We start from the raw sequence: 115,343 nt of genomic DNA, 5'->3' as shown, positions 1-115,343 counted from the left end.
TCAATACCTTTTTGTATACCCTGGACATGAAAAAAATCGTCGATGCCTTTTCCGATATGGGGGCCGACGCCATCGAAAAAATCCGCATAGCGCCCATCATGGGCAAAGCCCTCAAGACCGGCCTGGTCGGGGAAGCGGGAAATGATTTCCTCGATTTTCTCATCTGTACACTGGAATCGATGACCAGGAGTGAAACGGCCAAACGGTACATGGCCGATATTTACCGTGAATCCCTGCGCCAGTACGAACACCGCAATTTCGTCTATGCCCTCATCGTCAAGGCAGCCCTGGCCAGCGATATGTTCAGCCCCGAACGGGTAGCGGCCAATCTGCAGGAAAAATTCCTGGCCGTACTGCAGGAAGCAAAGAAACCCGATTCGGAAGAACGGAAGAAAGCCCTGCAGTTCATCTGGCAGCAGGCGGAACAGCTGGAAGTCAATCCGGTCTGGCAGGAACGGCTGGAAAGCTATAAAATGCGCCTGTTCCATCACGTCGTTTCCCGTCCGGACATGAAAGAAGCGTGGCAGCGCTACGTACAGGACCCGGACCGGCAGAACCGGATCTGCCGCGCCGCCGCGACCTACGCCATCGAACGTCTCGAAGGCTGGAAGAGCAGCGACCTGCAGGTAGAACAGATGAACCGTATGGTCCTGGCCCTGGCGGCAAAGGAACTGAAACGGCTCCAGAACTGGTTCGGCGCGACGGCAGAAAAAGAAATACTGGCCTACGACAGCCAGGAATTAGCCGACGCGCTGGAAAGCCGCGTATGGTACGACCTGCAGATGATCCGCGTCAACGGCTCACTGGTCGGCGCCGTCCTGGGCGCTTGTATCTTCCTTGCCATGTACGCATTGAAAGGAGGCTGGTAATATGACATACCGTCAGCGGGCAAATGCCATCCTGGCCTTATCTTTCCTCTGCTTTGTCCTCGTATTCTGGTGGTGGTACAGCCACGAAGTGGGCCTGTTGGGAGAGCTGCTGTTTTTCGTCATCCAGTCGGCCCTCATCGGCAGCATTGCCGACTGGTTCGCCGTGACGGCCCTCTTTGAACGGCCTCTGGGATTTCCCTATCACACGGAACTGGTCTACAGCCACCGCACGCAGATCATAGACGGCATGACCCACGTCGTGTCGGAAAAACTGCTGCAGCCGGGCATGTGGAAAGACAAATTATATACCGTCTCCTTTGTAGACAAATTTACGAACTGGCTGACCAGCAGCGGCGGCCGGGAAAAATTCCGGACCCTGTTGTTTGAAGTCGCCCAGCAGGCCTATGAATATGGCCGGCAGAGCAAGAATCAGCAGTATATCGCGGCCCATATCCGGACCTACCTCAAGCGGCAGCCCCTGCTGAGCTTTTTGCAGGACCGCATGATCACCATGCTGGAAGACCCGGACAGCCAGATGCTCACCGATATCATCGGCCTCATCAAGGACTGCGTGCGCAGCAAGGAATTTGAAACCGTCCTCATCCGGGCCCTCGACGAATGGATGGCCGAATCCCGGACGGCTCCGCACCTCATCATGACCCTGAATAAATTTACGGGCATGGTCGACACCAAAAAAGTAGCCAAAGACGTGCAGAAGGGCATCATCGTCTGGCTGGAACGGTGGGAACACGCCGGCGGCAAAGAACGGCAGTGGCTGTGTCAGAAACTGGAACTGCAGATGTATGCTATGAATGGCCAGCTGACCTACACGGTACAGCGCTGGCAGGATCAGTTCGTCGATTCCCTGCCTGTAGAAATGTGGCTCACCTCGACGCAGCGCGCCAGCCAGGCCTATTTCACCACCGGCGTAGAAGGCAAGGACAAATTGCAGAATCTCCTGGAAGGGGAATTCATGCATTACCTCGACTACTGCAGCCAGTACCCGGAAATCAAGGACTGGATTGACGACCAGATCCGCCGGGGATGTGAAATCATCCTGGAACACGAACACTCCCTCATCGGCGTCGCCGTGCGGGAAGTGTTGTCCGGCTTTGACAAGAAGAAATTCAATGCCTTCCTGGAAAGCAAAGTCGGTGAAGACCTGGCCTGGATCCGTATCAACGGCGCCATCGTAGGCGGCACCCTGGGCCTCTTCGTCTTCGTCATCCTGAAAGTCATATACGAACCCTTCTTTGTACCCTTCATACGCAACTTGTTTATGTAATCGTAGGACCCACGGCTGGAATCTTGTTTCCTGACGTGCCGCGGCGTCTGGCTTATTTACTATGCCTCGCCGGCTGGACCATCATCTGCGGCGTCGTCGTCAGTCAGCGTAGCCCCGCTACGCCTCCCTCCATCCTCCTTGCATCTGACGGCCCCGCCGACGATGCCTGACGTAAAACGCCAGCCGTCGCGGCACTAGGATTGCTAATTTTAAATATAAAGAGCCGGTTTGACGAACCGGCTTCTTTGCTGTCTGCGGCCTGCGAACGGCGGCTCTTCCTGTCATAAAAAACCAGAATATTTGTATAAAAGGCTGTTCAATTTTACAAAGAGTGGTATAATATGTAATGTAGCTTCATAAAAATTCGGATTTAAAGAAGGGCAGTCTTATGAATATTCAACAGCAGGTGTTTAAAAAGTTATTTGGGCGGTTGATGCCGCTTATTATGTTTTTATATTTTATTTCCTTTGTAGACCGGGCCAATATTGGCATTGCCTCTCTGACGATGAATCAGGATCTGGGCATCGGTACGGCGGCTTATGGCTTTGGTGCCGGGCTCTTTTTTATCGGTTATTTCCTCTTTGGCCTGCCGAGTAATGTTATCCTGGCACGGCTGGGGGCGCGGCGCTGGATTGCCGCTATCCTCTTTGTGTGGGGCCTCATTTCGACGAGTACCATGTTCGTCCACAACGCCGTCGAATTGTATATCGTACGCTTTGTCCTGGGCGCGGCAGAAGCGGGATTTTATCCCGGCATCATTTATTATCTCGATCACTGGTTCCCCCTCCAGGCAAAGACGCGGGCCTTCAGTTATTTTCACATGTCCCTGGCCATTTCCATGTGCATCGGCAATGTCCTGAGCGGCGTCATTCTCGGAATGGACGGTCTGGCAGGACTGGCCGGCTGGCAGTGGGTCTTCCTTTGTGAAGGGCTGCCGGCTGTTCTCTGTTCCTTCGTGGCCTACCGGGTCCTCCTCGATTCTCCGCGGGACGTATCGTGGCTGACGGATGAAGAAAAAGACTGGCTCGTTCAGAAACTAGCGGGCGAACGGGCGACGAAGCCCATGGGCAGTTCCACCTCCATGTGGAGCGTCTGCACGAAACCCCAGGTCTGGCATTTTGCTCTCATTTATACGACGCTCAATATCGGCTTTTACGGGATTTTATTCTGGCTGCCCCAGATCGTCAAGGGCATGGCCGGCACGAATAATATGATCACCAGCATCCTCAGCGCCATCCCCTGGATCACGGCCATCGTGGTCATGGGCTTTGTGGCAGGCTATGCCGACCGGTCCCACAAGAAAAAGAAATTCGTGGCCGTCCCCATTTTCCTCGGCGCCCTGGGCCTTCTGGCAGGGACGTATTTCCACAATTATCCCGTCCTGGCCCTGGCCTGCCTGTCCTTGTCAACGGCCTGCTGTGAATGCCCCGTAGGCCCATTCTGGACCTTCCCGTCGCGCATGTTCGATGGCGTCACTGGAGCGGCTGCCATTGCCATCATCAATGCCATCGGCAATCTGGGAGGATTTTTCGGGCCCTACCTGTTCGGCCTCGTATCGACGGGTAGCAACTTTACGACGGGCTTTGTCGTCCTGGCTTCGATGATGATTATTTCTTCCATCCTGGCCATACTTGTCAAGGAAAAGTAAATCAGCTATGATATAAAAGTCCGGACAGAACGGATAGCCTGTCCGGACTTTGTGTATACAGAAAGGGAGCATATGAGATGAAACCATATCAGAAAATTACCAAAGATATCATACAGAAATTAGTGGATATACTGGGAGAAAAAGGCGTTTCCACCGATCCGGACCGCCTCGTCCAGTATGAACGGGATGAAGGAGTGGAACGGGAATTTTTCCGTACGCCCGATGCCGTAGTCTACCCGACGACGGCTGAAGATGTAGCGGCGGTCTTGCAGCTGGCCAATACGGAAAATATCCCTGTCATTCCCCGGGGCGCCGGCACGGGGCTGGAATTCGGCGCCGTCGCCAATACCTATGGCGGCATCATACTCAGCACGGAAAAGATGAACCGTATCCTCGAAGTGAACGGGGAAAAAATGTACATGGTCGTCGAACCGGGCGTCCGCACGGCTGACGTACAGGCTGCTGCCAAGGCCCAGGGCCTTCTCTATGCAGGCGATCCCTGCAGCGGTGATTCCTGCTTCATCGGCGGCAATGCCTCGACCAATGCCGGCGGCAACCGGGCCGTCCGCTACGGTACGACGCGGGACCAGATTTATAGCATTGAAGTCGTGACGCCCCTGGGGCAGATTACCCGTCTGGGCAGCCGCTTAAAAAAAGTATCGACAGGCTATCCTCTGGAAAAAATCGTCATCGGCTCCGAAGGTACGTTGGGCATTATCACAAAACTGGTCTTGAAACTGGTGCCCCTGCCCAAATACAGCGTCAACGTCCTGGCCATTTTCAAAACTATCGACGACGCCATGTCCATCGTCAACGCCCTGCCCAAAGCCGGCATCGAACCGACCTGCCTGGAATTTATGGACAATGATTCTGTACGGGTCACAGAAAAATTCCTCGGGGAAAAACAGCCTCATTCTGATATAGGAAATTACATGATTATCCAGGTAGACAGCAACGATGAAGACCGCATCGACGACCTGTGCGTCGCCCTCGATGAACTCTGTCACGACCACGGGGCCATCGATGTCTTCGTCGCCGACGCCGAACGGATCTGGAAAGTGCGCAAGAACTTCTCTGAAGCCTCGACGACAGACAGTCCCATCATGGTCATGGAAGATTTCGTTGTCCCGGCCGATGAACTGGCCGATCTCTTGAAAGAACTGGAAAAAATCAGTGCCGACCAAAAGACTCCGGTCCGTTCCGTAGCTCATGCCGGAGATGGCAACCTGCACCTGGACATCCTGAAAAAAGACATTCCCGACGACCAGTGGCCGGCCAAAGTAGAAGCCTTTGAAAAAGCAGCCTATGACGCCGTATACCGCCTCGGCGGCCGTATCTCCGGAGAACACGGCATCGGCGAAAAGAGAAAGAACCTCATGGCCCATTACACGGATCCGGTAGAGCTGGCCCTCATGAAAGCTGTAAAAAAAGCCTTCGATCCCAACGACATCCTCAACCCGGGAAAAATCTTTGATGTGGAGTGAGAAAAGCCGTTGGTCGTTCATCGAAAGAGAAAAAGCTGGTGGTTAGTGATTAGTGGGAAGGGATAGTTTGAAGTTTGGTGTTTGATGAAAAGAGCCGGTTCGTCGAACCGACTTTTCTATATAAACTCAGCACTAAAGGACCCACGACCGGGGACGGTTTCCATCCTGAATCGCCTGGGATGGTGTCAGATGCAAGGCGGAAGAAGGAGTCATAGCGGCGCTATGGCGACTGATGACAACGAAGCAGATGGCGCCATACCGGGTGAGACAGGGGAAATAAGTCTCCGGCCGTGGGTCTTCTTATACGCCGGTCCCGTCAAACGCCGGGATGAATCCTTCGCTGGCACTGGATTTTTCTTGTACGAATCCATCTTCGATGCCGCTGTCAAAGAGATATTGTTCGGCCTCGTCGTATTCTTCATCCGTGAGGGGTCTGTTGATTTCCGGGTATTCACTGGCCCTGCCGCAGGGGACGTACTGGCGCATGAGGCTGAACAGGACTTGTTCTGGTCCGAAGTGGTCCCGTACCCAATCGATGACGTGCTTTGTATTGTCTACGTGGCCGGGCAGGATGAGATGGCGGATGACGACGCCTTTCTGGAGCATGCCGTCGTCGTCCAGAACATAGGGGCCCGTCTGGTCGTACATGGCGAGGATGGCCCGGGCCGCTACGTCCGGATAGTTCCGGGCTCCGCTGTAGCACTCGGCCATGGCCGGGTCCATGTACTTCAGGTCGGGCAGGTAAATCTGGACTTTTCCCTCGAAGGCCCGGATCGTTTCTACCCGTTCATAGCCGCCGCAGTTGTAGACCACTGGTACGGGCAGTGGCTCTGATAGGCTTTCCAGGATGGCCCGCGTATAGGGCGTGGGGGTTACGAGATTGATATTGTGTGCCCCTTGGGCGATAAGTTCGTGGTAGATGGCCCGGAGCCGGGACACCGTGATGGGGATGCCTTTGCCATCCATGCTGATTTGGGAATTCTGGCAGAAACAGCAGCGCAGGTTGCAGCTGGAAAAAAAGACCGTGCCCGATCCGCGGCTGCCGCTGATGCACGGCTCTTCCCAAAAATGCAGGGCCGCCCGTGCCAGCACCGGCTGGAGTGGACTGTGGCAATAGCCGGGAAGGTCCGGGCAGATGCCGTCACTGGTAAGGGGCCGGACGACATGGCATTGACGGGGACAGTCCGTGCAGGGCTGTGTTGTATTCATGAAAATCACCTCGATCCTACTATATACCAAAAAAAGGACGACCGCAAATGCGATCGTCCTTTTCTATTACCAGACTAGATTAGGCCTGTTTGAAGTCTTTCGGGCAGGTCAGTTCGGCGAAGCGTTTTGCTTTCGGATCCGTAGCGACCAGTTCCTGGAGTTTCTTCAGTCCTTCTTCTTCTACCGACTTGGTAGTCGTGTAGCTGGCCGGAACCGTCTTGGACAGTTCGAAGCACTTTCTGAGAGAACTGATACTTACAATGATGACCAGAATCAGCATGATGGCAGATACGGCGAACAGGAGCATTTCGCCCTTCGGCAGATACAGACCAAACATGTTGAGGAAGTCAGCCCAGAAGATAACGACAGTCAGGAATGCCCACGGAAGACCCGTGACCCATACATAGCGGGCTTTACCCATGCTGCAGATAACAACAGAGGAAATAGCCAGGGTGATGATGGCGAGCAGCTGGTTGGATACACCGAATATCGGCCAAATCGTGGACAAGTTGCCTTGTACGAGGATATAGCCCCATGCGCCGGAGATAGCAGCCGATGCGATGATGGCGCCCGGAGTCCAATGGGGATCGCCGAATTTGGTCCATACGCGGCCAACGAGTTCCTGCAGCATGTAACGGCCAACACGTGTGCCGGCATCGATGATTGTCATGATGAACAAGGCTTCGAACATGATGCAGAAATGATACCAGTAGCTCATGAGAGAATCAAGACCAGGGATGTTGGAGAAGATGAATGCCATGCCGACAGCCAGCGATACAGCACCGCCAGGACGATGGGCAACGTTTTCACCAACCATTGCGTTCAACTGCGGCAGATCGACGACCTGCATGCCGAGAGCATTGAAATGTTCAGCTGTGGAGTTGATAGCAAAGTAATCATTCGGAACGAGGGATGTAGCTGCGATGAGGGCCATCATAGCTACGAAGGATTCGGTCAGCATAGCGCCATAACCGACAGGAACGATGGAGCGTTCATTCATCAGCATCTTCGGAGTTGTACCAGTAGAAATCATGCAATGGAAACCGGAAACAGCACCGCAGGCGATGGTGATGAAGATGTACGGAAGAACAGGGCCAGTGATGACCGGGCCGCCGCCAGCGCAGAACTGGGTGAGGGCCGGCATCTGGATGGTCGGGCCGACGACGATAACGCCGATAGCCAGGGCACCGATAGTACCAATCTTCATGTACGTGGAGAGGTAATCACGCGGAGCCAGGAGCAGCCAAACCGGAAGAGCTGCGGCAACGAAACCGTAGATGATCAGGGCGATATCAATTCCGTGGCGGCTGATGGTGAAAATCGGAGCCAGTGTCGGGGAAGCCTGTACAGCAGGACCAGCGACAACAGCCAGCAATGTCAGGACGACACCGATGACCGTGCCTTCCTTGATCTTGCCAGGACGGAGGAACTGCATGTAAATACCAATGAACAGAGCGATAGGAATCGTCATGCCGATAGTGAATGTGCCCCAGGGGCTGTCATGGAGGGCGTTGGAAATAACAACAGCCATACCAGCCATAGCGAGGATATTCAGGAACAATACGGCAAAGGACGTAGCCAGACCTGTCTTATCACCAATCTGGGCTTTTGCGATTTCAGCGATGGATTTACCATCGTAGCGCATGGAGCAGAAGAGGATAACACAGTCATGGACAGCACCGGCGAGAACACCACCGATGAGGATCCACAAGGCACCGGGCAGATAGCCGAACTGGGCAGCAATGACCGGGCCTACGAGCGGGCCAGCACCAGCGATAGCAGCGAAGTGATGACCAAATACGACGTACTTATTCGTCGGTACATAGTCATGACCATCTTCGAAACGGAAGGCCGGTGTGACATTGTACTGGTTGACCGTCAGGACCTTGGCACCGATGAAAGCACCGTAGAAACGGTAAGCCAGTATGAACACTAATGCAGAAATAATAACAACAAACAAACCGTTCATACAAAAAAACCTCCTTCTTAAATTTTAGTAGCACCATCCTCTGCGGAAAGATAATGAATGAGAGGACCCGCAAAGGACATACCCTGTATCACGCCTTAACTATAAGTCTTTACGACAAAAAATTCAAGAGCCTTTCTTCCTTCAGTGGACAAAAGGATAAATAGGCAATCTTTAAATGATAAAGATTTATGCTATAACGGCACGACATGATTTACTTTTGCCGTGTTTTTACAACAATCTTTACATGTAATATGATATTCGGTACTGTTATTTATTACAAATCTGTATAGAAAAAGTGCCGTATGACGTTACACCTATACGTTGGAAATACAGAAAATAGCAAAATTATATAATGAAATATTTTATATATATTATAAAAAATAAAAGTATAACGTTTTATCTTATTAAAACATTTTGATAATGAGAACTTAGGATACACTGCCTCTGAAAAATTTAAAACAACGAATAGTCGTGAAAAAGGCTTTCTTTTTACGACCGCCATTCCTGTGATATACTATAGATACTACGCAAAGGAGGAAACGACATGGATGCGGAATTTCAGCAATTTATTTCAATGATAGAACCAGTGGACGGGGATTTTGCCCGTTCCTATGAAGAAAAACTGGCTGCCTCCGGTCAGGCTGATACGGTTTTGTGTCACCTGGCTGGACGGCTGGCGGCCATACGGGGCAGTGAACGCCATGACCTGTTGAAAAAGGCCGTCATCATTTTTGCGGCCGATCACGCCGTCGATGGCGGTAAAAACGAATCGCAGGGCAAAAACAGCAAGGCCGACGCCCTGGAAATCGCCAGCGGCCGCGGCCCCATCAACAAAGTCGCCCATAAAGTAGGGGCCGGCGTCCTGCTCCTCGACATGGGGCTTCAGGAAGACATACCCGAATCGCCAGGCGTTCAGGTCCTGAAAGTCATGGCCGGGAGCCACTACTATGGAAATGGCCCGGCCATGGCGGAAGACGAAATGCTCGATGCCCTGTACAGCGGCATCCAGATTGGCCAGAACCTGGCCGATGAAGGCTATACGGCCATCGGCATAGGCAGCCTGGGAGAACGGTCCATCCTGACGGCCTTTATCCTGACGGCGGCCTTTTACCGCTCCCAGATGCCGGACCTTGCCGGTTCACTGAAAGAAAAGAATCAAATGAAAATGCTCGGCGCGGTGCTGCGTACTCATGGACTGGACTGTACCCGGCCGCTCGAATTGTTGCAGAAAGCCGGCGCGCCCGATGTCGCCGCCATGGTGGGATGCATCTTGTCGGCCGCACACCGCCACGTCGCGCTGGTCTTTGACAACGCCGTCACCGGGGCGGCCGTCTTGATAGCACAGGCTCTGCAGCCAGCCGTCATGGGATACGTATTTCCTTCGGCGGCCTATGCCGAACCGGTACACCGGATGCAGATGGAATACCTGCACCTGAACCCCGTCGTCAGCGATCCCGGAAAAGACGACCAGGCCATGGGATCGGTTCTGGGCCTCTCCGTCCTCGACGCGGCCGTGGAATCGATGAAAGAAGACTAAAAAAGCCCGATGCCCCCTATGGGGATAGGCATGGAAAACATTCGTGAGTATACTACTATATATAGATATATAAAAAAAGAGGTGCTATACGTATATGAAAACATTGTATCTTGACTGCTTTTCCGGTATCAGTGGCAATATGTTCATCGGCATGCTGATTCAGGCAGGCGTTCCCTTTGAAGAATTTCAAAAAGCCATGGCCCAGCTGGGACTGGACGGCTATTCCCTGATCTGCCAGCCGGTCAACAAACTGGGGATCCAGTCTGTGTATTATAATGTCCTCCTCGACTCGGAACAGGACCATCATCACCATCATGACCATGAAGAAGGTCATCATCACGACCACGGCCACGAAGAAGGCCACGGCCACGGTCACCACGACCATCACAATCACGGCCAGACCGTGAAGACGGCAGCTTCCCTCATCGATGCCACGGGCCATCATCACCATCATCAGCACCGGGGACTGGCCGATATCACGGCCATCATCGAAGCCTCGCCGTTTACGGAAGAAATCAAACAAAAGAGCCTGGCCGTATTCCAGGCCCTGGCCGAAGCGGAAGCCAAAGTACACGGCGTACCCGTCAGCGATATCCATTTCCATGAAGTCGGCGCCATCGACTGCATCCTCGATATCGTAGGGACCATCTGGGCCCTCGACTACCTGCATATCGAACAAATCGGCACATCGGCCCTCCACGTGGGGAGCGGATTCGTCCGCTGTGCCCATGGCATCATGCCCGTACCGGCACCGGCAACGGCAGAACTCCTGGCAGGACTGCCCTATTACTCGACCGATATCGAAGGCGAACTCGTCACCCCGACGGGAGCTGCCCTGGTCAAGACACTGGCCTCCTATGCCGGCCCGCGTCCGGAAGAACTGATCCATGAAACCACGGCTTACGGGGCAGGCACCAAAGACCTGGCTATCCCCAACGTCCTGCGCGGCTTCATCGGCGAATGCAAGGCCTTCTGAGAATGGCAGGGATCAAAAGCCAGAGCCAGACAGCATGGTCTCACCTATTCCTGTGATAGGAAGGCGATTGAACGGAATACCAAACGGAAAAACCTGTTGCACCCAGAGTGCGGCAGGTTTTTTTGCATCCTGCAGGGAACTTTGAGGTAGTGGTTTTACAAATAACATAACTTGCAGATTAAAATTTTCTCACTATTTTCTAATCTGCATTTTTTTGACATATGCTGGATTTTATGCTAGGCTCAAATCAGTTCGTTTGCAGGAAGTGCAAATGCATCATGCAAAAAATTTACATCTTGAAAGGAGAATCTGTGACATGGAACTGAATGACGTATTATCTTTTGACGAGGCTATTGAAATTATGGACGAGCCGGAATATCTGGAACTGGCACCGGGTGAATACGATTTCACCGTACGGGATGTGGCCTTTTCGACCTATGAAGGCAGCAGCAAGATTCCTTCGTGCCCCATGGTAGAGGCGAGACTATCCGTCGTGACCGATGAGGGAGAAACGGAAATCATCGACCGCTTCTACTATTGCCGGAAAATGCGGTACAAACTCTCCAGCTTCGCCCGGACACTGGGACTGGCCCGGGTCGGTGACAAAATCACCATCGAATGGAAGAAACTCATAGCAAAACAAGGGCGCGCCCGCATCTCCCTCCGGGAATACAACGGGAAAAAATACAATCAGATAGACCGCTACATCGTCCCGACAGACGAACCGGCCCCGTTCTGACAGGGAAGGGTCGTAGTTAGTAGTTCGTTCATCGTTCGTCGTAGGCCGTAGGTCAGTGGTTAGTGGTCAGAAAAGGCAGGATCTCCCTGCATGGGTATAGCCCGTTACTTAACGATTTGATATGAAAATCGCAGGCAGCAGTTAGCAGTCAGCAACTAGCAGCTGGTTTGACGGACTGGGGATCTTTGCCGTCCCCGTGAGGGGAAGGAGGGCCACGGAGTGGCGGAAGGGGCCTTATTTTCATCAAATCAGCATACAGGACCCACGACCGATGACGGTTTCCATCCGGCGTCGTCGGCGGGGCAGGGGAAACAAGGCATCAGCCGTGGGTCCAAAAAGGAGGCGATCATATTTCTTATATATCAACTCATATACACGAATTACTGGATGCCATCGATCCGGCCAGTTGTACGTACAGTGAATGGTGCGAGGTCGGCATGGCCCTCAAGTATGAGCAGTTCCCCCTGTCTCTCTGGGAGAGCTGGAGCCGCCGCGATATGGCGCGCTTCCATGACGGGGAGTGTGCCTGCAAATGGGCCTCGTTCCGCAAGTCTTCCGGGGCCTGCGTGACCGGGGCGACGCTGGTCAAGATGGCCCGCGACCGGGGATATAGTGACCCCGATGAAGTCTGGACGCTGGATACGCCCATTTCCATCGTATCAGCCGACGAGGAACTTCCCCAGCGCATGGACACGGTTCCTGCCCTGTCTCGTGACGGCAGGGACAATCCCCTTACAGAGCCGCCGGATCCCTGGGACGGCCTCAGGGAGACGAAGACCTTTCTCTCCCGCCTGTTCCGGCCCGGTGAATTCGTCGGGTTTTCTATGCGTTCCTATCAGCATAAACACCGCTATATTCCCCGTGGCCGGGGCATTTATTTCCGCACGCAGGACGATATCCTGAAGGCCATCGATACCTATGGCGATGTGGAAAAAGCCCTCGGGTCTTATGACCCTCTTGCCGGTGCCTGGGTACGCATCAACCCTCTGGACGGCAAGGGTATCCGCAACGAGAACGTCAGCGAGTACCGCTATACACTGGTAGAATCGGATGAACTTTCCTTACAGCAGCAGCTCTCATGGATACGCAGCCTCAGATTGCCCACAGTTGCGCTTGTAAACAGTGCTGGAAAAAGCATCCATGCCGTCGTACGCATCGACGCCGGCAGCGACCCGGACCTCTACAGCCGGCGCGTAGACTACCTCTATCAGTATTGCCGCCGTCAGGGATTTATTGTAGACATGCAAAATAAAAACCCGTCGCGCCTCATGCGCCTGCCCGGCATCTGGCGAAGCGGACACAAGCAGTACCTCATCCCCTTTACGCCGGGCACCCGGACCTTCGACGAATGGTACGAATACGCCGAGAACAGCCGCGACAACCTGCCGCCGCTGCAGCGTCTCTCTGCTGTCTGGGACGACATGCCGCCCCTGCGGCCGGTCCTCATCGAAGGGCTCCTACGGCGCGGACACAAGATGATGGTCGCCGGACCCAGCAAGGCGGGGAAATCCTTTGCCCTCATCGAACTGTGCATTTCCATTGCCGAAGGACGGCGCTGGATGGATACGTACCAGTGCGCCCAGGGGCAGGTCCTGTACATCAATTTCGAACTGGACGAACACTCCTGTTATCACCGCTTTGCCGACATCTACAAGGCCATGGCCATCACAAATCCCCGGACGGATCAGGTCGTCCTGTGGAACCTGCGCGGCTACTCGGAATCGCTGGAGACACTGCTCCCCAAACTCCTGCGCCGTATCCACCACGAAGACTTTGCGGCCATCGTCCTCGACCCGATTTACAAAATCACCGACGGCGACGAAAACAGCGCCCACGACATGGGCATCTTCTGCAACCAGCTGGACCGGCTATCGACGCAGAAACAGTGCGCCGTCATCTACTGCCATCACTACAGCAAAGGCAGCCAGACTGTCAAAAAAGCACAGGACCGGGCATCGGGCTCAGGAGTCTTTTCCCGTGACGCCGACGCCATCCTCGACATGCTCGACGTCAAAAGCCCTGTCGGAGCCCCGCCGGCCTTTAGGATTGAAGCCATCCTGCGCGAATTCGCCTCGCCACCGCCCTTTTACATCACCTTCGACTATCCCATCCACCATATAGACACGACGGGAGAAATCGCCGCCTGGAACGAAGACCTCGACGATTTGGGCCGGGGACGGATGATGATCAATTCGGATAAAAAAACAAACAAAGAATTGCGACAAGACCTCATGAGAGAAATCTTTGATGAAATCCAGAAAGAAAAACAAGTAGTAAAAATAATAGACTTAGTAAACGCCATGCATCTGAGCCGTAACACAATCCGAAGATATATAGATGCCAGCGAACATATGGAGCGTGATGAAAATGGATTCGTTTATATAAATTATAAGAAAAAACGATGAAACCGGATAGAAAATGTTGCTGAAAAGGGGTCCAAAATAATGGGGCCTCACAGGCTTATATAGAGTTTGGACACCTGAACCCCTCAAAACAGGCAGCCAGTCCCGGACGGGAAGAGCGGGGAGTTTGAAGACTCCCCCGCTCAAACCCGGTCACGGGAACTGGCCCGCGCGGGAAGAGCCGCCGTTAGCGGCTGGTGGTTAGTGGGAAGAGATAGTTTGATGTTTGATGTTTGATGTTTGATGAAGCCGGTTCGACGGACCGACTATTTTTACACAAAAATCAGCATTAGGCCACACGACAGGAGACGCTTTCTATCCTGAATCGCACGAGATGGTACCAGATGCAAGGCGGAAGAAGGAGGCGTAGTGGAGCTACGAAGGGCCGTTGGTCGTTCATCGAAGCCGGTTCGACGGACCGACTATTTTTACACAAAAATCAGCAAGATAGTGCCGCGACGGCCGGCGTTTTACGTCAGGCATCGCCGACGGGGCCGTCAGATGCAAGGAGGATGGAAGGAGTCATAGCAGGGCTACGAAGGGCAGTAGGTCGTTGGCCGTAGTTCGTTTATCGAAGCCGGTTCGTCAAACCTCATGTTTTAATACAAAAATCAGCATACAGGACCCACGACCGATGACGGTTTCCATCCGGCATCGTCGGCGGGGCCGTCAGCTGCAATGAGAAAAAACGATGATACAGTTTTTGGATGAACTTATATAGTCCTGATGGAGCCATATCTCGAACTATATGTAGTATTAGAAGAAAAAGATGCCTGAACGGCCGTCTTTTCTGGAAAAAACAACAAAAATCTTTTTTAAGGAAAAGAAAGAAAAATCTAAAAATATAACACCATAAGAGCACTGTCTTTACTAGGCAGTGCTCTTATGTATATACGACTGCATATAGTATCCGTTGATATAAATCCATCAAAAACAGCAATGGGAAAACCTAGATTAGACGAAAATTAAAATTTAGACCATTTTCATAAAAAAGCTTGACAAACGAAGAAAAAGAACTCGATACATGCGTCAGTAAAATCTGTGATTACTGTGAAAAATAAGGCAGAATGAAAGTTGTCGCATCCTTGCAGGTACATTGATTGGAATGCGTATTATGATAAAATGTTAGTTTTAGACATAAACCTCTACCGTATATGAAAACGGAAGAGGTTTGATTCTCAAAAACTATATCAACTTATTTTCCCTGGCAATATCAGCAACGGCCTCGACGGAAAGTTTCATATACCGGGAAATCTGTTCAAAGGATAATCCGTCTTTGAGCATTTCGAGTGCGGCTTCCCGTTCTTTTCTTTCAGAATTCCGCTTTTCTTGTTCAACACCTTTTTCTATGCCCTTTTCTATGCCCTTTTCCATGGCTCTTTCATAGATTCCTTCGCCTAAGTTGAACATCGTGGTTAAATCCTCCTTCCCCCTGGCAGTAAGATTAATATCGTATTCGTCATTGTTTTAAAAGTATTGTAGCAAATATGCCCGGTTTGTACAATGTATGTTCTTTTTGTCCTTTCTCCTGATGAAATGCGAGTATGTGGAAAAAGTGTTTTGATTTGCCTCAGCGTTTGTATTATAATAAAAGGCGGAATAGTGTAAGACCATCTAGTACCTATTTAAGGAGTTGTTACGAATGAGATTTACAGAAGATTTAAAAGCCCGTGTTTCCAAGGCACAGAAGAAAATCGTCCTTCCGGAAACCAATAGCCGTCGTGTACTCAAAGCTGCTGAACGTGTACTGGCTGAAGGCTATGCCCGCATCGTCCTCGTCGGCAATCTGGATCAGATCAAAAAAGATGCTGCTAAATTCCAGATCGACCTCACCGGTGTCGAAGTCATCAACCCGGCTACGTACTACCGCATGGATGAATTGTGCCAGTATTTCGCAAAACGCCGCGAAAAGAAAGGCATGACTGTAGAAAAAGCTCATGAAATCATGATGAACAACAACACTTTCTTCGCTGCCGGCCTCGTTGCTCTTGGTGAAGCTGACGGTGTTGTTTCTGGTGCTGCTACGACGTCGGCTGACGTTATCCGTGCCGGCCTGCAGGTCATCGGACCCCGTAAAGGCAATAAGACTGTATCCAGTGCCTTCATCCTCCTGACCAACACTCCGCAGTATGGTGATAATGGTATCCTCGTACTCGGCGACTGCGGCGTTATTCCGTATCCGACGGCCGAACAGCTCGCTGATATCGCATGCATCTGCGTAGAACGTGCCCGCCGCACGGTACAGATGCTCAACCCGAAAGTGGCTCTCCTGTCCTATTCGACAAAGGGTTCCGGCTCCGGCGAAACGGTTGATACGGTCCGCCAGGCTGTAGAAATCCTGAAAGAACGCAACGTAGATTTCGACTTCGATGGCGAACTCCAGGCCGATGCTGCCCTCGTTCCGGAAGTCGGCGAACACAAAGCTCCTGGTTCCAAAGTTGCAGGCCACGCAAATGTCCTCATTTTCCCGAACCTCGATGCTGCTAACATCGGTTACAAGATGGTACAGCGTTTTGCTAATGCAACGGCTCTTGGACCTTTGGTACAGGGCCTGGCAAAACCGATCCTCGACTTGTCCCGTGGCTGCTCTACCGAAGATATTGCTGACGTCGTAGCTGTATGCTGCTCCGATGCTATTTCGGCAGATATCCTGGCAAAAGAATCGGCTAACGCCTAATCTGTGAAAATATAGTAAAAAAAGAGGTTGTCTTTAAGACAACCTCTTTTTTTGATGCGTCCGGCGTGGACGCGCTGGTTTTCTAACCGCTGTAAACTACAGACTGAAAACTATCCCCTTCCTATCCCTTATCCCAGGGGGGAAGACTGGCCGATGATCGTTTTGCCTTCCAGGAAGAGGACCGTCGGGCTGGGGACTTTCTTTTCGATGAGATCGACGGTCATGCGCAGGCATTCCTGGCCGATTTCGCCCATGGGGATGTCGATGCGCGACAGGGATGGTACGGTGTAGTCGTTGATTTCCGGCATGTTGATGCCGATGGTAAATACTTCTACGTCCTGGGGGATGGCAATCCCCGTTTCATAGCAGGCAAAGAGCATGCCATGGGCCAGTACGTCCGATTCGCAGAACATGGCTTTGGGCATGGTGCCTTCCGCTGCCAGGCGCTTGCAGATTTCAAAGGCGCTGGCCGACGACGTTTCACACAGGTAAATCCGGTCTTCGCCGATGGGGTGTCCTTCTTCTTTGTACGTGTCGAGGAAGCCCTGCATCCACTGGCGCATGATGGGGAACGTCGTGTCATGGGTCAGGACGCCTGCGTCGAACAGACCCTTTGCCAGGAAATGGCGGGCCACGTTCTGGCCGACTTTATAGTTGTCCATAGTGACGCTGCTGAATTTCGGCGATTCCCTGTTGAACAAGACGACCGGACAGGGCGGCACATAGGTCGTATTGAGAAATTCCATATCCGTATTGGACATGTTGGCGATGATGATGCCGTTGAAGAAATCGTTTTGTGTCGATTTCATCTGTTCTTCCAGGTGATCTACTTTATAGGGAATAACGGTCAGGCGGATGTTCTTTTTGAGATTCATGATTTCCTGCTGGATGCCCAGGGTGATGCGGGCCAGGTAGTTGATACGGAAGTCCGTGGCCCAGTAAAAAGCGACGGCGTAGCTGTCTTTCTGGGCGGCCCGTAACTTTTTGGCAGACTGGTTGGGCACGTAATTGAGCTGCTGTGCAATGGTGTAAATGCGGGATTGTGTTTCTTTGGAAATCTTTCGTTCTTTTCCCTTGCCGTTCAGTACGATCGAAACGGTAGCGATAGAAACGCCGGCTTCCTTAGCAATATCTTTGATAGTTGACAATACAAGCCCCTCCCTTTTAATCCACCTTCTATTTTGACATAAAAGAATGGAATTTTCAAGATGTTTTACAGGCCTCGTCTGGGACGGGTGCGTTTTTTATATCGTTCTCCCGTATGGTATAATGAAATGAAAAGAAGGGAGGAATAGTATGACTGGTATTGATGCACATATTTCATCGGCCCACATGGTCCTTTCCCGGGATCTCAATCCCCACGATACGCTCTTCGCCGGGCAGGGCACGTCCTATATGATCGAGTGCGCCTTCCTGGCGGTACAGAGTTTTCTCCGTACGCCCCATATTGTCTGTCTGGGGCTGGACGGCCTGCGCTTCCTTCATCCCGTCCATAAGGGGGATACAATCCGCGTAGATAGTTCCATCGTCCATGCCGGGACGAGCGGCATCGGCGTGTATATTACTCTTTCGCTCCTGCCGGACGGACCGGTGGCGGCGTCGTGTTTCGTGTCGTTCGTCCACATCGACGAAGCGACGGGGCGGGCTGTACCCCACGGTGTGACGCTGGCGGAACTTCCACCGGAGATGGCCCGCCGGCAGAAGCAGTATCTGGCATATAAGGAGATGACGAGACGATGACATTCGGGGATGAAGTAGAGGAACGGCTGCGCAACCTGGCCAAGCCGCCGGGCAGTCTGGGCCTTCTGGAAGAGCAGGCGAAGAAGGCCTTCCTGGCCTGGGGCTGTTTCCCCGGCAGGTTTGCGCCAAAGCATATCGTTTTTGCCGCAGATAACGGCATCTGCCGTTCCGGGGCGGTAGCACAGCTGTCGGAAATCACCTATATGCAGAGCTGCCATATGGTGGAAGGTACGTCGGCCGTCACCTGTTTCTGCCGCTGCAACCAGATTCCCTGGGAAGTCGTCGATGTCGGCATCGACAGTCCCGACGCGGTCGGGCTGGATTATAAGATTGCCCGGGGGACGAAGGATTTTTCCAGGGAACCGGCCATGACGGAAGAAGAGCTGCGACAGGCGTTTGCGGCCGGCCGGGAACGGGTGCTGGCGGCGAAGCGCGACGGGTATAATTTCCTGTCTTTCGGGGAAATGGGCATCGGCAATACGACGACATCGGCAGCCGTCCTCATGGCCATCGCGCCCCGCGACGCGGCCAGTCTGGTCGGCTACGGGTCATCCCGGGGCAATTTCCGCCTTCTCCTGCACAAGCGGGACCTGATCCGCGATGCCCTCGCCCGCTACGGACCGCACATTTCCGGTGCCGCCGATGCCCTGCGCTATGTGGGGGGATTTGATCTGGCCGCTCTGGCGTCGGCCATGTGTACCTGCGCCCGGGAGCGGATCCCCTTTTATATCGACGGGTTCATCACGGCGGCGGCTCTGGCAGCGGCGGTGCAGCTCATGCCCCAGGTCTCCCGGTTTGCCCTGCCGTCGCACATGAGCCGGGAAGCAGGTATGTCCGTAGCCCTGCACGCCGCCGGCATCGATGATTACGATGTGCCGTTGTGGGCCAATCTCTCCCTGGGGGAAGGAACGGGGGCCGTCCTGGCCGTGACCCTCCTGCGGTCTATGCTCTATGCGGTGGACCACATGGCGACCCTCGACGGCATCAATGCCGATGCCGAAGAACGCCATGCCGAAAGGGCAGGGAAAGGAGAATCATATCATGGAACTTCACATTGACGAAGAGGTGCGGCAGGACGCCCGGGCCGTTTTTTCCCGGCTGGGGCTTTCCGAAGAAGAGGCCGTTACCTTGTTTTATAAACGGACCATCGCCGAAGGGCGCCTGCCCTTTGGACGGGCGCAGAATGGAGCGGCCCGGGTAAAGAAGAAGCGCATGAACGAACGCTTTGCCGAGTGGGATGCCCGCTGAGACGTTGCAGGGTCCCCGTCTCTGTGCTACAATATTTTGTGCTGCCGGAAGAGACGACCGGCCTCTTCTGGGAGTGTTTTGTGCAGAAAAATGCAGTGCAAACAAAGGAAGTAGATAGTGTGTTCAATCGTGTAAAGCTTGGGGCCTTTGCTCTCGTCCTGGGAGCGGCCTGTATGATATCTTCTGTCGCGTCGGCCCAGATTTCCAACGACCGCATCGCCATCGGCGGTGTCGGCCCGGGGTGTACACCGGACTATGTCGAAAGCGTATATGGCGCGCCGACGAGCCAGGAATCGGGCAGTAACGGCGATCAGACGTATCTGGAGTACAATTACAATAACGGCTATATCATCGGCTTTGATGGCGCTGGCAGCCAGGCCGTGGCCGTCACCTGCACGACGGATAATCTGGCGACGCCTGATGGGGTCACGGTCGGGATGGAAGCCAGTGTCCTTTCCGACAAGTATGGGACAGCTGACCATATTTACAATTTCAATGATAAATCCCTCTACGTGTATGACGGCACCGATGGAGAACAGCTGGCCTTTGACGTGCAGAATTTCTTCATCGTCAGCATCAGCGCCCGGGTTAATTAAAAAGATGAAATTGCGCGTATACGGCTACCGGGCAAGGCTTTGCGTATGGTATAATAAAACAAAAGACTAATATGGGCAGGGGCAGCCCGTCAGGCTGTCCGGGCTGCCAGGAAAAGAGGAATGGAGATTGCGTAAGACCATAATGACAGCACTTTGTGCGCTGGCCCTGTCGGCAGGGAGCGCATGGGCGGCCGGCACAGACACGGCCCCGGCAGGAGAAACGGCATTGCGGACCGTCCCGACTCATTTTTCGCAGCGTACCGAAGAGAGCCTGAACGAACAGGCGCCATCCGGCGGGCGCGCTGACGGCAAGGCCGCTCCGGCGGCAGTGGTGACCGTGACACCTACGACGGGTGCAGCAGCGTCTCCGGCTTCGCCATCCCCCACGACGGCCGTATCGGTTACATCGACGGTGCCGGCAGAGGGACCGCAGGTGTCCCGGGAAAAGAAGATCATGCTCAATCTGGCCAGCCGTATCCTGACGCTCTATGAAGGGAAGACGCCTATCTGTATGTATCCCGTAGGGGTAGGCAAAGTCAGTACGCCGACGCCGACGGGGTATTATTCGGTCAGTGAAAAAATCCTGAATCCGACCTGGACCGACCCCGACTCGGGCGTGAGCATCGGCTCCGGCCCGGACTGCCCCCTGGGCTACCGCTGGCTCGGGCTTTTTGGCAATTATGGCATTCATGGGACGAACCGGCCCGATTCCATCGGCGGCTATGTCTCCAACGGCTGTGTGCGCATGCATGAAGAAGATGTAGAAGATCTCTATGACCGGGTCAGTGTCGGCACGGCTGTCGATATATATTACGACCGCATCGTCATCGACCGCGACGCCGACCATACGATTTCCTATTATATTTATCCTGACGGATACGGCTGGCAGACTGTGTCTGTACAGGATGTCAAGAAGGCCCTGGCCGGCTATGGCGTCCAGGATTTTGCCGAACCGGCGGCTATTGCCAGCAAGATCGCCGCTTCCGACGGCAATCCGACCTACGTGGCCAAGGCCTATGATTTGTACGTCAATGGGAAGAAACAGCCCAAACGGGCCCTGGGAAAAGACGGAGTCATCTGGCTGCCGGCCTTCGCCCTCTCGACGGCGACCCATACGGAAGCCGAATGGAGCGGCGCGTCCCAGTCGCTGCGGACGAACCACGGCACGGGTACGGGTATTGTCCGCAGCGACGTGGTCTATCTCGATGCCGCGACGGCCCAGAACCTCTACGGCCTTACGGGCGGACTGGGAGCCGACCTCGTATACCGGATGCAGTCCCGGCCGGCGGTGACACTCTACGGCGATAGCAGCCAGAAGGGTGCGGCAAAAGTGAAATAGGCCGCTTCCGGGCGGTTCTGGCGGCCTGTCATGAATGGTGACGCCGAATATTGACAACGAATCTATATCTGTGATATACTTTGAAAAGTTAGGTGTGCAGTTTCACCTAGCTTTTTTAAGTTACCACATTTTTTCTTGACTTAGCCTGCCGGGTATGGTACATTATATAAGCGGTCCTGCGCACGATGCAGGCTTTTACTATGATTTAAGAGAGGTGTAAGGAATGCGTACAGCTATCACATTGGCATGCACAGAATGCAAACAGCGTAACTATCGGACAAACAAAAATAAGAAGAACAATCCGGATCGTCTGGAACTCAAAAAATATTGCCCGTTCTGCAAAAAAGAAACATTACACAAAGAAACGAAATAAGTTTGAAATAAGATGTGCTTAGTCTTATTTGAATGTGAGAGGTTATATGGCAGCTACAGCATCAAAGAAAGCACAAAAGAATAAGAAAAAGGATGCGAACGGCAAATTCCTCCACGGCGTCAAAGTGGAGTTAAAGAAGGTCATCTGGCCGACGAAAAAAGAATTGATCAATTATACCGTCATGGTCATCGTAGCAACCATTGTCGTCATGGCTATCATCGCTGTTTCGGACGGTGTATTTGCCCAATTGTTCCGGTTACTCCGAATCGTTGTCGGATAGGAGGCCCGTGCATAGATGGAAACTGATAAGAAATGGTATGTCATCCATACGTATTCCGGTTATGAAAATAAAGTAATGCAGACGCTGGAACGGAAGGTCAAATCCATGGGACTGGAAAATGTGATTAACCGCATTCTCGTGCCGATGGAAGACGAAGTCGATATCAAGGACGGCAAGAAGCACGTGGTGAAACGCAAGATTTTCCCCGGCTATGTCCTGGTTGAAATGGAAGTCAACGACCGTTCCTGGTATGTCGTCCGCAATACACCTGGCGTAACGGGTTTTGTCGGTTCGGCCACCAAGCCGATTCCGCTGAATCCGGAGGAAGTAAAACGCATCCTCAAGTCTCAGGGCATCGACGAAAGCGAACCGAAGGTCCATATTTCTGTAGAAGTAGGGGAACAGGTCCGCATTACATCCGGTCCTTTTGAAAACTTCATTGCTACCATTACGGAAATCAATGATGAAAAAGGCACCCTCAAAGGCCTCATTGATATGTTTGGCCGTGAAACTTCAGTAGAAGTTGACTATTCTCAAATCGAGAAAAGTCTGGAATAAATACTTCTAATGCGGCATCTGCCGCGAGTGGGAGATTCTCATGAATCGTCTGACCACATCTTGTAACGTAAGGAGGTGTAACTCACCATGGCAAAAAAAGTAGCAAGAATGGTAAAACTCCAGTGTGAAGCTGGTAAAGCAACTCCGGCGCCTCCGATTGGCCCTGCATTAGGCCAGGCTGGTGTCAACATTATGGCATTCGTCAAGGAATTCAACGAACGTACAGCTAAACAGGCTGGCTTCATTATCCCTGTCGAAATCACTGTATATGAAGACCGTTCCTTCACGTTCATTACGAAAACTCCGCCGGCAGCTGTTCTCCTGAAGAAAGCCGCAGGTCTGGAAAAAGCTTCGGGCGAACCGAACAAGAAAAAAGTAGCTAAACTGGGCCGCGACAAAGTCCGCGAAATTGCAACGACTAAGATGCCGGACCTCAACGCCAACGACGTTGAAGCTGCTATGAAAATGATTGAAGGCACTGCCCGCAGCATGGGTATTGAAATCGTCGATTAATCGCCGGTTCAGTCCCGTGGAAGGGGTCAATCCCCGCTAAACCACAAAGGAGGAAAAAGTTAGATGGCAAAAGTAGGCAAGAAATATGCAGAAGCCGCCAAACTGTTTGATAAATACAAACAGTATGACGTGACGGAAGCAATCGACATCTTGAAAAAGATGGATACAGCCAAATTTGACGAAACGGTCGAACTGGCTGTCAACCTCAACGTAGATCCGAAATATGCCGATCAGCAGGTTCGTGGCGCTCTGGTTCTGCCCCATGGTATTGGCAAATCCAAGACTGTCCTCGTATTTGCTCAGGGCGACAAAGAAAAAGAAGCTCAGGCTGCCGGCGCTGACTATGTCGGTGCTGATGATCTCATCGAAAAGATCAAAGGTGGCTGGCTTGATTTTGACGTAGCTATCGCAACACCGAACATGATGGGTAAAGTCGGCCGTCTTGGTAAAATCCTCGGCCCGAAAGGCCTCATGCCTAACCCGAAAGTCGGCACGGTTACGATGGACGTAACAAAAGCTGTTAGCGAAAGTAAAGCAGGTAAGGTCGAATACCGCACGGATAAAGCCGGCAATATTCATTCCCCTATCGGCAAGAAATCTTTCGATGCAGATAAATTAGTGGAAAACCTGACAACTCTCGTTGATACTCTCATCAAAGTAAAACCGTCGGGTGCAAAAGGCCAGTATATCAAATCCATCACCGTAAGCTCCACGATGGGCCCTGGCATCCACATCAACCAGTACAGCATCAAAGGTGCTGTCAAAGAAGAAAAATAATATCTCTCTTAGCTGTAGACTGAAGGTATGTATAATGGACTAAGGTCCGCCATCTGAGGCTATGAAACTAGCAGGTATTTCAATTTGACTAGTTCGGTCTCATGTCAGTCGTACATGGGACCGTTTTTATTGCTAAGACGATATAAATCCCAGTTCAAGGAGGTGTATCGAACTCATGTCTATGTATGCAAAACATCAGGTTTCTCCGGCAAAAGCCGCTGTTGTAGAAGAAATGAAAGAAAAACTGCAGTCCTCCCAGGGTGCTGTTTTCGTTGGTTTCTCCGGCCTCAGCGTAGCTGATGTCACGAAACTCCGCCGTAAGTTCCGTGAAGGTGGCGTCGAATACAAAGTTGTCAAAAACACACTGACCCGTATCGCTGCCGATGAACTCGGTTTCAACGATCTGGATGCCGTTCTCGAAGGTCCGACTGCTATTGCTTATTCTTCTGAAGATACAGTAGCACCGGCTAAAATCCTGAAAGACTTCATCAAAGAAACAAAGACAGAAGCGCTGACGGTCAAAGCCGGCATCGCCGATGGTCAGGTTATTGATGCAGCTGCTGTCGAAGCTCTGGCAAGCCTGCCGAGCCGCGAAGAACTCCTCGCCAAATTGGTTGGCAGCATGCAGGCCCCTATCTCTGGCCTGGTCAACGTACTCCAGGGCAACATCCGCAATATGGTTTATGTGCTTGATGCTGTACGTGCTAAAAAAGCAGAACAGGAATCTGCTTAATTAGCTTACATATTACAAACGAATCTAAAAACTGATACTATGGAGGTATTTTAAAATGACTAAAGAAGAAATCATGGAAGCCATTGAAGGCATGACCGTTCTCGAACTTTCCGAACTCGTAAAAGCTATGGAAGATAAATTCGGCGTATCCGCTGCTGCTCCGGTTGCTGTTGCTGCTGCTCCTGCTGCTGGCGCTGCTCCTGCTGAAGAAAAATCCGAATTCGACGTAATCCTCACCTCTGCTGGTGAAAAGAAAATCGGCGTAATCAAAGTTGTCCGCGAAGTAACCGGCCTCGGCCTGAAAGACGCTAAAGCTCTCGTTGACGGCGCTCCGAAAGCTGTTAAAGAAGGCGTTGCCAAAGCTGACGCTGAAGCTCTCAAAGCTAAACTCGAAGAAGCTGGCGCTTCCGTCGAACTCAAATAATTTCCTCTGTGAAATTACAAGCTCTGCAAATCGCATGAACATGCGGTTTGCAGAGCTTTTTTCATGGGGAGCAGCAAAGACAGGAATCCAACGCCACCAGCTGCTGACTGCTATCCCTTCATCAAACTTCAAACATCAAACTATCTTTCCCTTCCTGCAACCTGTTTCATGAATCTCCGTTTTGTAGTATAATTTAGAGATTATTCCTGTGTATATGGATAGGAAAACGGGACAGAGGAGAAGTGGAAAATGAGGTCTATCGGACAGATGATACGAGAGAATATGGTTCTGTTTCTGGCATGGACAGCGGCGCTGGTATCGATGATTGCCGTGCCGCCGACGGCAGCCTATGCCGGGTATATCAATATGCCCGTACTTGCTGTTTTGTTCTGTCTCATGATCGTCATCGGCGGCCTGCGGGAGAGCGGCGTCTTTGCAGCGGTACTGGCGCGCCTTCTCCTCCGGCTGGACACGATGCGCCAGCTGGCTGCCGTCCTCATTTTTGCCTGTTTCTTTGTCAGCATGTGGGTGACCAATGACGTGTCCCTCCTGACCTTTGTGCCGTTTTCCCTGATGGCCCTGCCCCGGATTTCCAGAGAGAAGCAGATGGCCCTGGTCATCGTCCTGCAGACGCTGGCGGCCAATCTGGGCAGTATGTGTACGCCTGTGGGAAATCCGCAGAATCTCTATCTCTATTTCTATTACGGCATGGATCTGGTAACCTTTCTGGAGCTTCTCCTGCCGTATACACTCGTATCTTTCGTGCTGCTGGCCCTGTCGGTCTTTCTGCTGCCGGGAACGCCCATTCCCGTGTCGGTGCGGCTGGCTGCCCGGCGCACCCGGAATATGCCTGTACTGGCGCCGCCACGGCAGCTCTGGCTTCTGGGAGGGATGTTCTTCCTTTCCCTGCTCACGGTGGCCCACGTCCTTGATTACCGCCTTACCCTGGTCATGGTCGCCGTTGTCACCTTCCTGACCCGGCCGCAGTATTTCCGCTACGTTGATTACCGGCTTTTGGGCACCTTTGTGGCTTTTTTCGTCCTCATCGGCAACATGAGCCAGCTGACGGCTTTCCGGGAGATATTGACGGGATATCTGGCCGGTCACGAGTTTCTCATCGCTCTTACCGCCAGTCAGATCATCAGCAATGTACCGGCTGCCGTCCTTCTGTCGGGCTTTACCGGCAATGCAGGGGCACTCCTGCTGGGGACCGATATAGGCGGTCTGGGAACGCTGGTGGCATCCATGGCCAGCCTCATTTCCTATGGCATGTTCGTCCGGGCCTGTCCCCGGTGGCAGGGATGGTATCTGAAATTGTTTACCCTGCTCAACCTGGCCTATCTGCTGGTACTGGTCCTGTTTGTCTGGTTCTGTCATCAGATGGGGCTATAACCAGGACGGCGTCAATAGGCGACAACGCTTATTACAGGGACGGAAATCCCCATTGTCCAGCGAACCGGTTTGTTTTACGGCCTGTGCCCCCTTCCCTGCAATACTGGGGGACCGCTTTGTTGTCGAAAAAATCATAATCTGATACAATGAGCGTAAAGGGAGGCGGCAGTAGGAATGGAAAAAGATTTATCACTTCATGGAGAATCTAAGAATGTAGAATATAAGGAAAGGGTTCCTGAAGACAGTCAGAAATATATGAAGTCTGTTGTTGCCTTTGCCAATGGTGATGGTGGACGGATCGTATTTGGGGTTGAAGATGGAACGATGCGGGTTGTTGGGATTCCTCAGGCTGATCTCTTTCAAATGATGGATGCCATTACCAATGCCGTTACGGACAGCTGCGAACCGATGATTATTCCAGATCTTTTTGTTCGGGAAATAGAAGGAAAATCGCTTATCATTTTAGAAATTGCTCCTGGAATGCAGAGGCCGTATTATCTTAAAAAGAAAGGACCGGTAAAGGGAACTTATATCCGGACGGCTGGAACAACGCGTCTGGCGGACCGGGCGATTCTACAGGAGTTACTTTTGGAAGGAGAAAATAAGTTTTTTGATCAACAGCCTATTCCTAATCTCAAAGTCACGAAATATGATGTAACGGCATTATGCCATTCTATGAGTGAAACGGCTAAAAAAAACGCATTATCCGATATCCAGCGTCAAGGAATCAAGGAGTTAACGATTAATCAACTCATTTCGTGGGGCATTTTGATTGAAAACAAAGACCAGCTTATACCGACCTATGCCTATGCGATGTTGACACATCAGGCCGGATATCCTCCGGTGGTTCAATGTGCCGTGTTTAAGACAGACGATAGAGCTGTTTTTGTCGATAAGCGGGAAATTGATGCACCGATTCAGGAACAAGTGGAAAAAGCATATCAGTATGTACTTGAAAAGATTAATATGGGAGCCAGATTTCAGGGGGTCTATCGTCAGGATATTTATGAATTACCTCCGGACAGCATCCGGGAATTGATTGCCAATGCACTTGTTCATCGTAATTATTTGGAGCCGGAATCCGTTCAGATAGCCCTTTTTTCAGATCGATTAGAAGTTACTTCTCCAGGTAGTCTGATGCGCGGCGTAACACATGAAAAAATGAAAGAAGGGTTTTCAAAGATTCGCAACCGGGCTTTAGCAAATGCGTTTGCTTATATGAATTTAATTGAAAAATGGGGTAGTGGTTTTCCCCGTATTTTCCGGGATTGCCGGAATTATGGTTTGCAGGAACCGGAAATCATTGATTTTGATGGCGATTTGCGCGTTAACTTGTACCGGATAACTGACCAAACAAGTGACCAAACTAAAAAAACTGACCAAACCCCGAAAACTGACCAAACGGGAACGAATATGCCTGTAAAACTAAATGAAAAGGAAAGAGTTATTTTGTCATATCTTCAAAAGAAACCGGATGGCACGCAACATGAAATTGCTGAAGCGACATCACTGTCTCTTAGTACGATAAAGTATTATATGAAAAAGCTCCAGGAAAAAGGCTGTCTTCAACGTATGGGGACGCACCGGAAAGGATACTGGGTCGTGAGATTCAACTGATACTATTCCGTCATGTCACCAGTCAGGGGACATGCATCCGCTTTTATCCATTCTGCTGACTAAACTAAAACAACTAACCAAATGACTGACCAAACTAAAACAACTAACTAAACTCAAAAAGAGAGAATCATATAGCGTTACAAGAAGTATCGGAACGGTCTGCGTCCATCAGAAAGGCCTATCTGCTGGTACTGGTCCTGTTTGTCTGGTTATACGATTCGTATTTGTATTGACGAAGATGACAGGATATGTTAGAATAAAGCGAATTTCATATGAACACCGCTTCTGTCACCGGACAGAAGAAATGAGGTGTCTGGGAGTTGTCGTAGGTACGGCATGGGTTGCATGCTATAAGACAATTCCTGGACACCTCTGTTTTTTTAGGAGGGAGTATCATGATTTACATACGTATGCAGCAGGGACTTTCACAGGACGCCCGGGTCATCCGGCAGGAGGTATTTGTAGAAGAACAGGGATTTTGTCATGAATTTGATGATACCGATTCCATAGCCTGGCATCTGGTATTATATGAAAATGAGCAGGCCGCTGGCTGCTGCCGCCTCTTTTCATCCGATGATCCCGATGTGTATATACTGGGCCGGCTGGCCGTGCGGAAGTCCTGCCGGGGCAGGCAGTACGGGGAGCGGCTCGTACGGGAAGCGGAAGCATGGCTGCGCGGCCGCCAGGTGAAACGGCTGGCCCTGTCGGCACAGGTACGGGTACGTCCGTTTTATGAAAAATTGGGATTTACCGCATCGGGTGACGAATATCTGGATGAATATTGTCCTCACATCCATATGGAAAAGGAGCTGATAGAATGAGTCTGATGTACTGGATTCCCCTTCTTATTGTCGTCGTGGGCAATATAGGCTATCACATGATAGCCAAGGCAACGCCGGTGACGGCTCCGCCTTTTCTGGCCCTCAGTATGACCTACCTGGTCAGTTTTCTCCTGTGTGCCGCTGCGTACGTGGTGACAGGACCTTCGCTGCGGCAGGATCTGCAGACTATAAACTGGGCGAGTGCTGCCTGGGGACTGACGCTGGTAGCCGTCGAATTTGGCTATATCCTGCTATACCGGGCTGGCTGGAAAATCAGTATAGCTTCTCTCCTGGCTAATGTCAGCGTGGCGCTCCTCTTGGCAGGCATAGGTGTCCTGCTGTATAAAGACATCCTGCTGCCCCGGCAGATCATCGGCATCATCCTGTGCCTGGCGGGCATCTTTTTCCTGCGTCCATGAAGCACGACGAACCGGCTATAACCTTGAACGGCTCTTCTCTGATAATGTCAAGATACACGTTTCAGGGGCGAAGATTGCTTTTATCTGGTATAATGGATGGGAAAGGTGGCATCATAGTGAAAGACACAAAGTATTCTTTATTCCGCAGCCATGCATGGTGTCCCTGGCTGGCATTGCTGTGTGCTATCGGCTGGCCCCTGGCTTATCCCCTGATTAAGGCTGGGTACGGCTATATCGGAATCGGGAATGACCTGGGCAGTAAAGTAGTCTTTGCAGGAATCCGCTTCTTTTTTGCCGGATTGATTCTGCTGATTGCTGGTAATGGCCAGTGTTTTCCAGGTCAACCGGCCGGAGCCGCTGCAGGTCGTATATCATAAAAAAGAAATGAGAAGATAGCATGAACCAGGTACAGGCAGAAAAAGTAATCAAGCCGCTCATGGCGGTCGTCATCGCCGGGATTTTTCTCGGGATTTATGTGATGATCCCGGCATTTTACAGCACGCTGTGGCAGCTTACGGTCAGTCGGGATATACAGGGCTTGTCGGCCTATATTGCCTCCTTTGGCAGTGCCGCCGTCCTGCTCATGATCCTGCTCATCATCCTGACCAATATGACCGGCCTGCCGTCTGTGCAGTTTGTGACCGTCAATGGCATCCTCTTCGGCATACTGCCGGGAATTGTCATTTCCTGGATTGGACAGGTGGCAGGCAATGTGCTGGCTTTTGTCATCATGCGCTACGTCTTCCGCCGCACGGCCCGCCGCCTCGTGGCGCGCAGCCGCTTCGTCGCCCGCCTCAACCGGCACATTACCGCCCGGACGGCCTTCTTCCTGCGGGCCATTCCCTATTCGCCCAATTTTGCCATTACGGCCCTGTGTGCCCTGAGCCGCATCGGCTTTACGGAGCACGGTATAGCGACCATAGCCGGAAAATTCCTGGCCATCTGCATCGAGGTCTGGATGGGATATGGCCTCATCCGCTTTGACTGGCATGACCTGCGGCTGGCCGCTGGAGGCGTACTAATCATGGCACTCTTGGCAGGTTATACGTGGCATACATGGAAACATAAAAACTAAATATTTAAACTATATCAGGAAATAAGTCAATGTGATTTAAAAACGTGAATCCATTGACTTATTTCTATATGTGTGATATTCTTTATGTGTAATAAATAATAATTTTCTAATTAAAATAATTATCACAAACGTTTAACAGGATAAATTCTGTTCAGAAAGGAAGTGTTTTTTATGTATACCGTACCGCACTCCTCTTATGATTTATATATTGATGGCAAATGGGTCCCTGCCAGTGATGGCGCCCGATTTGCAGCGTACAACCCTGCCGACGGGACGAAGCTGGCCGAGTGTGCCGAAGCGACGAAAGACGATGTCAACGCGGCCGTAGCAGCGGCTCATAAAGCATTCCCCGCCTGGAAAACCGTGTCGCCCCAGAAGCGGCAGGACCTGCTCCTTGCCATTGCCGATATCATCGAAAAAAATGCCGATATGCTGGCTATGGTAGAAACGCTGGATAACGGCAAGCCTATCAGGGAAACGAAGAACATCGATATTCCTCTGGCGGTCGATCATTTCCGTTATTTTGCCGGCGTCGTCCGCAGTGAAGACGGCCGGGCAGCGGTCATCGATGACCATACGCTGAGTCTCGTCGTCCATGAACCAATTGGTGTCGTCGGCCAGATCATCCCCTGGAATTTCCCCTTCCTCATGGCGGCGTGGAAACTGGCACCGGCCCTGGCAGCAGGCTGTACCATCGTCCTCAAGCCGTCGAGCTCGACGTCCCTGAGCGTCCTCGAACTGATGCATCTCATTGGCGATGTCCTGCCACCGGGCGTGGTCAACGTCATTACTGGCAAGGGTTCCCGGGCCGGTCAGTACATCCTCGATCATCCCGACATCCAGAAATTGGCCTTTACGGGATCGACGGAAATCGGCCGCGATGTTTATGATGCGGCTATGAAGAAACTGATTCCTGCCACGCTGGAACTGGGCGGCAAATCGGCCAATATTTTCTTTGACGACTGCGACTGGGATATGGCTATGGATGGAGCCCAGCTGGGCATCCTCTTCAATCAGGGACAGGTATGCTGCGCCGGATCGCGTATTTTCGTCCAAAAAGGCATTTACGATAAGTTCGTCTCCGAACTGGCTGACCGCTTCCGCCGCATCCGCGTTGGCCTGCCCTGGGAAGAAACGACCCAGATGGGATCGCAGATCGACGAACGGCAGGTAAAGAAAATCCTCGAATATATTGAAATCGGGAAGCAGGAAGGAGCGCGCCTCGTCTGCGGCGGTAAGAAAGCGTCGGCTCCGGGACTGGAAAAGGGCAGTTTCGTCGAACCGACCATCTTTGCCGATGTCAGAAACGACATGCGCATTGCCCAGGAAGAAATCTTCGGGCCCGTCGTCTGCATCATCCCCTTCACGGATGAAGCGGAAGTCGTCGCTATGGCCAATGACAGCGTATACGGCCTGGGCGGCGCCGTCTGGACCCGCGATATCAACCGGGCCCTGCGGGTTGCCAAAGCCGTAGAAACGGGCCGTATGTGGGTCAATACGTACAATGCACTGCCGGCAGGTACGCCTTTTGGCGGTTACAAGCTTTCCGGCATCGGCCGCGAAACGGACAAGACGACCATGCGGCACTACATGCAGACTAAAAACATCTATATCAACCTTGCGGAAACGCCGTCGGGATTATATGAGTGATAGGAAAGGGGCATTATGGGCATACGCAATACGATTGTAGCAGTGCTGTTCGTCTGCCTGGCCTGTACGGCCGTATACGGTTTCGTGACTGTAGACCGTCCGGGCGTGCAGGCTGCGGCACAGGCCAGCAGCAAACCGGATAAATCGAAATAACGGCACAGCCGGAGAACCGGGGTGGCAGCGGAAGAGATGGGAAAATCCTTCTGCAGCCGCCCCGGTTTTGTCTATGCCGGGAGGCGATATGGTATAATAACTATATATCAGAGAGGAGGCTTACCTGCATGGATTATACGACGCAATACGATTCTCCCCTGGGACCGGTCCTTTTGGCCAGTGACGGGACTCATCTCATCGGACTGTGGATCTGCGGGCAGAAGTATGACAGGGCCACCCTTTCCGGGGAAGCCTGCCGGAACGATGACCTGCCCGTTTTTACTGAGGTCAGAGACTGGCTGGACCGGTACTTTGCCGGAAAACGGCCGGTTCCGTCGGAACTGCCGCTGAAGCCGCGGGGAAGCGTGTTCCGCCAGCGCGTATGGCATCTGTTGTGCCAGGTGCCGTACGGGCAGACGACGACCTATGGGACCCTGGCGGAAAAGCTGGGGCAGCAGACGGGGAAAACAGAAAATCCCCATGCCGTAGGGGGAGCCGTCGGGCATAACCCTATTTCCCTGATCATACCCTGCCACCGTGTCGTCGGAAAGAGCGGCAGCCTGACGGGCTATGCCGGCGGCATCGATAAGAAAATCTGGCTCCTCCGCCACGAGGGAGCCGACCTGGCCCATCTCTTCCGGCCAGGTACAGGGAAGAAAAATCGTCTGGAGAAATAGGGAAATTTTTCACTTTTCCCCTATATTTCTGAAGTGGACTCGTTGTATAATAATACCAGTACAAGGGAGGGAATGACATTGGCAAGGCGCTGGATCATGCACGTAGATATGGATGCTTTTTATGCTTCTGTCGAACAGCGGGATAATCCGGCTCTGCGCGGCCATCCCGTCATCGTCGGGGGGCTGGGCGAACGGGGTGTCGTGGCGACGGCGTCCTATGAGGCCCGGCGGTTCGGCGTCCATTCGGCCATGAGCACCCGCCAGGCCCGGCGCCTTTGTCCGTCCGGCATATTCCTTCCCGTGCGCATGGCCCATTACCGGCGCATCTCCCATCAGATCCGCCTCATTTTATCGCACTATTCGCCCTTTATCGAACCGCTGGCGCTGGACGAAGCCTTCCTGGATGTTTCTGGCATGAATCTCCAGTACCCGGACATCGTCGATATCGGCCGGGCCGTCAAGGACGATATCCTGCGCATCACCGGCCTTGTGGCGTCGGCCGGCATCGCGCCCAATAAATTCCTGGCCAAGCTGGCGTCGGATCTGAAAAAGCCCGACGGCCTGATGTGGATTCCCTACGGCAAGGAGCAGGAAATCCTGGCCCCCCTTCCCGTTTCACGCCTCTGGGGCGTCGGCCGGGTGACGGCAGGCCAGCTGGAAAAAGCCGGGTTCCATACCATCGGCGATATCATACAGGCCGGGCCCGATGCCCTGGTCCCCATTGCCGGGCGGCAGGCACACCGCTTGTATGAACTGGCCTGTGGCAGGGACAACCGTCAGCTGGAAGTGAGCCGCCGACCCCAGTCGGTCGGCAACGAGCATACGTATGAGCACGACCTGACGAGGGAAGAAGACATTGACGAACAGTTCCGTCTCCTGGCCAATGAAGTGGCCTGGCGGCTGCGTCAGAATCACCTCATGGGCCGTACGATTACGATTAAAGTGCGGTTTTCTTCCTTTGAGACGGTGACCCGGTCCCTGACGCTGGAGACAATCGGGACCTGTTCGGAGGAACAGTTGTATTTCGCCGCCAAACGGCTCTATCATAAAAAGGGAAAAAACGGCCCCATACGGCTCCTGGGACTGTCGGTCAGCCAGCTCCAGCCCTATCAGGTGCAGAGTGATTTATTTTCTGACGACGAAGAGACGCAGGCCAAAGTCACGGAAGCCATCGACAAACTGCAGCAGCGCTTTGGCCGCAAGGCGCTCATGAAAGGATTTCTCTGGGAAATGTCCCACGATAAATAGATACAGATAAGGAGATTTACGTATGGCAGTATTTACAGTAGCAGTTCATACGGGTGATAACAATAACGGTTATATCCAGTATGATGCGGAAACAAAAAAGCTTACAGTTCATCTGAATGATGCAGAAAAGGAAAAGGAAACCTATTCGTTCCTGACGACGGTCCGTTCGTGGCACCGCTATGTCACCCTGTCCCAGTACGAAACGATCACGGCGGCGGCGACGGACAGTCTGGATACGCTGAAGCTGGCCCTGGGCTATATATGGCTGGCTCTGGGCGTGCATATCGACTGGAGCCGCCCCGTCGAAGAACTGTAATGGAAAACGACATCAGACTCATCTGAAGAGACCGTACCTTCCGGTGGATATCCCCACAGAGGTACGGTCTTTTTGTGTGCATAGGCAAATAAAAGTTATCCACAAAGTATACACACGTATTGTGCATAACTTCTGTTATCCTGTGGATATAGCCGGAGAATGCCTGTTTACAGGCCCTGACGGCGGTGGATATATTTTTCCTTTTTTTAGCCAGATTGTGGATAACTCATGGGGAACATGTGTTCAAGATAAGGGAAAAAATCGCGATAAATGCGATAACTATGCGGATTTTACATATTTTACAATCTCTCCTGATTTCTGTGTACAACCTCTGTGGATTTGTGGATAACACCATATAGAAAAAGCGGGGCATTCCCCTAAAGACATGTGTACACATGCAGGGGAATACCTCGCCAGAAGAGAATAGCAAAAGGATTTATCCACAAATTTTATCACAAACCCGGTCCGGCAGGAGCGATGCCGCTTCTTTGTCCACAATGACCGTTGCGTCGCGGTGCAGCTGGAGAATGCTGGCCGGGGCACTGGGGCTGATGCTGCCGCAGACCGTATTGTAGATGGCTTCGGCTTTATTGCGGCCATTGGCCAGGAGTACGACTTTTTTGGCCAGCATGATGGTTTTGATGCCCATGCTGATGGCGTAGCGGGGAACTTCTTCTTCCGTCTGGAAGAAGCGGGAATTGGCCTGGATGGTTTCTTCATCGAGGCGGACTTTGTGGGTCGTCGCTTCGAATTTGATGTCCGGTTCGTTGAAGCCGATGTGGGCATTCTGACCGATGCCAAGAATCTGCAGGTCGATGCCGCCTTTCGCTTCGATGAGGGCATCGTAGCGCTTGCCTTCGGCTACGATATCTTTTGCCATACCGTCGGGAATGTAAATGTTTTCCGGCTTTATGTTGATGAAATCGAAGAAATTATGATGCATGAAGTAATGATAGCTCTGGGGATTGTCCGGCGCCATGCCGATGTATTCATCCAGGTTGAATGTCGTGACCTGGGAAAAGTCGAGGCCGATCATTTCATGGACGGCAATCAGTTTTTTATACATCGACAGGGGCGTGCTGCCCGTGGCCAGGCCGAGGACGCTGTCCGGCTTGAGGTATATCTGGCCGGCCACGATTTTGGCGGCTTCTGTACTCATTTCATCATAAGAATTAGTAACGATAACACGCATCATACGTGCCTCCTTTTAGAGTATGCTTAGTGTCCGAGACGCAGCAGATTGACGGCGTCCGCTGTCCGCTGCTTATTCTTCACGGATGTTTCGGGCCGTTCTTTGACGACCTGTGTATAGATTAAATCGATGATAAATACCTGGGTCAGCTTGGTGACGATAGAGCCCGTTTCCAGCATCGTTTCCCGCGTGCGGTAAGAAATGCACAAATCGGCGCAGTCCCGGAGCTCGGAACCGCTATTGGCCGTGATGGCAATCAGGCGGGCGCCGTTCTGCTTGGCCAGGCGGGCTGCCTGGACGATTTCCTTTGAGGCGCCGGAATGGCTGATGGCGATGACGACGTCGCCCGGCTGGATGAGGGCCATGTGCAGCATGATGAGATGGCTGTTGTCCAGGCCCAGAGCCTCGATGCCGATGCGCTGGAATTTGTACGCCGAATCGTCGGCAACGAATCCGGAATTTCCCAGGCCGATGAAATACACGCGGTGTCCGCCCGTCAGCAGGCGGACCGTCTGGGCGATGACCTCTTCATCGAGGGTCTCTACGGTCTGGCGGAGCGTATCCATGCCAATGGACATGAGCTTTTTGGCCGTCGTCATGATGGATTCGTCGGCGGCGATATTGTGGCTGATGATGGTTTTCTGCTGGCTGCGCCGGGACAATTCTTCTGCCAGGCTGAGCTTGAAATGCTGCAGGCTCTGAAAGCCCATCTTGCGCACGAAGCGGGTGATGGTCGATTCGCTGATGCCGCTCTTTTTGGCCAGACTGGCGATGGGCGTCGTGCAGAACAGGTCGCCGTGGAGGCGGATGTATTCCATGAGGGTACGGTCGGATTTTGAGGGTTTGAAGCCGGGATGGTCCAGCTGTTCCAAGATATTCATAGGCGTTACTCCTGCGAAAGGGTCTGACGGAGATGATAGAGCGCTCCCAGCATGCCGGCCGTATTGCCCAGGCGGGCAAAGGCGATGCGGGTCGGTCCGTACATGGCGGGTGGCAGCTGTTGTGATACGTACTGTTCCAGGAGCGGGCGGAATACGCCTTCCTGGGCCATGATGCCGCCGCCCAGGATGACGACCTGGGGCTGCAGTACGGTAATGACATTGCCGATGGCGACGGCTATGTCACGGGATAAGGCGTCAATGGCACCGATGGCATCGGTGTCGCCGTCGGCGGCCATGGCAAATACGGCCCGGCCATCCAGTTCGTCCGGTCTGACGCCTTTGGCCGTGGCGACATCGCGGATCAAACGGGTGGCTGATGCCAGGTCGTGGAGCCGGCCGCCGGGCACACGCATATAGGCGATTTCTCCGGCACTGCAGCCGGCGCCGTGGAGAATATGGCCGTCATAGATGGCACAGCCGCCGATACTGGTGCCGATGGTCATCATAAAGGCCGACGCACAGCCCTTTCCGGCACCGAGCCAGAGTTCGCCCAGGGCGGCACAGTTGACATCGTTTTCTACGGCACAGGGAATATGGAATTCCTCTTCCAGCATTTCTTTCCATTCCGTTCCTGTATAATCGGGGATGGAATCGGCCAGGGCATAGAAAATCCGTCCTTTCTGGGGATCGACCATGCCGGCTGTAGAAAGGGCGATGCCCGACAGTGGTCCTCTTTCCTTGTACTGGCGGATCAGCCGGCGGACCGTGCGGACGATGCCCGGTCCGCCGCCTTCATGGGCGTGGGTGGGCGTGCTCTTCGTTTCTATCAGCTGGCCGTCGGCTGAAGCCAGTCCGTATTTGATGGCCGTGCCGCCAATGTCAATGCATATATACATGGGTTTCTCCTATTCTTTCATGATGAATCCTTCATAGATGCGGTTGCTGCGTACACCGGGTTTGATTTCCCCATTGAGGGAAATGATTTTATCTTTCAGGAGCACCAGCCCTTCACCGCAGGGAGCCGCAAAGGGAATCTCTCCGGCAGAGCGCCAGCTGTCGCTGCGGACGTTGTAGACGAGGATGTGGCGGTTCCAGTTGAAATCGGTGCTTTCCCTGCCAAAGTAAGCCGTTTTATAGGCAGTGAGTTCTGCGCCCGTAAGATGGGACAGATGGGCGACGGCATCGTCATAGATGGCTTTATTGAAGCCGCCGATGACCAGCATTTCGTCTTCATTCAGGCGTACGGCCCGGGCTCCCAGGAGGGAGATTCCCTGGCCGTCTATGGCGGCATCGGCGAGTTTGTGCCAGGTGTGGGTCTTCAGGTCATAGCCGTATCCGTCCGTATAGGCCGTATCGCTGCCACCGCTGAAGACGCACAGCGTCTGGCCCAGCAGCTGGGCAACGCTCTGTTCACGGGCCTTTCCGGGGAAATCGGCCAGCCGTTCCAGTGCTCCCGTTTTAAGGTCATAGGCGTAGAAATTGCGGCTCAGGCTGCCGTCTTGTTTTCCCAGTCCCAGGAAGAGGGTCTGGCCATTCCGGGCGGCAATGCCGTTCTGGAAGGTGAAGGGCAGGGTGCCGGCTGTCTGGTAGTGCAGTTTTCCCTGATCGTCGCAGGTAAGGCGTGTAATGGCTTTGGCAGCAGTCGTATCGGGGCTGCCGCCGATGTAATAGACGCCGTCAGCGGCTGTGACCGACGCGCCATAGGCTGCCGGGAAGGGCAGGACCTGATGGTCTGTTTCGATGAGGCCTTTGTCCGTCGCCTTCATGGCGTAGATATCAGGATAGGTCACTTTGGCACCACCCACTGCGGGCCCGCCGTTGGGGAAATTGGCACCGCCACCGGCGATGATATAGCCATGGCTGGTACCGGCTATCATGCCGGCAACGCCGATATTTTCTGTCTGGCCCACTGCCGGGGACAACGTACCGGCCGACTGCCAGCGGATCTGCGGGGAGCCGGTCTGTTCTGGTGCGGCAAAAGACAGGGATGTCGAGAGGGTCAGGGCCAGTACGGTTGCAGCAATTACACTTTTTTTCATCATACGATACCTCCTTGGAGATGTCAAATCAGATACGGACTTTAAAAATTCCCTTTTTGAGCGGAGCCGGTTCACCGGCAGCAATGCCGGGTTTATGGGCATCTTCGCGATAACAGATGAGAAAATCGCCGGGACGCATGAGAACGCGGGCCCGGGCCGTACCGGTCACTTCCTGATAGTCGCTGTCTTTGTGATAGGCACCGCAGGTCATGGATTCGATGAAGCCGAGGTCGATGTATTCTTCCCCTTCGCTGAGGACGTGGATATCGAGGTAGTCTTTGTGGGCTTCCCAGCTGCGCGTTTCTTCCGGTCCCGTCGTATAGGCTGCGACATTGACGAACAGGGAATCGCCGTCGATGGGATGGCTGCCCGGCGTCAGAGAAGCAAATCCGCTGCTGCGGGCCAGGTCCAGACAGCGCTGTACCGGTACCGGTAAAAAGGCATACGTTTCTTTTTGGTGGATATTTCCATATATCATACGAGTGGCTCCTTTACGATTAATCGGCTGTCGTTCCTTTCGGTGCCGTATAGTCTTTGCCCGTCAGACGGCTGACGATGGTACCGACTACCAGAGAAAGGATGATGGTGATAGCCGTATAGGACCAGAACGAGACGGAAGGGACGAAGTATTTCAGATACATGACGACGGCAGTGGAACAGATAAAGCCGACGAACGCGCCTTTGGTGTTGGCGTGTTTGCTGAAGGCTCCCAGGACGAACATGCCGGCCAGTGAGCCCAGGGCCAGGCCGATGAAGCTGTTGAACCATTCGTAGGCCGAGTGGATATCGCTGACGGCCATGACCATGGCGACGATGATGGACAGGATGCCGATGCCCAGGGAGACGAGCTTGGCGATGCGCGTCTGCTTCCGGCTGTCCAGATCCGGGTTGAGGACGGACTGGATGTCGAGGACCCAGCTGGTAGCGACGGAATTGATGCCCGTAGACAAAGTGGACTGGGAAGCGGCGTAAATAGCGGCCAGGAGGATGCCCGTAACGCCTGCCGGCAGTTCATACGTAATATAGCTGGCAAATACCAGATCCTGACGGCTGGTCATGAGCAGGTCCGGGTTCTGCTGATAGAAAACGTAGAGGCTGGTGCCGACGAGGTAAAATACAGTGGCGGCGAAAATGGACAGGACGCCGTTGCCGAGAGTCATTTTGTTCAGCTGCTTGATATCCGTCGTCGTCGTGAACCGCTGTACGATATCCTGACTGGAGACGTACGAGGCAAAGGTGGCCAGGCCGCCGCCGATGAAGACGATGAAGACACTGGTCGAAATGATATCCGGGCTCATCCATACTTCATTCTGGAACATGAATTTGTGGCCTGTCGTCAGCGTATCCATGATGGTGCCGAATCCGCCGTGGATGTCGCCGATCATGACGACCAGCGTCAGGGCGATGCCAAAGATGAGGACCATGCCCTGGATGAAGTCGGTGTAGAGGACGGCTTTCAGTCCGCCGGAATAGGAATAAATGATGGCGATGACGCCCATGACGACGATCAGGATATTGACATCGATGCCGGTCAGTTCTGCCAGGGCGATGGACGGCAGGTACATGATGATGGACATGCGGCCCAGCTGGTAGATGATGAACATGGCAGCCCCCAGGATGCGGAGGTTTTTGCTTTCAAAGCGCTTCTGCAGATAATGGTAGGCCGTGTCGATTTCCAGACGGCTGTAGATGGGCAGGAAGTACTTGATGGTCAGCGGGATGGCGATGAGCATGCCCAGCTGGGCCCACCAGAGGATCCACGATCCTTTATAGGAATTGCCCGGCAGGGACAAGAAGGAAATCGGGCTGAGAAGGGTGGCGAAGATGGAGACGCAGGTGACCCACCAGGGGATAGTGCCGTCGCCCTTGAAGAATTCCTTGCCTTTCATTTCCTTCTTGGAGAAATAGAGGCCGGCCAGCAGGACGCCTAACAGGTATAAGACTAAAACAACGGTATCGATCCAGGTAAATCCTTCGTGCATAGGGGTGTCCTCCTTTAAACTAGGTCCCGGATACAGAAAAAGCGCCAGATGTTTCCGGCGCTTATCTGCAATGGAAACGGGAGTGAGTGGAATCAGAACATTAGAAATATTTCTTATAGATTTCTTTGGCCCGTGCTACCATTTCCGGGGTATATTTCTTCATGGGTTCACGGCAGTAGCCTGCATCGACGCCGGCTTCCTGGAGGAGCAGCTTGATCGTGCCATAGAGGCCGTTGTCGAGGATGTCCGTAATGAGGTCGTTGGTGACGTGCTGTACTTCCAGTGCTTCCGTGATTTTCTGTGCTTTTGCCAGTTCAAAGATCTGACGGCCGCGGCGTCCATTGATGTTGTACGTAGAGCCGATGGCGCCATCGACGCCGAGGACCGTGGCCGGCAGGAGCATTTCGTCAAACCCGGCATAAATCAGTTTATCCGGGAAGGTCTTGCGTATGCGTTCCAGGAGATAGAAGTCAGCCTGGGTGAATTTGACGCCGACGATTTTCGGATTGGAGAAGAGTTCGCCGAACTGGCTCAGGCTCATATCAACGCCGGTCAGGAAGGGAATGGAATAGATGATCATGCGGTTATCGACGGCACCGATGATGGTGTTGTAATAGTTCTTGATTTCATCGAAGGTAAATTTATAATAGAACGGCGTGACGGCGCTGATGGCATCGTAGCCTAAGTCGGTGACGAATTTTGCCAGTTCGACCGATTCCTTCAGGTTGACCGAGCCGACCTGGGCGATGAGGGTCAGGGAATCTTTGGCTTCATCTTTGGCGATTTCAAAAATGCGTTTCTTTTCGTCCGTAGACAGCATGAAGTTTTCTCCCGTGCTGCCGCCTACATACAGGCCGTCCATGTGGTTGACGTCGATGTTGTAGCGGATAATCTGGCGCAGGCCTTTTTCATTGATATTTCCCTGTTCATCAAAGGAAACGAGCAGTGCGGAAAACAATCCTTTTAAATCTCTCTGTGACATAATGCATCCTCCTCGGTAGTGCGTGTAATATAGGTTTATATATGATTTACTTTAAAATATCGACAAATTTTTTGGCAATCAGCTGGGGACGGGTAATAGCCGAGCCGACGATGGCACCGTAGGCGCCGCATTCGTAGACCCGTCGGAGGTCTTCCGGCGTGTTGATGCGGCCTTCGGCAAAGACGGGGATGGAAAGCTGGCCGGCCATGCGGGCGACGAGGCCGTAGTCCGGGCCTTCGAAGGACGGCGTATAGGGCGTGTAGCCGGACATGGTGGTAGATACGCAGTCAAAGCCGATCTTTTCTGCGTTCAGGCCTTCGGCGTCGTTGGAGATATCGGCCAGGGCCAGGCGGCCTCCGGCGTGTATCTGGTCTACCAGATCGGCCAGTTTTTCATCTCCCGGGCGCTTGCGCAGCGTTGCGTCGAGGGCGATGATTTCACAGGACGTATCGAGCAGTTCGGCAATTTCCTGATGGGTCGGGGTGATGTAGATTTCTGAATCGTCAAAGTTCCGTTTGATGAGGCCGATGACCGGCAGTCCCGTCACTTTTTTGATTTCCCGGATATCGTCGGTGCTCTGGGCCCGGATACCGACGGCACCAGCCTGTTTGGCAGCCAGAGCCATGCGGCCCATGATGAATGAGCTGTGGAGCGGTTCGTCGGGCAGAGCCTGGCATGAAATGATGAGTTTTCCTTTAAATTGTTCCAGCATGTTGTTCCTCCTTGCTATGACAGTCCTATAGTGTCTGCTGAACAGATAGTTTATGAAATTTGTTACACCAGAAGTATAGCATCAGACTGTCAAAAATGCAATAATATTTCATATAAAAATATTCTAGCTATCAATTTATGAAATTTATTTTCTTTAAAATAAAAAGGTGATACAATAGAGATGACAAGTATGGGCCATATGATATACTGTAACAAGGTATGCAGATGACCCGTATCTGCCATAGTAATAGTATAGGAGTGAATGCGATGAAAGCGATTATAGATGGGATGATCGTCCTGCCCGATGCAATCGTAGGCGGACATATTTTGTTGTACGAAGGGGACACGATTGCCGATATCGTACCCCGTAAGGGATTTCACCTGGGCATGTGCACCGACCTCATTGATGCCAACGGCGGCTTTGTCGTGCCGGGTTTCATCAATGAACATATCCACGGCTGTGCCGGTGCCGACACAATGGATGAAAATGAGGAAGCCCTGGCGACGATTCAGTCGGTGCTGCCGAAGACGGGAGTGACGTCATTCCTTCCGACGACCATGACCTACGACCGGCCCCGCATCGAACGGGCCCTCGACCGTATCCGCAGGGCGAAGAAGAACCGCGGTGCCCGGATCCTGGGAGCCCATATGGAAGGACCGTTCATCAGTACGGCTTACAAAGGGGCCCAGAAGGAATCGAATATAGCCCGGGCTGATTTTTCCTGGATTGAACCGTATGAAGACGTGGTAAAAATCATCACCCTGGCACCGGAAACGCTAAAGGACAAGACGTTCCTGAAAGAGTGTGCCGATCATCATATCATCGTCTCCGTCGGCCACAGCGGCGCGACATATGAACAGGTCATGGACTGCATGGAAAAGTGCCAGTTCTACCACGTTACCCACATGTATAATGCCATGACGCCTCTCCACCACCGCCGGCCGGGCATCGTCGGGGCCGCCCTGCTGGACCCGAAAGCCCACTGCGAGCTCATCTGCGATAATCTCCACGTCCATCCGGCGGCACAGAAGCTGGTGTACCGCATGAAAGGCCGGGATGGTATTATCCTCATCACCGATTCGCTGCGGGCCTGCCTGCTTCCCGACGGAGAATCAGAACTGGGCGGCCAGAAAGTATTCGTGAAAAACGGCGAAGCCCGTCTGGAAGATGGCACCCTGGCCGGCAGTATTGCCGCTATGAATCAGGTCGTCCTGAATTTCCTGGTCAATAGTGGTGCCCCCCTTCCCGAAGCCGTGGCCATGGCGACAGTGAACCCTGCAAAGGATCTGGGCGTATACGACCGGATCGGGTCTCTGGAAAAGGGCAAACTGGCCGATATAGCGATTCTGGATAGTACGGATTTCCACGTCAAACAGACGCTGGTAGGTGGCGAACTAGTATACAATGAAGAACAAGAACAGGCACAGTAAATTCATATATAGTATCATCGTCTTACTCGTCATAGTAGTCCTAGGAGCTGCCGCATGGATTTGGCAGAGCCGTTCCCGTACGGATGGAACGGCGGCAGCGTCGGGCCGGACGGGGACTGTATCGACTCTGGATGGACAGGCAAGGGACAAGGTCCGGTCCATGAGCCCCCAGCAGCGGGTGGGACAGCTCATGATGATCGGTATCCAGGGGACGACGGTCGATCAGGATGCGGCCTACCAGATCGCCCAGTACCACATGGGAAATGTCATCCTCTTTGACCGCAATATGCAGTCGACGCAGCAGGTAAAAGACCTGAATGCGGCCCTGGCACGGCAGATACGCCGGCAGAGCCAGGATATACCTCCCTTTATTGCCGTCGATCAGGAAGGAGGATTTGTCCTGCGCATGCGCGAGGCCTTTCCCCGCGTGCCCAGTGAACAGCAGCTGGGAGAAAATGACGACCCCGCAGCGGCCCGGACATGGGCCCTGACGACGGGGAAAAAGCTGAAGGAACTGGGATTTAATCTGAATTTTGCCCCCGTCGTCGATCTCGGTTCTGCGTCAGAACGGTCGTACAGCAGCGATCCTGCCGTCGTCACCTCCTTTGCCCTGCAGGCTGTACAAGGCTATGAAGAGGCGAAGATCTGGTGTTCTCTCAAACACTTTCCCGGTATCGGAAAGGTCCGGACCGATCCCCATCTCGACGGAGACCAGGTCGCTGCCAGCCGGGAAGAACTGTTGGCAGCTGATATGAAGCCTTTTTCTGACCTCATCAGACAGGTACCCCACGATAAGATGTTCATCATGGTGTCCAACGTCACCTTTCCGGCCCTCGATCCACAACTTCCGGCCTGTGTATCCCAGCCGGTCATGACGGGCCTGCTGCGCCAGCAGTTCGGCTATGAAGGCCTCATCCTGTCTGATGACATGGAAATGGGAGCTATGGCCAAACACTATGCCTTCTCCGACATGGGCGTCATGGCCATCCGGGCCGGTGCCGACATCGTCCTCGTCTGCCACGACTATGGACATGAACAGGAAACCTATACCGGCCTGTTGAAAGCCTATGAAAACGACGAATCGTTCCGCAAGCTCGTCGATGAAAAAGTGACGCGCATTGTCCGCACCAAACTGGCCGGTCAGGCTGCCGGATACCTGTAATTCCCAGACTGTACAGGCTGACAGACAATACGATATATGAGAAACGGTACCATGGAGTGGCTGCCCCGGCGGCCGCTCTGTTTTTTTGCCGCCGCGGGATAATTGACAGAAATTATACAGAAAAATGACATGACTTATAACATAGACCTCGTATAATGACCATGCGATACATAAGAAACAGTAAAGCCAGGTCATGCTGCAAGAGCGCATGAAATCAGGAGGTCATGGTATGAAAAAGACATGGTTAAAACGTGCAATTCTTTCGATGATGGTCTGCGGTTCTGCTTTCGGGATCATTCCCGGCGTGCAGGCGGCAAACGTACGCATTCTGCCCGTAGATAACGCCAAATTTCTGGCAGGGGCCAAGTTTGATTTTGATGTAGAAGTCAGTCAGGCTAAAAACCTGAAAAACGTGGACATCACCATCAACAACCAGCCGGCAGATAAATTCTTCGGAAAAGATCTGAAGGCGGCGAATCTGGACAACGGGGTTATTTCCTATCGTGTAAACAACGTGGATTTCCCCAAAGCCGGAAACTACACGGTACAGGCTTCGGCAACGGATGATACGGGCCGTAATGTCAGCAATGCCCGCTATACGGTCGTTCAGGAAAAGGCCCAGAAACAGGCTAAAAATGTCATCCTCTTTGTCGGTGACGGCATGTCGCTGCAGGCCCGTGAAATGGCACGTATTATCTCCAAAGGCATGACCAATGGGAAATATAATGACTTGCTGGCCATGGAAAAAATGCCGCATAACTGCCTGATTACGACGAGCGGCTACGATTCCCTGACGACAGACAGTGCCAACTCGGCATCGGCTTATGCGACGGGACATAAATCGGTAGTCAATGCCATGGGTGTCTATGAAGATTCGACAAAAGATCCCTTCGACGATCCCCGTGTGGAAAATATCAGTGAAATCGTAAAACGCAGCCGTGGCATGTCCGTCGGCATCATTACCCAGGCTGAATCGACCGATGCTACGCCGGCTGCCATGGTCGGCCATACGCGGCGCCGGGCCAACCAGGACTACCTGGCTTCAGAATATCTGGAAGATTACCATCGCCCGGATGTCATCATGGGTGGCGGTTCCAGCCGGTATATCCCACAGACGGAAAAAGGATCGAAACGTCACGATAACCAGAATGTCATCCAGGAATTCAAAGATAAGGGCTATACTTTCGTCACGACATCGAAAGAAATGATGGCAGCGCCTTCCAACAAACCGCTCCTGGGATTATTCAAGCCGGGAACGATGAATGTCTATATCGATCGGGAAATGCTTAAAAATCCTGAAGTATTAGGGAAATATACGGATCAGCCAAATCTGGTCAATATGACGAAAAAGTCTCTCGACATCCTCAGTCAGAATCCGAAAGGTTTCTTCGCCATGATCGAAGGCGCATCGATTGATAAACAACTCCACGCCATGGACTGGCAGCGTGCCACGTACGATACGATTGAATTTGATAAGGCCATCGAATATGCCCAGAAATGGAATAAAGAACATGGTAATAATACGCTGATCATCGTCGTAGCCGACCATGCCCACGGCGCATCCATCACCGGTACCTATCATGAACGGGATGGAAAGAAAGGTCTGGCGGCCGTCCGCACCTATGCCGATTCTATCTTCCCGACATTCAAGGATGCTGACCACGATGGATTCCCGGACAATCCCGATCCCGATGTAACCCTGGCCGTCCAGTATGCCAACCATCCGGCTTATTATGAAAATTTCCACTTCCAGCAGAAACCGACGGCGCCGACGATTACGGAAAAAGTCACCAAGCAGGAAGCTCAGCAGATTGGTGACAAGACGGAATACCATCAGGTATCGACAGTCGTTGCCAAAGCTAACCCGGCCCGTCATCATGACGGTGATCCCGTCGAACTCATCCCGGCCAATATTCCCGATACCATCGGCGATGAATGCCATGCAGCCGACGATGTGCCGCTGAATGCAGAAGGCCCCGGCTCGGAATACTTTAACGGTGTCATGGATAATACGGAAGTCTTCTTCGGTATTATGCGTGCCCTGGGCATTGATGCCACAAAAAATGTGAAATAATCGTCCCCTTATATCGACAAGATAAAAACGACGGCCCCATGAAGTACGAATGGCTTCATAGGGTCGTCGTTTCTGTAGGGAGGATTTCCGGCTTTTTAGGTGAATAAACATACAAACAGCGTAAAACGATTAACCATAACCTATGAGAATAGAAAATAGAAAACATGATAAACAATCAGAATAATAATCCTTGACAGGGAGAGAAAACGCCTTATAATGTTGCCATGCAAGTCAAACAGACATGCAGACCAATACAACAACCCATATATACGATGAGCGAGAGCAAAAAGTGTGGCGTCTACTTTTTCAGAGAGTCCGTGGCTGGTGTGAACGGATAAAGCCGTCAGGCGAATATATCACTCGTGAGTACTTTTCCTGAATTAAGTAAGGGAAAGCGGATATCCCGTTATCGATACACCAAAGTATAATGCAGGGTGGTACCGCGTACAGACGCCCCTGTTTCGGCCGGAACCGGTGGAAACAGGGGGTGTTTTTTATATGGGAATAAGAAGAGGAGAGTGGAGTAATCATGAAACACACATTGTTAAAACAAATCGTTGTTGCAGGACTGGCTGTCATGACGGCCGTATCCATCGCCGGCTGTGGGGGCAGCAAAGACGGGGACAGTAACGGTAAATCAGCCAAAATCGGATTTATCACGGCCTATACCGGTCCGGGTGCTGCTTATGGACAGGCCATGAAAGAAGGGGTGGATCTGGCTGTAGAAGAAATCAATAAAGATCCTAATACGAAAGTAAAGATAGACCTTAAGACCTACGATACTAAGCTGGATAAGACAGAAGCCATCAATGCGACGAAGAAAGCAATCGAACAGGACAAGGTCCTGGCTATCGAAGGACCTATGACGACCGGTGAAATTATGGCATCCGGCCCGATTGCCCAACAGGACAAGGTCGTCTGCTTTACTACCGGTGGGACCGGACCGGATGTCACCAACATTGGCGATTATATTTTCCGCAACGCCATCCCGGGCAAACTGGCTATTCCCCAGACGGTAAAGAAAGCACAGCAGAAATTGGGCTTCAAGAAAGTGGCTCTGTTATATTCCAACAATAACGACCAGATGGTTGGTGAAAGCAAGATTTATCAGCAGGTCTTTGCCGATGACGGTATCGAAGTCGTCGATACGGAAACCTTTGCCGATAAAGATACGGATTTCTCGGCACAGCTGACAAAAATCCAGGCTGCCAATCCTGATGTCATCGCCGTGGCCGGCCTCTATCAGGAAGGCGCTCTCATTGCCAAGAAAGCCCGTGAAATGGGGATGAACCAGCCGATTATCGGCAACAACGGATTCAACAGCCCGGAATATATCAAACAGGCCGGTGCCGCTGCCGATGGTACGATGGTAGCTACGCCGTGGAACCCGGAACGGCAGAGTGAAAAAGCTCAGAATTTCCGTAAAGCCTTCGTTGCTAAATACGGACATGAACCGGATCAGTTTGCTGCCCAGGCTTATGATGCCATGTACATTATCCACGAAGCCGTCGAAAAATCGGGTACGACGACGAACCGCAAGAAGTTCCGTGATGCTCTGGCCCAGATTACGAACTTTGAAGGTGCAACTGGAGTATTTTCTTTTGATGATCACCGTGATCCGTCTATGGATCTTGACGTACTGGTCATCAAAGACGGGAAATGGACACCGTTACAGTAATCGTTCTTTGTTTTTGCAGATAGAGGGGTATATATCGTGTTTTTTCAGCAGCTTATTAATGGGTTGAATCTTGGCAGCGCCTATGCTGTCATTGCCATTGGCTATACGCTGGTTTTCGGGGTGTTGAATATCATCAATATGGCCCATGGCGAAATCTTCATGTTCGGCGCCTTTATCGGCCTGATGCTGGTAACGGCCGCCGGAGCCAATATATTCGTGGCTCTCATCGGTGCCATGCTGGGCGGTGCGGTCTTGGGATTTCTGCTGGAATACCTGGCACTGCGCCCCTTGCGCCGCCGCAAGGTAACGCACTTGGCACCGCTTATCAGTACGATCGGCGTATCGATTTTCCTGGAAAGTCTGGCCCTCAAGATCTGGGGGCCCCAGACACAGTCTTTTCCGCCTCAGTTTGAAGGGGCACTCATGGATGTCGGCCTCTTCAAGGTCTCCATGATCCAGATTGTCGGTTTCGGGACGGCTATCGTTCTGATGGTGCTGCTGACGCTCTTGTTGGATAAGACGAAAATCGGCAAGGCCGTCAAGGCGACGTCGGAAAATATCGAAACGGCAGGCCTTCTGGGCATTAACACCAGCCGCATCATTACCTTCACGGTCATGCTGGCTTCATCCCTGGGTGCGGCTGCCGGCGTCCTGGTCGGTCTTTCCTTCAATGCCATCGAACCGACTATGGGCATGACTATGGGCTTTAAAGGCCTGGCTGTTCTCATCATGGGTGGCCTGGGAAACATCCGTGGCGCCATGATGGGCGGCTTTATCCTGGGCATTGCCGAAGTATTCAGTGTCGCCTATGGCGCGTCGTCCTATCGCGATGCCGTCGCTTTCGGCATCATCATCCTCATCTTGTTCTTCCGGCCTGAAGGGCTCTTTTCCAAAGCCGGCAAAGGAGGCAGACCATAATGGATGAAATATTGAATGGGTATGTCCTGCAAGTCGTCGTGTTTTCCTGCATCAATATTATTTTGTCATTGTCTGTATACATGACATTATGTACAGGCCAGATGTCTCTGGGCAATGCCGGATTCATGAGCGTCGGTGCTTATACGTCAGCCATCCTGACCATGCAGGTCGGACTTCCTATGCCGGCTGCCATCGTTCTCGGTGGTATTATGGCCACTGCGGTTGCTCTCGTCGTCGGTATCCCGACGACAAGACTGCGCGGTATGTATCTGGCTATCGCTACATTGGGATTCGGTGAAGTCGTCCGCGTCCTGGCCTTGAATCTGAAAATCACCAATGGCGCCCTGGGCCTCTCGGGGATCCCTTCTATGGCCAATACCTTGGGTGACCTGGCCAGCGATTTCCTCGATGTCCTCGATATAGATAGCCAGACCGGCGGCCAGCTCCTCATGTGCCTCGTTCTGATAATTGTCGTTGTGGCGATCCTCTGGTTCTGGCACCGGCTGGAAGAATCCCGCATAGGCCGGGCCTTTGCTGCTATCAAAGCAGATGAACACGCAGCGGAACTTTCAGGCATCCCTATTGTATATTATAAGATGATGTCCTTTTTATTCAGCGCATTCTTTGCCGGTGTCGCCGGGGCACTCTTTGCCCATACGGCTAATTTCATCAGCCCGACCGATTTCTCCTGGCATAAAGTCGTCGATGCCTTATTGTACTGTGTATTCGGCGGCAGCAATGTCATGTGGGGCTCGCCTCTGGGCGCAGTCATCCTGACCGTGCTGCCGGAACTGCTGCGCGATCTGGCAGAATATCGGGATATGCTCTACGGCATCATGCTGGTGGGGCTCATGGCCTTCCGTCCCGATGGCATCTTGTCCTATGATGTCCTGAAAAAACTGCACCGCCGGCGGCCGGCCCGGGCTGTGCAGGAAACGGCGAAAGAAGGTGACCGGTAATGCTCCTGGAATTACAACATGTCGTCAAGCGATTTGGCGGGGTCACGGCGTCTTCCGATATTTCCTTTTCCGTGGAAGAAGGCCAGATTTACGGCATTATCGGACCCAATGGTGCCGGCAAGACGACCCTGTTCAATCTGATTACCGGCGTATATCAGGTATCGGAAGGAGATATCCTCTTTCAGGGAACGTCCATTGAAGGAAAGAAACCTCATGAAATCACCTCTCTGGGCATTGCCCGGACGTTCCAGAACATTCGCCTCTTTCCACAGATGACGGTCCTGGAAAACTGCCTCGTCGGTTGTCACACCCAGCTTCATTCCGGTATCTGGTCCAGTGTATTTCATACGAAAGGCCAGAGACAGGAAGAAAGGAAAGCACAGCGGCAGGCCATGGATTTCCTGAAGTTCGTCGGCCTCGATCAGGACGCCGATACGATTGCATCCAGCCTGCCTTATGGCAAGCAGCGCAAACTGGAAATAGCCCGGGCCATGTCTACTCATCCCAAACTGCTGCTCCTCGACGAACCGGCTGCCGGCATGAATGACAGCGAAACGGCGGCACTGGGGACACTCATCCGGGGACTGCGCGATACGTATCACGTGAGCATCCTGCTCATTGAACATGACATGAATCTTATGATGGATTTGTGCGACCGCCTGGTGGTCATTAATTTTGGCAAAAAATTGGCCGAAGGGACCCCGACGGAAATCCAGAATAATCCGGCTGTCATCGAAGCCTATCTGGGAAAGGAGGATGAAGAGTAATGCTCCTGGAATTACAAAACATCGTAGCCGGATATGGCAGCATCATGGCCCTCAAAGGCATCAGCCTGTCTGTACCGGAAGGCAGTATCGTTTCCCTTATCGGTGCCAATGGCGCCGGAAAATCGACGACCATGAAAACTATCATGGGATTGGTATCTCCCAGAGACGGGGAAATCCGTTTCAAAGGGGAACCCCTTGCCGGGACGAAACCCTATCAGGTCGTCCACGAAGGCATATCCCTGGTGCCGGAAGGCCGGCAGATCCTGCAGAACATGAGCGTCGAAGAAAATCTGTACCTTGGCGCCTACCAGCGCAGTGATAAAGAGGGTATTGCCGCAGACCTGAAAAAAGTCTATGACCGCTTTCCCCGGCTGGAAGAACGGAAAAAGCAGTTCGGCGGAACGCTGTCCGGTGGTGAACAGCAGATGCTGGCTATTGGCCGTGCCGTTATGGCCCGGCCGGAACTGCTCCTTCTGGACGAACCATCTATGGGACTGGCTCCCATCGTCGTACAGGAAATCTTTGACGTCATCAAAGATATCAATGGAAGCGGCACGACGATCCTCCTGGTTGAACAGAATGCCAAAAAGGCCCTGCAGATTGCCGATTACGCTTATGTCATGGAAACAGGGCATATCGTTCTGCAGGGAAAGGCATCGGAAGTAGCTGCCAATCCTCAGGTTACGGCGGCGTATCTGGGCGGCAAAAAATAATATCGGCTGTTTCACTGATGGCACTGCCCGGGAAGGGCAGATACTCCCTTCCAGCGCAAAAAGGCTGCCGCAAAATGACCTACAAGCTCATTTTGCGGCAGCCTTTCGTGTCTTATCGCAGACGCGTATTTATTTACCCAGTACGCCTTCGAGGAAGGCAGCCGTATCGGACAGATAATCGGCCTGGTAGCTTTCGATATCGCCCTTATCGCAGTGCGCGGCAAAGGCTGGATCGATCGGCAGTTTGGCCGTATGGCTGATGCCATACTTCTGAGCCGATTCATCGACGCGGCTCGGGCCGTAGATTTCTACTTTTTCATGGCAGTTCGGGCATTCGAAGTAGCTCATGTTTTCGATGAGGCCCAGGACGGGGATGTGCATCAGTTCAGACATCTTCAATGCCTTTTCGACGATGAGGGAAACCAGTTCCTGCGGGGAAGTGACGACGAGGATGCCATCGACGGGCAGGCTCTGGAATACGGTAAGGGGAACATCGCCCGTTCCCGGAGGCATATCGACGAACATGTAGTCGATGTCGCCCCAGAGCACGTCGGTCCAGAACTGTTTGACTGCTCCGGAAATGACCGGTCCTCTCCAGACGACGGGCGAGGCCGTATCTTCCAGAAGGACGTTCATGGACATGACTTCAATGCCGCCTTTGGTGACGACAGGATTGATGCCGGCTTCGCTGCCTGTAGCACGGTCGGTGATGCCGAATACTTTCGGAATGGAAGGGCCGGTAATATCGGCATCGAGGATTGCCGTTTTAAAGCCACGGCGGTGCATCTGTACGGCCATGAGCGACGTGACCAGGGATTTACCGACGCCGCCTTTGCCGCTGACGACGGCGATGACGTGTTTGACATGGGTGCCTTCATGAGGCTTTGCCAGAAGGCTCTGTGGTTCCGTACGGCTTTCACAGTTGCTGGCGCAGCTGGAACAGTCGTGATTACAGTTTTCACTCATTGTGTATCATTCTCCTTTTGTGGGATCGTATCCCGTTTTTCGCGGACAGCCCGGCAGAATGGATTGCAGCACGAACTGGCGCGTTCACAAACCTGGATTTTACCGCCCTGGATGAGCAGGCGTCTGCCGTATACCAGTGCCAAAGCTACTTTATGACGGGCCGATTCATAGATTCCCGTTACAGTCGTGCGGCCTACATCCATCTGTACAGCAGCCTGTTCCTGTGTCAGACCGACCAGATCCATGAGGCGGATGACTTCATATTCATCGACAGTCATTACGATAGTATCACAATCATTTTGCTTTCCGTCGGGAGTAAACGATTCCTGACGGGGCAGAGAACAGACACGGCGGCAGCGTTGGGGACGCGGCATAAATACTCCTCCTTTCACCATGACGATACAGGGCATGGGCTGTACCATGCCCTGTTCCTATTATACTGGTGATGATGACATATGTCAAAACATAGATATATTATAACAGATATAAAGAAATACGATGACGCAAAAAGCAGACCGCCGGAAAGACGGTCTGGCATAATCAGATAATATCGATATGACAGCGCTTCATGGCGCGCAGGGCTTCGGCGTGGCTTTCCGGTGTGACCCCGGCACAGCAGTCGCTCCGGACGGCGATTTCCTTTTCCGGGAAATAGGCTTTTAGGAGCATGGCATTGGAAATGACGCAGATATCCGTGCAGAGCCCCATGAGGACCAGGCGGTCATATGGTGCCGCTTCTTCGACGAGCTGGGTGCAGCCGAAAGTCGGTTTTTCCAGGACCGGTGCCATGAGCGTGTACGGCAGAAGGTCCCGGCAGATCTGCCAGCCGTGGGTATCGCGGATGCAATGGGGAACGGGGAGTTTACGTCCTTCCTGCGTATCCATATAGTCTTCACCATGTGTATCCTGGGTGAAGATGAAATCCGTCTGGTGAGTTTCGTCTTTTTTGGCAGCCTGAAGAAGGGCTTCGATGCGCGGTACGATGAGCGGTGCTTCTTTCGTACCCAGGGCCCCATCGATGAAATCATTCTGCATATCGATGATAATATAAGCTTGTTTCATGAATAGGACATCCTTTCTACTGCATTGTCTGACGCAGCTTCTGCACGTATGCCGGCACATCATCACAGGTCATGAGTCCGGTCATGACGCAGACGCCGGCGATGGGGATACCGGCCAGCTGTGGCAGCGTTTCCGGTGTTATACCGCCCAGAGCATAGACCGGAACGTGTACGGCACTGGTAATATTGCGCAGTTCCTGGAGGCCGATAGGCGGCTGGGCCGGCTTGCACGGCGTGGGCAGCACGTGGCTGGCGATGATGTAATGGGCTCCCAGTTCTTCGGCCAGACGGGCTTCTTCAGCGCTGTGTACAGAAACTCCCAGGCTGGTCATATAATAGGTAATCGCCGTGTGGGACTGCAAATAGTCCAGCGAACATTGGAAACGGGGGATGTGGAGTTTGACACCGACGCGGCCAAAGTAACTGAGGATACACTGTTTCTGATGCAGATTACAGAGCCGCTGCATTTTTTTGGCATAATTTGTGTATTCTTCTTCGTCGAGATTTTTTTCGCGCAAAATAATGCTGTCGATATCAGAAGCTGCTACTTGTTCCATATGATCCCAGTAATTTTGTTTGCATAGCGCACGGTTTGTTACAGCAATCAATTTCAACACAATATATCACCCTTGTCTTTTAACGTTATCTCAACTGTTAACAATATATATCATTATACATTTATTTCTCTTAACTATCAATAAATTCTCAGCTATATTATGACGATAAGGCATAAAAAAAGGAAAAAATCGTTGCTGAATTACGATAAATTAATGCATTTATGGAATAAACATCAATTCATACCAAAATGAAATACAAGGAATAAACTTTATTTTTTTGCATAATCATTATATAATAAGTATATATAATATGCGACAATATGCGACGGCAACATGAGTAAAGACGCATTACTTTTTCACCGGACCCCCTGGAGGACGGGTGATGGCGGATGGAAGGTGGCAGTATGTTAACAAATTCAGAATGGCTGGGAATCAACGAATTATCCCTGCTGATCCACGGTACGGATACGATCCGGGACATGCAGCGGTATTTTTTGGAGGCATTGCGGAATATCGTACCGTTTGAACGGGCCGCTTTTTTTCTGTTTCATGAGGAAACGGGCGGTCTTCTGGTGTTGCAGTCTCCTTTCTGTATCCACATGAATCCGGAGATTGTCAAGGCTTATGGCCGGTTGGTCAATACGAACGGCATTTGCCGCCGCGTCATCAGCCTGCGCCGCACCATGGCCTATCGCAGCAGTGATCTGGTCACGCCGGATGAAGAGGTGACAGACTCGGTGACAGAAGTCCGGAAATCATTTCTTCTCCCCAATGAAGTCAGCTTTTATAGCGGCATCGTCCTGGCCGATGATCGGAAACTGCTGGGAGAAGTCGTCCTCTACCGGACGGACCGGCAGCGGGATTTTACCGATAACGAAATGGAAATACTGGACCGGCTGAAAGATCATCTGGCTATCCGCTTGCGCAGGGAACGGAAGGAATGCCAGGTGCAGCAGCACGAAAAAGATCAGGAAGAAAGCCAACTGATAGCTATGGGGCTGACTCCCCGGGAAAGTGAGATTGCCAGCCTGGTCATGAAGCAGTATTCGACGGAAGATATCAGCCGTCATCTGGTCATCAGCCAGTGTACAACAAAAAAACATCTGCACAATATTTTTGCCAAGCTGGGCGTCAGCAGCCGCCTGCAGCTTATGGAAGCCATACGGACGTGGGAACGGGCCCGGGAATAAGTACATAGGGAATCAGCCTCTGCACGGTAGATATCGTGCAGAGTTTTTTTATGAATACAGATGAGTCTATTTTGACCAAATGTCTGTTCTTCACATCCAACAGATTGTCCAATATCCTGCGCAAGGAATTCTATTTTTGCACAGGAGCACAAAAGCCTGTCTATAAGCAGCTGACCGGCACACCTAAAGCCTCTTTCTGCATTGAAAACAAGTTTTCTCCCGTCATGTCCTTCAACGGGGATGTGGTTTTTGAGGAAAATCTGGAATACAAGGAAAGAGCCTTCCAAATCCTGCCCATGCTGAAAAAGATGTATCAGGAGCCGACTAATCCGTTGTTCAAGGTGTTTCACATCAATATCAAGAAGATACGGACGTTCAGCTATGCTGAAGGGCCGAAGGAGTATAGTTTGGAATGAGCTGTTTTTTAGGCAAGATAAGTTTTTAACATCCGTTGAACAGCCATTTCCAGCTTCATCTTGCCCTCGCTGAGACACCACTCGAAGATACAGCCCTTTACAATCGTGCAGATATCCGCGCTCATTTGGTGGATATCTGCTTTTTTTGGTATGCGGCCCTCCGCTTGTGCCGTGACAAGTTCCCGCTCACATCTGGCCATGACCGTTCCAGCGGCAAACTTCCCGTCTTTTTCTCCCATATAGGTGTGGAGTGCCTGATTGTCCGGCGTGTAAAAACTACGCATAAAAGCTATGCCAAGGTTCATGTACTTCCGGATAAGGAGCATATATAATTCTGTTATGCGTCCGGCAATATCGGAAGTTGGAGCCGTAAGTTCGACTGTCTCGAAGGAGAGCCCTCGCACAAAGTGCATCATCAGGTCATCCTTATTACGGAAGTGATAATAAAATGTTCCCGTGGCAATATCCGCTTTCTCGCAGACACGTCGCACCGTGATACAGTCCGCGCCTTGTTCCTCGATAATGGCTATGGCCGCAGCTATGATTTTTTCCTTATTTTCTTCGGGATTGTCCTTTTTAGGAGGACGACCACATTTTTTCATGTCGCTTACCTTCTTCAAAATTATTTTTAGAACACGCTCTATTTCCATTGACATTATATACTGCCCTGTGTATAATTGCAATATCGAACAAGTTCTATATATTGCTAAGGAGGCACGGAAAATGAAAATCGAATTATGGTCGGACTACGCCTGTCCCTTCTGCTATATCGGTGAGAAGCGGCTGGAAAAGGCCTTGGCGGAAATTGACGGCGGAGATAAAGTGGAAATCGAATTCAAGAGCTTTGAACTTGACCCTTATGCCAGCCGGGAGGTCGTTTCCTCTACGGTGGATCGTTTTGCTGCGAAGTATCATCTGAGCAAAGAGGAGGCAGCAGAGCGTATTGAAGCCATCTCCCGCATGGGCAGGAGTGAGGGAATCGACTTTCGCTACGTCTCTACACGTTACACCAACACCTTTGACTCCCTGCGTCTCACGAAATATGCCCAGGAAAAAGGGAAAACAGGAATTATCACGAAGTTATTTGATGCTTACTTCACCAAGAATCTGAAACTCAGCGACCATGATGTGCTGACACAAATCGCAGGCGAATGTGGCTTGGACAAGGACGAAGTGACTGCAGTGTTGTCCGGCGACCGATACGCCGATGAGGTACGCGCCGATGAGCAGGAAGCAATGGAGCACGGCATTCACGGCGTACCCTATTTCCTTATCAACGGCAAGTACACGGCATCAGGTGCACAACCGACGGCCATGCTGAAAAAAGCCATCGAAAAGATACTGGCTGAGGAAACGTCAGCGGCAACATCATTAGATGGCATGGTCTGCGGGGCGGATGGCTGCCATTTTGTGCAGTAAGGCGGGGGAGCATCATGATTTTATCGTTGCCCGTGACAGGCGTTTTTAACACCAATGCCTACTTTTATATTGATGATGCCACAGGACACGGCTTTTTGCTCGACCCCGGCGCAGAAGCAGATACTCTTTTAGCTGTTATTCGACAAAGAGGATTCGTCATCGAAAAAATTCTGCTCACCCATGGACATTTCGACCACATGGGTGCCGCAGCGCAAATCCAGGATGCACTGTCCATCCCTATCTGTATGCACGAGAGAGGGCGGGAATATACAGAGAATCCTCGTTGGAATCTCTCGGAAGGTTGCGGGCTATATATCAAACTGGATGATGTGAGCTATTTGCCGGACGGGAGCAGGATTGCCCTCGAAAGGAATCCTGTATTTTCTTTGACCATGCACTACGTTCCCGGTCATACTACGGACAGCGTATTCTATTATAGCGCCAAGGACAATGTGGCCTTCGTGGGTGATTCCATTTTCAAGAACAGTTTCGGGCTGACACATTTTCCCGGTGGGGATGAGCAAACATTGATGCAGAGTATCACACAGCGTATACTGAAACTGCCGCAGGAAACCGTCTTGCTGTCCGGACATACGGAACCGACTACGGTGGGGGCAGAACGGGAACGCTCGTGGTATGCGCCATTTGTCAACTACCCGCGACTGAAGTCGCGAGCTTGAGGGAATCTTTCGATACCTCAATTTGCTTAGATAGGCCAGGCTTACTGCATTCGCAATCTTGCGAGGTACAGCAGAGGTCCGGGAATTACCAAAGCCATTAGCGTCCGCAAGTTGCCAAACGGACAAGATAGGTTTGCATCAATGCATGGATACGAACTTTGCTTTGGCTCGCGCTAGGATGTTTTTGGCCGCATTCACGTCGCGAATGTGGTGTATCCCACATTTCGGGCAGATCCACTCGCGGTCCTTGAGCGTCAGTTTCTCTTTGCCGCTCATGATATGGCCACAAGCGTGGCAGGTTTGCGTCGTATTCCGCGGGTCGACGGTGACGAAGTTCTTGCCGTACAGTGCTACCTTATAAGTCAGCATACTAAGGAACATCCGCCAGCCATTGTCTTGGATGCTCATAGCCAGGGCATGGTTCTTCAGCAAGTTCCGGCTTCGCAGTTCTTCTGCTGCGACCAGATCGTGGTTCTTGATCAGTGTCGCGGAAGTGCGGTGCAGGAAATCTCTGCGGCGTTGCATGACTTGTGCCGTGAGCCTGGCGATGAGCAAGCGCTGTTTCTCGACGTTCATCTGATCTGGGTGACGAAGTATCGGAACCCAGCCTTCACGACACCGGAGCTCGTGCAGGAGATGAAGGATATCTTGCTGCGCATCGCGCAGCTGAACGATGTGACTGTCGAAGAGCTGGAAGTTATGCCAGAGCATGTGCACATGCTCATCAGCTTCAAGCCAAAGTATACGCCGACAAACATCGTCAAGGCACTCAAAGGCGGCAGTGCCAGACTGTTCCTCAAAAAACATCCCGAGATCAAGCACGATAAATTCTGGGGCGGTCATATCTGGTCACGCAGCTACTATATGAGCACACTTGGCAACATGAGCAAGGAAGTAGTCGCAAAATACATCCAGAATCAGTATTCCAAGTGACTACCGTTGCGGCCATTCCTCTCCTGACTGAAGTGAGAAGATTCCTGGCCGCATTTTAATTGAAGAATCCGTATTGGCTAATGGAACAAATGGAAAAATGACAGAACTTGTCCAATTTAGGGGGGCAAAATCCCAACCGAGGGGGTGCAAATGCACCCCCTTCTCTTTTTCTCGAAGCCTTGTCCCGTGCGGTTTCCGAGGAATACTTGCTTAACGATAGGCGGTGGGGGGGCATCGTTAATAGAGTATAGGGGGTGCATCGTTATTTTGTATCAAAAAGACCTTCACACCGGACTTCCTCACGAAGGAGGTGGTGAAGAATACGGGGCAAGTCCCCAGCTACTTCGTGAAGCAGAGCCATCCCGCCATCATCGAACCTGCTACCTTTGAGATGGTGCAGTCGGAGGCAGCGCGGCGCAAGCGGGAGGGAGGCAGATACAGCGGCGTGAGCATTTTCTCCGGGAAAATCAAATGCGGCGAATGCGGCGGCTTCTTCGGAGCCAAGGTCTGGCATAGCACCGACAAGTACCGCAGGGTCATCTACCGTTGCAACAACAAGTACGACGGGCATAAATGCCAAACGCCCCATGGGTAATATGCCGGTGGCATATTACCGAGGAGGAAATCAAGGCGGCCTTCGTCACGGCATTCAACAAACTGGTGACGGAGCGCGAGGAGGTCATCGCCAATGCCCGGCTCGTGCAAAAGACGCTCTGCGCCACGGAAGAACTTGAGCAGGAAAAGTCTGCACTCGCCGAGGAACTTGCCGTGGTGGTGAAGATGGTCGAGGAGTGCGTCGCCGAGAACGCCCGCATCGCTCAAAATCAAGCGGAGTATCAAAAACGCTACAACAGGTTGGTGGCAAGGTACGATGCCGCCAAGCGGCGGTTCGACGAGGTGATGGAAACAATCGCCGAGCGGTCAGCCAAGGCAGAGCGGCTGGCGGGGTTCGCCAAGACGCTCGAAGGACAGGGCGAACCGCTTACCGAGTTCGACGAGCGGCTGTGGGGGAGCATGGTGGAGTGCGTGACGGTGAGGGCGGACGGCGGGCTGTCCGTGGTGTTCCGGGATGGGACGAGGGTGTGATGCGCGATGGATGGTGCGGTGCGAAAAAATTTTCGTGCTATGCAGGAATCTGATGATTCGTGTCGAAAACCACCGCGGATAGAATATATGTCGATGCCGACGGCTGGCTATAGGCAACGCCGAAAACCATCCAAGCGATGCTCTGCACCATCGGGAAACTAGGGTGGGAGAAGTCGGCTCTCGCCGAGGAGCTTGCCGTGGTGGTGAAGATGTTGGAGGAGTGCGTCGCCGAGAACGCCCGCATCGCACAGAACCAAGCGGAGTACCAGAAACGCTACAACGGACTGGTGGTGCGGTACGATACCGCCAAGCAGTGGTTTGACGAGGTGACGGAGGCCATCGCCGCGCGGTCGGTCAAGGCAGAGCGTCTGGCTGGTTTCATCAAGACGTTTGAGGGGCAGACCGCACCGCTCTGGGATTTCGACGAGTAGCTGTGGGGCAGCATGGTGGATTATGTAACGGTGGACGCAGATGGCGGTATGCCCGTGGTGTTCCGCGATGGGATGACGATACATAAATGACAAATATGAATCCAATATCTTGAATGATGCTTGGCGGGGCTTTTTTTGTCCTGCCAAATTTTTTCTGAAGGGGATTGACAGCAGTATGGGGTAGTGCTATTATATGTATATGCAAATGAGAGAGGAGGACGGCAAGGTGAAAGCAGACGAGACTATCTTGAGAAAATGCCTGTTCTTTACTGCCAATCGGCTGGCGAATGTGCTTCGGCGTATTGTAAATGAAGTGTATGCCACGACCGGTATTGCCGCTCCCTATGTTTATGTGCTGATTGTGGTGAACCAATATCCGGGCATCACGATTTCCGAACTCAGCGAGAAGCTGGATATTGCGCCGTCCACCTGCACCCGCTTTGTCAATGCTCTCGTAGGGCAAGGCATACTGCAAAAGGAGCAGGAATGGAAAACCGTTCATGTCAGCCTGACGGAACTTGGCAAAGAGAAAACAGAAGGCATCGACGAGAGTTTGCATCAGCTGAGAGACAGGGCAGTCGCCGCCATCGGTGAAGCAGAATATCGCCAGCTTTCTGCGGCCATGAGCCAAGCGGCGGACAAATTGGATCATGCGTAATTTTATATGTTTCATCTGTATATACATACTACAAGGAGGATTTGGCTATGAACAAAGAAGAATTCATGAAGTATTTGCCGGTGGATGCCTACGGTATCATGTCAACCGTGCGGGAGGACGGAATGCCGGAAGCGCGGTGCATCGAGTTCCAGTTCGAGGAGGACGGGAAATTTTACTTCGCCACGGCCAGCAACAAGGAAGTCTATCGGCAGCTCGTCAACCATCCCCAGACGGCCTACACCTACATGGAGCCCTCCGGCAAGTTCACGGTACGCATCACGGGCGTGATGAAATTTGTCGCCGCTGAGGACAAAGAGGAGCGTCGCCGCATTTGGGACAGGCTCGATGAGATTGTCCATAAAATCCATAAGACCGTCGATAGCCCCACGCTTGTCCTGATGTATATGGACGAATGCACCTGCAAGCTCGCTCATGGGCTTGGTACGCCGAAATCCGTGGAAATGTAACGCCATAGAGAAAACAAGCCAGCGGAGGAATGACCATGAACACTTACGAAGTCATCAAAACGAGACGTTGCACCCGCAAATTCAAGGCGGAAGCCGTCCCAGACGACAAGCTCGAAAAAATACTGGATGCCGGGCGCGCCGCCCCCTGCGGCGGCAACAGTCAGACCACGCATTTTCTGGTCATCCGCAGTCCCAAGGTGCTGAAGGAACTGGCGGAACTTGTGTGCCGGACCTTTTCCGCTATGGAAGTGAAGCCTGGTATGTATAAGTCCATGCAGGCGGTCATCAAGGCGGCGCAAAAAGGAAATTTCGCCTTTCATTACAATGCCCCCGTTCTTATCGTGACGGCCAACAAAATCGGCTACGGCAACGCCATGGCGGACTGCGCTTGTGCCATAGAAAACATGATGCTTATGTCCAACGAGCTTGACCTCGGCAGCTGCTATATCAACCAGCTCCATTGGCTGGACGAAAATGCCGCTGTCCGCGACTATCTGATGAAACTTGGCCTTGCGGAAGATGAAACCGTCTGCGCCTCGATGGTGGTGGGCTTGCCCGACACGGCAGACGGACTCCCGCAGCGCACCGAGCGGAAAATCACCGGCAATCCCGTAAGTTATGTCGATTGAGACGGCAGAAAGCGTGAACAGCATGAAAGAAAATCCCGTACCCATGCGAAAAACACAGGCTCCCGGGTTCTTCCGCACCATGGTGGGCGATTATGAGGTGACGGCGCTGTTTGATTCATCCGTCCGATACGATGCGTCTATGTTCAGCGGCTTTACTTCATTTACTCACGAGGAACTTTCCGAAATGCTTCGCCGTGATTTTGTCCCGCTCATGGCAGATGGAATGTCGGAAGGGACGCTGAGCGTATTCTTGGTGAATACCGGAAACCATCTGATTTTGATTGATGCGGGCATAGGCGAAACGGAATCGCCGGTATTTCTTGACACGAAAGGGCACTTGACGGAGAATCTGGTCGCGGCGGGCTATGCGGCTTCCGATGTCGATGTAGTCTTGCCGACGCATCTTCATTTTGACCATATCAACGGGATTATGGAGAGCGGGGAAATGGTTTTCCCAAACGCAACAATTTATCTGGCAGAACAGGAAAAAATTTTTTGGCTCGACACCCCCATGGAAAACTTCCCGGAGGCCATGTTACCCTTTGTCAAAATGGCAAGAGATGCGCTCCTTCCCTATCGCCGCTCAGGACGCATAGTGTCCTATGCTTCGGGCAGTGAGGTGTTTCCGAACGTAAAATCCGTTCCGCTCTTCGGGCATACTCCCGGACACACCGGATTTGAGTTTTCATCACGGGGACAAAACTTTCTGGCCTTCGGAGATTTCGTGCATATCAAATCGGTGCAACTTCCCCACCCGGAAGTGGGCGATATATTTGATACGGATGCCGAAACAGCCGCCCAAATGCGCCTGTCGATATTGCCGCAAATAGCCGAACGCAGGATTTTAGTTGCCGGAGCGCACTTCCCCTTTCCGGGCTTGGGATATATCAAAAAAGAAGCAACAGGATATCGTTGGATTCCCATCGAATTTCGTCCCATTCGTAATTGACAGAGAAAATTATTACACAGAAAGGAATGGAATGACGCTATGAACCCGAACACCATTTTGACCATGAACGCCCAAAAGCCGAATTTCTCTGCCGAGGAGGTGCTGAATGTCCTGAAGTACCGCTATGCGACCAAGAAATTCGATCCGAACGCCAAAATTTCCAAGGAAACCTTCGATGCCATCTTGGAGGCTGCGCGGCTGGCGCCGACCTCGATGGGCTTTGAGCCGTGGAAGATGATTGTGCTTCAAGATGCCGAACTTCGCCAGAAGATTAAGCCCTTTGCGTGGGGCGCGCAAAATCCCTTGGACAATGCCAGCCACTTCATCGTATTCATTGCCAACAAGAAAAATGACGTGACCTTCGGCTCGGCTTACCTTGACCATGTGTTGAAGGAAATTCATCAGATTCCCGACAAGGTATATGAGTTTTTCAGAGAAGCCTACACGAATTTTTCCACCAAGGACTTCAACACCATGGAATCAGAACGCGCCGCCTTTGACTGGTCTGCCAAACAAGCGTATATCGTCATGGCCAACATGATGACGGCGGCGGCTTTCTTCGGGGTGGATTCCTGCGCCATCGAGGGCTTTCAGCCGAAAGAACTTGACCGTATCTTGGGCGCAGAGGAAAAGCTCTACGACACCGAGCATTACAGCGCAGCCGTTACTCTTGCCCTTGGCTATCGGAACGAAACGCCCCATCGTGACAAGACCCGCCGTCCGCTGACGGAATCGGTTATTTGGAAATAAAATTGAGGAGGACAATCCCATGAAAAATTACAGCACGACGAAGGTCAAAGACAACGAAAAACGCATTGAATTGCATGATACATTAGGACTTACCGGGGCGGAAATCAGCATCAATGAGCTGGCCGCAGGGAAGAAAGTACCCTTTGCCCACTACCACAAGCAAAACGAGGAAATCTATGCGATTTTGTCCGGCCGGGGCAAGGCCGTTGTCGATGGGGAGGAGATACAACTGGAGAAAGGCGACTGGCTTCGCATTTCCCCGGCGGGAAAGCGGCAGTTTTTTGCAGCGGCAGATGAACCTCTTTCCTATGTTTGCATCCAAGTGAAAGCCGGTTCCTTGGAAGAATATACGGCTACCGATGGAGTTGTGGCAGAATAATAGCCGTAGAAAGGCGGGGAACATAAATATGTTGAGAGAATCCATAGAGGTGGGCGGCATTGCCCTGAAAAATCGCCTGGTCATGGCACCGGTGGATTTGGAGAAATCCGACCACGGCACGGTGACGGAGGAACAGCTCAAATATTACGATGAGCGGACAAAGGGCGGCTGCTTCGGGCTTGTTGTCATCGAACACAGTTTTGTTCAGCCGAACGGGAGAGCTTCCGAGAATCAGCTTTCCTCTGCAAAAGACGAGGATATAGCGGGGCTCACGAAACTGGCAAGCCTCATTCACGGGAACGGATGCAAAACTGTTCTGCAAATTTCCCATGCCGGGGCAGTGTCGCCGTTGGCTCAGGTAACGGAAGGAATCAGCCCCAGCGGACTTGTAAGTCCCAAGAAAGCTATGGTGGGCGGCGCGATGGCTCCGACACACGCCATGTCGCAAGAAGAAATCGACGGCTTGATAGAGAATTTTGCGGCGGCAGCACGTCGGGCAAAAGTTGCCGGCTTCGATGGCGTGGAGATTCACGCCGCACACGGTTATTTGCTCAATCAATTTTATTCGCCGCTAATGAATCAACGCACGGACGCTTACACAATCAAAACACTTGATGGACGGCTGAAACTTCATTTGCAGGTAATTGCGGCTGTACGCAAGGTGTTGGGGCGCGATCTTATTTTGGGAATGCGCTTCGGCGCCTCAGACTACATGGACGGCGGCAGTACGATTGAGGACGGCGTTCAGGCTGCAAAAATATTGGAGAGCGCGGGACTTTCCTACCTCAGCATTTCCGGTGGACACTGCGGCTCGAGTCCGAGCAACAAAAAAGGCGTCGGCTACTTTGGCGACTCCTCCGAGGCAATCAAACAGCAAACGACCCTGCCCATCATCCTTACCGGCGGTGTCAAAACAAAAGAAGATGCCGAATCCCTGCTCCAAGCGGGAAAAGCTGATATGATCGGCGTAGCAAGAGCCGTCATCGGGAATCCGGACTGGGCGAGAAATGCCATGAGTGAATGAAGCGAGGGGAGATAAAATGCCTGTTTTTCATGTTCACATAGGAGCGAACCAATTCACTGGGGAGGAGAAACGTAATCTTGCCGATGCCTTGAATCTTGCTCTTCACGAGGCTATGGAAACCCCGATGGATGACCGTTTTATCATCATCAGCGAGCATAAAGAAGATGAATTTTTTATCACGGATACTTTTCCCGATATGCAGCGCACCGGCAAGCGCATAGTCGTGAACGTGGCCTTTGGCGACACCAGAACACTGGAACAAAAGCGGAAACTTGCCGAACTTGTCACTCGCTACGCCAAGGAAAAAGTCGGCATCGGCCCGGACGATGTAAGCATGATGATGTATCCCCTGCCGATTGAAAATATGTCTTTCGGTCGCGGCAAACTCAGTACCGATATCGGGCTTGCCATGCCATGGGTCAAGAAAGAGGAAAATTCGGGAGGGGAGATTATGGCTGCAAACCAGATAGAAGACCGCTTGGCCATTCGGCAAAATTTTGATAAGCATTGGGTATCTGTGGACAACAAAGATTATGAAGTTTTGCGTACCGTCTTTTCGAACGATGCCGTTCTTGAGATGTTTTTGGACGGCAAACAGGCCATACATGGAAGCATTGACGAAGAATTTCCGCTTTTTTGCGGCTTTTTCGATGCCTGCGAGTTTACTTTCGGTTTTACCGGTCAGCAGCTCATTACGAAACTGTCCGATGATACCGCCGAAACCTATGAATATGTTATGCTCAACATGGCAAAAAAATTGCAGGGTATATCGGAAGTCACCATGAACGCCCTGAAATGCAAATGTGATTACCGCAAGGAAAATGGCGAGTGGAAAAAAACGAAATGGTCGGCAACCGTGCAATTCACGACAAAGATACCACTGCAAAGCACTTGGGCCACTTGGCTATAAACATCTATTGCCATTACAAAACCATTCGACATATGAACTGGGGGTGCAAAATCCTCGACGAGGGGGTGCAAATGCACCCCCTTCTCTTTTTGCCGAAGCCTTGTCCCGTGCGACTTTGCGGCGATACTCGCTTAACGATAGGCAGGGGGGTGCAAGGGGGTGCATCGTTAGATTGTATCAGAATAATTGGTAAAGGGGAACTCCTCATCACTATCATGAGCAGCCTGGCACAGGAAGAAAGCCGGAGCATTTCGGAAAACGTCACCTGGGGTCATCGGAAGCGGTTCGCTGACGGCAAGGATCTACCGATGCAACGATAAGTTCAAAAGCCATTGCAAGACACCACATCTGACAGAGGATGATATCAAGGAAGCCTTCGTCCGGGCCGCCAATCAGCTCATCGAAAACAAAGCGGACGTACTTGACAGCATCACCTTGCTGAAGGAACGGCTCACTGACATAGAAGCAATGGAAGAGGAACGGGACAAGCTCAGCACGGATTTGAACCTGCTGGCCGACAAGGTACAGCAGCTCATAGCCGAGAACGCCAGGGTCGCGCAGAACCAGGATGATTATGACCGGAATTACAACGAACTGGTCAGCCGGTATGAAGCGGTGAAGACGCAGTACGACAAGACCTGTGAAGCTATCCAGTATCGCAAGGCCCGGAGCCGCCAGATGGACAGCTTCATCAAGGAGCTTCGGGAGCAGGAACTCATCAAGGGGTTCGATGCCCGGCTGTGGGGCAGCCTGGTGGACTTCATCACGGTGTACAGCAAAGACGATATCCGGGTGACCTTCAAGGACGGGACGGAAATCAGAGCATAAAAAAGTCAGGGCAGTTTGCCAACTGAATGGCAGCTGCCCTGACTTTTTTATATTGCTTTTAACTGGGCGCGCAGTCTGGCTTCCGCTTTGTGATAAATGGTATCCAGAATATCCGCGTCATCTAAGCCCATGATATTAGCTCCTTGTTGTAGATTCCTTTTGTTCCTGTATACTATGATGGCGCAGATTTGTAGGGAAAAGAGTGAACCTGCCTATGCATACGGGGGTGTTCAAAATCCCTGCTATCGTTCGATTGTATCAAATACAGACACCTTTGAGATACAGCGCGCAGCCCGGGGAGGATGAAAGTGGCAGGAAAACGAGGCGGAGAGAGTGTGCGTGGAGTATAAAAGGAGTACGGGAGGAGTATAAAAGGAGTATGTTTTATCCGATGTACTCCTAAAATACTATTATAAATACGCCGCGTGATGCATATATTTTTTTGCCTTTTACCGATATAATTAAGATAACAAAAAGACAATTGACGATTCCGGAAAAGTCATACAGCCAGTTGATTTCTGTACTTAGGGAAGGAGATTATATCATGTCAAGAGGAACGGCTACGACGTATATGCATACGGGGACAGGAGAAATGTGCTATGAAATGAACAAGGCACTGACCGTACCGGAAACATTTCCTATTTATTTGTCATCGGCCTATATATTTGATTCTATTGAACCGATGGATAAAATCTGTGATGAAGGGGCACCGGGCTACGCCTATTTCCGTTTGGGAAACCCTAATTCTGATGCGGCATCGCGTATTCTGGCAGCGGGCGATGGAACGGAAACGGGCCTGGTCTTTTCTTCCGGCATGGCGGCTATCACCACATCGCTTCTGGCCGTGCTCAGACCGGGAGACCATGTACTGGCTTCTCCTGTGCTGTACGGGGAAACGTTCTATTTCTTAAAACATGAACTTTCCAAGTGGGGCGTCGAAACGACGTTCATCGATTTCGATACACAGAAACCGGAAGACTACATCAAGCCCAATACGAAAGTTATTTACGGGGAAACCATTGCCAATCCGCTCATGTCCGTCCCGGATCTGGGGCATCTGGCAGACGTGGCCCATGACAACGGCGCCTTGCTCTTTATCGACAACACTTTTGCTACGTCCATCGTGGCCAAGCCGGCAAAATTCGGCGCCGACCTCGTTTTGTACAGCGCGACGAAATACCTGGGCGGCCATGACGATATCGTAGGCGGCGCGGCGCTGGGATCGAAAAAACTGATCGATACGATCCGCTTCTATCTCGGCCTGTACGGCGGCAATCTGGGTGCGACGGAATCGTGGCTCCTGGCACGCAGTCTGCGGACACTGCCGCTGCGCGTCCAGAAGATGAGCCAGAACGGCCTGGCTCTGGCAAAGTTCTTTGAACACCATCCGAAAGTAGAAAAAGTCTATTATCCGGGCCTGGATTCGTCTCCCAGCAAGGCTTTGGCAGACAAGCAGTTTGAAGGCAATGGATACGGCGGCATGCTCAGCGTCAATTTCAAAGGCGGAATGGAACTGATCGACAAACTCATTGCCAATCTGAAACTGGTCCATTTCGTACCGACTCTGGCCGGTACGTGCACGACTCTGACCTATCCGCCGAAAGCATCCCACCGTGACCTTTCGGCCGATGAACTGGCGGCAATTGGCATCACGTACGGCCAGATCCGCCTGTCTTCCGGACTGGAAGACACAGACGATTTGCTGAACGATTTCGATCAGGCTCTGGAAAAATTATAAGTTCTGTTTTGTGGTACGGCATCCGGCCCGGACGGGCTGCGGGACTGAAGGGCCGGGTGCGGCTTATAAGGAGGTATGTATGATGAGTGGCAATTCTTCTCCCGGTAATGGCAGTATCAAGATTCTCGATATTTTTATCCTCGGTTTTGCTTTCTTCGCTACCTACTTTGGGGCAGGCAACCTGATTTTCCCGCCCCAGCTGGGCCTCAATAGCGGGTCTGCCGTATTTGCCGGCCTGTCGGGCCTGACGCTTTCCGGTATTTTCCTTCCTATTTTTACGTTGGTTGTCATTGGTCTGAACGGCGATGTCCATGCTATCACCGATCACGTCGGCAAGTATACGTACAATGTCCTGCTGGCGGCGCTGATGTTTGTGTGCACCTTCGTTTCCATTCCCCGGACCTGTGCTACGGCTATCCAGCTCGGCGTACAGGGCAATGTGCCGGGGGCGCCGTTCATTCCACTGGTCATCATATATTTCATCATATGTTTCTTCTTTGTCAAAGATAAGAATAACGTCATGGACCGCATGGGCCGGTATCTGACGCCGCTTCTGGCACTCATCCTGGTCGTCGTTTCCATCATGGGTATCGTCCATCCTCTGGGAACGCCGATTGAACCACAGGTAGCCAAACCGTTCGTCAATGCCTTCCTGGGTGGATATAATACAGGCGATGTCCTGGTCAGCTTTATCATGGCAGCCGTATTCATCAGCTCTATCAAGGGCAAAGGCTACACGACCATTGCCCAGCGCAATAAAGTCCTCATTTATTGCGGCATCGTCGCCTTCGTCCTGCTCCTCATCATTTACGGGTCGCTGTTGTATATGGGCGCCTGTGTCAGCGGTGACTATCCGCAGTCTATCGGCCGGGCAGAACTGCTCGTCGCCATCATCCAGCGCGTCGGCACGTGGGTCATGGTCCCCATGGGTATCGCCGTCGTACTGGCCTGCCTGACTACGGCTATCGGCCAGGTAGCGGCTGTTGCGGAATTTACCAGCACCATGACCGGCAAAGTCAGTTATAAGAAAGTTGCTATCGTATGCAGCATCCTTTCGGCTCTTACGGCTCTCCTTGGCGTCGATGGCATCGTCACCTACGTCGGCTGGATTTTCGGCGTATGCTATCCGCCGTGCCTGGCACTGCTTGTCCTGGGCGTATTGGTCAAAGTCGTGCCGAATGACGGGGCCTACAAGGGATCGGTATATCTGGTTACTATTTATGCGCTGATAGAATCACTGCCGGGCCTGTCCGGTCTTGGCTTTGCCAAAGCTATCGTGGCAGCAACGCCGCTTTCGACCTTTGGCTTCGGCTGGATTACGCCGTTTATCATCGGCTTTGTCGCAGGAGCTTTGATTTATAAAGCGACGGGACATGGTAAAGCCGCTGTAAGGACAGTGGGAGAATAAGTAATATGAAGAGGGGGATATGAACATGAGTTTAAGTGTATTGCGCCATCCTGATTTTGACAGGACAAAATACGGACCGTCTACGGTCAACATTCATGCCGGTGAACCGCGGGATGCCTACGGTGCCTTAGTGCCACCGATTTATCAGACTTCGACCTTTTATTTCGACTCGACAGATGATGCGGTCAAAGCCTGTGACGATTATGCCGAAAGTTTTGCCTACAGCCGTATTACCAATCCCAGCAACGATTATTTTGAAAAAAAGATAGCCGCTGCCGAACATGGACTCGGTGCCGTGTCATATGCATCGGGGATGGGTGCCGTGGCAGGGGCCATCTTCATGAGTGTACGCGCCGGTGACCATGCGCTGTTCTGCAAGGCCAAGTATTCCGGTACAGAAGATATCACCCGTGATTTCCTGCCCCGGTTCGGCGTCGATGTGGGGACCTTTGATCCGCAGAATCTGGAAACGCTGAAGGATGGCATCAAAGACAATACGAAACTCATTTACGTCGAATCGCCGGCAAACCCGACCATGGTCATGGCTGACATTGCGGCTATTTCGGCCATCGCTCATGAACACGGCATCAAAGTCGGTGTTGATAACACCTTTGCCACGCCGTACAACACGAATCCTCTCGACCTGGGCGCCGACTGGGTCGTACAGAGCGTGACCAAGTACATCGGCGGTCACGGCGATCTTCTGGGAGGAGCCATCATCTCCAATGATGAAGGATTCCTGCGCGACTGCCGCCTCGGTACGCTCATGCACTTTGGTGCCGTCATGGCACCGCAAATCGCCTTTCTGGCCACGCGGGGACTCAAGACGCTGGCCGTGCGTATGAAACAATATAATACCAATGCACTTCAGATTGCGCAGTATCTGGAACAGCACCCGAAAATTGACATCGTCCGCTATCCCTTCCTGCCATCTAATCCGCAGTATGAACTGGCGAAACGGCAGATGCGCGGTGGTGGAGGCATGCTGAGCTTCGATGTCAAAGGCGGACTGGAAGCGGGCAAGACGTTCATCAACCATCTTAAATTGTGTACGCTGGCCGTCAGCCTGGGCGATACGGAAACACTGGTAGAACAGGCCGCCGCCATGACCCACACCATGATTCCCAGAGAAGTGAGGGAAGCGGCCGGCATTACAGACGGCATGATACGCATGTCAGTCGGTCTGGAAGACCCGGAAGACATCATCGCCGATCTGGACCAGGCCCTGGCTGTGGTCTGACCGGGACGGATATCGACGGGATTACATTATTTTATCCAGGCGTACATGAGGCTGCAACGACAGGACCTATCCGGTTCATGCTGTTGCAGCCTCTTTAGTATATTTTCTATTACCTTTATTTAATTTATTCTTAAAATATATAAAGCCAACGGATATTTACTGAGAGAAGCATAGGAAGCCATGCAAAAAAGGATTGCCGCACCATGATGTGTGACAATCCTTTTTTGCTGTCCTGCCAGGTGGATAGGGCTGGCAGGGCCATTGGATATGTTTAGTATATGGCAAAACGCCGGCCGGATATTCCGGCGTCTGCAAACGGTGTTATAAGTAAATGTATTCGCTCGTAATCGGCTGGAGCCCCATGCCTTTAATGGCGGCGTACATTTCATCGAAGGGACGGTTATCCGTGATTTCAAACTGTTCATCGCCTTTTTCACTGCCGTCATCTTCCAGATGGCCGCCAATGCCGACACAGACGCTGGCCGATACTTTGGTAGCAGCGATTTTCATGATGGCGTTGCGGTATTTGGCGCTTTCCCGGCTGGAAACGACGATGGAAGCGTAAGGCAGAAACAGGCGGTAGGCACAGATAATCTGGGTCAGTTTCCGTTCGTCTACGTCCTTCGGGTTGATTTTATCGTTGTTGATAATCGGGCACAGGCGCGGGCAGGAAAGGGAAATTTCCGCATGGGGATATTTCCGCTGCATCAGATAGGCGTGCATGCCCGTTGCCACGGCGTCTTTCTGGTAGTCATCGAGACCTAAGAGAGCGGCGAAGCCGACGCCGCGCATGCCGCCGAGGATAGCCCGTTCCTGGGAATAGAAACGGTATGGGAAAATACGCTTGTTGCCTGCCAGGTGCAGTGTTTCGTACTTATCGGAATTGTACGTTTCCTGGAAGACCGTGACGTAATCGGCGCCGCATTCGTGGAGGTATTTGTAATCATCGGAATTGACCGGGTAGATTTCCATGTTGATGGCACGGAAATACTGACGGGCGATTTTCACGGCATTGCCGATGTATTTGATGTCGCTCATCTTGGGGCTTTCTCCAGTGAGCATGATGACTTCTTCAATGCCGGCATCGGCGATGTTTTTGCATTCCCGGTGCAGTTCTTCGTCAGACAGGCGGGCCCGCTTGATTTTGTTATGGGAATTGAAGCCGCAGTAGATACAGTAGTTGTCGCAGTAGTTGGCAAAATAAATCGGCGTGATGACAGAAATGTTATTGCCAAAATGGCGGCGCGTGACGATATGGGCTTTCTGGGCCATTTCTTCCAGGTAGGGAGCAGCGGCCGTAGAGAGAAGTGCCATGAAATCATGCGGATCGAGGCGCATCTTGCTGAGGGCCAGTTCAACGTCTTTGCCGGTAAAATCTTCATTGCGGAAGGCATCATGGTATTTTAAGACCTGGCTGAGCATGTCCGAATCGAGCACTTCCATGCCGGGCAGATATTTCATATGATCAATACGTTTCTGTTCCATGAAAAAGCCCCCTTAGTCGCCTAAAAATCCTGTGAGCGGATCAGAAGCCGAAGCCGTTTCCCGTACACGGCCCATACCAGCCAGATAAGCGGCACGACCGGCTTCGATGGCTTTGCGGAATGCCTGGGCCATGAGCGGCAGGTTGCCGGCTGTGGCGATAGCCGTATTGGCCATGATGGCGGCAGCGCCCATTTCCATGGCTTCGCAGGCCTGGGACGGACGGCCGATACCGGCATCGACGATGATGGGCAGGTCGATTTCATCGATGAGTATCTGGATGAAATCGCGGGTGCTCAGGCCTTTGTTGGTACCGATAGGAGAGGCCAGGGGCATGATGGCAGCGGCGCCGGCATCGACGAGCGCCCGGGCGGCGTACAGGTCGGGATACATATAGGGCAGGACGATAAACCCTTCTTTGGCGAGTATTTCCGTCGCTTTAATCGTTTCGGCATTATCAGGAAGCAGGTATTTGGAATCGCGCATGACTTCGATTTTAATGAAATCACCGCAGCCGATTTCACGGGAAAGGCGGGCGATGCGGACGGCTTCTTCGGCCGTGCGGGCGCTCGACGTATTCGGCAGGAGGGTTACGCCTTTGGGAATAAAATCGAGGATATTGTCTTTCTGTCCGGCTTCTACACGGCGCAGGGCCATGGTGACGATTTGGGCGCCTGCCTGATCGACGGCGGCTTTGATCAGATCGACTGAAAATTTACCGGAACCTAAGATAAAGCGGGATGTGAATTCATGACCGCCAAGTACGAGTTTGTCATCATTTTCCATGGGAATCACTCCTTGATTCGTAATATAAGGTAAGAACGCCGTATGCTGTCTGTATCAGCCGCCTCCTACGAAATGGACGATTTCCATGGAATCGCCATCGTGGAGGGTTACGGCGGCATAGGTATTGCGCGGTACGATAGCACCGTTTAGTTCAATGGCGATGCGGTCGCAGCGATAACCTTCCTGTTCGAGGAAAGCCTGCAAATTCTGCCCGGCCGCGGCCACCTCATTGCCGTTTATCCTGACCATGCTGAGTCTCCTTTCCGCGTGGGGAATAGAAAAATAAAGAGGCCGCACGAAGAATTACACCCAAGGTGGTGTACCCCTTCGTGCGGCCTCTTCCGGTCTCACTCTACGTTTCATTATAGTGAAATATGAAAAAATGTCAATGTGTAATTTGTCACATATAACAGCTGTTACAAAAATTTTACGTAAAAATTTTATCGTCATCTCCTGTTGTAGTATAATATTTATAACGATAGCGAAACAGACAGGGGGACTGTACATGGGCCGGAAAGCAAGTGGCAACTGGATGAATATTGCGCAGCATTTTTATTGGAGTGATGAACAGCTGCAGTATTTTGCAGCGTCCTTCCGGCAGCAGCTGGAAGCGGCAGAAGCAGGTGATCCATCGTCTCTTTCAGCGTTGCCGTCCTATATGGATCTGCCAGATGGCAGCGAGAAGGGTACGTATCTGGCCCTGGATTTCGGCGGGACCAATGTGCGCGCTTCCCGTATCCGTCTTTTGGGCGGGCACTGCTTTATTATTGATAAAATTGTCTCTCATCCTTTGCGGAAAGAAGGAGAATACGATTATACGACGAAGGAGACGCGGGCAGAGGAGCTTTTTGATTTTATCGCGGCTACTGTAGAGGAAGCAGCCGGAGGCAATGTGGACTGTGCCCTGGGGCATACCTTTTCCTATGAAGTCAGCCAGTCCGACTGTCACGACGCGCGCCTGGTACAGTGGTCTAAGGAAATGGCCGTTGCCGGCGTGGAAGGAAATTGGATCAACCAATTGCTGAAAGAGGCGCTCCGGCGCCGCGGTCTCGACCGGATCCGTCCGGCAGCGCTGATTAATGATACGACAGCCGTGCTCATGGCTGCAGCTTATCAATACCGCCATACCCATATTGGCGTCATTTGCGGGACGGGGTTTAATATTTGTTATTACGAACCAGAGAAGTCCATGGTCATCAACCTGGAAGCGGGTGATTTCGATGGGATGCCGCGAAATCAATGGGATGAACGGGTAGACGAAGCGACGCGCTTTCCCGGTCACCACATGCTGGAAAAAATGGTCAGTGGCGCCTATCTCGGTTCTATCTATAGAGAGACATTGAAGACGTATTTTGATACGGACGATATCCCGCCGTGCACGACACCGGAAATGAACCGCATTGTAACGGCTGGCAATCCCGATGATGCCCGCCTGCGCCTGAGCCGCCTGCTGAACCGCATCGTCGCTCCCGCTGATGTAGAGCCGCTGCGCAATCTGGCCGGGACGATTCTCGTGCGGACGGCACAGCTTTCCGGCGCTGCCTGCTATGGAATCCTGCAGCATCTGTATCCTAAAGGCCATATTTCCCGCCAGTCCATTGCCATTGAGGGGGGGCTCCTGAGTCATATCCGCGGAGGGCTCCTCATGTTTGACGATGCCCTGTATGGCTGTGCGGCCCGGCGGGGTCATTCCCGGCAGCAGGGGATTCCCGTGGAAGCGGCACTGGTCTATGATGGCCCGTCGGTCGGGGCAGCCATTGCAGCGGCCGTAGCTGACAGCTGATGCCATACGGTCCGGTTTGTCGGCATTTCTCCTATAAATGTGCCTGTCAGCTCTTTTCACCAGAACTGTTTTTCGATACAATAAAGGGTAGGCTTATCGTAAATTTGCCTTGATTATTACCGGGGGACCTATGCTGCAAATCGACACTCTTAGCAAAATACCGTACTATGTACAAATATATGCCTATTACCGCGATGAAATTACGGCCCGCCGGATGCCGGCAGGGATGAAGATGGCTTCAGTGCGCGAACTATCCCAACGGGCCGGCGTCAGCAAGATGACCGTCGAAAAGGCCTATTACCAGCTTGCCAGTGAAGGATACATCATCCGCCGGACCAAGGCGCGGTATGAAGTAGCCGATATTGCCTTTCCGCAGAAAAAAGAACGGCCCGTGTACCGTCAGCCGGAAAAGCAGGAAATACAGCCGCCGGTCGTCTATGATTTTGGCAGCGGGGACATGGATATGGAACGCTTTCCTATGATGGTCTGGCGCAAGCTGATGAACCGCGTCCTGAGTGAGCCGGCATATCTTCTGGCCAATCAGGATGAACAGGGAGCACCTGTCCTGCGGCAGGCGCTGAGTGAATATGTCTACCAGAGCCGCGGCGTCCATGCCGATCCGGAGGCGATACTGATCGGTTCGGGAACCATTCCGCTTCTGGCCGTCCTTGCCAGTCTGCTCCGGCCCGATTATGAGTGTATCGCCGTGGAAGAGCCGGGATTCCGCCTGGGAAGGGAACTATTCCGCAGCCGCGGATTTTCGCTGCAGCCCGTACCGGTGCGGGACGGGCTGTTGTCTATGGATATATTGGAACGGAGCGGGGCGCGTCTGGTATATGTCAGTCCGTCCCACCAGTTCCCTACGGGAACAGTCATGCCGGCCGGTATGCGCTACGACCTGCTTCACTGGGCAGGCGACCACGATGGCATGATCGTCGAAGATGATTATGACAGTGAACTGCGCTATTACGGCCGTCCCGTGCCTGCCTTGCAGGGAATGGACAAGGCAGGCCGCGTCATCTACATGGGGGCACTGTCCAAAGTGCTGCCGCCATTTGTGCGTCTTAGTTACATGGTCCTTCCGCCACCGCTTCTTGGCAGGTATCGGCAGAGCCGCGCCCTGTTCCGCCAGGGCGCTTCTGTGCTGGAACAGTGTGTCCTTGCCGAATATATCCGCAGCGGAGAACTGGCCCGGCAGGTGCGGCGCCTGCGCAAAGACTATCAGGAAAAAGGGGAGATCATGGAGCGTTTCCTCGTGAAAGCCTTTGGGGACCGCATCCGCGTCAGCCGTATCGTATCGGGCGTCTATTGTCACATTACCCTGAAAAGCCCCGATACGGAAGACATATTATTGAAAAAGGCAGCGAAAAAAGGCTGCCGCGTCTTATCGGTGCAATCCTTTTATGAAAACCGGAATCTGGAGACGGAAAAAGAATTTCTTCTGAGCTTTTCCAAAATTCCCGGCTGTCAGCTGAAAGACGCTGTGGAGGCACTAAAAACAGCCTGGTCAGAGAAAGAGGGAGACTAATGGCCAAAAGTTTACGTTTTATACATTGCGGGGACCTGCATCTGGGCAGTCCCTTTCATGATATCGCCATGGTCGATGAACGCTGGCAGCGTATCGTCGGCAAGGCACCGGTCCGGGCGTTTCAGAAAATCGTCCAGACGGCGATTGATAAAGAAGTCGATGCCGTCCTTATTGCCGGCGACGTCTATACCAGCAGCAGCCACAACCTGACGGCGCAGCTCGATTATGTACGCCTCCTGCACAAGCTGGCCCAGCACCATATACAGGTCTTTGCCGTACTGGGCAATCACGACCCGCTGGATGCCTGGAAGGCACGGATTCCCTTTCCGCCCAACGTACATGTTTTTGGCACGGAAAAGGTCGAACGGATCCCCCTCATCGTAGACGGGGAAGAAATAGCCGCTGTCTACGGGCAGAGCTATGCCAAGAGCGAGCAGCGGGACAATCTGGCCTGGAATTTCCGCCGGACTGCGGCTGACCGTTATGCCATCGGCCTGCTGCACACCCAGGTCGGCAGTGCCCAGTCGCCGTATGCCCCGTGCAGCATGACGGACCTGCAGGAAAGCGGCATGGATTACTGGGCTCTGGGCCACGTGCACAAGCACCAGGTCCTGTCAGAGAAGCCTTATGTCGTATATGCCGGCAATCCCCAGGGACTCGATTGTACAGAAACGGGGCCGCGGGGCTGTTATTACGTGGAAGTAGGCCCGTACGGGACGGTACATATGGAATTCATCGATACGAGCATCGTCCGCTGGGAAACGGCCGACGTGCCCATCGATAACGCCGAGTCGGTTTCGGAGCTGCGCGATGCCGTGCGCTTTACCAAAGAAAAAGTGCGCCGGGAATGTGGCAAGCCCACTTTCCTGACGATAAATTTTACCGGGTCGGGCAGTATGTACCAGGTCATCAATAACCCGGAAGCGACACAGTACTGGATCGATGCCTGGCGGGAAGAAGAAGCCGGCAAATACGCCTTCGTCATGGTACAGCGCCTGCGCAACATGGCCCGTCCCAAAATCAATGCCGGCGAACGGAGTAAACTGCCCGATACGGTAGGGGACTACCTCAACGTATCGGACAAGCTCGATGCACTGCCGCAGGATGAAAAAATGAAAGTCCTGCGCGATATCTTGTCACAGCGGCCGGAATTTGAACGCCTGGGAGCGTATGGCCGGAGTATTTCCGACGAACGGCTCCTGGAAGCGTTTGAAAAAGCCAAATGGCTGGGCATGCAGAAGCTGCTGGAAGATAGAAGAGGATAAGATATGAAGATTATACAGATGAATTTAGATGATTTCGGTATTTACCATAATGTTTCCTGGGTGCCGCCGGAAAAAGGCCTGATCGTCATGCATGGTCAGAACGAAAGCGGCAAGACGACGCTGATGAAATACGTGCGCTCCATGTTTTTCGGCTATCCACGGGGAGAATGGAAAGGGTACTTCGGCCACATGGATATCCGCCGGGAAGACGGCCATGAATACCGGATTTACCGCAATGAAAAAGAATCGTATATCGCCGATGGCAACGAAGTAATCCATGAAGAACCGTCCGCACTCTGGTGGCACAGCCTGGAACGGGGTACGTATGATAAGATTTTTGCCATGGGACTCGAGGACCTGCAGGGATTCAAGATTCTCTCCAACGAGGAAGTACGGAGTCATTTCTTCAGCATCGAAAGCGGCGTCCGCATGGGAGCGGTCCGCCGTGATTTTATGCGGCAGATGGGAGAACTGCTCGTAGCATCCCATCAGGGCAAGAAGCCCATCAATAACCTGTTGCAGGAACAGCGCGAATTCGACCGTAAAATCCATGAATTGTCCTACGATGAAGAAGAATTTGCATCCTTGCAGGAAAAGGAACAACAGACCCATGAAATTGAGAAACGGCTGCGCCTGAGCATAGAAGAAACGAAGCAGCAGATCGAAAAGGTAGCTATGCCGCTGGCTGCCTGGGACGTGTATAAGCGGGGGCAGGATGCCATGAAGCACATGCAGGAACTGGCCGACGTATCGCAGTTCCCTGCCGATGGTGCCCAGCGCTGGGAAGAGCTGGAACAGAAAATCCGGGACATCAATGAAAAAATAAAAGAACTGGAAGCGGCCAGCCGCAAGGGACCGGCCTTCAAGCAGGAATGGAACCGCTGGGTCATCTGCGGCTCCCAGATCGATGAGCTGTATCACAATATGCCCCAGTGGCAGCAGGGGCAGGAAGAACTGGCAGACCATGAGGATAAGGAAATGGACTGGCAGTACGATGAAAATAAGTACAGTCAGACTCTGGCCGGCTGGACGGAAGGAACACTTCCGGAACAGGCCGACTGGAACCGGGCCCTGACTCTGGCCCGCAATCTGGAAACGTACACCAGGGAAGAAGAAAAGTGGCAGGCAGCCCGTCCTAAAGATGTCAGTGCCTCTCTGGATACGGGCAATGCCGACGGGCCGCAGCGGACGCCGGAAGAATGGAAGGAACTGGGAAAATCAGTCGTCACCATTCAGGATACGCTCATAGAACGGGAAAAGACTCAGGAACTGCTGCGGCTGCTGAAGGAAGACCCGGCAGAAACGAGCCATGGATTCCTGGCGCTGGGCCTGCTCTTTCTGCTGGCTGCGGCGGGACTTACGGCTTCGGTCGTACTGTATGATTTTGATCTCATGATGGCCGGCGGTGCGGCTGTCCTGTGTGTACTGCTGGCTCTTGCCGCTTTTGCCAAACAGCGTTCGGACGGGCGGCGCGTGCCCCGGCGCATCGGCGAACTGGAGGGTCAGCTGGCTACCTTACAGACCCGCCTTTCAGCCATGGCCGATGATGCGGGCCTGGAAATTTCTACGGACGAAGACAATGCGGCCTGGAATCAGATGCTCGACGGCGTCCGCAAGGAATACATGGACTGGAAGACGAGAGAGTCCCAGGATGCCTGGAAAAAGGAACAGCAGGTCATGTACGACGCCATTTACCAGAAATGGGAACAGGAAGGAAAAGGCTGGGAAGATAAATTGGGAAACTGCCGCAGTGCCTGGAAAACCTGGCAGCAGACGACGGGATTTACCAAACTGGAAACGGGCGATGTCCAGGCTGCCAAAGAAGCCTGGGATGCATACCAGCATGCCCGCACGTCCCTGAAGGACTGGAAGAAGCGCAAAGAAGATATCCTGACCCGTATCAGCCGTCTGAAGGATAGTGCTGAACAGATTTTCCGCGAAGTCGGCGTCAGTGAAGACGTATCGCCGGAAGGCATCGAGCGGGTTTATCAGATGTGGCAGAAAATCCGCGTTCAGGCAGAAGTGGCCCGCGAACAGGACCGGCAGCAGGAAGAAAAGAAGAAAGAACTGGCAAAATGTCAGAAGGAACGGGATATACGCCGCCATCAGGAATCAGAAATCCTGAAGGAAACGGGCTCCCAGACGGCAGGAGAATTCCGCAGCAAAATCTTGAAATTCCGTCAGTTCCACCAGTATAAAGAAGTATACGAACAATCGGAAGCCCACATCAAGCTCATCGCCAAGACGCCGAAGAACCTGGCCCAGCTCCGCCATGAATTAAAGATACACGACTGCCAGACCTGGAAAGACGAAAAGGCATACTATGAACGTAAGATAGCCGATACGGAAAAGAAACTGGCCGCAGTGGCCGAAAAGAGAGGCAGCATCGTCGAACGGCTCAGCCAGATGGCAAAGAGCGAAGAAGCGGGACGGCTGCTGCAGGAAAAGCAGAACAGGAAAACGGAACTCGACAGGAAGACCGATGACTGGCTGACCTTCTTATATGCCCAGTATATGCTCGGCGAAGCCCAGAATTATTACGAACGGGTTCGCCAGCCTCTGGTAATCCGCCAGGCCGGCGATTATCTCCACCTCATGACCCAGGGCCGGTATACGCTCCAGGCCAGTTTTGACGGGCGGCAGCTCTATGCCGTCGACGGGACGGGCCGGCGCATTCCCGAAAAGGAATGGAGCAGCGGTACGGGCGACCAGGTATATCTGGCCATCCGCATGAGTCTGGCCATGGCCTTTTCCAAACAGATCGAACCGATGCCGATCATTCTCGACGATATCCTCGTCCGCTTCGATGAACAACGGCAGAAAGAAGCCATCCGCTTCCTGGCCGATCTGGGCAGGAAAGAACAGATATTCCTCTTCACCTGTTCCATGGAAACGAGGAAACTGGCAGAAGAAGTGCAGAAACTGCTGGCAGGAGAAACGGATACGATTCATCTGTTTGAAATTGAACAGGGGACAATTGCGTCAGCATAATGGACAAAAAACAGAAAAATTAGTTTGTGCTTACGAACAGGGAGAAATTTGTATTTATGCAAATTTCTCCTTTTTTCATGAGATTAAATTTTACTATGCGAAAACAATAAAGCTTATTTTACCATATGGTAGAGAATTACTGTTACTTAAACGTTTAATTTAATGGAAGAATTTTTTTGAAAAAATTTATTGACAAGACATAACTATACATTTATAATTTTCGTATAAGGAAAATAGAATGCAGAATGAGGCAAGGGGGCCGTACAAATCGAGGAAGGGTTTGGAGGCCTTTTTTTGTCCAGGAACGCAAATTTTGGGAGGGATGTCATATGAAGTTCAGTTCACTCAAGAAAGTATTGGCCGTTGGTCTGGCCGCTGTCGTAGTCGTAGGGGCGCTTGCCGGTTGTGGGGATAATAAAGCCGGTGCCCAGAAGAAATTCCTGAATATTGGTACCGGTGGCACAGCCGGCACGTATTATCCGATTGGCGGTGCTATGGCAGAAATTTTGAATAAGAACATTGAAGGCATGAATGCCACGGCCCAGAGCACAGGCGCTTCCGTTGCCAATATCAATATGCTGAAAGATGGATCTATCGATCTGGCCATTATCCAGAACGATATTACCTACTATGCAGCTAATGGCACGGAAATGTTCAAGGATAAAAAAGTTGACAATCTCCGCGGTATTGCCGCCCTCTATCCGGAAACATGCCAGGCCGTCACCCTTGAATCGTCTGGTATCAAGACCATTGCCGACCTGAAAGGCAAACGCGTTTCCGTCGGTGCTGCCGGAAGCGGTGTAGAAGCCAATGCCCGCCAGATCCTGGCTGCTTATGGACTGACTTATGATGACATCCAGGTTCAGTACCTGTCCTTCGGTGAAAGCTCCAGTGCCCTGAAAGACGGCAACGTCGATGCAGCATTCCTGACGGCTGGTTTCCCGACGGCGGCTGTACAGGATCTGGCTTCCCAGAATAAGATCCGCATCCTCGCTGTCGATCCCGATAAAGCCGACCAGCTCATTTCCCAGTATCCGTTCTACACCAAGACGGTCATCCCGGCTGGTACTTATGCCGGCTTTGATGAAGACGTACCGACCGTTTCCGTCATGGCTATGCTCGTAGCATCGGATAAAGTCGATGATCAGATGGGCTATGATATTGCCAAGGCCCTCTTTACCAACCTGGACCGTCTGAAAGAAGCTCATTCTGTCGGCAAACTCATCACCAAGGAAGGCGCCCTGAAAGGCATGCCGATTCCGATGAATGCCGGCGCTGAAAAATTCTTTAAAGAATAATTCTTCATGCGCGTCCGTGTTTTAACGGGAGGATATCTGCTGTGCCTGCTCCTCTTCGTCCTGTCACCGGTACTGCTTCAGCCGTGGCTCTTCCTCTATGGGGGAGGACGCCATATGCTGGATGTGCCGGTACGGGCGGGCACGGCAGTGACCATCCGTTTTATTCATTCTGTGCAGAAAACACCCGTCTGGGAATACCTCAGCGTCAACGACCGGGCGGACGGCTTCTGCCTTCATAAAACAAAATACCAGTCTTTCGGCGTCGGACTGCCGTTTATGGAAAGCGATGGGTCATTCCGCCATGAAGGCGATTATTTCATCATGGACCATATGGAACGGCTTTTCCCGCAGCTTCATCTGCGGACAGGCGTCGGCACACAACTGACCGTTACCATAGCGGATACGGCCTGCCCTTTGTATCAGTACCTGCCCGATGGCAGTGCCGTAGATATCAGGGTAGCGCCGTTATATCAGTATATACGGGATATGGTCAGATAAGGGAGAGAAGTATGAGTGAAAAATCGACGGAACAACTCGCCGATGAGGTGTTAAAAAAGTACGATAATGAATCCAATACGATAAATTACAAGGGATTTATGGCCAAAGTTGTTTCGGCCATTGCCATCACGTTTTCTATATTTCAGTTGTATACCGGCGCGTTCGGCGTACTCGATGCCCAGCTGCAGCGTGCGGTACACCTGGGCTTTGGCATGGCGCTGATATTTCTTCTCTATCCGACACGGAAGAAATGGCTGAAGAGCGGGAAAGTCCATCCCCTGGATATCCTGCTGGCAATCCTGGGGGCAGCCTCTCCAGCTTATATCGTCCTGGAATATCAGCAGCTCGTGCTGCGCTCCGGAACGGTGACGACGATGGATTACATCGTAGGCAGCATAGGCATCCTGCTGATCCTGGAAGCTACACGGCGGGCCGTAGGAAAGCCGATGCTCTGCGTGGTGCTGGCTTTTCTGGCGTATGCCTTTGCCGGCCCCTATATGCCGGGCGTTCTGGCTCATCGGGGACTGACACCGGAACAGCTGGTAGGACACCTGTATTTTACGACCGAAGGCGTATTCGGTATTCCTCTTGGTGTATCGTCCACCTTTATTTTCCTGTTTATTTTGTTTGGCGCCTATCTGGAAGCGACCGGCCTGGGGAAATTCTTCATTGATTTGGCCAATGCCATCGCCGGCTGGTCCAGTGGCGGGCCTGCCAAAGTAGCTGTCATTTCCAGCGCCCTTATGGGGACCGTTTCCGGCAGCTCCGTAGCCAACGTCGTCGGGACAGGCAGCTTCACCATTCCTATGATGAAGAAATTAGGCTATCACAAGAATTTCGCCGGTGCCGTAGAAGCGGCATCGTCTACAGGCGGACAGCTCATGCCGCCGGTCATGGGGGCAGCGGCTTTCCTCATGGCAGAATTTGTCGGCGTTCCCTATATTGATATCGTCAAGGCAGCCGTTATCCCGGCTTTATTATATTTTACAGGTATCTGTCTTGGTGTTCATTTCGAAGCAAAACGCAACAATCTGAAAGGCGTTCCCCGCTCTCAGCTGCCTAAGATCTGGACGATTTTGAAAGAACGGGGTCATCTGGCCCTGCCTCTCATCGCAATCGTCTATCTGCTGGTTGCAGGCTATTCGCCCATGCGGGCGGCACTGGTAGCCATCGTCATGTCCATCGCGGCATCGTTTGTCCGCAAGGCTACGCGCATGAAACCCATTCAGATCATCCAGGGGCTGGAAAAAGGCGCCAAAGGCGTCCTGGGCGTACTCATAGCCTGTGCTGCAGCCGGCATCATCATCGGCGTCGTTACCAAGACCGGCGTGGGATTAAAACTGGCATCGGCCCTGATCGACCTTTCGGGCGGTATGCTGCTGCCGACCATGTTCTTTACCATGATTACGGCGCTTATACTGGGCATGGGCGTGCCGACCACGGCAAACTACGTCATCACGGCGACTATTGCCGCTCCGGCCCTGATAAAACTGGGCGTTCCCGTCCTTGCGGCGCATATGTTTGTCTTCTATTTCGGAATCATCGCCGATATTACACCGCCGGTAGCACTGGCGGCCTATGCCGGTGCCGGCATCAGCGGCGGCAATCCCCTCATGACCGGGGTCAATGCGTCCAAATTGGCCATAGCGGCCTTCATCATTCCCTATATCTTTGTCGTATCGCCAGTCCTTCTCATGGTACAGGCGACGCCGCTGGAAATGATTATGGCGACCATTACGGCTGTACTGGGCATGATCGGCCTCAGTTCGTCCATGATTGGGTATCTGGCCGATCACTGCAACGTCCCCGTACGGGTCCTGTTGTTTGTGGCAGGCCTGCTCATGATTGTGCCGGGCGTCATGACCGACGGCATCGGTATCGTCATTTTTGGCAGCATCCTCTTCTGGCAGATGCGGCTGAAAAAGAAAAAAGCAGCCATTGCCGGCTGAAACTGAATAGAACGAAAACAGGAGCTGTCTTCTCAATCAGGGGAAGACAGCTCCTGTTTTATTTGTGGCAGATCGGGGTCTGCCATATTGTAAAATATCAGATGATGGTATAAACCCGTTCCAGCTGGTCCAGATAGGCGTCGATACGCTGCAATTCGTGAGGCTCTGTGACGGCCTTTCCCGAATAATAATATTCGACGGTCTGAGGCAGATATTCCAGACCTTTGCGGTAATCGAGCTGGCGGATGAGTTCGCGGATTGTTCCTTCGTTGCCATCGACAAAGCGGACATGGTCTGGCAGGATGCGTCGCAGCGTTTCTTTAAAATAATTGAAATGGGTGCAGCCCAGGACGAGATTGGCATACTTGCTGAAATCATACGGGGCAAACTGCCGGCGGATATAGTCTTCTACGGCCGGCGAGGAAAAATCCATGTGTTCGGCAAATTCCACAAGATCCGGCATGGCCAGCAGGTCTACCAGACTTTCTGTATCGTATTTTTCGATAAGCTCTTTGATTTTATGTCCCCGCACGGTAATCGGCGTGGCAATGACCAGGACGCGGTTGCGCTCTGTATCCATATCGAGTGCTTTTTTGGCAGCCGGTTCCATCCCGATGATGGGAATCTTGTATTGGTGGCGCAGTTCCCGCACGGCCACGCTGGTAGCGGTATTGCAGGCGACAACGATAGCCTTGACATCTTTGGTCATGAGAAAAGAAAAGGCGTCGCTGACGTACTGGAATACCTGTTCCGTCGTCTTCGTCCCATAGGGTACATTATCTTCATCGGCGAAAAAAATAAATTGTTCATGAGGGAGTACTTTCATGGCATGATGGAGGACGCTGAGCCCGCCGATGCCGGAGTCGAAAAAAGCAATTTTCATATAAAAGACCTCGGATTTCATGGAAATTATACTGTATCAGCGTATATATTATAGCACGGGCCGGGGCCGGGAGAAATAATTTTACTTGCAAATTTCGCATATCCTAGTCTTTATTTTCATAGGTAAAAACTGGCGGTGGGAAGATTTTTCCTGATATAATGAAACTAGGAAGGCCGTATGATAAATGGCAGTTCATATATATTTAGAAAAAGAGAGGTACTACCATGTTTAGAAAAAGTACGATTCACGACCTTCAAGGCGTTTATGAGCTCATCTGCCAGCTCGTCCGGCGGGAACTGGACAGGGACATGTTTGCCCGGGTTTATGCAGAACAGATGGAAAATGATGATTACTACTGCCTCGTTGCAGAAAAGGACGGGAAACTGTATGCCGTATTGAATCTGCGGTTTGACAGGCAATTGCATCACTGCGGAAACTGTGCGGAAATCGTGGAATTTTTTGTCAGTGAAGACGCGCGCAGTCAGGGCACCGGCGCCCAGATGGTGCGCCTGGCCGAAGAAGAAGCAGTAAAGCGGCAGTGCGTCCTCATAGAGGTGACCAGCAATAAGGCCCGCGTTCATGCCCACCGCTTTTATATGCGCGAAGGGATGGAGCAGACTCACGCAAAATTTGTCCGGGAATTTTAAATACGAAAAAAGAAGCAGCAGATGCAGGGAGATTTTCCCCATATCTGCTGCTTTTTTGTTGCTATACAACGGTTGAGACATTTATGCCAGTACCTTCCGGGCGGCAGCGGCGATATCGTCTGCGGTAAGACCGTATTTTTTCAGCAGGTCTTCGGAAGAACCGGATTCACCGAATGTATCCTGTACGCCGATGAATTCCTGACGGACGGGATAGCGGCGGACGAGTGTTTCTGCCACGGCGGAACCGAGACCGCCGAGTACGGTGCCTTCTTCTGCCGTGACCATGTGTCCGGTCTTATGGGCGGCATATTCGATGAGATCGGCATCAATAGGCTTGATGGTCGGCATATTGATAACCATGGCTTCCAATCCCTCCTGACGCAGCTGATCGGCGGCGGCAAGAGCAGCTGCTGTCATGCGCCCTGTCCCTATGAGGGCCACGTCAATGCCGTCCCGGAGAATCTGTCCCTTGCCCCATTGGAAGGTGCTTCCGGCCGGATGGATATCGGGGACGGTATCTTTGCCGAGGCGGATGTATACCGGGCCTTTATGGGCGACGGCGGCCTTGACGGCTTCTTCCGTTTCCCAGCCGTCCGATGGGACGATGACAGAAAGATTGGGCAGGCTGCGCATGAGAGCGATGTCTTCGATGGCCTGATGGGTGGCACCGTCACTGCCGATGGTCAGGCCGCCGTGACTGACGATGATTTTTACATTGAGATTGGGCAGGCAGATGGAATTGCGGGTGATTTCCAGTCCCCGTTCGGTAAACAGTGCATACGATCCGGCCAGGGGGATTTTTCCGACGGCAGCCAGACCGGCGGCGGTACCCATCAGGTCCTGTTCGGAAATACCGACATTGAAGAACCGTTCCGGAGCCTTGTTCTTAAATTTTTCTGCCCGCGTCGAAGAGGCGATATCCGCATCAACGACGACGACATCGGGATTTTTATAGATTTCCGTTTCCAGGACATGACCGTAGGCGTCCCGTGTAGACATAGCCATTATGATTCACCTTCCAATTCTTCCAGTGCCTTTTTCGTTTCGGCGGCATCGAGTGTTTTATTGTGCCAGGCGGCCTTGTTTTCCATGAAATCGACGCCTTTGCCCTTGATGGTTTCGGCGATGATGGCCGTCGGCATGCCTTTCGTTTCTTCCGCTTCTTTCAGGGCTGCCCGGATTTCGTCAAAGTTATGACCGTTGATAGTAATCGTATGCCAGTGGAAATCGCGGAATTTATCGGCAATAGGCATGATATTCATGACCTCTTCCGACGCACCGCTGAGCTGCAATTTATTGTGGTCGATGATGAGTGTCAGGTTGTCCAGCTTAAAATGGGCACTGGTCATGGCCGCTTCCCAGATGATGCCTTCTTCGATTTCCCCGTCGCCGCAGATGACGTACGTGCGCCAGTCTGCGTGGTCAAGACGGGCTCCCAGAGCCATGCCGTTGCCGGCGGACAGGCCCTGACCCAGCGAGCCGGTAGACATATCAATGCCTGGCGTGCGGTTCATATCGGGCACGCCCTGGAGCATGGCTCCACATTTCCGGAGATTCCACAATTCGTCTTCGGGAAAGAAACCGTGCATCATGAGCGTCGCATAGAGAGCCGGTGCAGCATGGCCTTTGGACAGGATGAGCCGGTCACGGCCGGGCCAGTGAGGTTCTCCGGGCCGCACATGCATATATTCCCCATACAACACCTGCAGGATTTCCACAATGGAAAGAGAGCCGCCGGGATGGCCTGCGCCGGCAGCAGCCAGCATCTTGACGACATATTCACGCACAGCCGTAGACCGCCGTGCGAGTTCTTCATTTGTCATAGAATCATCTCCAGTCAACAATAGTATCACCTATATGTACAGCATAGTACTTTTTGCCATAGGCGTAAAGGGTGGAAGATAGTTTGTTTCTTTTGTTAACGCGAATAGTTTGTGTGATGGTGATATTACACTCTAAAAAACTCCCTTTCAGGCAGTTCAGGATGTTCGTATTTCCTGTCTGCTTGAAAGGGAGTTTGTGTTTGTCTGGCGTTACCGTTTCTTGCCGGTTCCTGCGGGAATTTCCGCCTATTCAACTGTTCCAGTCCCTGGGCCGGGGACAGATTCCGCACGCCTTCTCAGACGGCCATCAGGTCATCCCGTTCCTCTCCGAAGAGGATATAGCTGCTGCTCCTCTTCCTCCTTCCGGCTGTAGATCATCTTTCGATTCATCGCCCCTGGGAACGTGCTGATCATGACCCCGAAGGGCAGCATCATCAACAGGAATATGGACTTGAAACCTCAGAAATCCGTACGTATTCTATCCTTATTATCATCTTACTAAATATAAAGAATAAATACACTGTAATAAATTACAGGTATAGATCATAGAATCAGAATTTTTCCAACAAATGCAGGAGCTTTTTGGCTGTCATGACAGACAAACCATTAAATCATGTCATCTGTCATGACAGATTCATAAAAGTTTATACAACTGTCTAAAACGCTTTTGTAATTGCAAAATACACATGAATATACTGTAACAAATTACAGTGTGCACTTTTTTCCCCTTTGCTATAATGAGCACAAGAAAGGCGTTCGAACGATTTGAGATTACATGACATTTTCAATTAAAAGAAAGGAAGTGGGGCATATGAATAGAATTTATAAAGTTATTTGGAGTAAAACGAGAAATTGTTATGTGGTCGCTTCTGAATTGGTCCATGGCAATACGAAAGCGACGAGTACAGGCCTGATTGCCAGGCGGGCGGCCTTGGCAGCTGTCGCAGCGCTGCTGCTCCTGCCTGCTGGCAGCGATGTTTTTGCAGCTGGTACCGGAACAACTAATTCAAGTATTCTCGGATACAACGAGATTACGGTTATCACCGGTAATCAGACCGATGCTGATGCCATCAATACAGTCAAGAATGCCCAAATCAGTGTAAGCAGTGGTACGACGACGGTCAACGGTGTACAGATGAATAACGGCGATGTCAGTGCCAATGATATCACAGCTAAAGATATCAACGCTAAAGATATTACAGCTACTGGCGATATCAGTGCCAAAGATGTAACGGCTACCGGTGATGTTAGTGCTAAAGATATTACTGCTTCCGGTACGATTCATGCAGACGGTGTGATGACCAGTACCGGCCTCAATACTCAGGGCGGTAACATCAGTGGTGGTGCTATTACTGGCACGAGCCTCAATGCTGGAGCTGGTGCCGTAACAGCTGGCAGCGGCAGCTTTGCAGGAAACGTATCGGCTGGCAGTCTCGATGTGACCAATAAGATTAACAGCGGTTCTCTGGAAGTAACGGGTGATGCCAAAATTGGCGGCACTCTGGATGTCAAGGAATTCAATGCAGATAAACTGCAAAGTAAAGTTGATGCAAACAACTTTACGACCATCGAAGGCGGCAGCGTCCATTCCAAAAACTTCGACGCTGGCCCGGAACAACTGACTTCAGAATCGACGTTTGATAAAAATGGGCGCACAGAATATGCCAGAGATGACGATTCTATTGCAACGACGACGACCTCCGCTGATGGAATTACACAGGACATCAGAGATGTAGGGGATTATCCGCAAAAGATGGCTGATCGCGAATTGAAACAGACGCCAGACGGATATATGATAACCGATGAAGTGAAGGATACAGAAAATATTTCAACAATCAACCAGAAGGCTGATCAGATTTATCAGGGCGTCACGGATGGAACAAACACTACTACGACGACCCAGGATGCCACCAACATTACTAACGAGGCTAAAACTGGAACAATCACCAACGATGCCAAAGATATTGCCAACATTGCTTCGGAAGATATGACCAATGACATTGGCAGGAATCTGACGACTACTGTTGGTGGTGAAATGAAGACTACCGTAACTGGCGATGTGACGGAAGACTACAAAGCTAATCTGAGCACGACCGTCGGTGGCGATATGAGCACCACCGTAACAGGCGACCAGAGCAATACTGTTGAAGGCACTATGACGGAAACAGTAACTGGCGATGTGACGGAAGACTACAAAGCTAATCTGAGCACGACCGTCGGTGGCGATATGAGCACTACCGTAACAGGCGACCAGAGCAATACTGTTGAAGGCACTATGACGGAAACGGTAACTGGCGATGTGACGGAAGACTACAAAGCTGATCTGAGCACGACCGTCGGTGGCGATATGAGCACTACCGTAACAGGCGACCAGAGCAATACTGTTGAAGGCACTATGACGGAAACAGTAACTGGCGATGTGACGGAAGACTACAAAGCTAATCTGAGCACGACCGTCGGTGGCGATATGAGTACTACCGTAACAGGCGACCAGAGCAATACTGTTGAAGGCACTATGACGGAAACGGTAACTGGCGATGTGACGGAAGACTACAAAGCTGATCTGAGCACGACCGTCGGTGGCGATATGAGCACTACCGTAACAGGCGACCAGAGCAATACTGTTGAAGGCACTATGACGGAAACAGTAACTGGCGATGTGACGGAAGACTACAAAGCTAATCTGAGCACGACCGTCGGTGGCGATATGAGTACTACCGTAACAGGCGACCAGAGCAATACTGTTGAAGGCACTATGACGGAAACGGTAACTGGCGATGTGACGGAAGACTACAAAGCTGATCTGAGCACGACCGTCGGTGGCGATATGAGCACTACCGTAACAGGCGACCAGAGCAATACTGTTGAAGGCACTATGACGGAAACAGTAACTGGCGATGTGACGGAAGACTACAAAGCTAATCTGAGCACGACCGTCGGTGGCGATATGAGTACTACCGTAACAGGCGACCAGAGCAATACTGTTGAAGGCACTATGACGGAAACGGTAACTGGCGATGTGACGGAAGACTACAAAGCTGATCTGAGCACGACCGTCGGTGGCGATATGAGCACTACCGTAACAGGCGACCAGAGCAATACTGTTGAAGGCACTATGACGGAAACAGTAACTGGCGATGTGACGGAAGACTACAAAGCTAATCTGAGCACGACCGTCGGTGGCGATATGAGTACTACCGTAACAGGCGACCAGAGCAATACTGTTGAAGGCACTATGACGGAAACGGTAACTGGCGATGTGACGGAAGACTACAAAGCTGATCTGAGCACGACCGTCGGTGGCGATATGAGCACTACCGTAACAGGCGACCAGAGCAATACTGTTGAAGGCACTATGACGGAAACAGTAACTGGCGATGTGACGGAAGACTACAAAGCTAATCTGAGCACGACCGTCGGTGGCGATATGAGTACTACCGTAACAGGCGACCAGAGCAATACTGTTGAAGGCACTATGACGGAAACGGTAACTGGCGATGTGACGGAAGACTACAAAGCTAATCTGAGCACGACCGTCGGTGGCGATATGAGCACTATCGTAACAGGCGACCAGAGCAATACTGTTGAAGGCACTATGACGGAAACGGTAACTGGCAAGGCTACAGAAAACTACAATGGCGGTTTGGAAACCACCATTGCCGGTGAAGAAAAACACACGGTCAATGGCAGCCAAGTCAATGACATTTCTGGCGACCAGACTAATACCATCGGTGGCGACATGTCCACGACGGTGACCGGTGACAGCAGTCTGACGGCTAGGAGTATTGCCAACGAAGCCGATACCTCCATTACGGACAAGGTGGGCACGACGACCGTAACTACGACTGACGGCCTGACGACGCTGACGAATACGGCGGAGGACCATAAGACACAAATGGATTTTGCCGAAGTAAGGAAAGACCTGTCCGTAAGCGGCAATGCGACCGTCGGTGGCAGCATGACGGCTTCTTCCTACAAGGTCGGTGACAAGACCTACATCGACTCCAACGGTATCAATGCCAATAACCAGAAGGTTACGAACGTAGCTCCTGGAGAACTTTCCGCCACCAGTACGGATGCCGTCAATGGTGCGCAGCTCTTCGATACGAATCAAAAAATGCGGAACTTTAACAGCCGTCTGAACCGCGTCGGTGCAGGTGCGGCAGCTTTGGCAGCACTTCATCCGCTCGACTTTGATCCGGACAGCAAGTGGGATTTCGCTGCTGGTTATGGCAACTATCGCGATGCCAATGCAGCGGCTGTCGGACTCTACTATCGTCCGAACGAAGACACCATGTTCAGCGTCGGTGGCAGCTTCGGCGGTGGCGAAAATATGGTTAATGCCGGCGTTAGTCTCAAACTGGGACGCGGCAGCCATGTTTCGAATTCCCGTGTAGCCATGGCTAAAGAAATTCGCGATATGCGTAAAGCTATGGCTGAACAGGCAGCTGAAATTGCAGAGCTCAAAGCGATGCATCATCTGGCTATCGATCCCAACAAGAGCATGCTCTTCCCCGATGTAGCCGATAACCACTGGGCTTACGAATATGTCACGAAACTGGCGGGCAATGGCATTATCGAAGGCTACCCGGATGGACTCTTTAAAGGCAATCAGGTGATGACCCGTTACGAATTTGCAGCCATCGTCTACCGTCTGATGGAAAAAGGACTCGGCCATACCGATCCGGAAATGAACCGCCTGGCCCGCGAATTCAGCAATGAACTTTCGTATATCCGCATCGATACGGTACATCAGGATAAAGACGGTACGCCGACCGTACAGCGTGTCCGCGTAAAGAAATAGTGACAGGACAACGACCATATCGGCCTGTCGGGATGATGTGATTACGTCTGATGATTCCGTCGATCAGGATAAATAACCAGAGGCATAGGTAGAGCGAGAGGCTTTGCCTATGCCTCTTGCTGGTTCTAAAAAACGTCGGGCAAGTGCCTGGATGGCGGACCTGTAAAAAAATAAGGGGCTGTAACAAAATGAGCTTTTTTGCTCATTTTGTTACAGCCCCTTTCTTTGGAGCCACTTATCGGATTCGAACCAACGACCCTCTCATTACGAATGAGATGCTCTACCAGCTGAGCTAAAGTGGCATATGATTGTACCTGAACGGTACTTTACCAGTATATCCATTTCGTGGCGTTTTGTCAAGAGGTAAAAAATTGAAAAAAATCGATATATTTGTTTCTTCGTTATATTTACAACGTACAATCGAAGCAGCGCAGGTTATACTATACGTGTAAAGAGGAAACGGTGATGAACCGGAATACGATAATCCTCCATATGATATATGTATCGCGAAAGGAGCGATGACTTATGAAATTCAAAGTAAATGATTCTTGTATCTCTTGTGGTATGTGCGCAGGTTCCTGTCCGGAAGTATTCCACATGGCTGATTCCGGTATGGCTGAAGCGATTCCTGACGATGTAGCACCGGAAGTTGAAGAATCCGCTATTGACGCAATGAACAACTGCCCGGCAGGCGCCATCGAAGAAGCCTGAGAAAGAAATACACAGGGCGTACGGCATCGGCAGGGTGCTGATATCGTGCAGATATAAAGTGAGACTCCCGTAATACAAAGCAGAGGCTGCAATGAAATGGCTTTAAAAGTTCGTTTCGTTGCAGCCTCTGTTTTATCTTTCGCTACAAGTCATAGATTATTTGGTTTAAACAAAATCTTATTTTTTTTCGTAGTAGTATCGTGTCCACATGGTAACTTCCGAAAGGGACGGGTGGGGCGTCATGGTTTCACTCAGGGTATAGACACTGCGCGGATCCAGCGTGCGCGTAAGGGGGAGATCGCGCAGATACTGTGCGTCGGCTGAGGCAATATCCGGGCGGAGAGGTTGTACTGTGTGAGTACCGCACATGAGAAGGTTGACAAAGGGCTGGATGAGGATGGACGCTTCGTGGCCTACGATGTGGGCGCCGAGAATCTGTTTGCTCGTTTTGTCGATGATGAGTTTGATAAATCCGTCATCAGAAGCTCCCGGTTCGTATCCCAGTGCATAGCCTTTGGCTGAGGCAGAGTAGTGGTTGACTGCCGTTTCCACATCGTATCCCTGCTTTCGGGCTCCTTCTTCCGTAAGTCCTGTATGGGCCGTTTCCGGATAGGTATAGGTTACGGCCGGTACGGCATCGTATTGTGCCCAGCGCCAGTTTTCGCGGGGCATATGGGAAAAGAGATTGTGGGCTATGATTTCGGCTTCGTAATTGGCTTTATGGCGGAATGGCGCCCTGCCATTGACATCGCCCAGGGCCCAGATGCCATCTGCGCTGGTTTCGAGAAACTCATTGGTCTCGATATAGCCGCGGCTGTCGAGACGGACATCCGTATGTTCCAGCTGTAGCAGTTCTGTCATAGGGCGGATGCCGGGGGCCACGAGGATTTCTTCGGCCCGTACTTCTGCCGTCGTCCCGTCTGTACGGTTGCGGATAGTCAGGACTTTTTCATCGCCTTCGCGCCGCACGGATATCGTGTCCTGATTCAGGCGGACATCGATATGACGGTTCTGGAACTGGCGCAGCATGAACGCTGAGATTTCTGGCTCTTCTTTTGGCAGAAGGCGAACGTTGTGCTGGACGATGGTGACCTGGGTGCCGGCCGCTTCAAAGACATGAGAAAATTCACAGCCTATGGGGCCGCCGCCGATGACAATCAGGCTCTTATACGGTTTTCCCGGGAATTTGGGACCAAAGAATGTTTCTGACGTAATGTAACCGCATTCTTCCAGACCGGGGAGTACGGGGATATTCGTCCGGCCACCAGTACCGATAAAAATCTGCCGGCCTTCCAGTTCTTCTGCTGTACCGTCGGCTTTTGTCACGGCAATCGTCTTTTTGCCGGTAAACGAGGCCGTGCCGTTATAGGTATCGACGTTGGGGAATTGGTCATAATACGCCTGAATGGCCGGACTTTCGTCTATTTTCTGCCACAGTCTCCGGGCCAGCGTATCCCAGTCCAGCGTGGCGTTTTCCGCTGTGATGCCGATACGGGCTCCTTCCCGTATTTCACAGAGCAGATTGGCTGCTGTCACCATGACTTTTGTCGGGATGCAGCCCCGGTTCAGGCAGGTACCGCCGAAACGGCCCCGCTCGATGATAGCAACTTGTTTATGCTGCCGTATAGCGGCATCAGCAATGATGTTGGCTGCTCCCGTGCCGATGATAATGACATCGTATTGTTTCATGGAAATCCTCCTTGTATATGGAAATCTTGTATATAATAAGTGTACGGAAAAAAACGTCTTCCTGTCAATGAGGCAGGAAGACGTTTTTGGTAATTAGTGTGTTTCCGGCAGGCTCTGGGAGAATATCCATTCCAGTGCCGGCTTCATCGTGTATGCATACAGCCATGTGTACCGATGGCTGCCGCCTTTGTAAATCGTAAGATAGTGGCTGCAGTCTGGTTCAATCAGAGAGGCGGCTTCGGCCTGCAGCTGTACGGTTGGTACATTGGCATCCAGTGTCTGGCGATCGACTTTGGTACCGGATTTTTCCAGATTCCCCAATATTTCCGTCATGCTCGGGTAGGCACCGGCATCGCCTTCACAGATGACCGTCCAGAGCGGCTGGCTGGCAAGAGGAGCCGTAACGGCGGCATTCCATTTGCAGGCGATGAGATACGATGCGGCAAAGAAGTGAGGATATTTAACATCCATGGCAATCGATGTCATGCCGCCCATGGACTGGCCTGTGTTGTATATGCGCCGCGTATCGATGGAGTAAGTCCGGCAGAGAGACTGGATGAGGTGAATCGTACGATCCAGTTCTGGCCCGTAGTCGTAATTGTCATCGACGATAACCGTGTCGTACTGGGGCGCCAGAACGAAGCAGGGATGACTGGCCTGCCATCCGGGCGATGCGAAGGTGACGGCTCCCAGCCCCTGGACGAGCGTTGCTTTGACGTCCGGTGAGACGACGCCGGCATCATGCATGAAAAGGACGAGGGGGTATTTCTTTTGTGGATCGTAGTTCTTCGGAACATAGAGATTATACTTTAATACAGCATTCTGCTGCTGGCTGTCCGTAAAGGTCCCCTGGATAAAATCTTCGACAATCAGATCCCTGGATTTGGAAGTTTCTATCCCTTCCTCCGGCCCATAGAGAGCGCCTGATGCCGTTTTTACAAATCCCGTCTGGCTGACGTTAGCCTTCATGACGGGAAGTGGACTGGGATTACCGTGGCTTCCCAACTGGGGTCCGCCGCCATGGCCTTTTTTCTGACGGTCTTTGACGGGGCCGTCTTCCGGATGAGGATCGACAGAGGAATCGACGAGGGGCAGGGCCTGGAGCTGGAGTACGACATAGTTCCCTGATTCCGTATGGGCAGTTGTTTTTTCTGCCGCCGTGTTTGTATAGACTTTTTCAATCGTCCGGCCATCGACGGTATAGTCGGAAGGGGAAAGGGAAGATGAAAGAACCGGCGCATCGTACTGGACGATGACATGAGAGACGTGCTCGCCATCTCCTGTAACTTCCCCGATGGCTTCAGCCTCTGTAATATGATTGGCAGCAAAAGACGTGCTGCCCAGTGAGAGACACAGCATGATAGCGGCGCCCAGCCGGCGCCAGGATTTCCATTTCATTTGCATAGAACCTTCTTTTCTGATGACAGGTAAAACTAATAATATATATCAATTGACCTTAGTATACACAGAAAAGATGGCGGTTTCGTCACAATACAGACACAGTTCATAGCAGACTGCCTGACGAAACGGACTATCAGCTGATTTTGCTGCCGTTGGCTTTCATCTTGAAACGCAGGCCCAGGACTTTTAGTAGTTTGCCTGCCGTCATAGCGACTTTGGCTGTATGCTTGCTGGAATGATCGGTGTAACCCAGGGCTCCCAGTACGCGGTTTCCCTGTTCCAGATATATGTTCAATTCTTTCGCGTGAGTGATATTTTCATAAGTAAATTTTTTCATCTAGTATGTGTAACAGGAAACGGTCCACCCGTTCCTTCTCCTTTTTGTATTAGGAAAGCCGTAATATGGCATCGAGGGCCAGTTCCGACCGTTCACATTCCCCCGGCAGCATGGTGACCTGCCAGCAAAGGGGGCTTTCCTTCATTTTTTCTGCCGCATACATGAGGCCGTTGGTCCGCTCATCCAGAAAAGGCCGGTCGATCTGGTTGGGGTCGCCGAGAAGAATGATTTTGGTGCCTTTTCCGGCGCGGGTAATAATGCCTTTGACCTGGTTGGGTGTCATGTTCTGGGCTTCATCGATGATCAGATAGGTTTTTTCAAGAGACCGGCCGCGGATAAAATTGAGGGCTTCTGCCTGAATGATCTGCCGGTCAAAGATTTCGTCGATCCGCTCGGCCAGTTCCTGCTCGTTTTCATAGCGCAGGTCTTCATTGCCATCGACGAGCTGTTCCAGATTGTCGCGGATAGGGCGCAGCAGGGGTGCTATTTTTTCCTGTTCATCACCGGGCAGGAATCCAATGTCCGTATCGAATTGGGCGTTGGGACGGCAAATGAGGATGCGGCGATATTCCCCGGTAGGATGATTGACGATTTTTTCCAGCCCCACGGCAAGGGAATAAAATGTTTTGGCAGTACCGGCCTGGCCTTTGACGATGACCAGAGGTGCTTCATCGGCGGGGCGCATGAGTGCTTCCTGCAGGAAATACTGGCCGGCATTGCGCGGACGGACGCCGTAGGGCGCAGCATCGGCATACAAAAGCGGCACAGCCCGGCCATGGCGGACGCAGCCCAGGTGGGTTTTGTTTCGTGAGGCATCGGCCCGCAGGAGAAGAAATTCGTTTTCGTACAGGGCCGGGTGCCGGGGCTGGCCGTCGGGGCCGAGCTGATAAAGTGCGGCCGGATCGATGCCGTCGGCGCGGAACGAGGCAAATGCATCTTCTGTCACGTACCAGTCGCTGCGGCCCAGATAGGGCTGTTGGCGGACGTTGATCTGTTCCGTGCTGAAATCCTGGGCTTCGATACGGAGAACCTGTGCTTTCAGACGAAGCAGCAGATCCTTGGTTACCAGTATAGGTTCCAGGCTGCGCAGATGGCAGCATACTTTCAGGATGCGGTTGTCGGACCGGTCGTCGGGAAGCGAGTCGGGGAGCTCTTCATGGATACAGTTGGTCTCGATGCGGAGTGTACCGCCGTTGGGAAGAGATACTCCCGTGAGCAGATCGCCGGACAGCCGCAGCCGTTCCAGAATGCGGATTGCCTGCCGGGCATTGTAACCCCGCTCGCCCTCTGCTTTTTTCAGTCCGTCCAGTTCTTCCAGGACGACTAAGGGCAGTACGAGATGATTTTCTTCAAAACATTGCAATGCATACGGTGCCTGAATCAGGACATTCGTGTCCAGTACATACGTCTTTGCCATGAAAATCCCCACCTTTGCCTGTGATTTGTTTACCTTTCCATCATAGGTGGTGAACATACAGGTAAGATAAAGGTTGTGTAAAAAATCGGTAAGGCCTTGGCCGTTTTGCCCTGTTACGGTAAATAACGGACTGTATACGGCTAATAAATTGCATGCTATAGCTTGAATTGCAAAATACGGCTGGGGCGGCCTGTTTTGCGCTGATATTTTTTTCCTACTTCAAAACAATACCCTTTTTCCAATAGTTTATTAATCATGCGGGCTGCCGACCGGGGCGTGATTTTCAGGAAATCTGCAATTTCTGCTGTTGTGAATTCATTTTTCCCGGCTTGAAGGATGAACGAATGAAGATGACTGATTGTCAGTGCGCCAATGCCGGTCCGTTGGCTGATTTCCAGAAATTCGTTGGAAATATTAGGATGCGGTGCCGGCTGCGGGTCAATGGGCGTATAGATATGATGCAGGTCATAGACGAGATAAATACGGTTACCGCCGCCGTGACGTGCCCGGTTCAATCCGATACGGGCATGATATTGTGCTTCTATGGCCGTTTTGCCAAAGCCAATACTGACACTGATAGTGCTGGCCGTATTTTCCCGGATAGTTTCGAACATGGAAAAATCTTCCAATCCCCTTGTTCGCCGTTCGATGATGTCCCGGGAGGTAAAAAACATAAATAACTGTTCCGTAACGTGGAAAACAGGAGATTCAATTTCTACGGATAAATCGTAAATGTGTTTGATAACGTTGACATTTTCCAGCATACCCTGATATTCATTACGTTCTGTATAAGGCAGTCTGTCGTTTTTGAAATCATCAATGCCGACGTAGATGATGACAAACTGGCTTTCCCGGCTGACCGTAAACAAATACGTCGTATATACTTTCTGAAGACTGTTGTAAATATCTAATAAAGTAGGGACGACGCAGGCTACGGGATAGCCCAGTTTTTTTAACGGTTCGTATACCTTGGCAAATTTGGTCAGACAGGCAATATCTTTATTAAACCGATATTGGTTTTTGAAAAATTGGAGCGTCCCTTCAATATAGGCTTCATTAAAATCATATACAGGAGCAAAGACGATGTGAGTCTGGTCGAGGGGAATGTCCAGCTCTTCATAAATGTCGAAGACGAGCTGGTGATCCTGTATATCGGTTACCAGATGATATATATTATGCCCCTGCAGGGTAAGCTGAAACAAATAATTCAGACATCCTGCGTGGGAATGTTCGACAAATTCCCAAGGAATACTGGGAGTGACCTTGGCCTGCGTATAGAGTTTGGCTGTTTCTCCCAAAAATAAAAGCTGATCGAATTCCTGCTGTCGCCCTTCAATGCAGAAAGGAATGTCAAAAATGGCATCGTAGATAATCGGTGTAATTTCTATCTGGGAAAATTGTCCGACAAGTTTGGTTAAAAGACGGACATGGGTTTGTGGCACAATAAAACCAAGTTTCAATGTCATTCCTCCTTATAAATAGAGAAAAATCATGGAAGATACAAAGAAATTTAAGTTTTGGTCATAATAATAGCCTATTAAAGACACTTGAAAAGAATTATGATATGAGCATAAAAGAGAGAATAATATAAAGAATAAAAATAAGAAAACAATAAAATATAAAACATGTTTACTGGTATACGAAACTGTCCTTATATATGTATTGTAAATCAAGTTGCAGAAAGCGTAAATACAGAATATGTAATTTGATAAAAAGATAGTTATGCCGTATATTCCGGAGTATGGCTTTTCATCATTTCTCATAGTACATATCAATATGATTTAAAACGAGGCGATGATTGTACACGATAGCGCTGTTGGCAGGATATCTTTTGCACTTTTTATGACAAAATGTATTAGAGAAAGGACGTGACGATATGGAAAAGGCGAAGACGAGTTGGACGAAATATGTTATTCCTGGTTTTGTTTTTCAACAAGTAGTCATTGGCGGCGGATATGGTACAGGTGCTGAGATTGCGCAATTTTTTGGGACGCAGGGACTATTGGGCGGTTTTTTGGCACAGATGATCACGATGGTTGTCTGGACGCTGATGTGTGTGATTACTTTTGAATTCGTTCGTATCTTCAAGACCTATGATTATGGGTCTCTCATGAAACGACTTCTCGGCCGGGGGGCTATCCTGTATGAAGTATGTTACTGGGCCATGATGGTCATCATTATGGGCGTCGTCTGTGCCAGTGCCGGCAGTATGCTCAACAGTCTTACCGGGCTTTCCAAATGGTTTGGCATCGGCATTCTTTCGGCCGGTATGGTGATTTTGGTCTTGAAAGGAACGGCAACGATTGAAAAGGCGCTTACCGTGTGGGGATATATCCTGTATGCCGTATACATCCTCTTTATGGCTGTTGTTTTCTATAAATTCGGAGGAGCTATTGCCAATGAATTCGCCCGGGCAGAAATCGGGGGCGACTGGTGGTTCAACGGCCTGCGGTATTCCTTCTATAATCTTGTCGTTGTCGCCGTGGTATTATACACGGTGCGGGATTTAAAAACCCGCAAAGAAGCGGTCCTGTGTGGGATTATTTCCGGAATCTTTGGCATTATTCCGGCGGTATTGCTTCTCCTGGTGATGGGCTGTAATTTTACGGCAGCTATCCAGGCAGAAATACCTGTCGCTGTCGTCTTTGAAGAATTGAACATGCTATGGCTCTATATCCTCTTTGAAAGTGTGCTCCTGGGTACACTCATCGCGACCGGCACAGGTTTTATTAAAGCTGTAGATGACCGTGTGGAAATTGCATATAAACGGGCGAAAGGCTATGTACCCCGCTGGGTACGCCCTGCTATTGCGGTGGGTCTTACTGCTCTGGGAGTCGTTGTGTCTACCTTTGGGCTGATTCCGCTTATTGCTCAGGGCTATGGCATTATATGCTGGGGGTTCTTCCTCTTCTTTGCCTTGCCCATGCTCACCATAGGATTGTATAAAATTAACAGTCATGATCCTGATGCTGAAATTGAAGCGGAAATATATAACGAGAATTAACGTACCGGATTTTGGAGGAGAAGGAGCTGAAAGAGTATGAAACAAATGGCGTGTCAGGAATGGGTAAACCGGGATGCAGAAGTTGTTGCAACTTGCCAGCATCTTTCGTATTTTCCTCTTGTAGTAGAATCTGCACAAGGGGATATTGTGACCGATAAAGATGGCAACCGTTTTATTGACTTCCTTACGAGTGCATCATCGCTGAATCTGGGAAGCTGCCATCCGGAAATCATGTCTGCCGTACAAGAGCAATTTCAGAAATGCACGCAGTATACTCCGGCATATACATACAATGAAGCGACGATTACCTACGCGGAAAATCTGGTTTCCGTCTACCCGGGAGGGGTGAAGGCTAAGATTGCCTTTGGAAACTGTGGGTCCGATGCCAACGATTGCGCTGTAAAATTTGCCAGGGCCTATACGGGACGAAAAAAAATTATTACCTTTTTGAACTCGTATCATGGAAATACTTACGGTTCGTGCAGTATGACTGCCTGTACACCGAGAATGCGGGAAAAGATGGGGCCATTCCTTCCGGAAATTTATCATTTTCCTTATTTTGGCATCAATCTTCCGGATGAACAGGTAGAGCGGGACTGTCTGCAAGCTATAGAAAATGCCTTTTCTATGTATCTATCACCGGAAGAAGTGGCAGCTGTTGTCATCGAGCCGATACAAGGAGATGGTGGTATATTGCCGGCTCATCCGATATTCATTCGGAAACTATATGATTTATGTCAAAAATACCATATCTTATTTATTTCTGAAGAAGTACAGCAGGGATTTTACCGGACAGGGAAGTTTTTTGCTATCGAACATTATGGTGTCATCCCCGATGGTATTATCATGGGAAAATCCATCGGCGGTGGTTTCCCTCTGGGAGCTTTTATGGCACGGGCTGATATTATGGATTCTCTTCCGGCTCCGGCACATCTGTTTACATTGGGAGGCAACCAGGTATCCTGTGCGGCAGGAAATGCACTCTTTACTATCTTGCAGAGAAGAGCTTTTCAAGAACAACTTGCCCGGACCATTAAGCTCCTTTGGGAAGAAGCCGGACAGTTGCAGCGGAAGCATCCTGATGTAGTAGGCTTCGTACGGGGAATCGGTATGTCTATGGGTATTGGTATCGTAAAAAAAACAGATACCGGTGAATACAGAGCCGATCCGGAGGGCACCTATAAAATTTTATACCGGGCATACGAAAATCATTTGCTGATCATCAATGTAGGTGCCAACGTCCTGCGGGTGCAGCCGCCACTGAATATATCGGACGACCATTTGAGAAAAGGATTTGCTATTTTGGATCAGGCAATGACGGATTTTGAAAAAGGAGACATTCCCGATGCCGTTCTGGCCGGTAAAAAAGGCTGGTAATATAAAATTAAATTTAGATTTTAGTTATTGCGATGATGGTTCCCGGCATTCTAAATTCTATTGACACAAGGCCGGTGTATTTGGTATACTAATTGCACAACCACATATAGTAGTAAAAGAGAGTAACCTTTTAGCTGGCGTCAACATGCATGCCCATTGGGCTGGTGCCTGCGTTGTAACCATTTTACAATAGGTGAGACTTTTCCATACTGTCCGTCAGACGGCATGGGAAAGTCTCATTTTTTTATCGTATGTTCATGTAAAGGAGAATGCATCATGGAATGGACCTTGGTTTCCTGGGATTTTATAACAGCCCTCGCATCCATTATTATGCTGGATATTCTGCTCGGCGGTGATAATGCCGTCGTCATCGCCATGGCGGCCAATAAACTGCCGTCGGATTTGCGAAAAAAAGCCATACTCATCGGCACTGGTGGGGCTGTCATCATCCGCCTCGTTATGACACTGATTGCCGTATGGCTCCTGTCGATTCCTTATCTGCAGGTCCTGGGCGGGCTGATTTTGCTGCCTATTGCTATCAAGTTACTGTTGCCGGCAGAGCATGATGAGAAAATTAACGCTTCGGACACGCTGATGGGTGCCATCCGGACTATTATCATTGCCGACGCGGCTATGGGTGTCGATAATGTACTGGCTATTGCCGGGGCATCTCATGGAAGCTTTATCCTCGTCGCCTGCGGGTTTCTCATCAGTATCCCGATTATCGTCGGGGGCAGCACGGTTATTGGCAGGATTATGGACCGCTTCCCCGTCGTACTTTATGGCGGTGCAGGCCTTCTGGGCTGGACGGCCGGTTCCATGATCATGCATGACGCTGTAGTGGGGAGACTGATTATGAGGATTGCCGGCAGCTGGACAGAATTTGCCGTTCCGGCGGTATTGACAATTTTCGTCTGCAGTACGGGTTATATCTTTTCGAGACATAAAAAAAGCACTTCTTTAAATCTTGAGAAGTTGTCGTAAACACGGCTCAATCTGGATTCCTTCCCGGGCGTCTGAACCGGCCTGGCGGGTATAGTCGAGGGCATAGGACAGAAAATCGAGGGACAGGCGCATGGCCATGTGAATAGAGTGATTCCGGAGCAGTGCGCCTGTAAGAACGCTGGCAAATAAATCGCTCAGACCATCCACTTGTTTCCGTACGCGGTAAATCTGGCATTCGTCATAGGTATGGGTAGTACCGTCAAAACTGACATTTTTTATCTTTATATCTGATGCGGGAATTCGGGTAATCACGACATACCGTGGGCCTAATGACGAAAGCTGGTGGCAGAGCCGGAGGACATCTTTTAAGGAAGGAAAAGATGGGACAACTGGTGTCCCGGTCAGCATACAGGCCTCTATCAGTGTCGGCGTAATGACCGTGGCCTTTCGTATGAGAGTGCGCATTTTTTCTATCATATCCTGACTATAGACAGGAAGAGGGCGGTCGGCAAATGACATGACCGGATCGATTACGACAAGGGTATTTTCGTCAGAAAAGCGGCGGATAGCTTCCCAGACAATTTGCATCTGTTGGAAATCTGATAAAAATCCACTGTAAATAGCCTGATAGGAACAGCCGATTTCTTCCCATTTTTCCATGAATAAACGTGTATCAGACAATACATCCGAACTATAACATGTCTGATATGTGATATTATTACTGGACAAGGTTGTCGGCAGGGGACAGACTTGAAACCCCATAGCAGAAATAACCGGTACGACAGCAGTCAGCGAGCAGCGGCCAAAAGAGCATAAATCATGAATGGCCAGTACACGCTTGGTAAACATGATCATCACCTCTTGGAATAATATATTATATCCATTGTATATGATATGTTGTATGAATACAAGCTGTATTTAGTTCTTTATGCGTATTATATATAGCCGGAAGACCGATAGGAAAAAAGGGGTGTCTATGGTATACTAAAAGAAAAGGCATGGGAGGCATTAACATGAAAATTATTGATGGAACGCAGCGGCTGCCTGAACTAAAGGAACTGATTGTGGAATATACCGATTCTCTGCACATGGATCTAAGTTTTCAGAATCTGTCAGATGAACTGGCTCATCTGGAACAACGTTATGTACCGCCTTATGGCCGCATCTATGCAGCCGTGGCCGATGACGGAGCGGTTATTGGCTGTATTGCCTATCACCGCCACGATGACCGGCGCTGTGAAATGAAGCGGTTATATGTCAAACCGGCATACCGTCATCTTCATGCCGGGCGTATGCTCGTAGAGAAGATTGTCAATCAGGCCTGTGCAGATGGATATAAGGAAATGGTGTTGGATTCGTTTACCGATACGATGAAAAGCGCCATTCATACGTATGAACGATTCGGATTTACCGAAATCCCGGCGTATTATCATAATCCTATGCCCAATGTGATTTATCTGAAAAAAGATTTGTAAAGACGAAAGCCGCAACAAAATGAGCAGCTGCCCATTTGTTGCGGCTTTACGTGTACGTGAGTTGTTTTATGAGATGACTGAACAATTATCTATAAGATTTTTAGATAGTTCTCTTGCTTTCACGCATCGAGTTTATTTTTATGGAGCATGATCTGCAGGATTTCCTTATCGGTCTGTTCCATACCTTTTTTGGCCAGTTCGCCAATATTGCGGATGGATTCATCGGGATTGTTGCTGACCAGGCCTTCACTACCGGTTACGCGGATATTGTGCAGGCTGAGCATGACTGCCCGGCAGGCGGCGTCGCAGGCTGTGGCAACTTTCAGGGTGCAGCTGTTGCCGGCGCCATCACATACCATACCGATATGGTCACCGGTCATGTTAGAAATGGTATCCTGTACGTCCTGGAATTTGCCTCCCAGGAGCCAGACCATGCCAGTAGCAGCTCCCATAGCGGCCGTGCCGCAGGCGCAGAGCGCGGAGAGTTTGGGAAGGAAGCTGTGAATGTAAATGGCCGTCATATGAGACATGGTAAGGGCCCGGATGAGCTGTTCCTTGGATGCCTTTACTTTCTGTGCCGTTACGACGACGGGAATGGTAGCCGTGATTCCCTGGTTGCCAGAACCGGAATTGGTCATGGCCGGAAGCGGGGCCCCTCCCATGCGGGCATCAGAAGCTCCGGCTGTCTTCATGATAATCATGTCCTGCAGGGCGTTACTAAGGAATCCCGTATGGATTTCTGATTTCATCGTATAACCGATGCAGTGGCCGTATTTTTCTGAAAGACCGACTTTGGATAATTCTTCATTTAATTTAGCGGCTTCTTCCATGAAGCGGATATCGTCAATGGGACATTCGGTTGCAAATTGATAGACATCCTTTAATGTCAGGTTGTTCAGGAACTGTTCTTCCGGGGAGACTTCGTCGCTCTTCCTGGGCGGCGCTTCAAAGAGGACGGCATCGTCTTTTTCGATGCGCACGACATTGGTGTGATCGTCGGCAATGCAGACCCGTGCCGTATGGCCGCCACCATAGACTTTGGCTTCGGAATACAGTACATTGGGAACGTCGGCGATATCGACCGATACGAGCTTGTCAGCGACCATCTTTTTGCCCTTCCGTACGACGTCGGGAGACAAGCGTTTCAGTACCTGCAGACCGCCTTTGGGGTCACCGCCCAGTGCACCGACGGCTGCCGCGATGTACAGCCCCGGTGTTTCCGTTCCCGGCACGATGACGGCCATCCCGTTTTTCATCATGTTAGCCGATACCCTTGCTTCAATTTTTTCTACGGGCTGCCCCAGCTTTTCCGCAGCTACAGCCGATGCGTAGGCAAGCGATATCGGCTCCGTACACCCCGTGGCGGGTTTTACTTCTTTGTGCAGACAATCGACCATCTTTTCCCACATTTCTTCTAATTCCATGCAAATCGTCTCCTTTATAAAAACAAAATTTTAAGATAGACGTATCCTAATAAAATTATAAGGCAATCGGGAGACAATGTAAATGTTTAAAGTATTTAGAATCATATTCAATAAATATCACCATGCAATGGCTTGCAGGGAGTTCGTACGATGTATCGGTATATCTTGACAACCATTTCAAATAGCGTTAAGATATAGCTAAATTTCATAGGACGTGCGGCAAAGGCGCTGTTGGACATAGATCCGGCAGCGCCTTTTACTGTACCAGTTCCCATGAAATATGGATTTATAAATTTTCATTAATTTCTTTATCACAACCATTGCATACTGTATACAACAGTGCGTGACCAGGAGGGGTATCATGAGAACAGAACATGATTTTTTGGGAGAAATGAATGTGCCAGATGACGTATATTATGGCGTACAGACCATGCGTGCTTTGGAAAATTTCCATATTACAGGCAATCATCTCGACCCGGATTTCATTCATGCCATGGCGCTGGTCAAAAAAGCAGCCGCGCTGGCAAATATGAAGACAGGCCGTCTGCCGAAGAAAATCGGTGCGGCACTGGTACAGGCAGCGGATGAAATCCTGGCAGGAAAATGGCTGGACCAGTTCCCGGTCGATCCTATACAGGGTGGTGCCGGCACATCGGTCAATATGAATATGAACGAAGTACTCTGCAACCGCGCACTGGAAATCCTGGGGCAGCCCAAAGGACGGTATGATATCGTATCACCGAATAATCATGCAAATATGGCCCAGTCCACGAACGATGTATTTCCTACAAGTATGAAGGTCTGCCTCATCCTCAAAGGAAAGAAACTGAACGAAGCATTGCGGGCTTTGGAAGCGGCTCTTCTCGATAAAGAAGAAGCCTTTAAAGATGTCATCAAGATGGGGCGGACCCACCTGCAGGATGCCGTACCGGTGACACTGGGACAGGAAATGGGGGCCTATGCATCGGCCGTACACCGGGGTCGCAAACGAATCAAGCGGTCTCTTGAAGGTGTACATACTATCAATATGGGCGGTACTGCCGTTGGTACCGGCCTCAATGCCGAACCTCAGTACATCCGGGGCGTTGCCAAAGAATTGTCCGGACTTACGGGGGAACTGTTTACGACGGCCAGCAATCTCATTGACATGACTAATAATACGGACGGCTTTGCTGAAGTATCGTCAGCCATGAAATGCACGGCTCTGGTGCTGATCAAAATGGCAAATGATTTCCGTCTCATGGCATCGGGCCCGCGCTGTGGCCTCAATGAACTGAAACTGCCGGCCCGTCAGCCCGGTTCATCTATCATGCCGGGTAAAGTCAATCCCGTCATGGCAGAAGTACTCGACCAGGCCTGCTATCAGGTCATTGGCAACGACTTGGCCGTCACCTTTGCTTCGGAAAACGGCCAATTCGAACTCAATGTCATGGAGCCGGTCATGGCGTATAATCTTTTTAGTGCCATGCAGTGCCTGACGAATGCGATTTATGCGTTCATCGATAAACTGCTGAAGGGACTGGAAGCCAATCGCAGTCAATGCCAGTACTGGGTCAATCACAGTGTCGGCATCATTACGGCACTGCTGCCGCATATCGGCTATGAAAAGGCTTCCTTCCTGGCACGGGAAGCTTATGCAACCAAACGGCCCGTACGGGATATTATCCGGGAACATCATATCCTGACGGAGGAACAGATGGAACACATCCTGTCTCCCTGGGAAATGACGACCCCGGGCATTGCCGGTGCGGCCTGGATGGAAGCTTCACAGCGTAAAATCAGCGGCTGATTACCGTTCAATGTCCGTCGGGATGCGTTTATATGGCAATTTTTCCAGAATCTGGTCCATGGCCCGTCCCAGAATTTCATTGGGATCATTGAGGATAGAGGCTTCATCCCGTTCTGAGCCGCGGGAACTATAACTCTTCAGTGTCTGATCTTTGACATTGTAGGCATATACCCGCAGGTCATACCAGCATTCTGTGAAAAATTCGTCGTCATCATACCAGCCGCGATATGCGTGATACTGCCGCCAGATCCAGGTCCGTACGACCGGTACGAGGACGATATCGGCTTTGTAGGATGCGGCCAGTTTTTGCATCGTATCTTCTGTTATGTCTTCCGGGGAAATCGTTTCCGCTGCATACTGGCGGTCCCAGTAGGGAAGGCGGAAGGGCTGGCGCAGACGCTGTTCCATGAAATGGGCAGGGTAACCGCCCTGGGTCGTACGGACCAGAAGGATTGTCCGTTCGTTGTCGAACCGTGCGGTATCATCTGCCGGCTGGCTGGCCGTGACGGGCGGAGTAGTGGCAGGGGATGATCCGGCCGTGTCTGCAGCAAAGGATGCACCGGCTATGGTAACGAGCAGAATGAGGAAGAGACATATCTTTTTCATAAGGCAGAACCTCCTTGATTTACGGGATTTTTCTACATTATACTACAATTTTCAGCAAAAGTAAGACAAAATGAAATTTGAAATAACGAAAAAGAATGTGCTTCAATTCTAAAATTCTATAGATAGATTGCGTTAATTATTAATGAGAATGTCTGGAAAATCAATGTTAATAATTTTAGGTTTAACGTTTTAATTCGTGCTTTTTTTAAGATGCGAAGAAAAAAACTTCTTGACTTTCTCATACGCCGTGCGTATAATAAGCATCAACAAATCCACAGACACCGTGTTGACTGGGAGTAGTAAGGGTAATCCCCCATGACAGAGAACCGTTGCAGGCTGAGAGACGGGATGGGCAGATACCGTGAAGTCACCCATGAGCAGCTGCCCGAACGCTTTGCAAGTAGACGCAGCCGGAAGACCACCGTTAGCGGGTCAGGCATTGCAAGGAACGGGGGTTCCGGAGATGCACAGAGGGGTCGTTACGACAATAAGAGTGGTACCGCAGAGCTGAACGCTTTGTCTCTTTTAAAAGAGATAAAGCGTTTTTTTATACAAAAAGCGGGATAGTCATGAGGATTTGTCATTGGGGTATGTTATTTATATTATTATTCGTACAGTATCATCGGGGGGATTCATATGATGGATTTAATCGGGAAATTAAGTGGTTTTGTCGGAAAGAACCTGACGTACATCGTATTTCTTGTCGTCATCTGGGCGTACTTTATGCCGGGCGCATTTTTATGGGCCGTACCGCATACGGTATTGCTTTTGGGGGTCATCATGTTTGGTATGGGGATGACGCTGCATGCCAAAGACTTCAGACTCATCCTGCAGCGGCCAAAAGAAGTCCTCATCGGCTGCACGGCTCACTACACGATTATGCCGCTCCTGGCCTATGGACTGGTATTGGCTTTTCAGATGCCGCCGGAAATGGCTGTCGGCATGATTCTGCTGGGTTCCTGTCCGAGCGGCACGGCATCCAACGTCATGGGATTTCTGGCGAAGGCTGATGTACCGCTGTCCGTATCCATTACGACCTGTTCGACCCTGCTGGCACCCATTATGATGCCCTTCATCGTCTGGGGACTGGCTGGCCAGTGGGTTGAAGTTTCCTTCTTTGCCATGGCCATGACGGTCATGAAAGTTATTCTGGTTCCCTTGGTTCTGGGACTCATCGTTCATCGCATCATGGGTGAAAAGCACGTCGCTTCCTTGTCGAAAGTACTGGTACTCGTTTCTGCTTTTGGCGTATTGGTCATCGTCGGTGGCGTTATTGCTATCAATGGTGCCAAAATCCTGGAAATGGGATTCTTCATCATACTCATGGTACTCATCCATAATCTGGGCGGTTTCCTCATTGGCTACTTCGTTACAGGCAAGTTTGCTTATGTGTGATAAAGAAGCAATAGAAGTGCAAAAAATTTTGCCGTTCCTATCCGACACTTGGCCATTGTGTCGGATAGGTCGGGCGGTTATTCGGGCAAGTCAATCTTGCCGACAAAGCTGTAATAAATCTCAATGTCCTGCCTGCGGGTGCCGTTCTCATCATAGCTGCACTCATGCACCACAATTTTCTCGATCATTTCCCGCAAGAGAGTGGGGGTCAGTTCTTCAAAGGCAAGGTGCTTGCGGACAATGCCCATAAATTTCTCGGCGTTGACGGTAGCTGCCTGTGACTTGTCCAGTTCGGCTTGCAGGGCGGCGGCTCTCTTTTTCAGCTCCGCTTGCTCGGCTTCGTAGTCAGCCGACAGTTCCATGAAACGCTCATCGCTGATTTTGCCGTTTACATTGTCCTCATACAGCCGCTTGATAATGCGGCTGATTTCAGAAATGCGTTCCTGCGCCTGTTCAAGCTGCTTGATGGCTGCGGCGGTCTTTCGCTTGCCGCCGATCTCGTTCTGCTGGACAAGTAGTTTCACAAACCGGCTCTCATGCTTGGCTGCGTATTCGGTCACTTGCCGGAGATTTGCCAGGACACCAGCGGTCAACAGATCGGTGCGGATAAAGTGCGCCGTACAGTTGCGGGTGCGCTTCTTGTAGCTGCCGCAGATGTAGCAGTCCTGTTTGCGGTCTTTGTTCTGATACCGCTGCTGATACAGCACATGGCCGCAGTCGGCGCAGAACAAAATCCCGGAGAACAGCCCCACTTCATCGTAGCGGTTCGGGCGTTTGCGCTGTTTGCGTAACTCCTGCACCCGTTCCCATGTTTCCTTGTCGATGATCGGCTCATGGTGGTTCTCGAAAATGGCCTGCTTCTCGACGGGGTTCTCTATGCTGTGCTTGACCTTATAAGAAGGCTTTTCCGTTTTGAAGTTCACCAGACATCCGGTGTACTCTCGGTTTTCGAGGATATGAACGACGGTGTTGGTCGCCCATTTGCACTCATAGCCTGGGTGATAACGGCGGGTGCTGCCTGTCCGCTGATATTCCAGCGTCCCCGGCGTGGGGATTTGCTGCTCCGTCAGCATACGGGCAATCTTGGTCGGGCCGTTCCCGGCAAGGCAAAGCTGGTAAATCTGCTGCACCACCGGGGCGGCTTCCTCGTCTATAATAAAATTCTCGTCCTCGTCCATCACATAGCCGTAAACCGGCTTGCTGGTAACAGGCTTGCCGCTCATGCCTTTTGACTTTTTCACTGCCTTGATTTTCTTGCTCGTATCTCTCACCAGCCATTCATTGAACAGATTTCGCAGCGGGGTAAAATCGTTGTCCATGCCCTCGCTGGCACTGTCCACATTATCGTTGACAGCGATAAAACGCACACCCTTTTGAGGGAACAGCATTTCCGTGTAAAACCCTACCTGCAAGTAGTTTCGCCCTAACCGGCTCATGTCCTTGACGATGACCGTACCCACTTTCCCGGCTTCAATGTCCGCAAGCATGGCTTGAAATCCGGGCCGCTGGAAGTTCGCGCCGGAAAAACCGTCGTCGGTGTACCAGCGCAGATTGGTAAAGCCGTTCTGTTTTGCGTAGGTTTCGAGTATCCTTTTTTGGTTCGATATGGAATTACTCTCGCCTTGCAATTCATCCTCGTGGGACAATCTCGGATAAAGGGCGGTAATGAGGTTTTGGGTGGCTTGTCTTAACATAAAATCCTCCGTTTCCGACAGCCAGCCCCACTATTCCGTGGTTTCATTGTACCACGGAACGGCGGGGGCTGTACAGCGGCAAAAGCGTTAAATTTGCTTCTTTACAGCTTTTCAATTTTCCGATTTTTATGGTATGGGTTGTCGTCCCATATTTGCAGTAGAAAAGTTCATAACTCCGTGGTATACTCTGATTTAACAAAAAAATCAGAAGTTAAAGGAGAAAACATGAAGTATACAATAGATGAATTAACCGCGGCCAAAAGGCAAATTGATTCAACTCTGCACAAGCTAAGAGAAACAGTAAAAACATTTGAATCAAAGGATAATTCCGAGCGTTATAAATCACAAATCACATTGGCAAAGAGAAGAATAAAAGCCTTTGAAATTGCAAATTATTTTATAGAGAATGAGATTAAGAATTGCTAAAGCACTTCCGATTTTCGTTCCAGCGGTCATGCTCCCTGGCATGGCCGCTTTTCCATGCCCCGGTTCACGCCGGATAAGTCGGCTCCTGTGTAGCAGCGGCTTCCGCTTCCAGTACCCGCGCCATTTTGTCGGCGGCTGTGGTTGTGGTGTCTTTCTTGAAATAGCCGGACACGACAAGGACGGAATTGCCCATGCGGATTTCCGTCACACAGTCAGGGCGGCGGGTGGTGCGGGTGTCGTGCTGCTTGTTATCTGCCATAGGCAATACTCCTTTCAGTCGGTAATCAGTTTCTTCATGCTCTCCATTTTCCGCTTGGCGGTTTCCTGCCGGAAGTTGTCGCCGGTAAAGCGTACCGGGACGCACATGGAAAGCAGGCGGTCATAAATCCGGGAATGGGCGGTGTCCTCCGGGTTGTGCAGGTCGTCCAGCGTAAGGTTGGTCGTGACGATCAGCGGCTTGCCGCTGCGGTAACGGCTGTCAATCACATTGAACACCTGTTCCAGCCCGTATTCCGTCCCGCGTTCCATGCCGAAGTCGTCAAGGATCAGCAGCGGATAACGACAAAGGCGGGAAATGTACTCGTTGCGCCCCTCAAAGCTGGCGGCAAGGTCATTGAGGATAAGAGCAAAGTTCGTCATGCGGACGGGGATTTCTTTCTCCATGAGGGCGTTTGCGATACAGCCTGCAAGGTAGCTTTTGCCGGTGCCTACGCCGCCCCAGAACAGGCAGCCGATATTGTCTGTCCGCATATCTTCCCAATGCTCCACATACCGGCGGGCAAGCCCGGTCTGCGGGTTCCTGCCGTTGTCGTTCTCGAAAGTCCAGTCCCGCATGGTGGGGTCGGTAAAGCCCCGGCGTTTCAGTTCTTCCACGGTGTCAAGGTGTCTGCGCCGCTTTTCGGCGGCTTCCCGTTCCTCGCGGGCGGTTCTCTGGCAGTCGCACTCTGCCGGGTGGCGGTCGCGCCCGAAGATAGCGGCCTTATCCGGCGCAAAATAGGCTTCTTTCGGCTTGCGGCACTTGCCGCAGTACAGTAAACCGTCCTCGCCGGTGTAGTCCTCCGGCTCCGGGATGGTGGTCGTCATATTCTCCAAAACCGCGTTGATTTCATTCTTCATAAACTCTCGCCCTCCTTGCATGAGTAGTCTGGTATGCCCTTTTTAGGGGCTTCCTTTTTGTCGTTCCCCGCCCATATCCGCAGGGCGGCGGCATAGTTCTGGTAGCTTTTCCCGTTGGCGGCAAGGTAGCGGCTCATTTCCTCGATGAACCGTTCCAGCCTGTCAGGGTACTCTGCCTGCAACTCGTCGTATTCGGTCTGTGACAGAAAAATATTTCCATATCGGCCATAGGGCGCGGACGGCCCCCCACTCACTCCCTTTGTTTGGCTCTCTGTAAGGTTGTTTATAGTAGTTTGGTTAGGGGACGGTTTTCCGACCATCATAAGGTCGGTTTTCTGACCATCAGTAGGACGGTTTTCCGGCTCTATGAGGGGCGGACTTCCGGCCATCAGTTGGTCTGAAAACTGTACCTGTGGCACTGGCGGTACTTTGACATAAAGCCGGTTCGGTGCGGAGAAGCCGCCCCGTTCCCGTTCCAACAGCCCCGCCGTGTCCAGTTCATTAAGCGCCCCCTTGATGGTGGTGCTGCCTTTATCCAGTATTTCTGCTATCTCCGCGATGGGATAGATAATATAAATCCTGCCCTCGTCGTCCAGCCACTTGTTTTTCTGGGAGAGGGTGGAACGGTCTAACAGCAGCGAATACAGCAGCTTGGCGGTCTGTGAAATCTCCATTTTCAGCAGGAAACGGGGATACGGCAGATAGGCGGGCAGCCGCGTGTCTGCCCTGATATAATCAGCGATAGGATCACCTCCCTGTGTTCGGGTTGATTTTGGCGTATTGTCACGCATTAAAACGCCGTTTCCGGGGGAAAAGGATAAATGTATCGCGTACCCTTTGACACCCAC

Annotated in this window: 113 protein-coding genes, 1 tRNA gene and 2 other annotated features (1 of these 116 running past the window's edge); of the genes, 77 read left to right on the top strand and 37 right to left on the bottom strand. The window is 51.6% G+C overall.

From position 1 onward, the window contains the following. The 4 genes from ACGTIC_RS00570 to ACGTIC_RS00555 all read left to right on the top strand — a co-directional run. Positions 1-869: the 3' portion of a DUF445 domain-containing protein gene (locus tag ACGTIC_RS00570; RefSeq protein WP_113856428.1), read on the top strand. It extends 406 nt beyond the left edge of the window; only the last 869 of its 1,275 coding nucleotides appear in the window; the start codon falls outside the window, past its left edge; its stop codon occupies positions 867-869. 1 nt (position 870) lies between these two features. Beyond that, on the top strand, positions 871-2,154 hold the full coding sequence (locus ACGTIC_RS00565) for a DUF445 domain-containing protein (protein ID WP_059076466.1): 1,284 nt from the start codon (positions 871-873) through the stop codon (positions 2,152-2,154). Positions 2,155-2,542: 388 nt separating this feature from the next. Further along, complete coding sequence (locus ACGTIC_RS00560; protein WP_059076467.1) at positions 2,543-3,802, top strand: MFS transporter; 1,260 nt, start codon at positions 2,543-2,545, stop codon at positions 3,800-3,802. A 77-nt stretch (positions 3,803-3,879) separates the two neighbouring features. Continuing rightward, positions 3,880-5,286 (top strand): FAD-binding oxidoreductase, encoded by a 1,407-nt coding sequence (locus ACGTIC_RS00555; RefSeq protein ID WP_059076468.1) that lies wholly within the window; start codon positions 3,880-3,882, stop codon positions 5,284-5,286. Between the two features lie 300 nt (positions 5,287-5,586). Here the strand turns inward: ACGTIC_RS00555 and ACGTIC_RS00550 are convergent, their stop codons facing one another. Then, entirely contained in the window at positions 5,587-6,495 is a 909-nt protein-coding gene (locus ACGTIC_RS00550; RefSeq protein WP_113856427.1) for a radical SAM protein, read from the bottom strand. Positions 6,496-6,574: 79 nt separating this feature from the next. Then, positions 6,575-8,464: a carbon starvation protein A gene (locus tag ACGTIC_RS00545; protein WP_059076470.1), complete on the bottom strand. Its 1,890-nt coding sequence runs from the start codon at positions 8,462-8,464 to the stop codon at positions 6,575-6,577. Positions 8,465-9,008: 544 nt separating this feature from the next. Here ACGTIC_RS00545 and ACGTIC_RS00540 point away from each other — a divergent pair. From ACGTIC_RS00540 to ACGTIC_RS00525, 4 genes are all read left to right on the top strand, one after another. Then, on the top strand, positions 9,009-10,001 hold the full coding sequence (locus ACGTIC_RS00540) for a nicotinate-nucleotide--dimethylbenzimidazole phosphoribosyltransferase (protein WP_059076471.1): 993 nt from the start codon (positions 9,009-9,011) through the stop codon (positions 9,999-10,001). Between the two features lie 94 nt (positions 10,002-10,095). After that, positions 10,096-10,977 carry a LarC family nickel insertion protein gene (locus ACGTIC_RS00535; RefSeq protein WP_113856426.1) on the top strand — a complete coding sequence of 294 codons (882 nt, stop codon included), beginning with the start codon at positions 10,096-10,098 and terminating at the stop codon, positions 10,975-10,977. A gap of 316 nt (positions 10,978-11,293) precedes the next feature. After that, entirely contained in the window at positions 11,294-11,716 is a 423-nt protein-coding gene (locus ACGTIC_RS00530; RefSeq protein ID WP_059076473.1) for a hypothetical protein, read from the top strand. 350 nt (positions 11,717-12,066) lie between these two features. Continuing rightward, a complete protein-coding gene (locus tag ACGTIC_RS00525; protein WP_307788825.1) occupies positions 12,067-14,121 on the top strand; it encodes an AAA family ATPase in 2,055 nt (684 codons plus the stop codon). Positions 14,122-15,303: 1,182 nt separating this feature from the next. Here ACGTIC_RS00525 and ACGTIC_RS00520 read toward each other — a convergent pair. Further along, positions 15,304-15,528 carry a hypothetical protein gene (locus ACGTIC_RS00520; protein ID WP_257536578.1) on the bottom strand — a complete coding sequence of 75 codons (225 nt, stop codon included), beginning with the start codon at positions 15,526-15,528 and terminating at the stop codon, positions 15,304-15,306. A gap of 232 nt (positions 15,529-15,760) precedes the next feature. Here ACGTIC_RS00520 and pta point away from each other — a divergent pair, with 232 nt between their 5' ends. Beyond that, positions 15,761-16,795, top strand: coding sequence for a phosphate acetyltransferase (gene pta / locus ACGTIC_RS00515; RefSeq protein ID WP_113856423.1), 1,035 nt, complete (start codon positions 15,761-15,763; stop codon positions 16,793-16,795). 128 nt (positions 16,796-16,923) lie between these two features. Here pta and ACGTIC_RS00510 read toward each other — a convergent pair whose 3' ends face one another. Beyond that, complete coding sequence (locus ACGTIC_RS00510) at positions 16,924-17,943, bottom strand: LacI family DNA-binding transcriptional regulator (RefSeq protein WP_113856422.1); 1,020 nt, start codon at positions 17,941-17,943, stop codon at positions 16,924-16,926. Positions 17,944-18,091: 148 nt separating this feature from the next. On the opposite strand from ACGTIC_RS00510, the gene ACGTIC_RS00505 reads away from it, so the two are divergent. The 23 genes from ACGTIC_RS00505 to ACGTIC_RS00395 all read left to right on the top strand — a co-directional run bounded on the left by ACGTIC_RS00505 (position 18,092) and on the right by ACGTIC_RS00395 (position 34,744). Next, on the top strand, positions 18,092-18,535 hold the full coding sequence (locus ACGTIC_RS00505) for an acyl-CoA thioesterase (protein WP_113856421.1): 444 nt from the start codon (positions 18,092-18,094) through the stop codon (positions 18,533-18,535). Beyond that, the gene (locus tag ACGTIC_RS00500) at positions 18,532-19,593 is read left to right on the top strand and encodes a nicotinate-nucleotide--dimethylbenzimidazole phosphoribosyltransferase (RefSeq protein ID WP_113856420.1); all 1,062 of its coding nucleotides are present in this window, start codon (positions 18,532-18,534) and stop codon (positions 19,591-19,593) included. The genes ACGTIC_RS00505 and ACGTIC_RS00500 overlap by 4 nt, the downstream gene beginning before the upstream one ends. Further along, positions 19,577-19,783 (top strand): type II toxin-antitoxin system RelB/DinJ family antitoxin, encoded by a 207-nt coding sequence (locus ACGTIC_RS00495; protein ID WP_072235727.1) that lies wholly within the window; start codon positions 19,577-19,579, stop codon positions 19,781-19,783. Before ACGTIC_RS00500 ends, ACGTIC_RS00495 begins: the two co-directional genes overlap by 17 nt. Positions 19,784-19,902: 119 nt before the next feature. Then, complete coding sequence (locus ACGTIC_RS00490; protein WP_113856419.1) at positions 19,903-20,379, top strand: hypothetical protein; 477 nt, start codon at positions 19,903-19,905, stop codon at positions 20,377-20,379. Between the two features lie 127 nt (positions 20,380-20,506). After that, a complete protein-coding gene (locus ACGTIC_RS00485; protein ID WP_257536577.1) occupies positions 20,507-21,718 on the top strand; it encodes a L,D-transpeptidase in 1,212 nt (403 codons plus the stop codon). 223 nt (positions 21,719-21,941) lie between these two features. Beyond that, a complete protein-coding gene (rpmG, locus tag ACGTIC_RS00480; RefSeq protein ID WP_014015374.1) occupies positions 21,942-22,091 on the top strand; it encodes a 50S ribosomal protein L33 in 150 nt (49 codons plus the stop codon). A 46-nt stretch (positions 22,092-22,137) separates the two neighbouring features. After that, entirely contained in the window at positions 22,138-22,371 is a 234-nt protein-coding gene (secE, locus tag ACGTIC_RS00475; protein ID WP_059076481.1) for a preprotein translocase subunit SecE, read from the top strand. A gap of 15 nt (positions 22,372-22,386) precedes the next feature. Then, positions 22,387-22,929, top strand: coding sequence for a transcription termination/antitermination protein NusG (gene nusG, locus ACGTIC_RS00470; RefSeq protein WP_059076482.1), 543 nt, complete (start codon positions 22,387-22,389; stop codon positions 22,927-22,929). Positions 22,930-23,016: 87 nt separating this feature from the next. Continuing rightward, positions 23,017-23,442: a 50S ribosomal protein L11 gene (rplK, locus tag ACGTIC_RS00465; protein ID WP_059076483.1), complete on the top strand. Its 426-nt coding sequence runs from the start codon at positions 23,017-23,019 to the stop codon at positions 23,440-23,442. A 63-nt stretch (positions 23,443-23,505) separates the two neighbouring features. Beyond that, complete coding sequence (rplA, locus tag ACGTIC_RS00460) at positions 23,506-24,219, top strand: 50S ribosomal protein L1 (RefSeq protein WP_059076484.1); 714 nt, start codon at positions 23,506-23,508, stop codon at positions 24,217-24,219. A gap of 175 nt (positions 24,220-24,394) precedes the next feature. After that, positions 24,395-24,952, top strand: coding sequence for a 50S ribosomal protein L10 (rplJ, locus tag ACGTIC_RS00455; RefSeq protein WP_075581635.1), 558 nt, complete (start codon positions 24,395-24,397; stop codon positions 24,950-24,952). Positions 24,953-25,007: 55 nt separating this feature from the next. Beyond that, the gene (gene rplL, locus ACGTIC_RS00450; RefSeq protein WP_059076486.1) at positions 25,008-25,376 is read left to right on the top strand and encodes a 50S ribosomal protein L7/L12; all 369 of its coding nucleotides are present in this window, start codon (positions 25,008-25,010) and stop codon (positions 25,374-25,376) included. Between the two features lie 249 nt (positions 25,377-25,625). After that, positions 25,626-26,768: an SLC13 family permease gene (locus ACGTIC_RS00445; protein WP_257536576.1), complete on the top strand. Its 1,143-nt coding sequence runs from the start codon at positions 25,626-25,628 to the stop codon at positions 26,766-26,768. 174 nt (positions 26,769-26,942) lie between these two features. Next, complete coding sequence (locus tag ACGTIC_RS00440; protein ID WP_170087095.1) at positions 26,943-28,385, top strand: ATP-binding protein; 1,443 nt, start codon at positions 26,943-26,945, stop codon at positions 28,383-28,385. 395 nt (positions 28,386-28,780) lie between these two features. After that, a complete protein-coding gene (locus ACGTIC_RS00435) occupies positions 28,781-29,206 on the top strand; it encodes a GNAT family N-acetyltransferase (RefSeq protein WP_059076487.1) in 426 nt (141 codons plus the stop codon). Next, positions 29,203-29,625 carry a hypothetical protein gene (locus ACGTIC_RS00430; protein WP_059076488.1) on the top strand — a complete coding sequence of 141 codons (423 nt, stop codon included), beginning with the start codon at positions 29,203-29,205 and terminating at the stop codon, positions 29,623-29,625. Before ACGTIC_RS00435 ends, ACGTIC_RS00430 begins: the two co-directional genes overlap by 4 nt. A 116-nt stretch (positions 29,626-29,741) precedes the next feature. Beyond that, complete coding sequence (locus ACGTIC_RS00425; protein WP_113856418.1) at positions 29,742-30,002, top strand: hypothetical protein; 261 nt, start codon at positions 29,742-29,744, stop codon at positions 30,000-30,002. A gap of 20 nt (positions 30,003-30,022) precedes the next feature. Next, positions 30,023-30,700: a TVP38/TMEM64 family protein gene (locus ACGTIC_RS00420; protein WP_075581632.1), complete on the top strand. Its 678-nt coding sequence runs from the start codon at positions 30,023-30,025 to the stop codon at positions 30,698-30,700. 171 nt (positions 30,701-30,871) lie between these two features. Beyond that, positions 30,872-32,350, top strand: a complete 1,479-nt coding sequence (locus ACGTIC_RS00415) for an aldehyde dehydrogenase family protein (protein WP_113856417.1) — start codon at positions 30,872-30,874, stop codon at positions 32,348-32,350. Positions 32,351-32,365: 15 nt separating this feature from the next. Beyond that, complete coding sequence (locus ACGTIC_RS00410; protein ID WP_162816297.1) at positions 32,366-32,503, top strand: hypothetical protein; 138 nt, start codon at positions 32,366-32,368, stop codon at positions 32,501-32,503. A gap of 128 nt (positions 32,504-32,631) precedes the next feature. Then, complete coding sequence (locus ACGTIC_RS00405; protein WP_113856416.1) at positions 32,632-33,180, top strand: methylated-DNA--[protein]-cysteine S-methyltransferase; 549 nt, start codon at positions 32,632-32,634, stop codon at positions 33,178-33,180. Between the two features lie 78 nt (positions 33,181-33,258). Continuing rightward, positions 33,259-34,428, top strand: a complete 1,170-nt coding sequence (locus ACGTIC_RS00400) for a DNA polymerase IV (protein ID WP_075581629.1) — start codon at positions 33,259-33,261, stop codon at positions 34,426-34,428. Between the two features lie 22 nt (positions 34,429-34,450). Continuing rightward, entirely contained in the window at positions 34,451-34,744 is a 294-nt protein-coding gene (locus ACGTIC_RS00395; RefSeq protein WP_113856415.1) for a hypothetical protein, read from the top strand. A gap of 436 nt (positions 34,745-35,180) precedes the next feature. Here the strand turns inward: ACGTIC_RS00395 and nagB are convergent, their stop codons facing one another. The 8 genes from nagB to ACGTIC_RS00355 form a co-directional block, all read right to left on the bottom strand. Then, the gene (nagB, locus tag ACGTIC_RS00390; RefSeq protein WP_200817489.1) at positions 35,181-35,939 is read right to left on the bottom strand and encodes a glucosamine-6-phosphate deaminase; all 759 of its coding nucleotides are present in this window, start codon (positions 35,937-35,939) and stop codon (positions 35,181-35,183) included. A gap of 23 nt (positions 35,940-35,962) precedes the next feature. Further along, positions 35,963-36,817: a MurR/RpiR family transcriptional regulator gene (locus ACGTIC_RS00385; protein ID WP_059076496.1), complete on the bottom strand. Its 855-nt coding sequence runs from the start codon at positions 36,815-36,817 to the stop codon at positions 35,963-35,965. Positions 36,818-36,822: 5 nt separating this feature from the next. Continuing rightward, positions 36,823-37,713 (bottom strand): ROK family protein, encoded by an 891-nt coding sequence (locus ACGTIC_RS00380; protein WP_059076497.1) that lies wholly within the window; start codon positions 37,711-37,713, stop codon positions 36,823-36,825. A 9-nt stretch (positions 37,714-37,722) separates the two neighbouring features. After that, the gene (locus ACGTIC_RS00375) at positions 37,723-38,859 is read right to left on the bottom strand and encodes a cyclically-permuted mutarotase family protein (RefSeq protein WP_200817490.1); all 1,137 of its coding nucleotides are present in this window, start codon (positions 38,857-38,859) and stop codon (positions 37,723-37,725) included. 25 nt (positions 38,860-38,884) lie between these two features. Further along, a complete protein-coding gene (locus tag ACGTIC_RS00370; RefSeq protein WP_059076498.1) occupies positions 38,885-39,334 on the bottom strand; it encodes a YhcH/YjgK/YiaL family protein in 450 nt (149 codons plus the stop codon). Between the two features lie 19 nt (positions 39,335-39,353). Next, positions 39,354-40,838: a sodium:solute symporter gene (locus tag ACGTIC_RS00365; protein WP_113856414.1), complete on the bottom strand. Its 1,485-nt coding sequence runs from the start codon at positions 40,836-40,838 to the stop codon at positions 39,354-39,356. Between the two features lie 100 nt (positions 40,839-40,938). Beyond that, the gene (locus tag ACGTIC_RS00360) at positions 40,939-41,820 is read right to left on the bottom strand and encodes an N-acetylneuraminate lyase (protein ID WP_059076500.1); all 882 of its coding nucleotides are present in this window, start codon (positions 41,818-41,820) and stop codon (positions 40,939-40,941) included. A gap of 46 nt (positions 41,821-41,866) precedes the next feature. Next, the gene (locus ACGTIC_RS00355; protein WP_059076501.1) at positions 41,867-42,532 is read right to left on the bottom strand and encodes an N-acetylmannosamine-6-phosphate 2-epimerase; all 666 of its coding nucleotides are present in this window, start codon (positions 42,530-42,532) and stop codon (positions 41,867-41,869) included. Positions 42,533-42,798: 266 nt separating this feature from the next. On the opposite strand from ACGTIC_RS00355, the gene nagA reads away from it, so the two are divergent. From nagA to ACGTIC_RS00315, 8 genes are all read left to right on the top strand, one after another. Then, positions 42,799-43,962 (top strand): N-acetylglucosamine-6-phosphate deacetylase, encoded by a 1,164-nt coding sequence (gene nagA / locus ACGTIC_RS00350; RefSeq protein ID WP_113856413.1) that lies wholly within the window; start codon positions 42,799-42,801, stop codon positions 43,960-43,962. Next, entirely contained in the window at positions 43,937-45,124 is a 1,188-nt protein-coding gene (locus ACGTIC_RS00345) for a glycoside hydrolase family 3 N-terminal domain-containing protein (RefSeq protein WP_113856412.1), read from the top strand. The genes nagA and ACGTIC_RS00345 overlap by 26 nt, the downstream gene beginning before the upstream one ends. Before the next feature lie 229 nt (positions 45,125-45,353). After that, the gene (locus ACGTIC_RS00340; RefSeq protein WP_257536572.1) at positions 45,354-47,198 is read left to right on the top strand and encodes an alkaline phosphatase; all 1,845 of its coding nucleotides are present in this window, start codon (positions 45,354-45,356) and stop codon (positions 47,196-47,198) included. 263 nt (positions 47,199-47,461) lie between these two features. Then, positions 47,462-47,659 (top strand) — a binding site (T-box leader). Between the two features lie 68 nt (positions 47,660-47,727). After that, positions 47,728-48,876: an ABC transporter substrate-binding protein gene (locus tag ACGTIC_RS00335; RefSeq protein ID WP_113856411.1), complete on the top strand. Its 1,149-nt coding sequence runs from the start codon at positions 47,728-47,730 to the stop codon at positions 48,874-48,876. 36 nt (positions 48,877-48,912) lie between these two features. Further along, complete coding sequence (locus tag ACGTIC_RS00330; RefSeq protein ID WP_113856410.1) at positions 48,913-49,794, top strand: branched-chain amino acid ABC transporter permease; 882 nt, start codon at positions 48,913-48,915, stop codon at positions 49,792-49,794. Next, positions 49,794-50,753 carry a branched-chain amino acid ABC transporter permease gene (locus ACGTIC_RS00325; protein WP_113856409.1) on the top strand — a complete coding sequence of 320 codons (960 nt, stop codon included), beginning with the start codon at positions 49,794-49,796 and terminating at the stop codon, positions 50,751-50,753. Before ACGTIC_RS00330 ends, ACGTIC_RS00325 begins: the two co-directional genes overlap by 1 nt. Beyond that, positions 50,753-51,520, top strand: coding sequence for an ABC transporter ATP-binding protein (locus ACGTIC_RS00320; RefSeq protein ID WP_059076507.1), 768 nt, complete (start codon positions 50,753-50,755; stop codon positions 51,518-51,520). The genes ACGTIC_RS00325 and ACGTIC_RS00320 overlap by 1 nt, the downstream gene beginning before the upstream one ends. Continuing rightward, positions 51,520-52,233, top strand: coding sequence for an ABC transporter ATP-binding protein (locus ACGTIC_RS00315; protein WP_059076508.1), 714 nt, complete (start codon positions 51,520-51,522; stop codon positions 52,231-52,233). The genes ACGTIC_RS00320 and ACGTIC_RS00315 overlap by 1 nt, the downstream gene beginning before the upstream one ends. 129 nt (positions 52,234-52,362) lie before the next feature. Here the strand turns inward: ACGTIC_RS00315 and ACGTIC_RS00310 are convergent, their stop codons facing one another. The 4 genes from ACGTIC_RS00310 to ACGTIC_RS00295 all read right to left on the bottom strand — a co-directional run bounded on the left by ACGTIC_RS00310 (position 52,363) and on the right by ACGTIC_RS00295 (position 54,877). Further along, on the bottom strand, positions 52,363-53,199 hold the full coding sequence (locus ACGTIC_RS00310) for an Mrp/NBP35 family ATP-binding protein (RefSeq protein ID WP_059076509.1): 837 nt from the start codon (positions 53,197-53,199) through the stop codon (positions 52,363-52,365). Continuing rightward, positions 53,196-53,573 (bottom strand): DUF134 domain-containing protein, encoded by a 378-nt coding sequence (locus ACGTIC_RS00305; protein WP_113856408.1) that lies wholly within the window; start codon positions 53,571-53,573, stop codon positions 53,196-53,198. The genes ACGTIC_RS00310 and ACGTIC_RS00305 overlap by 4 nt, the downstream gene beginning before the upstream one ends. Positions 53,574-53,739: 166 nt before the next feature. After that, complete coding sequence (locus tag ACGTIC_RS00300) at positions 53,740-54,261, bottom strand: cysteine hydrolase family protein (protein ID WP_059076511.1); 522 nt, start codon at positions 54,259-54,261, stop codon at positions 53,740-53,742. Positions 54,262-54,277: 16 nt separating this feature from the next. Continuing rightward, complete coding sequence (locus tag ACGTIC_RS00295) at positions 54,278-54,877, bottom strand: thiamine phosphate synthase (RefSeq protein WP_113856407.1); 600 nt, start codon at positions 54,875-54,877, stop codon at positions 54,278-54,280. 344 nt (positions 54,878-55,221) lie between these two features. On the opposite strand from ACGTIC_RS00295, the gene ACGTIC_RS00290 reads away from it, so the two are divergent. Beyond that, positions 55,222-56,007, top strand: a complete 786-nt coding sequence (locus ACGTIC_RS00290) for a LuxR C-terminal-related transcriptional regulator (protein WP_162816296.1) — start codon at positions 55,222-55,224, stop codon at positions 56,005-56,007. Between the two features lie 50 nt (positions 56,008-56,057). Next, on the top strand, positions 56,058-56,423 hold the full coding sequence (locus ACGTIC_RS00285; protein ID WP_113856405.1) for a pyridoxamine 5-phosphate oxidase: 366 nt from the start codon (positions 56,058-56,060) through the stop codon (positions 56,421-56,423). Between the two features lie 8 nt (positions 56,424-56,431). Here ACGTIC_RS00285 and ACGTIC_RS00280 read toward each other — a convergent pair whose 3' ends face one another. Further along, a complete protein-coding gene (locus ACGTIC_RS00280) occupies positions 56,432-57,079 on the bottom strand; it encodes a TetR/AcrR family transcriptional regulator (protein ID WP_257536571.1) in 648 nt (215 codons plus the stop codon). Between ACGTIC_RS00280 and ACGTIC_RS00275 the strand changes: the two genes are divergently transcribed. Then, positions 56,964-57,842, top strand: a complete 879-nt coding sequence (locus tag ACGTIC_RS00275; RefSeq protein WP_307788720.1) for a DsbA family oxidoreductase — start codon at positions 56,964-56,966, stop codon at positions 57,840-57,842. The two genes, ACGTIC_RS00280 and ACGTIC_RS00275, sit on opposite strands and share 116 nt — an antisense overlap. A gap of 14 nt (positions 57,843-57,856) precedes the next feature. Then, the gene (locus ACGTIC_RS00270) at positions 57,857-58,522 is read left to right on the top strand and encodes an MBL fold metallo-hydrolase (RefSeq protein ID WP_113856402.1); all 666 of its coding nucleotides are present in this window, start codon (positions 57,857-57,859) and stop codon (positions 58,520-58,522) included. A gap of 138 nt (positions 58,523-58,660) precedes the next feature. Here ACGTIC_RS00270 and ACGTIC_RS00265 read toward each other — a convergent pair whose 3' ends face one another. Then, positions 58,661-59,098 carry an RNA-guided endonuclease TnpB family protein gene (locus ACGTIC_RS00265; RefSeq protein ID WP_257536569.1) on the bottom strand — a complete coding sequence of 146 codons (438 nt, stop codon included), beginning with the start codon at positions 59,096-59,098 and terminating at the stop codon, positions 58,661-58,663. On the opposite strand from ACGTIC_RS00265, the gene tnpA reads away from it, so the two are divergent. From tnpA to ACGTIC_RS00185, 16 genes are all read left to right on the top strand, one after another. Beyond that, on the top strand, positions 59,042-59,455 hold the full coding sequence (tnpA, locus tag ACGTIC_RS00260; protein ID WP_113856401.1) for an IS200/IS605 family transposase: 414 nt from the start codon (positions 59,042-59,044) through the stop codon (positions 59,453-59,455). The two genes, ACGTIC_RS00265 and tnpA, sit on opposite strands and share 57 nt — an antisense overlap. 313 nt (positions 59,456-59,768) lie before the next feature. Continuing rightward, positions 59,769-60,050: a recombinase zinc beta ribbon domain-containing protein gene (locus tag ACGTIC_RS00255; protein ID WP_113856400.1), complete on the top strand. Its 282-nt coding sequence runs from the start codon at positions 59,769-59,771 to the stop codon at positions 60,048-60,050. Beyond that, positions 60,029-60,541, top strand: a complete 513-nt coding sequence (locus ACGTIC_RS00250) for a recombinase (protein ID WP_113856399.1) — start codon at positions 60,029-60,031, stop codon at positions 60,539-60,541. Before ACGTIC_RS00255 ends, ACGTIC_RS00250 begins: the two co-directional genes overlap by 22 nt. Before the next feature lie 200 nt (positions 60,542-60,741). After that, entirely contained in the window at positions 60,742-60,972 is a 231-nt protein-coding gene (locus ACGTIC_RS00245) for a hypothetical protein (protein WP_155274721.1), read from the top strand. A 226-nt stretch (positions 60,973-61,198) separates the two neighbouring features. Further along, complete coding sequence (locus ACGTIC_RS00240) at positions 61,199-61,630, top strand: MarR family winged helix-turn-helix transcriptional regulator (RefSeq protein ID WP_014016591.1); 432 nt, start codon at positions 61,199-61,201, stop codon at positions 61,628-61,630. A 47-nt stretch (positions 61,631-61,677) separates the two neighbouring features. Continuing rightward, complete coding sequence (locus ACGTIC_RS00235; RefSeq protein ID WP_014016592.1) at positions 61,678-62,097, top strand: pyridoxamine 5'-phosphate oxidase family protein; 420 nt, start codon at positions 61,678-61,680, stop codon at positions 62,095-62,097. 35 nt (positions 62,098-62,132) lie between these two features. Beyond that, positions 62,133-62,726, top strand: a complete 594-nt coding sequence (locus ACGTIC_RS00230; protein ID WP_014016593.1) for a nitroreductase — start codon at positions 62,133-62,135, stop codon at positions 62,724-62,726. A gap of 22 nt (positions 62,727-62,748) precedes the next feature. Continuing rightward, positions 62,749-63,675 (top strand): MBL fold metallo-hydrolase, encoded by a 927-nt coding sequence (locus ACGTIC_RS00225; RefSeq protein WP_230579054.1) that lies wholly within the window; start codon positions 62,749-62,751, stop codon positions 63,673-63,675. Between the two features lie 39 nt (positions 63,676-63,714). After that, positions 63,715-64,425, top strand: coding sequence for an NAD(P)H-dependent oxidoreductase (locus ACGTIC_RS00220; RefSeq protein WP_014016595.1), 711 nt, complete (start codon positions 63,715-63,717; stop codon positions 64,423-64,425). A gap of 19 nt (positions 64,426-64,444) precedes the next feature. Next, positions 64,445-64,804 carry a cupin domain-containing protein gene (locus ACGTIC_RS00215; protein WP_014016596.1) on the top strand — a complete coding sequence of 120 codons (360 nt, stop codon included), beginning with the start codon at positions 64,445-64,447 and terminating at the stop codon, positions 64,802-64,804. A gap of 28 nt (positions 64,805-64,832) precedes the next feature. Continuing rightward, positions 64,833-65,828: an NADH:flavin oxidoreductase gene (locus tag ACGTIC_RS00210; protein WP_014016597.1), complete on the top strand. Its 996-nt coding sequence runs from the start codon at positions 64,833-64,835 to the stop codon at positions 65,826-65,828. 16 nt (positions 65,829-65,844) lie between these two features. Next, on the top strand, positions 65,845-66,738 hold the full coding sequence (locus tag ACGTIC_RS00205; protein WP_014016598.1) for a tautomerase family protein: 894 nt from the start codon (positions 65,845-65,847) through the stop codon (positions 66,736-66,738). A gap of 435 nt (positions 66,739-67,173) precedes the next feature. Beyond that, positions 67,174-67,566 carry a hypothetical protein gene (locus ACGTIC_RS00200; RefSeq protein ID WP_257536568.1) on the top strand — a complete coding sequence of 131 codons (393 nt, stop codon included), beginning with the start codon at positions 67,174-67,176 and terminating at the stop codon, positions 67,564-67,566. 544 nt (positions 67,567-68,110) lie between these two features. Next, on the top strand, positions 68,111-69,304 hold the full coding sequence (locus tag ACGTIC_RS00195; RefSeq protein ID WP_059076518.1) for a PLP-dependent aspartate aminotransferase family protein: 1,194 nt from the start codon (positions 68,111-68,113) through the stop codon (positions 69,302-69,304). Between the two features lie 79 nt (positions 69,305-69,383). Then, a complete protein-coding gene (locus ACGTIC_RS00190) occupies positions 69,384-70,712 on the top strand; it encodes a branched-chain amino acid transport system II carrier protein (RefSeq protein WP_257536567.1) in 1,329 nt (442 codons plus the stop codon). 25 nt (positions 70,713-70,737) lie between these two features. Next, positions 70,738-71,952 (top strand): PLP-dependent aspartate aminotransferase family protein, encoded by a 1,215-nt coding sequence (locus ACGTIC_RS00185; protein ID WP_113856396.1) that lies wholly within the window; start codon positions 70,738-70,740, stop codon positions 71,950-71,952. Between the two features lie 321 nt (positions 71,953-72,273). Here ACGTIC_RS00185 and thiH read toward each other — a convergent pair whose 3' ends face one another. From thiH to thiS, 3 genes are read right to left on the bottom strand one after another with little or no spacing between them, the layout of a single operon-like run. Next, positions 72,274-73,437: a 2-iminoacetate synthase ThiH gene (gene thiH, locus ACGTIC_RS00180; protein WP_059076521.1), complete on the bottom strand. Its 1,164-nt coding sequence runs from the start codon at positions 73,435-73,437 to the stop codon at positions 72,274-72,276. Positions 73,438-73,449: 12 nt separating this feature from the next. Then, positions 73,450-74,220: a thiazole synthase gene (locus tag ACGTIC_RS00175; protein WP_059076522.1), complete on the bottom strand. Its 771-nt coding sequence runs from the start codon at positions 74,218-74,220 to the stop codon at positions 73,450-73,452. 54 nt (positions 74,221-74,274) lie between these two features. Then, the gene (gene thiS, locus ACGTIC_RS00170; protein WP_113856395.1) at positions 74,275-74,469 is read right to left on the bottom strand and encodes a sulfur carrier protein ThiS; all 195 of its coding nucleotides are present in this window, start codon (positions 74,467-74,469) and stop codon (positions 74,275-74,277) included. Positions 74,470-74,725: 256 nt separating this feature from the next. Here thiS and ACGTIC_RS00165 point away from each other — a divergent pair, with 256 nt between their 5' ends. The 7 genes from ACGTIC_RS00165 (at position 74,726) to ACGTIC_RS00135 (ending at position 85,532) form a co-directional block, all read left to right on the top strand. Continuing rightward, the gene (locus ACGTIC_RS00165) at positions 74,726-76,003 is read left to right on the top strand and encodes a hexokinase (protein ID WP_113856394.1); all 1,278 of its coding nucleotides are present in this window, start codon (positions 74,726-74,728) and stop codon (positions 76,001-76,003) included. Between the two features lie 130 nt (positions 76,004-76,133). Further along, positions 76,134-77,531: a PLP-dependent aminotransferase family protein gene (locus ACGTIC_RS00160; RefSeq protein WP_059076525.1), complete on the top strand. Its 1,398-nt coding sequence runs from the start codon at positions 76,134-76,136 to the stop codon at positions 77,529-77,531. Next, complete coding sequence (locus tag ACGTIC_RS00155; RefSeq protein WP_075581613.1) at positions 77,531-78,796, top strand: DNA repair exonuclease; 1,266 nt, start codon at positions 77,531-77,533, stop codon at positions 78,794-78,796. Before ACGTIC_RS00160 ends, ACGTIC_RS00155 begins: the two co-directional genes overlap by 1 nt. A 3-nt stretch (positions 78,797-78,799) precedes the next feature. Then, positions 78,800-81,787 carry an AAA family ATPase gene (locus tag ACGTIC_RS00150; RefSeq protein WP_113856393.1) on the top strand — a complete coding sequence of 996 codons (2,988 nt, stop codon included), beginning with the start codon at positions 78,800-78,802 and terminating at the stop codon, positions 81,785-81,787. 329 nt (positions 81,788-82,116) lie between these two features. Continuing rightward, the gene (locus ACGTIC_RS00145; protein ID WP_059076528.1) at positions 82,117-83,085 is read left to right on the top strand and encodes a TAXI family TRAP transporter solute-binding subunit; all 969 of its coding nucleotides are present in this window, start codon (positions 82,117-82,119) and stop codon (positions 83,083-83,085) included. Between the two features lie 6 nt (positions 83,086-83,091). After that, positions 83,092-83,583 carry a DUF1850 domain-containing protein gene (locus ACGTIC_RS00140; protein WP_113856392.1) on the top strand — a complete coding sequence of 164 codons (492 nt, stop codon included), beginning with the start codon at positions 83,092-83,094 and terminating at the stop codon, positions 83,581-83,583. 11 nt (positions 83,584-83,594) lie between these two features. Continuing rightward, complete coding sequence (locus ACGTIC_RS00135) at positions 83,595-85,532, top strand: TRAP transporter permease (RefSeq protein ID WP_059076530.1); 1,938 nt, start codon at positions 83,595-83,597, stop codon at positions 85,530-85,532. 97 nt (positions 85,533-85,629) lie between these two features. On the opposite strand, the gene murI is transcribed toward ACGTIC_RS00135, so the two are convergent. Continuing rightward, on the bottom strand, positions 85,630-86,415 hold the full coding sequence (gene murI / locus ACGTIC_RS00130; protein WP_075581610.1) for a glutamate racemase: 786 nt from the start codon (positions 86,413-86,415) through the stop codon (positions 85,630-85,632). A 224-nt stretch (positions 86,416-86,639) separates the two neighbouring features. On the opposite strand from murI, the gene ACGTIC_RS00125 reads away from it, so the two are divergent. After that, complete coding sequence (locus tag ACGTIC_RS00125) at positions 86,640-87,062, top strand: GNAT family N-acetyltransferase (protein ID WP_059076532.1); 423 nt, start codon at positions 86,640-86,642, stop codon at positions 87,060-87,062. Between the two features lie 81 nt (positions 87,063-87,143). On the opposite strand, the gene ACGTIC_RS00120 is transcribed toward ACGTIC_RS00125, so the two are convergent. Continuing rightward, positions 87,144-88,067 carry a transketolase family protein gene (locus ACGTIC_RS00120; protein WP_113856391.1) on the bottom strand — a complete coding sequence of 308 codons (924 nt, stop codon included), beginning with the start codon at positions 88,065-88,067 and terminating at the stop codon, positions 87,144-87,146. Further along, positions 88,067-88,885 (bottom strand): transketolase, encoded by an 819-nt coding sequence (locus ACGTIC_RS00115; protein WP_059076534.1) that lies wholly within the window; start codon positions 88,883-88,885, stop codon positions 88,067-88,069. The genes ACGTIC_RS00120 and ACGTIC_RS00115 overlap by 1 nt, the downstream gene beginning before the upstream one ends. Positions 88,886-89,696: 811 nt before the next feature. Here ACGTIC_RS00115 and ACGTIC_RS00110 point away from each other — a divergent pair. Further along, entirely contained in the window at positions 89,697-93,689 is a 3,993-nt protein-coding gene (locus tag ACGTIC_RS00110; RefSeq protein WP_394542138.1) for an ESPR-type extended signal peptide-containing protein, read from the top strand. A gap of 226 nt (positions 93,690-93,915) precedes the next feature. On the opposite strand, the gene ACGTIC_RS00105 is transcribed toward ACGTIC_RS00110, so the two are convergent. Further along, positions 93,916-93,991 (bottom strand) — tRNA-Thr (locus ACGTIC_RS00105). Between the two features lie 223 nt (positions 93,992-94,214). Between ACGTIC_RS00105 and ACGTIC_RS00100 the strand changes: the two genes are divergently transcribed. After that, positions 94,215-94,400 carry a ferredoxin gene (locus ACGTIC_RS00100; protein WP_075581604.1) on the top strand — a complete coding sequence of 62 codons (186 nt, stop codon included), beginning with the start codon at positions 94,215-94,217 and terminating at the stop codon, positions 94,398-94,400. A 177-nt stretch (positions 94,401-94,577) separates the two neighbouring features. On the opposite strand, the gene ACGTIC_RS00095 is transcribed toward ACGTIC_RS00100, so the two are convergent. The 5 genes from ACGTIC_RS00095 to ACGTIC_RS00075 all read right to left on the bottom strand — a co-directional run bounded on the left by ACGTIC_RS00095 (position 94,578) and on the right by ACGTIC_RS00075 (position 100,704). After that, positions 94,578-96,089 (bottom strand): NAD(P)/FAD-dependent oxidoreductase, encoded by a 1,512-nt coding sequence (locus ACGTIC_RS00095; RefSeq protein WP_113856389.1) that lies wholly within the window; start codon positions 96,087-96,089, stop codon positions 94,578-94,580. Between the two features lie 93 nt (positions 96,090-96,182). After that, complete coding sequence (locus tag ACGTIC_RS00090) at positions 96,183-97,487, bottom strand: hypothetical protein (RefSeq protein ID WP_113856388.1); 1,305 nt, start codon at positions 97,485-97,487, stop codon at positions 96,183-96,185. 136 nt (positions 97,488-97,623) lie between these two features. Continuing rightward, positions 97,624-97,827: a hypothetical protein gene (locus tag ACGTIC_RS00085; protein WP_257536566.1), complete on the bottom strand. Its 204-nt coding sequence runs from the start codon at positions 97,825-97,827 to the stop codon at positions 97,624-97,626. 49 nt (positions 97,828-97,876) lie between these two features. Continuing rightward, positions 97,877-99,244, bottom strand: coding sequence for a PhoH family protein (locus tag ACGTIC_RS00080; protein ID WP_113856387.1), 1,368 nt, complete (start codon positions 99,242-99,244; stop codon positions 97,877-97,879). 155 nt (positions 99,245-99,399) lie between these two features. Beyond that, on the bottom strand, positions 99,400-100,704 hold the full coding sequence (locus ACGTIC_RS00075) for a hypothetical protein (RefSeq protein ID WP_113856386.1): 1,305 nt from the start codon (positions 100,702-100,704) through the stop codon (positions 99,400-99,402). A gap of 416 nt (positions 100,705-101,120) precedes the next feature. Between ACGTIC_RS00075 and ACGTIC_RS00070 the strand changes: the two genes are divergently transcribed. The 3 genes from ACGTIC_RS00070 to ACGTIC_RS00060 all read left to right on the top strand — a co-directional run bounded on the left by ACGTIC_RS00070 (position 101,121) and on the right by ACGTIC_RS00060 (position 104,609). Further along, positions 101,121-102,248, top strand: a complete 1,128-nt coding sequence (locus tag ACGTIC_RS00070) for a hypothetical protein (RefSeq protein WP_113856385.1) — start codon at positions 101,121-101,123, stop codon at positions 102,246-102,248. 36 nt (positions 102,249-102,284) lie between these two features. Beyond that, positions 102,285-103,625, top strand: coding sequence for an aspartate aminotransferase family protein (locus tag ACGTIC_RS00065; RefSeq protein WP_059076544.1), 1,341 nt, complete (start codon positions 102,285-102,287; stop codon positions 103,623-103,625). Between the two features lie 276 nt (positions 103,626-103,901). Beyond that, complete coding sequence (locus tag ACGTIC_RS00060) at positions 103,902-104,609, top strand: TerC family protein (protein ID WP_113856384.1); 708 nt, start codon at positions 103,902-103,904, stop codon at positions 104,607-104,609. Here the strand turns inward: ACGTIC_RS00060 and ACGTIC_RS00055 are convergent. Continuing rightward, positions 104,586-105,419: a pyridoxamine kinase gene (locus tag ACGTIC_RS00055; protein ID WP_113856383.1), complete on the bottom strand. Its 834-nt coding sequence runs from the start codon at positions 105,417-105,419 to the stop codon at positions 104,586-104,588. The two genes, ACGTIC_RS00060 and ACGTIC_RS00055, sit on opposite strands and share 24 nt — an antisense overlap. 164 nt (positions 105,420-105,583) lie before the next feature. On the opposite strand from ACGTIC_RS00055, the gene ACGTIC_RS00050 reads away from it, so the two are divergent. Further along, on the top strand, positions 105,584-106,045 hold the full coding sequence (locus ACGTIC_RS00050; protein ID WP_113856382.1) for a GNAT family N-acetyltransferase: 462 nt from the start codon (positions 105,584-105,586) through the stop codon (positions 106,043-106,045). 119 nt (positions 106,046-106,164) lie between these two features. Here the strand turns inward: ACGTIC_RS00050 and ACGTIC_RS00045 are convergent, their stop codons facing one another. After that, positions 106,165-107,469: a serine dehydratase subunit alpha family protein gene (locus ACGTIC_RS00045; RefSeq protein WP_113856381.1), complete on the bottom strand. Its 1,305-nt coding sequence runs from the start codon at positions 107,467-107,469 to the stop codon at positions 106,165-106,167. A gap of 361 nt (positions 107,470-107,830) precedes the next feature. Here ACGTIC_RS00045 and ACGTIC_RS00040 point away from each other — a divergent pair, with 361 nt between their 5' ends. Further along, positions 107,831-109,258 carry an aspartate ammonia-lyase gene (locus ACGTIC_RS00040; RefSeq protein WP_113856380.1) on the top strand — a complete coding sequence of 476 codons (1,428 nt, stop codon included), beginning with the start codon at positions 107,831-107,833 and terminating at the stop codon, positions 109,256-109,258. Here ACGTIC_RS00040 and ACGTIC_RS00035 read toward each other — a convergent pair whose 3' ends face one another. Further along, on the bottom strand, positions 109,259-109,864 hold the full coding sequence (locus tag ACGTIC_RS00035; protein WP_113856379.1) for a hypothetical protein: 606 nt from the start codon (positions 109,862-109,864) through the stop codon (positions 109,259-109,261). 277 nt (positions 109,865-110,141) lie between these two features. Next, positions 110,142-110,391: a binding site (T-box leader), on the top strand. 109 nt (positions 110,392-110,500) lie between these two features. Between ACGTIC_RS00035 and ACGTIC_RS00030 the strand changes: the two genes are divergently transcribed. Then, positions 110,501-111,259 (top strand): bile acid:sodium symporter family protein, encoded by a 759-nt coding sequence (locus ACGTIC_RS00030; protein ID WP_257536565.1) that lies wholly within the window; start codon positions 110,501-110,503, stop codon positions 111,257-111,259. Positions 111,260-111,336: 77 nt separating this feature from the next. Here the strand turns inward: ACGTIC_RS00030 and ACGTIC_RS00025 are convergent, their stop codons facing one another. Then, positions 111,337-112,953 carry a recombinase family protein gene (locus ACGTIC_RS00025; RefSeq protein WP_002596236.1) on the bottom strand — a complete coding sequence of 539 codons (1,617 nt, stop codon included), beginning with the start codon at positions 112,951-112,953 and terminating at the stop codon, positions 111,337-111,339. Positions 112,954-113,178: 225 nt separating this feature from the next. Here ACGTIC_RS00025 and ACGTIC_RS00020 point away from each other — a divergent pair, with 225 nt between their 5' ends. Next, positions 113,179-113,379: a hypothetical protein gene (locus tag ACGTIC_RS00020; protein WP_002596235.1), complete on the top strand. Its 201-nt coding sequence runs from the start codon at positions 113,179-113,181 to the stop codon at positions 113,377-113,379. A gap of 64 nt (positions 113,380-113,443) precedes the next feature. Here the strand turns inward: ACGTIC_RS00020 and ACGTIC_RS00015 are convergent, their stop codons facing one another. Genes ACGTIC_RS00015 through ACGTIC_RS00005 form a run of 3 tightly spaced genes read right to left on the bottom strand, consistent with a single transcriptional unit; the run spans position 113,444 to position 115,286 of the window. After that, entirely contained in the window at positions 113,444-113,638 is a 195-nt protein-coding gene (locus ACGTIC_RS00015; RefSeq protein WP_002596234.1) for a transposon-encoded TnpW family protein, read from the bottom strand. 14 nt (positions 113,639-113,652) lie between these two features. Beyond that, positions 113,653-114,495, bottom strand: coding sequence for an ATP-binding protein (locus ACGTIC_RS00010; RefSeq protein WP_002596233.1), 843 nt, complete (start codon positions 114,493-114,495; stop codon positions 113,653-113,655). Further along, positions 114,492-115,286, bottom strand: a complete 795-nt coding sequence (locus ACGTIC_RS00005; RefSeq protein ID WP_006356266.1) for a replication initiator protein A — start codon at positions 115,284-115,286, stop codon at positions 114,492-114,494. Before ACGTIC_RS00005 ends, ACGTIC_RS00010 begins: the two co-directional genes overlap by 4 nt. Positions 115,287-115,343: the final 57 nt, after the last annotated feature.

This window comes from Megasphaera hexanoica (assembly GCF_043520715.1).
Lineage (GTDB): Bacteria > Bacillota > Negativicutes > Veillonellales > Megasphaeraceae > Megasphaera > Megasphaera hexanoica.
Note: the sequence above shows the minus strand (reverse complement) of the source record. Positions and strands in the feature narration are given on the sequence as shown.

What these genes read in the sequence shown, in the direction of transcription:
- ACGTIC_RS00565 (WP_059076466.1), top strand. Translation starts at nt 871, where the DNA reads ATGACATACCGTCAGCGGGCAAATGCCATCCTGGCCTTATCTTTCCTC.
- ACGTIC_RS00560 (WP_059076467.1), top strand. Translation starts at nt 2,543, where the DNA reads ATGAATATTCAACAGCAGGTGTTTAAAAAGTTATTTGGGCGGTTGATG.
- ACGTIC_RS00555 (WP_059076468.1), top strand. Translation starts at nt 3,880, where the DNA reads ATGAAACCATATCAGAAAATTACCAAAGATATCATACAGAAATTAGTG.
- ACGTIC_RS00550 (WP_113856427.1), bottom strand. Translation starts at nt 6,495, where the DNA reads ATGAATACAACACAGCCCTGCACGGACTGTCCCCGTCAATGCCATGTC.
- ACGTIC_RS00545 (WP_059076470.1), bottom strand. Translation starts at nt 8,464, where the DNA reads ATGAACGGTTTGTTTGTTGTTATTATTTCTGCATTAGTGTTCATACTG.
- ACGTIC_RS00540 (WP_059076471.1), top strand. Translation starts at nt 9,009, where the DNA reads ATGGATGCGGAATTTCAGCAATTTATTTCAATGATAGAACCAGTGGAC.
- ACGTIC_RS00535 (WP_113856426.1), top strand. Translation starts at nt 10,096, where the DNA reads ATGAAAACATTGTATCTTGACTGCTTTTCCGGTATCAGTGGCAATATG.
- ACGTIC_RS00530 (WP_059076473.1), top strand. Translation starts at nt 11,294, where the DNA reads ATGGAACTGAATGACGTATTATCTTTTGACGAGGCTATTGAAATTATG.
- ACGTIC_RS00520 (WP_257536578.1), bottom strand. Translation starts at nt 15,528, where the DNA reads ATGTTCAACTTAGGCGAAGGAATCTATGAAAGAGCCATGGAAAAGGGC.
- pta (WP_113856423.1), top strand. Translation starts at nt 15,761, where the DNA reads ATGAGATTTACAGAAGATTTAAAAGCCCGTGTTTCCAAGGCACAGAAG.
- ACGTIC_RS00505 (WP_113856421.1), top strand. Translation starts at nt 18,092, where the DNA reads ATGACTGGTATTGATGCACATATTTCATCGGCCCACATGGTCCTTTCC.
- ACGTIC_RS00500 (WP_113856420.1), top strand. Translation starts at nt 18,532, where the DNA reads ATGACATTCGGGGATGAAGTAGAGGAACGGCTGCGCAACCTGGCCAAG.
- ACGTIC_RS00495 (WP_072235727.1), top strand. Translation starts at nt 19,577, where the DNA reads ATGGAACTTCACATTGACGAAGAGGTGCGGCAGGACGCCCGGGCCGTT.
- rpmG (WP_014015374.1), top strand. Translation starts at nt 21,942, where the DNA reads ATGCGTACAGCTATCACATTGGCATGCACAGAATGCAAACAGCGTAAC.
- secE (WP_059076481.1), top strand. Translation starts at nt 22,138, where the DNA reads ATGGCAGCTACAGCATCAAAGAAAGCACAAAAGAATAAGAAAAAGGAT.
- nusG (WP_059076482.1), top strand. Translation starts at nt 22,387, where the DNA reads ATGGAAACTGATAAGAAATGGTATGTCATCCATACGTATTCCGGTTAT.
- rplK (WP_059076483.1), top strand. Translation starts at nt 23,017, where the DNA reads ATGGCAAAAAAAGTAGCAAGAATGGTAAAACTCCAGTGTGAAGCTGGT.
- rplA (WP_059076484.1), top strand. Translation starts at nt 23,506, where the DNA reads ATGGCAAAAGTAGGCAAGAAATATGCAGAAGCCGCCAAACTGTTTGAT.
- rplJ (WP_075581635.1), top strand. Translation starts at nt 24,395, where the DNA reads ATGTCTATGTATGCAAAACATCAGGTTTCTCCGGCAAAAGCCGCTGTT.
- rplL (WP_059076486.1), top strand. Translation starts at nt 25,008, where the DNA reads ATGACTAAAGAAGAAATCATGGAAGCCATTGAAGGCATGACCGTTCTC.
- ACGTIC_RS00445 (WP_257536576.1), top strand. Translation starts at nt 25,626, where the DNA reads ATGAGGTCTATCGGACAGATGATACGAGAGAATATGGTTCTGTTTCTG.
- ACGTIC_RS00440 (WP_170087095.1), top strand. Translation starts at nt 26,943, where the DNA reads ATGGAAAAAGATTTATCACTTCATGGAGAATCTAAGAATGTAGAATAT.
- ACGTIC_RS00435 (WP_059076487.1), top strand. Translation starts at nt 28,781, where the DNA reads ATGATTTACATACGTATGCAGCAGGGACTTTCACAGGACGCCCGGGTC.
- ACGTIC_RS00430 (WP_059076488.1), top strand. Translation starts at nt 29,203, where the DNA reads ATGAGTCTGATGTACTGGATTCCCCTTCTTATTGTCGTCGTGGGCAAT.
- ACGTIC_RS00420 (WP_075581632.1), top strand. Translation starts at nt 30,023, where the DNA reads ATGAACCAGGTACAGGCAGAAAAAGTAATCAAGCCGCTCATGGCGGTC.
- ACGTIC_RS00415 (WP_113856417.1), top strand. Translation starts at nt 30,872, where the DNA reads ATGTATACCGTACCGCACTCCTCTTATGATTTATATATTGATGGCAAA.
- ACGTIC_RS00410 (WP_162816297.1), top strand. Translation starts at nt 32,366, where the DNA reads ATGGGCATACGCAATACGATTGTAGCAGTGCTGTTCGTCTGCCTGGCC.
- ACGTIC_RS00405 (WP_113856416.1), top strand. Translation starts at nt 32,632, where the DNA reads ATGGATTATACGACGCAATACGATTCTCCCCTGGGACCGGTCCTTTTG.
- ACGTIC_RS00395 (WP_113856415.1), top strand. Translation starts at nt 34,451, where the DNA reads ATGGCAGTATTTACAGTAGCAGTTCATACGGGTGATAACAATAACGGT.
- nagB (WP_200817489.1), bottom strand. Translation starts at nt 35,939, where the DNA reads ATGATGCGTGTTATCGTTACTAATTCTTATGATGAAATGAGTACAGAA.
- ACGTIC_RS00385 (WP_059076496.1), bottom strand. Translation starts at nt 36,817, where the DNA reads ATGAATATCTTGGAACAGCTGGACCATCCCGGCTTCAAACCCTCAAAA.
- ACGTIC_RS00380 (WP_059076497.1), bottom strand. Translation starts at nt 37,713, where the DNA reads ATGTATATATGCATTGACATTGGCGGCACGGCCATCAAATACGGACTG.
- ACGTIC_RS00375 (WP_200817490.1), bottom strand. Translation starts at nt 38,859, where the DNA reads ATGATGAAAAAAAGTGTAATTGCTGCAACCGTACTGGCCCTGACCCTC.
- ACGTIC_RS00370 (WP_059076498.1), bottom strand. Translation starts at nt 39,334, where the DNA reads ATGATATATGGAAATATCCACCAAAAAGAAACGTATGCCTTTTTACCG.
- ACGTIC_RS00365 (WP_113856414.1), bottom strand. Translation starts at nt 40,838, where the DNA reads ATGCACGAAGGATTTACCTGGATCGATACCGTTGTTTTAGTCTTATAC.
- ACGTIC_RS00360 (WP_059076500.1), bottom strand. Translation starts at nt 41,820, where the DNA reads ATGTCACAGAGAGATTTAAAAGGATTGTTTTCCGCACTGCTCGTTTCC.
- ACGTIC_RS00355 (WP_059076501.1), bottom strand. Translation starts at nt 42,532, where the DNA reads ATGCTGGAACAATTTAAAGGAAAACTCATCATTTCATGCCAGGCTCTG.
- nagA (WP_113856413.1), top strand. Translation starts at nt 42,799, where the DNA reads ATGAAAGCGATTATAGATGGGATGATCGTCCTGCCCGATGCAATCGTA.
- ACGTIC_RS00345 (WP_113856412.1), top strand. Translation starts at nt 43,937, where the DNA reads ATGAAGAACAAGAACAGGCACAGTAAATTCATATATAGTATCATCGTC.
- ACGTIC_RS00340 (WP_257536572.1), top strand. Translation starts at nt 45,354, where the DNA reads ATGAAAAAGACATGGTTAAAACGTGCAATTCTTTCGATGATGGTCTGC.
- ACGTIC_RS00335 (WP_113856411.1), top strand. Translation starts at nt 47,728, where the DNA reads ATGAAACACACATTGTTAAAACAAATCGTTGTTGCAGGACTGGCTGTC.
- ACGTIC_RS00325 (WP_113856409.1), top strand. Translation starts at nt 49,794, where the DNA reads ATGGATGAAATATTGAATGGGTATGTCCTGCAAGTCGTCGTGTTTTCC.
- ACGTIC_RS00320 (WP_059076507.1), top strand. Translation starts at nt 50,753, where the DNA reads ATGCTCCTGGAATTACAACATGTCGTCAAGCGATTTGGCGGGGTCACG.
- ACGTIC_RS00315 (WP_059076508.1), top strand. Translation starts at nt 51,520, where the DNA reads ATGCTCCTGGAATTACAAAACATCGTAGCCGGATATGGCAGCATCATG.
- ACGTIC_RS00310 (WP_059076509.1), bottom strand. Translation starts at nt 53,199, where the DNA reads ATGAGTGAAAACTGTAATCACGACTGTTCCAGCTGCGCCAGCAACTGT.
- ACGTIC_RS00305 (WP_113856408.1), bottom strand. Translation starts at nt 53,573, where the DNA reads ATGCCGCGTCCCCAACGCTGCCGCCGTGTCTGTTCTCTGCCCCGTCAG.
- ACGTIC_RS00300 (WP_059076511.1), bottom strand. Translation starts at nt 54,261, where the DNA reads ATGAAACAAGCTTATATTATCATCGATATGCAGAATGATTTCATCGAT.
- ACGTIC_RS00290 (WP_162816296.1), top strand. Translation starts at nt 55,222, where the DNA reads ATGTTAACAAATTCAGAATGGCTGGGAATCAACGAATTATCCCTGCTG.
- ACGTIC_RS00285 (WP_113856405.1), top strand. Translation starts at nt 56,058, where the DNA reads ATGAATACAGATGAGTCTATTTTGACCAAATGTCTGTTCTTCACATCC.
- ACGTIC_RS00275 (WP_307788720.1), top strand. Translation starts at nt 56,964, where the DNA reads ATGATTTTTTCCTTATTTTCTTCGGGATTGTCCTTTTTAGGAGGACGA.
- ACGTIC_RS00280 (WP_257536571.1), bottom strand. Translation starts at nt 57,079, where the DNA reads ATGTCAATGGAAATAGAGCGTGTTCTAAAAATAATTTTGAAGAAGGTA.
- ACGTIC_RS00270 (WP_113856402.1), top strand. Translation starts at nt 57,857, where the DNA reads ATGATTTTATCGTTGCCCGTGACAGGCGTTTTTAACACCAATGCCTAC.
- ACGTIC_RS00265 (WP_257536569.1), bottom strand. Translation starts at nt 59,098, where the DNA reads ATGAACGTCGAGAAACAGCGCTTGCTCATCGCCAGGCTCACGGCACAA.
- ACGTIC_RS00250 (WP_113856399.1), top strand. Translation starts at nt 60,029, where the DNA reads ATGCCAAACGCCCCATGGGTAATATGCCGGTGGCATATTACCGAGGAG.
- ACGTIC_RS00235 (WP_014016592.1), top strand. Translation starts at nt 61,678, where the DNA reads ATGAACAAAGAAGAATTCATGAAGTATTTGCCGGTGGATGCCTACGGT.
- ACGTIC_RS00230 (WP_014016593.1), top strand. Translation starts at nt 62,133, where the DNA reads ATGAACACTTACGAAGTCATCAAAACGAGACGTTGCACCCGCAAATTC.
- ACGTIC_RS00225 (WP_230579054.1), top strand. Translation starts at nt 62,749, where the DNA reads ATGAAAGAAAATCCCGTACCCATGCGAAAAACACAGGCTCCCGGGTTC.
- ACGTIC_RS00220 (WP_014016595.1), top strand. Translation starts at nt 63,715, where the DNA reads ATGAACCCGAACACCATTTTGACCATGAACGCCCAAAAGCCGAATTTC.
- ACGTIC_RS00215 (WP_014016596.1), top strand. Translation starts at nt 64,445, where the DNA reads ATGAAAAATTACAGCACGACGAAGGTCAAAGACAACGAAAAACGCATT.
- ACGTIC_RS00210 (WP_014016597.1), top strand. Translation starts at nt 64,833, where the DNA reads ATGTTGAGAGAATCCATAGAGGTGGGCGGCATTGCCCTGAAAAATCGC.
- ACGTIC_RS00205 (WP_014016598.1), top strand. Translation starts at nt 65,845, where the DNA reads ATGCCTGTTTTTCATGTTCACATAGGAGCGAACCAATTCACTGGGGAG.
- ACGTIC_RS00195 (WP_059076518.1), top strand. Translation starts at nt 68,111, where the DNA reads ATGTCAAGAGGAACGGCTACGACGTATATGCATACGGGGACAGGAGAA.
- ACGTIC_RS00190 (WP_257536567.1), top strand. Translation starts at nt 69,384, where the DNA reads ATGATGAGTGGCAATTCTTCTCCCGGTAATGGCAGTATCAAGATTCTC.
- ACGTIC_RS00185 (WP_113856396.1), top strand. Translation starts at nt 70,738, where the DNA reads ATGAGTTTAAGTGTATTGCGCCATCCTGATTTTGACAGGACAAAATAC.
- thiH (WP_059076521.1), bottom strand. Translation starts at nt 73,437, where the DNA reads ATGGAACAGAAACGTATTGATCATATGAAATATCTGCCCGGCATGGAA.
- ACGTIC_RS00175 (WP_059076522.1), bottom strand. Translation starts at nt 74,220, where the DNA reads ATGGAAAATGATGACAAACTCGTACTTGGCGGTCATGAATTCACATCC.
- thiS (WP_113856395.1), bottom strand. Translation starts at nt 74,469, where the DNA reads ATGGTCAGGATAAACGGCAATGAGGTGGCCGCGGCCGGGCAGAATTTG.
- ACGTIC_RS00165 (WP_113856394.1), top strand. Translation starts at nt 74,726, where the DNA reads ATGGGCCGGAAAGCAAGTGGCAACTGGATGAATATTGCGCAGCATTTT.
- ACGTIC_RS00160 (WP_059076525.1), top strand. Translation starts at nt 76,134, where the DNA reads ATGCTGCAAATCGACACTCTTAGCAAAATACCGTACTATGTACAAATA.
- ACGTIC_RS00155 (WP_075581613.1), top strand. Translation starts at nt 77,531, where the DNA reads ATGGCCAAAAGTTTACGTTTTATACATTGCGGGGACCTGCATCTGGGC.
- ACGTIC_RS00150 (WP_113856393.1), top strand. Translation starts at nt 78,800, where the DNA reads ATGAAGATTATACAGATGAATTTAGATGATTTCGGTATTTACCATAAT.
- ACGTIC_RS00145 (WP_059076528.1), top strand. Translation starts at nt 82,117, where the DNA reads ATGAAGTTCAGTTCACTCAAGAAAGTATTGGCCGTTGGTCTGGCCGCT.
- ACGTIC_RS00140 (WP_113856392.1), top strand. Translation starts at nt 83,092, where the DNA reads ATGCGCGTCCGTGTTTTAACGGGAGGATATCTGCTGTGCCTGCTCCTC.
- ACGTIC_RS00135 (WP_059076530.1), top strand. Translation starts at nt 83,595, where the DNA reads ATGAGTGAAAAATCGACGGAACAACTCGCCGATGAGGTGTTAAAAAAG.
- murI (WP_075581610.1), bottom strand. Translation starts at nt 86,415, where the DNA reads ATGAAAATTGCTTTTTTCGACTCCGGCATCGGCGGGCTCAGCGTCCTC.
- ACGTIC_RS00125 (WP_059076532.1), top strand. Translation starts at nt 86,640, where the DNA reads ATGTTTAGAAAAAGTACGATTCACGACCTTCAAGGCGTTTATGAGCTC.
- ACGTIC_RS00120 (WP_113856391.1), bottom strand. Translation starts at nt 88,067, where the DNA reads ATGGCTATGTCTACACGGGACGCCTACGGTCATGTCCTGGAAACGGAA.
- ACGTIC_RS00115 (WP_059076534.1), bottom strand. Translation starts at nt 88,885, where the DNA reads ATGACAAATGAAGAACTCGCACGGCGGTCTACGGCTGTGCGTGAATAT.
- ACGTIC_RS00110 (WP_394542138.1), top strand. Translation starts at nt 89,697, where the DNA reads ATGAATAGAATTTATAAAGTTATTTGGAGTAAAACGAGAAATTGTTAT.
- ACGTIC_RS00100 (WP_075581604.1), top strand. Translation starts at nt 94,215, where the DNA reads ATGAAATTCAAAGTAAATGATTCTTGTATCTCTTGTGGTATGTGCGCA.
- ACGTIC_RS00095 (WP_113856389.1), bottom strand. Translation starts at nt 96,089, where the DNA reads ATGAAACAATACGATGTCATTATCATCGGCACGGGAGCAGCCAACATC.
- ACGTIC_RS00090 (WP_113856388.1), bottom strand. Translation starts at nt 97,487, where the DNA reads ATGAAATGGAAATCCTGGCGCCGGCTGGGCGCCGCTATCATGCTGTGT.
- ACGTIC_RS00085 (WP_257536566.1), bottom strand. Translation starts at nt 97,827, where the DNA reads ATGAAAAAATTTACTTATGAAAATATCACTCACGCGAAAGAATTGAAC.
- ACGTIC_RS00080 (WP_113856387.1), bottom strand. Translation starts at nt 99,244, where the DNA reads ATGGCAAAGACGTATGTACTGGACACGAATGTCCTGATTCAGGCACCG.
- ACGTIC_RS00070 (WP_113856385.1), top strand. Translation starts at nt 101,121, where the DNA reads ATGGAAAAGGCGAAGACGAGTTGGACGAAATATGTTATTCCTGGTTTT.
- ACGTIC_RS00065 (WP_059076544.1), top strand. Translation starts at nt 102,285, where the DNA reads ATGAAACAAATGGCGTGTCAGGAATGGGTAAACCGGGATGCAGAAGTT.
- ACGTIC_RS00060 (WP_113856384.1), top strand. Translation starts at nt 103,902, where the DNA reads ATGGAATGGACCTTGGTTTCCTGGGATTTTATAACAGCCCTCGCATCC.
- ACGTIC_RS00055 (WP_113856383.1), bottom strand. Translation starts at nt 105,419, where the DNA reads ATGTTTACCAAGCGTGTACTGGCCATTCATGATTTATGCTCTTTTGGC.
- ACGTIC_RS00050 (WP_113856382.1), top strand. Translation starts at nt 105,584, where the DNA reads ATGAAAATTATTGATGGAACGCAGCGGCTGCCTGAACTAAAGGAACTG.
- ACGTIC_RS00045 (WP_113856381.1), bottom strand. Translation starts at nt 107,469, where the DNA reads ATGGAATTAGAAGAAATGTGGGAAAAGATGGTCGATTGTCTGCACAAA.
- ACGTIC_RS00040 (WP_113856380.1), top strand. Translation starts at nt 107,831, where the DNA reads ATGAGAACAGAACATGATTTTTTGGGAGAAATGAATGTGCCAGATGAC.
- ACGTIC_RS00035 (WP_113856379.1), bottom strand. Translation starts at nt 109,864, where the DNA reads ATGAAAAAGATATGTCTCTTCCTCATTCTGCTCGTTACCATAGCCGGT.
- ACGTIC_RS00030 (WP_257536565.1), top strand. Translation starts at nt 110,501, where the DNA reads ATGATGGATTTAATCGGGAAATTAAGTGGTTTTGTCGGAAAGAACCTG.
- ACGTIC_RS00025 (WP_002596236.1), bottom strand. Translation starts at nt 112,953, where the DNA reads ATGTTAAGACAAGCCACCCAAAACCTCATTACCGCCCTTTATCCGAGA.
- ACGTIC_RS00020 (WP_002596235.1), top strand. Translation starts at nt 113,179, where the DNA reads ATGAAGTATACAATAGATGAATTAACCGCGGCCAAAAGGCAAATTGAT.
- ACGTIC_RS00015 (WP_002596234.1), bottom strand. Translation starts at nt 113,638, where the DNA reads ATGGCAGATAACAAGCAGCACGACACCCGCACCACCCGCCGCCCTGAC.
- ACGTIC_RS00010 (WP_002596233.1), bottom strand. Translation starts at nt 114,495, where the DNA reads ATGAAGAATGAAATCAACGCGGTTTTGGAGAATATGACGACCACCATC.
- ACGTIC_RS00005 (WP_006356266.1), bottom strand. Translation starts at nt 115,286, where the DNA reads ATGCGTGACAATACGCCAAAATCAACCCGAACACAGGGAGGTGATCCT.